We start from the raw sequence: 115,343 nt of genomic DNA on the forward strand, positions 1-115,343 counted from the left end.
GCAGCTCAGTCGGAATTACGACAAGACCGCGCCAACGGTGACGCTCAGCACGACGGCGTTGAATCCGACGAATGCGGCGTTTACGGTGACGGCGGAGTTCAGCGAGAACGTGACGGGCTTTGCCGCCAGTGATATAACGGTAGGGAACGGAACGGCAGGCGGCTTCAACGCGTTGAGCGGAACAAAGTATACCTTTGTGGTGACGCCAAGTGCAGACGGGCAGGTTACGGTCGACGTGGCCGGTGGTGTCGCAGTCGACGCGGCGGGGAACGGGAATACGGAGGCGGCGCAGCTCAGCCTGGTGTATGACAAGACGGCACCGACAGTGACGCTCAGCACAACGGCGGTGAATCCGACGAATGCGGTGTTTACGGTAACAGCGGAGTTCAGCGAAACTGTGACGGGCTTTGCCGCCGGTGATGTAACGGTAGGGAACGGAACGGTGAACAGCTTCAACGCGTTGAGTGGAACGAAGTATACCTTCGTGGTGACGCCGACGGCAGACGGTCTGGTTAGAGTCGATGTGGCCGGTGGTGTCGCAGTCGACGCGGCGGGGAACGGGAATACAGCGGCGGCGCAGCTCAGCCGGAATTACGACAAGACGGCGCCGACGTTGACGTTAAGTACAACAGCGGTGAATCCGACGAATGCGGTGTTTACAGTAACGGCGGAGTTTAGCGAAACTGTGACGGGCTTTGCCGCCGGTGATATAACGGTAGGGAACGGAACGGTAGGCAGCTTCAACGCTGTAAGCGGAACGAAGTATACCTTCGTGGTGACGCCGACGGCAGACGGTCTAGTTAGAGTCGATGTGGCCGGCGGTGTTGCAGTCGACGCGGCAGGCAATGGAAATACAGCGGCGGCGCAGCTCAGCCTGAATTACGACGGGACCTCGCCGACAGTGACGCTCAGCACAACAGAGGCGAATCCGACGAATGCGGCGTTTACGGTGACAGCGGAGTTCAGCGAGAACGTGACGGGCTTTGCCGTCGGTGATGTAACAGTAGGAAACGGAACGGCAGGCAGCTTCAACGCGGAGAGAGGAACGAAGTATACCTTTGTGGTGACGCCGACGGGAGACGGGCCGGTAACGGTCGATGTGGCTGACGATGTCGCAGTCGACGCGGCAGGAAATGGAAATACAGCGGCGACGCAGCTTAACCTGGTGTATGACAAGACGGCGCCGACAGTGACGCTCAGCACGACGGCGTTGAATCCGACGAATGCGGCGTTTACGGTGACGGCGGAGTTCAGCGAAACCGTGACGGGCTTTGCCGCCGGTGATGTAACGGTGGGCAATGGAACGGCAGGTAGCTTTAATGCGTTGAGCGGAACGAAGTATACCTTCGTGGTGACGCCGACGGGAGATGGTCTGGTTACGGTCGATGTGGCCGGCGGTGTCGCAGTCGACGCGGCAGGAAATGGAAACACAGCGGCGACGCAGCTTAACCTGGTATATGACAAGACGGTGCCGACGGTGACGCTCAGCACGACGGCGTTGAATCCGGCGAATGCGGCGTTTACGGTGACAGCGGAGTTCAGCGAGAACGTGACGGGCTTTGCTGCCAGCGATGTAACGGTAGGGAACGGAACGGTAGGCAGCTCCAACGCGGAGAGCGGAACGAAGTATACCTTTGTGGTGACGCCGACGGCAGAAGGGCCGGTTACGGTTGACGTGGCTGGAGGAGTCGCAGTCGACGCGGCAGGCAATGGAAATTTAGTGGCGGCGCAGCTCAGCCTGAATTATGACAAGACCGCGCCAACGGTGACGCTCAGCACGACGGCGGTGAATCCGACGAATGCAGCGTTTACGGTGACAGCGGAGTTCAGTAAAACCGTGACGGGCTTTGCCACCGGTGACGTAACAGTAGGGAATGGAACGGCGAGCAGCTTCAACGCAGAGAGTGGAACGAAGTATACCTTTGTGGTGACGCCGAGTTCAGACGGACTGGTTACGATCGATGTGGCCGGCGGTGTCGCAGTCGATGCGGCGGGGAACGGGAATACGGCGGCGACGCAGCTCAGCCGGAATTACGACAAGACCGCACCAACGGTGACACTCGGCACAACGGCGGTGAATCCAACGAATGCGGTGTTTACCGTAACAGCGGAGTTCGACGAAGCCGTAACGGGATTCACGGTGGTAGACGTTACGGTAGGGAACGGAACGGCGGATAGCTTCAGCGCTGTAAGCGGAACGAAGTATACCTTTGTAGTGACGCCGATGGGAGACGGGCTGGTCACGGTCGATGTGGCCAACGGCATCGCGATAGACGCGGCGGGGAATGGGAATACGGAGGCGGCGCAGCTCAGCCTGAATTACGACGGTAACTCTCCGGCCGTAACACTCAGCACAACAGCGGTCAGTCCGACGAAGGAGGAGTTTGCCGTAACGGCGGAATTCAGCGAGAACGTAACGGGATTCACGGTGGAAGACATTACGGTGGGTAACGGAACGGTGGGTAGCTTCGATCCGATAAGCGGAACGAAGTATACTTTCGTGGTGATGCCGACGGGGGACGGACCGGTCACCGTCGATGTGGACGGAGGCGTCGCAGTCGACGCGGCAGGGAACGGGAATACGGAGGCGGAGCAGCTCAGCCGAGTTTACGACAAGACCTCGCCGTCCGTGACCTTGTCAACGATGGCAGGAAGTCCGACGAATGCGGCGTTTACGGTGACGGCGGAGTTCGACGAGAATGTAACGGGATTTACGGTGGAAGACGTTACGGTAGATAACGGAATGGTGGACAGCTTCGACCCGATAAATGGAACGAGGTATACATTCATGGTGACGCCGACGGCAGAAGGGCGGGTCACGGTCGATGTGGCCGAAGCCGTTGCGCAAGATGCGGCGGGGAACGAAAATACGGCGGCGGCGGCGTTAAGCCTGACGTATGACGCCAGCGCGCCGTCTATCATTTTTAGCCCTGCCGGCAGCGCCGATCCGAAGCAACGGGTGGAAACGACCGTGACGGTGACGGATGCGGTCTATCTGCCCACGCTATCTTATGTATGGACACCAAGCGAGGCTTCCCCTACAGTTGAAGCATTGGAGTGGCAGCCCTTCTCAAACGGCGGCACGCTGATCCAGAGCGGTGGAAACGGAGATTGGTACCTGCATGTTCACACCATCGACCAATCGGGAAATGCCGCCGATGCGACATCCGGTCCGTATTTGCTGGACAATACCGCACCGGTCATTGTTCCGGTCGGTGACAATCCGTTTTACGTGCCGGCGGGAGCGCCATATGCGGAACCGGGTGCGGAGGCGACGGACAACATCGACGGGGCGCTGGATGCAAATGCGATTGCATTTAGCGGGGATGTGGATACAAACCGTCTGGGCCGCTTTGAGGTCCGGTACGAGGCGGGCGACCGGGCGGGAAATGTCGCGACGGTAACTCGAAGCGTTTATGTATACGATGGCGATCAGCCGTTGATACGTCTGAACGGCGGCAGTCCGATGGTCATCGCGCTGGACAGTATGTTCACAGATCCGGGAGCAACGGCACATGACGCGCAGGAAGGCAATCTGACGGATGCGATCACGGTTACTGGAGCGGTCTATACGAATACGGTGAATACTTATTACCTGACTTACGATGTGATGGACGGTGCAGGGAACGTGGCGCCGACGGTAACACGCTCGGTGTATGTCATTGCGCCACCGGTCGTTATGCTGCTGGGACTGCCTGCGATTACGATCGAGGCAGGCGAATCGTTTGCCGATCCGGGGGCGACGGCGACGGATGGCTATTACGGAGACCTGACCGGCCACATCACGGTGAGCGGAGCGGTCGATACGGACACGCCCGGCGTGTACACGCTGCATTACGAGGTGCGCAATCCAATCGGCCAATCGGCGGAAACGGTTAGAACGGTGACGGTGAATAGTGTCCCACTCCCCCCTTGGGGTCCCGGTGGCGGTGGAGGTAGCGGTGGCGGCGAAGGAGCGGTAATCGTTCCTCCTGCCGTCATTAACCCTGCAAACCGCTTGAGCATTACGATCAACGGAGTCGGCAATTTGGTAGAAGCAATATCGGAAACGGCAAGCGACGGCCGGACCGTGACGCGGCTGCGGCTTACGGTTGAGCAGACAGAGGAACTGTTCGCTGCTTTGGATGAGGCGGTCATCGAGGTCGCCGGGCTCGGTGATACGGTAACGGTCGAGTTGCCGGCAAAACCGCTTCTTGACGCGCTGAACTCGTATCCGAACGCGCAACTGCAAGTCATCGTGGACGGCAGCGGCCTGCCCATTCCGCTTACTGCCGTGGAAGCCGTGCAGGCGGATGCTATTGTGGAAGTGTCGATCGGAAAAGCTGCGTCGGCAAGAAGCGAAGCGCTTCGCAGCTCGATTGGCCGATCGGGGGCGGAAGCGCTGCTCAAGCACCCGATCGAATTTACGCTGCAAGCGGACCATCGGGCCATTGAAGGTTGGGACGATTCTTACCGGGAACGGACAATGGTGCTGACCGTACCGGCCGTTACGAATCACGCAACGGCCGTATGGATTGACGAGAACGATACGCTGCATTTCGTCCCGGCCGTATTCGCCGACGACGGCATGACGGTGACGACTCAATCGACGCAAGACGGCCTGTATACGATTATTGAGTCGGATCGGACATTTGCGGATGTGCAAACGCACTGGGCCGAGAATGATATCGAGCTGATGGCGGACAAGCTGATCGTTAACGGCCTGCCGGACGGCGGATTTGCACCGGACGCTTCTATCACTCGAGCCGAATTCGCAGCGCTGCTCGTGCGTGCGCTCGGCTTGCCCGAGGAGGGCGAAGATGGATTTTTCGCGGATGTGGATGCGGCGGATTGGTATGGCGGGGCGATCGGGACTGCGCAGCAAGCAGGCCTGATCGGAGGGTTCGAGGACGGAACATTCCGGCCGAATGCCACCATCACCCGCGAGCAGATGGTGACGATGATTGAGAGAGCGATGGCATACGCAGGGAAATCACCGAAGGCGGACGCCGACTCGGTATCGTTCGCCGACACAACGGACATCGCAGGCTGGGCCCGGGATGCCGTTGCGCAACTGGCCGGGACGGGAATCGTGCGGGGGATGACCGAGCATACTTTTGCGCCGAAAAAGAATGCCTCCCGCGCAGAAAGTGCAGTCATGCTAAAACGATTGCTGGAGTATATGCAGTTTATCAATTCATAGTCTGTTAAGCTGCTTCAGTTCGTGGCATTGCGTCCTGTCGCAGCTGCGCAAAAATGAACAGCGACAAGCGCCGCGCATCCTGGATAGACGGATGCGCGGCGCTTTGTTTGTCCCGGCCATGCAGCTGATTCGATAAAGTCGTGTGCGGCTCGGAGCGCGAGCCGGCGGGATGGGCAAGCCGCCTGCAGTCAAAAGAAAATTCCTTTCTCTGATATACAACCTTGGACGATTGTTCGCAGCGAGAGCGGAGTTTACCGCCATGCTCGTCCGGACTTTGGGACGGGGCACCTCCACCGGCAGTATAGAACTTTATAACGATGTAGATCCAGAGCATGGTATTTTGGAGTCGTGGCAGCAGCGAAGGAGCTTGGACTGTTAGGTTTCGCGAGCGGGAACAGCTTCAAGCCGGATCAACCGCTCACCCGCGAGGAAATGGCGAGTATGCTGGCCGCCGCGATTGCCCTTTAAGAGGTGCTGATCACTAAAGAATGGGTGAGCTTGGACGGCTACAAGGATATCGGAAGTGTGGACGCGTCCTATCTGGAGAACGTTCGTTTGATGGTGAAGCTTCAGATCATGACAGGCATAGGAGAGGATACTTTTAGTCCCAAGGGCGTGACGACACGCGCTCAGGCGGCGGTCGTATTCATTCGTACGCTGCATCAGCTTGGAATGATCGACTGATCCAATCGTCATATGCAGTTCAATCCCGCCTGAGTGGATAGCTTCATTCGGGCGGGATCTGGTATCTTCGGCGGTCGTGGGCCGGCAATTCAAGTAAATGGCTGAAGAATGCAGGCGATGGCTCAGTGGGGTTAGTTCATCGCGAACGTTTCGTTTGATTCGTTAAGTATTTAATGTAAAATTGATGTAACAAAGTAAGAACAATAAGGGGGAAACTAACATGACCAAGAAAAGTGAAGTCAGCAATAAACAAAAGTTGTCACCAGAACAACAAGAAGAACTACTCCGAACATTGAAAACCCGTTTTGATAAATACATGAACCGCCATAAAAGTCTTGAATGGACAAAAATACTAGTAAAGCTTGAAGCTAATATTGAAAAATTGTGGTCGCTCAATGAAATGGAAAAAACTGGCGGAGAACCGGATGTTGTTGGTCATGATAATGAGACAGGCGAATACATTTTTTGTGATTGTTCAGCGGAAAGTCCCAAAGGCCGCAGAAGTGTTTGTTACGACCGTGAAGGGCTGGAGTCAAGGAAAGAACATAAACCGGAAAACAACGCGATTGATATGGCTGCTGCCATGGGCATTGAGCTTTTAACGGAAGAACAATACCGGGAGCTGCAGAAGCTTGGAATTTTCGATACGAAAACATCGAGTTGGGTGAAAACGCCTGCCAATATTAGAAAACTCGGCGGGGCCATTTTTTGTGATCGTCGCTATGATACTGTCTTTGTATACCACAACGGAGCAGATTCCTACTATGCTGCAAGGGGGGTTCGTGGCTCGCTAAGGGTCTGACAGATAGTGCCAACATTCTATATAATTGTAAAGAGCTTAAGCGGCCCAAGAGCTCGTCATATCAAGGTTCCAGCGGATTGCAACAAATAACATCCCAGGTCAGAATGTTTCAGCATACGTGCTTAATATTGATGGTTCGAAAATGAGATGTGACAGTATCGCTCAAATGCATTGATTTTAATGTCTCTGTACACTTAGATGTATTATTTGACTAACGAGCAGTTAAGGTAAATCGCGGTGAACCTTGCCACAAGTGATGGCAAGGTTTTGGTGAACAGCATTAAGTTTCAAGGGGGGCAGCCAATGAACAAAACAGACCGTTTATTAGCCATCGTGCTGGAGCTGCAAAGCAGAGAAATGGTAAAGGGCGAAGAATTGGCGGACCTATTCGAAACCAGCGTGCGGACCATCTATCGTGACATTCAGGCACTTAGTGAAACGGGCGTGCCGATTATAGGTGCCCCAGGCACAGGATATTCTTTGATGAAAGGCTATTTCCTGCCGCCGATCAGTTTCACGGTAGAAGAAGCCGTAACCTTGCTTATAGGAACGGACTTTATCGAGCAACGATTTGATGATGAGTATCGCTTCAGGGCTCAAGCCGCTCGGAGGAAAATCGAGGCCATTCTATCGGAGGGCGTTCGCAATGAGACCTCTCGTGTGCGCAAGGCGCTGCGCCTGATCACTCCCGGTAAACGGGTCGCGCTGTCAAAAGAAAGGGAATATTTCAAAAAGATCCGTCGAGCGATATTAGATGAACGAAAGATCAGATTTCATTATTCGAAAGGGCTTGGAGATTCCAAGGGGAATCACCATAGTAATCGTACCGTCGCTCCCTATGGCCTGGTACTCGTTGAAGGATCTTGGATGCTCGTGGCCCATTGCGATCTACGCCAAGACATTCGCCATTTCCGTTTGTCCCGAATGACCGAACTTATCGATCTGGAAGAACGATTCGAACTACCGGCGCATTTTAACTTAAGGGAATATACCCCTCCGGATGATCGCCATTTGCGAGTTCGCCTTCGATTTAACCATGACATCGCAGATAAGGTGAAGGAATCGAACTATCATTACATGGAGGATATGGAAGAGCATCAAGATGGATTGCATGTGGTCTTACGCGTTCGTCAACTGGATGAATTGCTGCAATGGGTGCTTGGCTGGGGAGCGGGTGTGATCGTATTGGAACCTGAATCATTCCGAATTCGGATTCGTGAGGAGGCTCAAAAAATGTTAAGACGCTACTGACATAACGTTGTCAGTAGCGTTGTTTTATAATCGGGTATGTAAACGTAAAGGAGTGGTGAGAATAAATGCGAAGTACGTCTTGCATCGGTTGGGAGACATAGCCAATCTATTTTTTACAGCTACTATGCCCCTTAAGGAAGCTTCGCTGGTTCTGGCCCGCGATATGATAAGGTATTGTATCATTTATTATAGGAAGGATGATATCTTGTGAATTTCGCTTCTGTGCGCATCATTACCGACGACGTGGATCGTCTCGTCGAGTTCTATGAGAAAGTCTTGGGTGCTTCGGCGGAGCGCCCCGCGCCCGTTTTTGCCGAACTCGTTGTGCCATCATGCACCCTGGCAATCGGCCACTCCCAGACGGCGCAACTATTCGGCGCTGGTTCCGTAGTGGCGGCCAACAATCACACTGTCATCATCGAGTTCCGCGTCGACGATGTCGAAGCCGAATACGCGCGCTTGAAGCCATTTGTCGATGATTGGGTAAAGGAACCGACCACAATGCCGTGGGGGAACCGTTCTGTGCTTTTCCGCGATCCCGACGGCAACCTCGTTAACCTCTTCGAGCCGGTGACCGAGGAAGCGATCACACGGTTCAGCGGTAGGCGTTGACGGACAGTTAAAGTGAGTGAGGCCTCAATTTAGGGAGCGGCAACGATTCGTAAAATATATGGCCATCTAGTGCAGATTGTCTTAAAACGAGCAAATGTGAAAATTACGCATGCTAAAGAGGAATTGAATGAGGTAAATAAGAAGCTGAGGCATTTAAACGAAGTCCATACATGCGTTCCAAACACCTATCTTCCTCCTCATCGGGAGGTTTTTTTCATGCGAACATATACTAAGAGATAGGGGGTCGAATTCAGAAGAAAAATGAGAAACGCAAGGTGCTTGTATTTAGTATGATCGATGTGTTGGTTATTGTATTATGGATAATAGAGCGGCTGCCTCAATAGAGGTATTTTTATAATATAGAACATAGGAGGATACATGTCCTGGAGCAAATTGAAGCAACAACTGGAGAGTTTTCTCTGTCCTGCGTTATATGGGAGGGTCGAATACCGTTCAACCAGCTACCGTTATTTACCCGATAAAGCCGGACTTTGTTATATTACGGTAGATAAAAAGAACGTACTCAATATGAGTGACATAACTACCTTAATCAGATGGTATCAGACGGAGCTGGAAATTAAGAATGATTCAGATATCCAAATTCCTATCAACAATGAAGAAATTGAAGCGGTCAGAAAAGATACCAAGGGGATAGTTCCGGAGGAACGTCTAAAAGTAATTGCAAGAAGTAGAAAAATATCAGAATATGCAAAGGAGCTTTTGTCAGCACAGTCATCATTAAGCAAATCAAATTTTATCGTTGTAGCTAATAAGTTTTTATCCACTTCTATTGAGGAAAGCTTAGAGAGCAATGATATCTTATTGAATATTCTAGCTTTGGTGGATAGACGAGTGGGAAAAAAGCGAATTTTAAACATGACAGAGAAGATGAAGTTAAAGCATCCCATTGTGCAGTATTTTTATGAACTACGGCTTAGTACGTTATGAAAATAAATAACTCATTCACCTCCAATCTGGAGGTTTTTTCATGCCAGTTAGCGCTCGTTTGAGGCGTTTCCAGGATAACCTTTTTTCTATATAACGATTTGAAATCTATGCAATCAGCTGGCAACAGTGTACAGCACACTGGAGATCGCGGAGCATTCGTCAATTTGGCTACGAGATAATAGCATATGGTAAGATATTCAATAAATGAGAGGAGCTAAAGATATGGAAATTGAAAATCGAATCCAGGCATTGGGACTGTATCTGCCGGAGCCTGCTAAAGTTCCGCCGGATGTCCGCATCCACTTTGCATGGGCACGTGTCCACGGCAATAGGGTGTATATATCGGGACATGGCCCGCAAGCGGCTGACGGCAGTGTAATCGGTCCGTTCGGCCGGGTAGGAGCCGAGGTTACGCCGGAGCAAGCTACAGAGGCCGCGAGACTTGCAACACTGGCCATGCTGGGGAGCGTTAAACGCGCAATTGGCGATTTGGACCGTATTGCCGCTTGGCTCCGGGTTGACGGTTTTGTCCTGTCTGCACCGGGCTTTGATCGAACGACCAATGTGGTGAATGGCAGCTCCATGCTGCTCACCGAATTATTCGGCGAGGATATAGCCAGGCACGCACGCACCGCAATGGGAGTTGCGGCCACGCCTCTGAATTGCCCAGTGGTGATCGCGGCGGAGCTTGCGCTGCGCTAATAATATTCAGGAGGATGAGGAACGCCGTATCCTGCGACATTCCCTTCTCATATAAATAATGGCCGGTCGCCTTGATTTTTCAGAGCAGCCGGCTTTTTGCATGAAGGGGGAGATGGCAAAAAACCAGAGTGATCGCCATGCCAATTCACTCGTCCAGAGTGCAGCGGATTGGATCGGGCTGACCGGAGCGCTGCCGGCCGCTGTGCGATCATGCCCGGCGCCGTTACCTACTCGTTTGAAGTTTGGGCTATATGATTCAAATGAGAGGTTAGAACCTCCGGCTGCGAGAAGAACGGCGAGTGAGCCGTATCCATGGTGATGACTTCTTTGCAAGGAGACTGGGCGTACATTTGTCTTTGCAAACCAATCGAAATCGCTTTATCTTTGAGGGTTTCAATATATACCCGGGGAATCGATCCGAAATTATCGTCCGTTAGATGGACAGGCGTGATGAAAGGCCCCATCGGATCAGGGCAAATCCTTTCTTTGGCAAAAAGAACATCCTCATCGGAGCAATCGTCATAAAAGCTCGCCTTGACAAGATCTCCGTTGAGTGTCATGTATGTTTGATCGTCGCTTAGCACAACGGCAGAAGGCGTATCGGTGGTTGTATCTCTTTGCTCACTTTGAGCGATTTGAAGTACGGTCTGCCCATTTTTCGGAAGATATGCGCATAGATACACAAGCGTTTGAATTTTTTCCGGGCGGTACTCGGCTGTCTGTGAGATGGCGTGTCCACCCGAACTGTGCCCTACCAAAATCACCTTTTCAGACTCGTTGTCTAAAACGCTGCAAAGGCGGTCCGTGTAGTCCTTAAAGGTAACCTCTTGTACCGGTGTTGTATCTAACCCATGTCCAGGCAAGTCTATGGCGATGACTCGATGTCCTGCATTTTGCAGCGAAGGGGTAATTTTATCCCAGCACCATGCTCCGTGCCATGATCCATGAACCAATACGAAAGTACTCATGAAACAGTAATCCCCTTCCAATAATAAACATATTTCATGTTTATATAATTAAATCCGAATATAACCTTAAAAGAATTTAATTTTTTTGTCAATAAGACGGTGAGTGATTGCGCCGTATGGTTCTATTTTCCAGATTTTTAAACAAAGTAATAAAGTCAAGAAAAATGGGCTTATCCAAATTCCCGAAACTAACTGATGAAGCAGGATATGGGGTCTAGTCGTCCCTGCATTTGCTTATCCTATGTGTCGGAGCTGCCTATTCGACAAAACGTGGAGGCGGTTGCTGCACGGGTGAGGGATTAAACAGGATGCTTGTTTTTTCTTTAGGGAAAAGTTTGGTAATCTTATAGAGATCCCGATAACCGGACTCTGAGGTATTGTGAATAATAGACGACGGGACGATGTGAAACTCAGAAGAAAATCTTAACATTACCTACCATTAATGCTATTAAAGGCAGGGTGACATGAATGAAATATGGAAAAATAATGGGTGAAGGCAATACAGCAACTGTGTATGAATGGGAAGAAGGTACAGTGCTTAAGCTTTTCGTTCAGGGCTATCCAAAAAATGCAGTAGAAAGAGAATTCCAAAACGCCAAGGCAATTAATGATATGAACTTTGCAAAACCAAGGGCATATGAAATTATTAGCTGCGAAGAGCGAACGGGTATTGTCTATGACAGAGTGGAGGGCGAATCCCTGCGGGATTGGGTTTTGAAAACAGGCGACCTTCAGGGCTGTGCAGAATATATGGCGAGGCTGCATAAGACAATCGTTCAGAACAATGCCCGCAATGTACCGGATTACAAGGAATTTTTAAGATCCAATATATTAAACGCGCAGCCGCCTCATTTAATGGAACAGGAAGGAGCATTAGAAATCCTGGATAAATTGAAAGAAGGAAATACGCTTTGTCATGGAGATTTTCATCCGGGTAATATATTGCTGTCTAATGGGGATACCGTGGTGATAGACTTCATGAATGTGTGCCGCGGAGATTTTTTGTACGATGTTGCAAGAACTGTTTTTTTGGTGGAATATACGCCTGTACCTGCAGAAGCGAATGATCGGGAAACCCTTCTGCAGTTTAAGAAAACACTGGCAGACTTATATCTGATCGAAATGAATGTTACCCGGGAAATGATCAAGGATTATTTATCCGTCATTATTGCAGCCAGAGCGGGTGAATGTCCCAACGAATAAGGTCGGGCTTTTCTAAGAAGCGACTGTAGAGCCTGTCCAAAGAAGAAATGCTGGAAAACAGCCTTTTGGTGAATGGCGAGCAGTTACGGGAACAACATATGCCGCATATTCTGGTCAATCGTACAGACATGAAGGACGTATTGGAGAAAAACCGGATCATGTCCTTCATGTTTGGAAAACATCTCATCGACTGCTGACTTCATTACCTGTCCGCCCGCTGTAGGCATGCGAATGGGGACGACTGCCGTCGATTGTCGTAAACCCTTCAAATAAGTGATAATGCCCACCGCCGGGAAGAGCAATGGCAGGGCCGGTAGTTCCCTGGATGTGGTGGGTATGGCCTTGATTCATGGAAGTAACGGTATTATAGCCGTGTACGTGAGGAACACCGGTTGAGGCAGGGGCAGTCCAGCTTGCATATTGATGGGAATGTCCGTTATTTATAGAAGTTATACCGGACAAGGAATGAACATGAACAGGATTTCCGTTCCAAGACGTTATATAAAGCTTGTGTGAATGATGAGTGTCATCATCATCATCTCCGGAGTTCAATACGAATCCGGATACAGGAATTTTCATAAGAGGCTCCTTTCATTAAAAGGGTAAAGTACAGATTAGTGTATGGTGAATAATGTTGGGGGAAACGGCTTAAGCCTATGATAGTAAGACTTTCAGCGGTACGGATTGCTATAGCGTCATGAAGAAGGCTGCCGATGACCGGCAGCCTTCGCTGCAGCGTTACCGCAGGCGGCTTAAATAAAGTGTTATAAGACATTGAACTGGCATGCGTGCGAAGATCCTGTCGGGCAGCAAAAGACCCCGTTGAACCAGTTCAATGGGGTAATTTTAATATTGAGTAACAGGTCTCCATTCGGGGTTGGAAAATTAAATAAGCAATAATCCCTTGCTGGTTTTTTTCATCAGACATGAGAAAATCTACTAAAGGAGAAGATGTTATGAATATTGGTGAAAAGCTAAAGGCAAGAAGAAAAAAAGCAGGATATACCCAGGAAGAAATAGCAGAAAAGATGAATATTACAAGACAAACGCTGTCGAATTGGGAAGTCGGTAAAAACTATCCCGACATTGATTCCATCATTAAGCTAAGCCATATTTATGAGCTCTCCTTAGACGAATTGCTGTTAGGAAAAATCTTTTTTAAAGGAGCGTTTCCAATGATAAAGAAGTTGGCTGAAGTGGAAATTGGGGCTTTGATCAAAAAGCATTATCCCGCTGCATTAAATATTAGAGAGCTTCACGGCGGGCTGGTTTCACAAACCTACTCCTTTCAGGAAGGCGAGAATCGCTTGATTTTCCAGGCAGGAAATAGCTTGGAAGCATATGAAAAGGAAAAATGGATCGATAAAAATATTCATACCATTCTCCCGGTGCGCAAAGTGTTAGAGGTACACGTGACTGAGAACGAGCTTGTTTACTCCTTTTCAAAATTTATAGAAGGAAACAAATTGTTTGATTTAAACAGTCAGGAGTTACTTGATATTGTTCCTGCCGTAATAAAAACCTTGGAAGCCCTGGAGAAAATTGACGTCACTGATTCAGAAGGATATGGACGTTTTGATAAAACGGGACATGCGGCTTATCCCTCGTGGTTAGATTTTATTAAGGTAGTCTATAACGAAAATATTTATAATTGGTCGGCCTTGGAGAATAATGGATTAGACCCGGAAGTAGTGAAAAATGCCATTCAAGAACTAAAGGCACATATTAGCAGTGTCACATTAAAGAAAAAAAATATGGTTCATGGGGATCTGGGCTCATTCAACCTGTTGGCAAAAGACGATCAAATTACAGGAATTATAGATTGGAGTCTTGCGTTATATGGAGACCATTTGTATGAAAAGGCGAATATCTTGTTCTGGAATGAAGATAAGCTTCAGCCGCTTGTTCAACAAATTACTCAACGGTATATTGCTTCTCCCGAATCCAAAGAAAAGATCTATTGCTATATGCTCCGCATAGGATTAGAAGAAATCTACAATACCGTGATTCTTAAAGAAGTGGGCTATGACATTGAATGGGTTGCCAATCGATTGCAAAAAATTATGGACAATGATTAACACAATGTACAAGATGGAGGGAAAAGTGATTTTCAAGGTATAGGTTTAAGATCCTATTCAGAGGAAATATAAAAGCTAAATTGAAAATCATATTCACGAAAGTATGAATGCTGTAAAGCCAGGGGAGATCTAACGTGAGTTACGCATAAACGCCGAACCCCCAAAAAGCCCTCCCCGATAATATTTTCGGGAGGGCTTTTGCGCTTGCTTTTATCTTCAGGCAGTCGGTCCCGCGGTGGTGATCATCCACATGATGCCGTATTTGTCTTCGATTTGTCCGAACAAGGCTCCCCAGAACGCCGGCTCAAGCGGGCACTTCACATTGCCGCCCTCAGCCAGTTTATCGAAGGCTTCGCGGGCTTCGGCTTCTGTTGCGAACTCGAGACTCAAATTTATGGCGTTTCCCCGAACGATCGGCTCAAATACGGAATCGGACATTAAGAAATTAATTCCTCCTGCCATCAGACTCAAGTTAACGACTTTGTCCTTGAGCTCTTCCCTTGCTTCAGGAAGCTGCCCATGCGTCATAACGGACAGAATCTCTCCACCGAGCGCATGAGTGTAGAACTCGGCTTGAGCTCTTGCGTCCTCCGACATAATATAAGTGGTGTGTTTTGCCATCTCATAACTTCCTTTCATCCCTTGGTTTGTGGACTGTCTTGTCAGCCTCTATGAAGACAACGTATGAGATAGGATAAAATCGACAGATTCCAAAAAAAAGTTTGAGATATCCGGGAATATGATTATTCCAACTATAAAGGGTCATGGAAACAATCATTTAAATTAAGAATTCCTGCAGAAGAAATTGATGTATTTTTTGGTAGAGCCGCAATGCTCCGCTTAACAAAAACTTAAAAATGAGCGGCATTATGACAGGAGGATGCATGGTATCCATAGAATAACCAGAAAGACGCTGCAGCAGCTACATGCCATACAAGTGAGGAAGCGGTTGCGCGGAACAAGGCGTGCCTGCTTTTTTTTTGAATAAAAGAACAGGGGGGAAAAATAATGAAAGCGATGATACGGATAATCATGAGTTCGATCTTCGCCAAGCTTGTCGGCGGCTTCCTGCTCGCTATTGTTCCGATGTACATCGCCGGTATCTTCATGAATGAGCTGGGATCGCAAAGTGTAAAGCATGAAATCTCACAGTCATTAAGCGCACGCTCGAATTTCTTCATGCACACCTTCGAGCAGGAGCTACGCAGCACGGATCTGCTGATCCATGACTTATCGCAGGACAGCGACATGCAGAAGCTCAGTACGATTGCGCCGGCCATGTCCCGTCTGGAATATTACCAGGCCTTTGACCGGATTCAAAACAAGATGCGTCTCCTGAAAAGCTCCAATCAATATATCACCACGGCGGAGGCCTACATCCCGTTAATCGAGAAGACGATCCAGGAGACCTCCTATCTAACGGCGCTCCCGCGGGAGCAGATCGATGCCTTGGAGCGTAAATCGGATGGTATTCTCGCGGAATGGAATGGCAGGCTCCAGATGGGGACGGTCTATCCGGATTACCCCCGTAAAAATAAAGCGCCGAATTTTGCGATATTAACCGAGCTTAATAGGGGCAAACTGCAGGATTCGCTGGACAAACTGGTTGGCGCTGGCGGAGGCGGTGCTGCTCTGGTGGGGATCGACTCTAGCCTGTCGGTGTGGAACGATGGGTCAGAAGCATCGGCAAGGCAGATTGCGGCTGAGCTGCACGGGAAAATGTCGACAGACTTTTCCTCCTATGAAACCCAGCTGGAGTTTGAGGGAACGCGTTATTGGATCAATATGGAGAAATCCGTTTATCTGGATACCGTTCTTATTGTCTATGTGCCTGCCCATGAATTTTTGGGACCGCTTTCCAAGCATCGGGTCATCTTCTTTGGTCTATCAGGATTCTCTTTGCTCGTCATTATTATTTTTTCCTACTGGATCTACAACCGCATTCATCAACCGCTGCATCGGATGGTGAGGACGTTCCGCAAGATGGATCTGAATAACCTGCAGCAGATTGAGCTTCACCACAGTCACGAGGATGAATTTCGCTATCTGTATGAACAGTTCAACCAGATGGTTCGGCGCATTCGGATTCTCATACAGGAAGCCTATGAGCAGAAAATCCGTTCGCAGCGCTCGGAGCTCAAACAGCTGCAGGCGCAGATCAACCCGCATTTCCTGTACAACAGCTTCTTCACCCTTCATCAGATGGCACAGATGTATGATTTTGACCATATTGTGCTGTTTACGAAGCATCTGGGCTCTTATTTCAAATTCATCACCAGGAATGCCTCGGACGAGGTATCCCTCTCTGCCGAAGTGGAGCATGCCAAGTCCTATGCAGATATTCAGTCCATCCGGTTTCAGAGACGGATTGCCGCCAGCTGGGATGCCGTCCCTCCCGGATGGGAGCATCGCGAGGTGCCACTGCTCATTCTCCAGCCCCTGCTGGAAAATGCCTATGGACATGGGCTCGAAGAGAAGGAGAGGGGAGGAGAAATTGCCATCGGGATGACAGAGATCGACGGGCAGCTGCATATCTCCATTGATGACAACGGCGAGCGATTAACGGATGAGACATTGAGCCTCATGATAGAAAAGCTGGAGCAGCCAGTGGATGTGGGTGAAACGACGGGACTGTATAATGTCCATCGCCGGCTGCAGCTGAAGTATGGCCGCACTGGAGGCCTGGCATTCTCGAGGAGTCCAATTGGAGGCTTGCAAGTCACAATAATTCTGCCCGGAGGTGCGTGATGTATAGAATATTGATCGTGGATGACGAACCCTTCATCGTTGGAGGTTTGGCCAGCTTATGCACAGACGCGGAGCATCTGGAGCTTGAAATCTACACGGCGGCCTCTTCGGCCCAGGCCATGGAATGGCTCAGAAGAGTCAAGATCGATATTGTTCTCTCGGACATCAAGATGCCAGGGCTGAATGGACTTATGCTGCAGAAGGAGATTGAGAAGCAGTGGCCGCACTGCAAAGTGATTTTTCTGACGGGCTATGATGACTTTGACTATATTCAGGAAGCGTTCCGCGCAGGAAGCGTGGATTATATTTTGAAGACCGAGGGGAATGATACCGTTCTTCTGGCCCTCGAGAGGACACTGCAGCTGCTTGATGAGGAGAGGGCGATGGACAGCGTTCTCGAGAGAGCCGCAGAGCAAACGAAAAAAGCCTTGCCTTATCTGCAGAAGCAGTATCTGATGGATCTGCTCGAAGGGGATTCCGTTGCCTTGAAGGATCTGAAGAGATGGTTTGCCGAAGTGGAGATGGAGCTGCGTTTTGACCGTCCCTGTATGCTGCTGATTTGCCGCGTCGATCAGTTTAGGGAGAATACGCCTACATCCCGTTCTCTGTATCTCTACATGATTCAGAATGTTGTGGAGGAGCTGCTTAGTCCAAGCATTTCATTAATGCATCTCGAATATGATCGTTCCAAGATCGTGTGGCTGCTGCAGGTCAAGCATGATCACTCTCTGGAAGAAGACTCGAAGGAGCAGGTGCAGGAACGGGCGATGCGCTTCATTCACGGTACGCTGGAGCAGATCCAGCAGGTCTGCAAAACGCTGGATCACCTCAAAATCTCATTGGCTGCCGCCAGCGAATGGGTGGATTGGGGGCAGCTCCCTTACACGTTTGAGAGGCTCAAGCTGCTGCTCAGCAGCGGTCTTGGTATTGGGGAGGAATCCCTTCTCACCGGGAATCCGCAGCAGCAAACGGTGAATGAGAAGGACAAGCCGGAGCGTATGCAATTATCGGAGAAGAGGATGAATATGCTGCGCTCCTGCCTGGACAACGGGGAGAGAGACGATTTCGACCACACGCTGTCCCATATGCTGAGCACCTCCTTTCGGGCAGAGCAGACCGATCATCTGTTTAATATGATGCTCTATTATCGTCTGGTCTCCTTATACCTCCCCTATATATCATCGATAGAGGCAAGCAGCGCAAGAGAGTATGGACATCTCGTTGATCTGGACAAGCTGACGCGCCATGACGGGCATGGCTCATGGAGCGAGGCTGCGGATTATTTGCAGGAGCTGACGGCTGTCATATTCGCTACGCAGGAGAAAGGGAAGGATGAGCAGCAGCATGAGGTTATCAAGAAGGTGAAGCTGTTAATCGATGAGCATCTCTCCGGAGACTTGTCCCTGACTCATATCGGGGAGGCCGTAGGCCACAACCCGTCTTACTTGTCCAGACTCTATAAGCAAGTTACCGGTGAAGGATTATCCGAAGCGATAAACAGCGCGCGTCTTGGCAAGGCGAAGCAGCTGCTGCAGGAGACGAATGATAAGGTTCATGAGATCGCTGCGGCTGTCGGCTTCGTCTCACCTCCGTATTTTTATCGTTTTTTTAAGAAAGCGACCGGGATTACCCCTCAGGAATACCGGGAGATGATAAACACGTAAACAAAAGATAGTAAAGTCAAAAGATTAAAGTAGATGCCTCAACTTTCCGTCATCTATACTTTTTATAGAAATAGCAGTTATAAATTCGGGAGGGTGACGCGAATGAACAGGAAGAAGTCAGGTATCATGATGCTGCTTGTTTACACAGTCATGTTCGCTCTTATTCTTGGCGCCTGCAGCTCAAACAACGGAAACGGGAGCGGGGGAGAGGCGGCGAAGCCGGCTGGTAATCAGCCGTCAGGTCAGGAAGAAGCCGGAGCGGACACGAGTCCTCTTGGAGCTTATGATCCGCCGATTACCATTGATGCGGTTCGATATGTGGGAGAAGAGGTCAAGTTTCCGCAGGGTGATGATATTGAAAGCAATGTATGGAGCAAATTGTATAAGGAAATGGGCATCAACGTGAACTATAAATGGATCGTAACGGGCAGTGAGCAGTACGATTCCAAGCTCAATATTGCAATTGCATCCAACGACTTGCCGGACTTCATGCAGGTCAATGAGATTCAACTGCGCCAGCTCGCAGATGCGGACCAGCTGGCTGATTTGACCGGAGCGTTCGATCAGTATGCCAGTGATGATCTTAAGGCCGTCATGAACATCGATGCCAATGCCTTGTCATCGGCTACCTTTGATGGCAAGCTGCTGGCCATTCCATCCACCCAGCCTGTAATTGGAGGCTCGGCTCCGCTGCTGTGGGTGAGGCAGGATTGGATGGAGAAGCTGAAGCTGGAAGCTCCAAAATCCATGGATGATGTGGTGAAAATTGCTGAGGCCTTCGCCAAAGAAGGTAAGTATGGGATTGCCTTGACCAAGGATATAGGCAGTAACGCCAGCTCCATCGGACTGTTCAATGGATACGGCGGTTATCCGCGGATCTGGGTGGAGGACGGCTCCGGCAGGCTGCAGTACGGCAGTATCCAGCCAGAGATGAAGGATGCGCTGGTCAAGCTTCAGGAGATGTACAAAGCCAAGCTGATCGATCCCGAGTTTGGCGTCAAGGATACCGTCAAGGTATTCGAATCGATCACGAGCAATCAGATCGGGATGATCATTGGACCAAGCTGGTACCCGGCCTGGCCATTCTGGGACATGGTGAAGGAGAATGAGGCCGTGGATTGGGTATCCTATCCGATCCCTTCTGTAGACGGAGGGGAAGCCACGGTGCAGATGCCGTTCTCGGTCTCCCATTACTATGTCATGAAGAAAGATTACAGCAATCCTGAGGTCATCGTGAAGCTGGCCAACCTGTATTATGAGAAATTATACAGTGAGCAAGCAGAGTTTGATAAATACGGACAGGTCGTTACGGCTGACGAATCCATTGGCGTCAATAAATACTCCCTGGTAGAGGTTGTGAATCCAAACAAGGATTTGATTCGTCAGGAGGAGCTGGAGAAGGCCCTGGAGAGCGGCAGCGATGCAGATATTTCAAGTGCCGAAACCAAAATCATGTTCAAGGAATTTCAAGGTTATCTGGATGGCAGCAATCCCGCAGGATGGTCCGGCTACAAAGCAAGCGGGCCGGAGGGCTCCATGAAGCAGCTGCGGACGCTTAATGACAACCACAAGGTGCTCAGCAATGGCTTTGTAGGCGCGCCAACCGAGACGATGGCTGAGAAGAAAGCCACGCTGGACCGGATGGAGGAGGAGACGTTCACCAAGATTATTATCGGAGAGGCTCCCATTGAGGCATTCGACAAGTTTGTAGCGGACTGGAAGAAGCTTGGCGGAGATACGATTACGGAGGAAGTCAATGAATGGAAGGCAGGCAAGTAACCCGATATTCAAGAAGAGAGGCTCCATTAGGAGCTTTTCTTTCTTATAGCGGCCGGCTGGATTGTTCAACAAAGGAAGGACGCCATCAGCGAAGAGAGCAGAATTCGCACAGCTAGGAGGATTGCCATGCTTGGACAAAGCCTGAAGCGGCAGTGGCCGCTCTATCTTATGATTCTACCTGGATGCATAATCGTATTTATCTATGCTTACTGGCCCATGGCGGGGATTGTTATGGCCTTCCAGAAGTTTACGCCCTTCAAAGGCCTGTTCGGATCCGAGTGGGTGGGGCTGGATAATTTCACATACTTATTTGCCCTCCCTGACATCTGGCAGGTCATCTGGAATACCGTGTTTATTGCCTTTATGAAAATTGGCGGGGGACTCATCGTTCCTGTAGTGATCGCGCTTCTGTTAAATGAAGTACGCGGCACATTCGTGAAACGCGGTGTGCAAACATTGATTTACCTGCCGCATTTCTTGTCCTGGGTCATTCTGGGCGGGATATTTATCGATATTCTCTCGCCTGCGACAGGGATTTTCAATCAGATCTTAGGGCTGCTCGGGATCGAGCCAATCTTCTTCCTCGGCAGTAATGCATGGTTTCCCTATACGCTTGTAGTGACAGATATCTGGAAGGAATTCGGCTTCAGCACCATTGTATATCTCGCCGCCCTGACTTCGATTGATCCTTCACTGTATGAAGCGGCGACCGTAGATGGGGCGGGGAGATGGAAGCAGACATGGCATGTAACGCTGCCGGGTATGCTGCCGATTATTATTCTGCTGTCGACACTGAGCTTGGGCAATGTCCTGAATGCCGGCTTCGATCAGGTTTTTAATATGTACAGCCCGATGGTCTACGAGAGCGGGGATATCCTGGATACTTTCATCTACCGTATTGGTCTGCAAGGCGCGCAGTACAGCGTGGGGACGGCAATCGGGTTATTCAAATCAGTCATTTCCCTGGTCTTTATTTTGACATCGTATGCGCTGGCATCGCGATTAGCCAACTACCGGATATTTTGATAGGGGGGAGCATTATGCATCACGACACACCAGGACGCAAACTGTTTCTCACTATCAATAATGTGATGCTGATTGGGCTGGCGCTGTTGTGTTTTCTGCCCATCATTCATATATTGGCGGTTTCTTTAAGCTCCAAAGGCGCGGCTACTGCGGGGCTGGTGAAGCTGTGGCCGATTCAATTCACGCTGAGCTCTTACGAGTATGTATTAAATAAACCGCAATTCCTCATATCGATGTGGGTGACGGTGCAGCGGGTGGTGCTTGGAACGTCAATCAGTATGCTCCTGACCCTGCTGGTGGCGTATCCGTTGTCCAAGGAAAACCACCAGTTCAGATTTCGTACCGCCTTTGCCTGGTATTTTGTATTTACGACGCTTTTCTCCGGCGGCTTGATTCCCTGGTATATGACGATTCGGGATACGGGACTCATCGACCATATCTGGGCACTCGTTATTCCTGGCGCGGTGCCGGTGTTTAATGTCATCCTGCTGCTGAACTTCTTCAGGGGCTTGCCCCGTGAGCTTGAGGAGTCCTGCTTCATGGATGGCGGGAATTACTGGACCAGCCTGTGGCGCATCTATGCGCCATTGTCTCTGCCGGCGATGGCCACCGTTACGCTGTTCACGATTGTGGGCCACTGGAATTCCTGGTTCGACGGCTTGATCCTGATGAATTCACCGGACAATTACCCGTTATCCAGTTACCTGCAGACCGTCATTGTACAGGAGAACCTGTCGAATATGACGGCTGACCAGGCTGCCGCGATGGCGGACGTGTCCAACCGTACCTTCAAGGCGGCACAGATCTTCATCGGCTCGCTGCCGATCTTACTCGTCTATCCCTTCCTCCAGAGGTATTTTGTGAAAGGGATCGTCCTGGGCAGTGTGAAAGGCTGAAATGGATAGGGGACCAATAAGAGTGCATGTGTCACGTATCTGTGGCATATGCACTCTTTATTCAGCTTTGACCATGGAAAAACTTCAGTACATCCGCAAGCTCAAGTTGAATTACAAGAGAAAATCGGGGGAAAAAGTGTTTGTCAATGCGCAACCCAACTGATAATCTTAATAATTAATCCATACACAACAGAGAAGGTGCCATCTGTGTCCGAAGGACTCCATCATTCAAGTTTCAGGAATTCCTCACCGCTGCTCAGGCGGCTCTCCATCAAGCACCGGCTGCTTGCGGCTTTTCTGATTACCTCCCTTTTGCCGGTTTTATTCGTTGCCCTGTATTCCAATATGAAGTATGAAGCATCGATTTCGGGCAAGCTCAGCGCCTCCTCCGTGCAAGTACTCACGGAACTGGCCCAGAACGCCAAGCGTGAGCTGGAGCAGTATGAAACCTTGAGCGAAGGCATTATTATCAACGGATCGATTCAAAGCGGCCTGCCGGCATTCGGGACAATGACCGACTATGAGAAAAACGGGCTTCAGACCCGGATTAAAAATGAGTTGGGTCAGCAAATTTTCCGTCTGAGCAATTTATCCAACGTGGTCATCCTCACGAACGACGGACAAACGGTATTCGATTTGGGCTACGAATGGTACCCGGACAATCAGCTGAACAAGCTGGCGGAAGCTGTCGACACGTCGCCCGGCAATGCATATTGGACATATATCCGCTCAAATCGGGGGACGAATAGGATTGCGCTCAGCCGGATGATTTACGCGGAAGACAATATGAATGAACGGCTCGGATTTCTCATTATTCTGATCGATGAGAAGGTGTTCACCAGAAATACATATAGACAAGTCGATTTGGGAGCGGGCAGCAGCATCTACATTTCCAATGCGAACGGAATGGTCGTATCCTCCGTATCCCCGGAAATTCCCCAGGGCACCTTGTTCGAGAAGAGCGAAGTATTCGACAAGGTGACCGGGCAATTCAAGGAGCAAGCCTTCTACGCCCGCGTTGACGGGAAGAAGACGCTGGTGGTGAGCAGCTACATCCGGTCTGCGGACTGGTACCTGATCGGATTGGTTCCCCACGCTTTTCTCGTGTCGGAATTATCCGAAATGCGGGGTGACATCGTATTTATCTGCCTGCTCACGCTGCTGCTCTCCGGCATGCTGGCCTTGTGGATTTACTTCAGCATCAGCAGTCCCATGCGGTCCCTTCTGCAGTATGCGAACCAGATTCGCCTTGGCCAGCTGGAGACCAAGATCGGGACGTCGCACCCCGACGAAATGGGCAAGCTGACAGAGACGATCAACAGGATGGTTGAGCAGCTCAAGCTCCTGATCTATCAGGTCAAGACCGGGCAGCAGGCCAAGCGGGATGCCGAGCTTAAGATGCTCCAGGCGCAGATCAATCCGCACTTCCTGTTCAACACGCTGAATTCGTTAAAGTGGAGCGCCATGATGAGCGGCAACGAATCCGTCAAGCAGGGAATCGAATCCTTGTCCGAGCTGCTGCGCAATACGATTCTCGTCAAGGAGGAGTTTATTCCTCTGGAGAGCGAGATAGAGAACCTGCTTCATTACGCAACGATTCAGCGCATCCGATATGGGGATTCGTTCAAGCTTTCCTGCGGGATGAGCCATGAAGAGCTGTACACCTGTCTGGTACCCAAATTCATTTTGCAGCCCATCGTCGAGAATTCCATTCTTCACGCGGGAAGCGAAGACGGACGAAGAGTAGGTATTAAGGTAGAGGGCTTCAAGGATGGGCCCTTCCTTCGGATAAGGATTGAGGATGACGGTAAAGGCTTTGACATGAAAGATGTACAGGCCCGGGAAAAGTCGCATGCCAAGCTGTCCGGGATAGGAATGGCCAATGTGGATGAACGGATCCGCATCCATTTCGGAACCGCATACGGATTGATCACACGGAGCGAGGTCAACACAGGAACGGAAACCATTATTACGCTGCCTATTCTGACGAAGGAAGGTCAGGAACATGTATAAGATACTTATTGTGGATGACGAAATGATCGTCCGCCATGCCGTCAAAACGTTAATCCAATGGGAGAGCTTCGCCTATGCCGGTTCTGCCGCCAACGGCTTGACCGCCCTGGAGATGGCCCATAAGACGGGCGCGAATATTATCATTACGGATATCAAGATGCCGGAAATGGATGGACTGGAGCTAATCAAACGGCTGTCGGCCGAAGGGTTCGACGGGGAAGTGCTCGTACTGAGCAACTATAACGATTTTGATCTCGTGCGGGAGGCTCTGAAACGCGGGGCGCACGACTACATGCTCAAGCTGACGCTGAAGACGGAGAGCTTCATGCAGACGCTGGAGGAGATGGCCTCGAAGCTGGATGGCAGAAGGGCGAAGCGTCAAGCCGCGCCGGAAGCTTCCGCGAGCCATTCCGGGATACAGGATCGGATCCGCGCGATGCTGCAGGAAATGGATTCGGTTCAAGCCGGGCAGCCGCAGCGGCTGCCCGCCCATGCGAAAGAGGATTTTCCTCTGGAACAGGGGCTGCGCATCTATTCGTTCGTCGTCCTGCTGCACGGCGATGAACGGGGGCTCCGCCAGTCGGGCGGCTTTCAGGAGACATTGGTCAAGCTGGCGGACGGCTTGTTTCCGGGCAACCGTTGGACGAATGTCATTCGCACCGGTCAGCTGCGGTTCCTCCTGGTCACCGCTTATCAGACAGACCAGCTCTCCGCCGATCCGCAAGAGCTGGCACGCCGGATGATGAGTCTGGTAACGATGTATTACAATGTGCGGATCGGCGTGGTTTATGCCGCGGTGGCAGCGGGAGTGGAGGAGCTCTCTCAAGAAATGAGCCGGAACCGGCAGGCGGAGGGCTTGCTCTTCTATTCGCAGCCGAGAATAGGGGGCATTTCGAACCGCTTGGCCACGATAGAAGATGACGAGGAATTCCGGGTCGCGGAGGCCAGGCTGCGCGACAGCCTGCGAAAGCCGAATAGCGGCGCGATCGATCTATGGACGGAGAGCGCAATGAGACTTGTCGAGACTGCAGCCGAGCGGCATATCCATCCCCGCGTGCTGAAACGGGCTTTGAGTGGAGGCATATGGAGCGTGGCCAACGCGGAGGAGCTCGGAATCCGTCATGCCTGGGATGAGAAGCCGTGGCTTGAGAAGGTGGAAGCGGCGGATACGGACGTACAGCTGATGGAAACGATCCGGGAGCTTGCCGAGGAAGTCTCCGAATCCATTGGGAAGTTTCCTGCGCTGCCTGGCGCACGGGAAGAAGTGAGAGAAGCGCTTCTCTATCTGGAGAAGCATTATTCGGATCGGGTTTCCATTGCGGACGTTGCCGCCCATGTCAACTTGTCCGGGCCGTATTTGTGCCAGGTATTCAAAGCAGAGACGGGTCAGAGCATACTGACCACCCTTAACGAAATTCGCATGGTCAAAGCTTACGAAATGCTCGCATCCGGCAAATATCTGGTCAAACAGGCGGCCATCGAGGTCGGAATTCCCGATCCGTTCTACTTTAACCGCCTGTTTAAAAAGCGTTACGGAATCGCGCCGAAACATGTGAAATAGGAAGCGGGCCGGGAACCGGAATCCTGTACGATCCTATAATGCCATCGACAAAATGTCCAGTTCCTGTCTTCACGATGGGGAGTCAGGATGAAAATTATCCATGAACATCATGTCTTTTGTTCATTTGTCCGAAATCCCCTGGAGCTTATAATAATACCAACACAGGATGAGGGGGTCATAAAAATAAAACACAAAAAATGGTTAATGACGATTGCTGCATTCATCACGGCATTCTCGATATTGGCGGGATGCGGTTCGAACAACGGCAATTCGAGTGGCGGGTCTTCCACAGCTAATGAGCCATCCACGGCGAACAGTCCTTCGGAAGGCGGGAAGCAATTCGAAAATACCGAATTGAACGTTGCCGTGTTCCAGGGTGGTTACGGACGGGAATACTGGGATACGATTGCAGAGGACTTCATGAGCGACTATCCGGGTACGAAGATTACCATTACCGCAAGCCCGAAAATCGCCGAGCTTGTCCGGCCGAAGATCGTAGCGGGCAACCCGCCCGATTTCATGTACATTGCGGGCAGCGATAATACTCCGATCCTTGACGGATTAATTAAAGACAACGCGCTTACCGATCTTAGCGACGTATTCAACAGCCCTGGAGAAGACGGAGGAGCGCCGCTCAAGGACAAGATCCTGCCGGGCGTCCTGGAATCCAGGTCGAGCTCTCCATACGGCGACGGAAAAGTGTACATGGCGCCTTACAACTATGGCGTTATGGGCCTGTGGTACAACAAAGCCTTATTCGACCAAAAAGGCATCGCGGCTCCAAAGACGTGGGACGAGTTTTTCGCGCTTAATGCCACTGCCCGGGAAAACGGCCGCGAGCTCTTTACTTATCAAGGCTTATACCCCGGTTATCTTGAAGAGATGATCGTTCCTACTATCTACAGCGTCGGAGGTCAGGAAGCGCTCGACCAGTTCTACAACTTCGATCCCGAGTTTTGGAAAAGCGACACCTTCAAGCAGGTTTGGGGTGTGCTCGAGAAAATCGCCAATGAGGATAACGCGCTGATGAAGGGTACGATCGCGTTGAATCATACGCAGTCGCAGACGGCGTTCATGCAGGGCAAATCCATGTTCATTCCGAACGGAACCTGGTTTGAGGATGAAATGAAAGACGCGCCACGCGAGGACGGCTTCCAGTTCGGCTTCCTCGGAGTTCCGGCCTTCCAGGCGGATAAGCCCGTAATCGCATTGACTAACGTTGAGCAGCTGGTCATTCCGGCAAAAGCGAAAAACCCTGAACTGGCTAAAGAGTTCCTGAAATACCTGTACAGCGACAAAAGCGTCAAGCTGAACGCCGAGAAATCGAAAGGGGTGCTGGCCGTCAAAGGCGCTCCGGACATGGCGAAGGCATTTATTTCCGAATCGACTTACAATGTATATAAAGCGGTCGATAGCGGAATGGGGACGGTTAACGGTGCGTTCAAATCGGTAGCCAAAGGAAGCAAATACAACCCCAGCGACGAAATCTACAAGCCGATCTCATCCATTATGAACAAGCAGCTTAGCCTTGATGAGTACAGTGACCAGCTGTACAAGGTCTACACCAACATTCAAACTGAGTTGAAAGAAAACGGAGATCAATAATAAGGCTCCTATTTTTCCGGAAACCTGCCGCGCGTTCGGATGAACCCGGCAGGTTTTCCTGCATCTTGAGGGCAGAAAGGAAGGCTTTTAATCCATGAATATGAGCATGAAAACGAGACGGGGACTTTTCATCGCAGCCTGCCTGATTCCGGGACTGGCGCTATTTTCTCTGTTCAAAGTATATCCGGCCATTCAGATCTTCCATAAATCATTGTTTCGTTGGACCGGCGTCGGCGACGATATGAAATTCATCGGCATGAAAAATTTCGCGGATATGTTTCACGACGATACCTTCCTGCTCGCGCTCCGCAACACGGGCTTCCTGATGCTTATCGTGCCGGTGCTCACGCTTCTTATTGCGCTAGTCAACGCCTCCTTGCTGACGCAATCGAAGCTGAAGGAGATCAGCTTCTACCGTACGGTCTTTTTCTTCCCGAGCATTCTATCGTTCGTCGTCATCGCCATTCTGTGGTCGTTCATCTATCATCCCACGATGGGATTCGTCAACTCCGGTCTTGAAATCCTCGGCCTGGGCGATTGGGCGATGGCATGGCTTGGCGACTCCCGCACGGTGCTCTGGGCATTGGCAGTTACGCTCATCTGGCAGGCGGCCGGTTATTACATGGTCATGTACATGGCCGGGATTGACAGCATCTCTCCCGACTTATATGAAGCAGCGGACCTTGACGGTGCGACCCGAATCCAGCAATTTTTCTATATCACCATTCCGATGCTTTGGGAGATCATTCGCGTTACGATTGTCTTCAGCATCAACGGCGTTCTCTCGATCAGCTTCGTCATCGTGTCCATTATGACGGCCGGAGGTCCGGACCGCCATTCGGAGGTTGTGATGACCTACTTGTACAGCCAGGCGTTTACGAACTCGAATTTCGGCTATGCCATGGCAATCGGCGTGTTTATTTTCGTTATTTCCCTTCTGCTTGCCATGATCAGCAACAAATTAACGGAAAGGGGATCCACCTGACATGTCCGCTTATCCTTCGACCGTCCAGGCAAGAAGTCAATCATCCAGAGGTATCGGCAGGCTTGTGCTGCGTGTCTTCCTGATCCTGCAGGCCTTGATCGTTTTATACCCTTTAGTCTGGAACGTGCTCGCCTCATTCAAGACGAATGCCGAGGTCATGGAAAGTCCATGGTCCCTTCCTTCCGCCCTTCATTTCGGTAATTACGCAAGGGCGTTCACAACGGCCAGGATTGGCGACTATATGGTCAACTCCGTGCTCGTCGTCGTCATGTCGATGGCAGTGCTGCTGTTTACGGCTGTTCCGACGGCATACGTGCTCGGAAGGATGAATTTCCGCGGCCGTTCTTTCCTGACCAACTTCTACATGGCTGGCTTGTTCATCGGCGGCGTGTACATTATCGTACCGCTCTTCCTGATGATGAATGATCTTAATATGCTTAACAACCGTTTTTGGCTCAGCGCCGTCTACGCGACGGGCAGTCTGCCTTTCTCCGTCTTCCTGCTGACGGGATTCATGAAATCCATTCCGCATGATTATGAAGAAGCGGCCATGATCGATGGCTGCGGCTATTTTGGCACACTGTTCAAGGTCATTATCCCGATGGCCCGCCCGGGAATCATTACCTTGATCGTATTCAGTTTTTTCGATTTCTGGAACGAATACGTGCTGGCCATGACCTTCATAACGGACGACGTCAAGAAAACAATCCCGATCGGCCTGTCCAATCTGATGCAGATCCAGCAGTATGCCACGGACTGGGGTTCTTTGTTCGCCGGGCTGGTCATCGTCCTCGTACCGACGATACTGGTATACGCGCTGCTCCAGAAGAGGCTCACGCAGGGCATGATGCTGGGTGGCGTGAAAGGATAATAAAGAACAGATAAGAGGGAAGGGTGTGCTGAATTGGCTGTTTTCGGAGTAGAAGGGAATCAATTTGTCCTCGACGGCAAGGCAATCCGTCTCTTGTCGGGGGCAATCCATTATTTTCGCGTTGTTCCCGAGTATTGGCGGGACCGGCTGCTCAAGCTGAAGGCCTGCGGATTGAACACGGTGGAAACCTACGTGCCGTGGAATCTGCATGAGCCGAAGGAAGGCCAATTCCAATTCGAAGGCATCGCCGGCATCGGGAATTTCATCAGGCTTGCGGGAGAGCTGGGGCTGCATGTGATCGTGCGGCCAAGCCCCTATATATGCGCGGAATGGGAGTTCGGCGGCTTGCCTGCCTGGCTGCTGGCGGACGCCGGCATGCGGCTGCGCTGCTTTGACAAGGCTTATCTGGACAAGGTGGATGCTTATTTCGACGAGCTTCTGCCCCGCCTAAAGCCGTTGTTAAGTACGAACGGCGGGCCGATTATCGCGATGCAGGTCGAGAATGAGTACGGAAGCTACGGCAACGACAAGAAGTACCTGGAATATATCCGGGATGCCATGCGCAAGCGCGGCATGGACGTGCTGCTGTTCACATCGGACGGACCGGAGGACCACATGCTGCAGGGCGGAATGGTCGAGGGCGTGCTCGGGATGGTCAATTTCGGCTCCCGGGCGGGGGAAGCCTTCCGCAAGCTGCGCGAGTACCAACCGGATGGCCCCTTGATGTGCATGGAATTCTGGATCGGCTGGTTCGATCATTGGATGGAGAAGCATCAGTCCCGCCCGGCTCCGGAGGTGACGGAGGTATTCGAGGACATTATGCGGGAGGGAGCTTCGGTTAACTTCTATATGTTCCATGGCGGCACGAATTTCGGCTTCTACAATGGCGCCAACCATATCAAGCAGTATGAGCCGACGGTGAACAGCTACGATTACGACGCCCTTCTGGACGAGTCGGGGGAGCCGACGGAAAAATTTTATGCCGTGCGAAAAGTGCTGGAGCGCTATGTGAATCTGCCCAAGCTGCAATTGCCCGAGCCTGTCCCCAAGCGGGCCTATGGAGAAGTCCGCTTGGACCAAACAGCCGGATTGTTCGATCAGCTGGACCGCCTGTCATCCCCGATTGGGCGGACATGCCCGGACCCGATGGAGACGGTTGGTCAAGAATACGGTTTTATCTTATATTCAACGCGCATAACCGGGCCGAGAAGCGGGATGCAGCTGACGCTTCAAGAGGTGCGCGATCGGGCGCTCGTATTCGCGGACGGCATGTATGCCGGTACGGTGGAGCGTTGGAATCCGCTCGCCCTCCCGCTCGAAGTTCCGCCGGACGGCGTCCGGCTTGACATCCTGGTTGAAAATATGGGACGGGTTAATTATGGCCCCCTGATGCGTGATATCAAAGGCATCACCGAGGGCGTGAGGCTGGACAACCAGTTTCTATACGATTGGACGATCTATCCGCTGCCTCTGGATTCGTTGGAGGGACTTGCCTTCGAAATGATAACCGGACAGAGGCAGCCCGGAACAGATCGGCTTCCGGCTTTCTACAGGGGAACATTCCAGGTTGATGACCGGGCTGACACCTTCCTCCGTCTGGACGGGTGGAGCAAAGGAAGCGTCTTCCTCAACGGCTTTAACCTGGGTCGCTATTGGGAGAAAGGGCCGGCACGTACGCTGTACGTACCCGCCCCGCTGCTTAAGGAAGGCAAGAATGAATTGATCGTATTTGAGCTTCACGGTACGATAGATCCTGTAGTCAGACTGACGGACAAGGCGGATTTGGGATAATAGCCAGCGGAGAAGAAGGAGAGTGTTCTTAAGTGGGAGTATCGATTCGGGAGGCCGCCGGGACAATCCCGTCGCAGCGGCAGCTGTCATGGCAGGAGCTGGAATTTTACGGCTTTATTCATTTCACGGTCAACACGTTTACCGATCAGGAATGGGGCAATGGCGATGAGAGTCCGTCCATATTCGGCCCGAGGGAGCTGAACGCTGCACAATGGGTGGAAGTGTGCCAATCGGCAGGAATGAAGGGACTTATCCTGACCTGCAAGCACCATGACGGGTTCTGCTTGTGGCCAAGCGCGTATACCGGCCATTCGGTCAAAAGCAGTCCGTGGAAGGACGGTCAGGGAGATTTGGTCCGTGAGGTATCCGATGCCTGCCATGCGGCCGGCCTGAAATTCGGCATTTACGTTTCACCGTGGGACCGTCACGAGCCGAGCTACGGCAGCTCCCCGGAATATAATGCTTACTTCATCAATCAGCTGAGGGAGCTGCTCACGAATTACGGGGAGCTGTTCTGTGTCTGGTTCGACGGTGCATGCGGGGAAGGGCCGAATGGAAAGCGGCAGGTTTATGACTGGGACGCCTATTACGGGATCATCCGGCAGCATCAGCCGAATGCCGTCATTTCCGTCTGCGGCCCGGACGTACGGTGGTGCGGCAATGAGGCTGGCCATACCCGGACAGCGGAGTGGAGTGTCGTACCGGCCAGCATGAAGGACAATGAGAAAATTCAGGCAAATTCGCAGCAGGCGGATGACCGGGAGTTCGCCAAACGGGTCGGATCGGAGAATGATGATCTGGGCAGCCGGAGGATACTGGCTGATGCGGCTGAAGTCGCCTGGTATCCGGCTGAAGTGAACACTTCGATCCGGCCGGGCTGGTTCTATCATTCGTCCGAGGATGACCTTGTCAAACCGCTTGACGAATTGATGGACCTGTACGAACGGATCGTTGGCGGCAATTCCGCATTTCTGCTTAATTTGCCTCCCGACCAAAGAGGGCTCATTCATGAGAATGACGCCCGCAGAATGAGGGAGCTTGGCGAACGAATCCGGGAAGCTTATCAAACCAATCTGGCAGCCGGAGTCCGCGCGGTGGCTTCACAGGCCAAGGACGACCCGCATCGTGCGGATAGGGTCACCGACGGTAATTCTCTGACGTATTGGTGTCCGCCTGAAGGCGTGGAGCAAGCGGAGCTCGAATTCGATCTTGGCAGCGAACAGGCTTTCGATCGAATCCTGTTAGCCGAGCATATCAGGAAGGGCCAACGCGTAGAGAGTTTCCGCATTGAATACCGGGACGGGCAGCACTGGAGACCGCTCTGCGAAGGCTCTGTCATTGGGTATAAGAAAATTTGCCGTTTTGACGAAGTACGGGCCAGGCATGTCCGTCTTGTCATATCGGAATCACGCTGGTATCCGACAATCAGCCATTTTGAAGTGTACAGGAGCGGCCTCACCCGGACTCTATGAAACTTGAGAATTAGATTTGTAAGCCGCAAGAAAGCGTCAGGGCAGCATTGTGCCAAGACGCTTTCTTTATGCGTTAGCCTTGAAAACTGGACAATAGCATTAAAAAGAAAAGAATATCCAGTTTCTAGTGAAGATCCTCAATGTTAACGGCGCCGATGTGGCCATATAATAGAATATAAAACTACTTTTGATGGAGGTGATAGGGTGAAAAAGAGAAAAAGCATAAAAATAAAAGCCGCACAGAATCCCGCCGCCATGCCTGTTAAGAAAAGATTTATCCTGCTGTTATTATCCGTTATAGCTGCAGTACTGGGAACGGCGGCAGTTGCTGTATCCACGTTAGGTGAAACGGATTTTAAGCAGGTTGCAGCAGTGAATAGTGAACCCATTGCAGCAAGAGAACTGGAAACGCAGATGAAGAGGTTAAAACCCGATGTCCAGAACTATTTTAAAGTTCAGTATGATGCAAGAATAGATGCTGATTTCTGGAGCGGCGATTTTAACGGTGAGAATCCAATGAAAGTACTTAGAGAACGGGCGCTGGATGAAGCGGTCAGAAGAAAAATAGAATTATTGCTGGCAAAGGAACATAACCTGGTCGATTTCAGCTCCTACAAGGACCTGCTGAACCAATTGAAAATCGAGAACGGGAGAAGAAAATCGGCAATATCGAAGGGGGAGGTCGTTTACGGACCGGGCGCCTATAGCGAAAGCGAATATTATAATCACATTATGAGCAATTTACGCCTTAATCTGAAGGATTTAATGAGCAGGACAGACAAGGATCCCTTTTTTGTTACCGAAAATGAAGCCCGAAGCAGTTATCTGGCTAATGAGGATCGTTGGTCAAGTAAGGATGTTTCCTATAAGATCCTTAAGATCTCTATCCCTTATCGTACCCAGGAGCATATGGAGGATGCGTACAGCAAAGCGCAAAATGCGCTTGCTGATTTGGATAAAGGTATGAGCTTCGACGAGGCTTCCAAAAAATATAATGAGAGCAGCAAGATGCTCACTCAAACCTTCAATCAGGATTCTTACCGCTCGGATGTACGGTCTGCCTTTAACTTGCGGTCAGCTGCCGAATCTTTGCAAATCAACGAGTATAGCAAGGAGATTCTGGAGGACAATGGCAGTTACAACCTGATTATGTTAACAAGCAAAGAAAATGGGGAATCAGAGGCCTACGCACAAAATAAGAATGCTGTAAAGAGCATGGTCATTGACGAGAAGTACGAGGCTTATATCAAGGAGCTGATTAAAAAAGCGGAAATCAAAATAAACGAAAAAAATTATAATAAAACAACCTTCTAAAATCATGAAAATGTCCATGAATAAGCAAGGATCTTCTATGTTGCGCGCTGATCAACCTATGTATGATGGAAACAGATACAATCGAATTCATATTTACTAATCGAAAGGGAGTGCATAATGAAATGAAAAAGCTTTTATCGTTTTTAATGGTTTTGATAACGATTTCATCGTTGGTGGCATTTTCGCCCAGCGCATCAGCGGAAGAAACGAACACTGCCGGCACGGACTATCATGTTGATGCTACCCATGGCAATGACAGCAATGATGGAACATCGCCCGATTCGGCATGGCAAACCTTTGCGCCTGTCAACGCAAAGACCTTTCAGCCGGGAGACCGGATTCTGCTGAAGGCGGGAGAGGTGTGGGAGGATCAGCAGCTTTGGCCTAAAGGCAGCGGACAAGCAGGAAAGCCGATCATTATTGACCGGTATGGCGATCCGGGTCTGGGCAAGCCGTATATCGCTGTAAACGGCAATGTGCCTACTCCTGTCTATAATGAAGGGAATGTATGGTACAAAGATATGGATTTAGTAGGAAAGACAGGAGCCGTAATTTTGATCAACCAGCAGTACTGGGAGATTCATAATCTTGAAATCTCGAATGATGATGATTTTGACGTCGACATTAACGTACCGGGAACCGAAAGACAGGTCGTAAGAGACGGTATCAGTATATCCATTAATGCAGATCAGCTTCAATCGGATGATAAGATCATGAACTACTTTAGAATCACGAATAATGACATTCATGATATTGACGGGGTAACAACCTGGCAGAAAATACATTACGGCGGAATCAACTTTCAGATTTTCGGTGAAAAGCCTTATACGGAATATGCGGATGGCGCCAACTATTTTCAGGATGTCAGAATCGACAATAATTCTATTATCAAGACAGAGCTCCATGCCATTCAATTCGGATTTAACTGGTTCAATGATCTTGGACAATGGGAGCAGGGGTGGATAAAGGACAAGGATCTTTACAACCGGGATGTGTACATTGGGCATAATTACGCTGAAAATATCGGGCAGGGTGCCATTCAACTGGCCGATACCAAGAATATGCTTGTGGAGTACAATGTTGTAAACGGCTTTCTCAAAAGATATGACTCTGTATCGGCCGGATTATACTCATGGGCAAGCGCAGATGTAACCCAGCAGTTTAACGAGGTTTATGACGGGGTTTCCGCTTTCTACGATGGAACCGCGTTCGACTTTGAATTCTCCAGCTATAACGTGAAATATCAATACAACTATACGCACGATAATCCTGCAGGCTGGATGTCATATATGGGGAATGCGGCCGGCAATGTCGCAAGATACAACTTAAGCGTGAACGATAATGGAGTATTAATTAAGAATCAGCTTCATGTCAACAAGTCCCCTGCCTATTTTGTAAACAATGTATTTGTTTATGACGGGGCCAAGATGGAGATTCACGATGAGGAAATAAAATCAGCGATGTATCTCTACAACAATATTTTCTACAATTATAATGAAACAACCCCTACCACATGGGCAAGACGTGTGTCCGGCGGCATTCCCGGTATCCAGAACATGAAGTTCCAGAATAATGCTATTTATGAGGCGAGTGGACAACGGGGAGCCTTTGAGCCCGTAGATTTGTACAAAGTAACGGCAGATCCACAGTTTGCCGGAGATCCGACCGTTTATACGACCGGGCTTTATGAAGGAACGAATAGCTACAAGCTCAAGGAAACCTCCCCGCTTATTAATGCCGGAAGATATGTGGAGCAATCAGGAACCGTAGACTATTTCGGAAATCCATTGTACAGAGATGGTGGAATCGATATTGGAATTCATGAGGTTCAGACAGGCAGCTTCACGGATCCGAAGGATTTTGCAGTTGATGATTATCAGCCGCAATTAAGCTATGCGAGGCCGGGGAATTTGGTATCAGATCTGCCGGCATCTGCGATCTCGGTATCTCATCCTCTTCAGGGCGAGAATATCGGCAATCTGGTTGACGGGGACTTGGATACACGTTGGCAAACGGCGAGCAGAAGGCCTACGGCAAGCAATCCGACAACCATCACCTTTGATCTGGGAGAGCAGCAAACGTTCGGGCGGTTCGTGATCAATCAACAGGAGGCAAGAATCGGCAATTACTTCCTGGACTACTCGGTTGACGGCGTTAACTGGACAGTAGTCAAAAGCGGAGCCCTGGTCAATATCCGTGATTATACGCTGGACTTTGATAATGTCACAGGACGTTATTTCAGGTTGAATGTGACCTCCAGTCTTGCAGCGGGATCATTGCCGTTTAACGATGTTGCCCTTTATGACCGCACTCCGACAGCGCCTGCTCTTCATATAGACACCATTAAGTATGATAAGGCTGCGCTGAACAGGAATACTTCTACCAAAGCTTTTCTTGAGAAAAACGGCAATGACTTTAGCGGCATCAAGCTTGACGGTGAATTATTGGTTGAAGGACAAGATTATACGTTAAACCAGGTGCGGATAGATCTTGCCAGGGATTATCTCGATTCTCTGGCTGTCGGCGAATACGTATTTGATGTTGAATTTACTTTAGACGGTGAGATTACAGTTGTTCCCTTAAAAGTTGTTGTAACGGACAGCGCCTTAAGGTTCAGCGGCTTCCTGCCTCCGGTGAAGCCAAATGATACGTATCATCAGGGCCGCGTCATCCCGTTAAAATTCGAGTTGACTGACGCTTCAGGGAAGAATGTCAGTCATGCAGCTGCTACGTTGTCCATTGTCTACAAAGGCGATGATCCGAATGTAGTCGTACCTGCAGAGTTATCCGGCACTGAAGTTCTCGAGGGGAATACCTTCCGCCTTGCAGGCAAAAAATATATGTATAATCTGGACACAAAAAAACTTGCTCCAGGTTTGTATGACTTAGTGGTAACCCTTCATGTAGAAGAACCCTTCCAGATTAATAACGGAAAAACCTTTTCGGTGCCCATTCATCTTAAATAAGTTTACCCTGTTATCGAAAACAGGCGGTCGCTCCCACCCGGGCGTGACCGCCTGTTTTTTTACCCTGCCTGCCACTCCGCCGATATAAGCCTGCCTAAACAGAATATGTCTTGATATAATAGGGGAAAGAGAAAAAGGGAAGCATGAGAAATAACCCTACAGGAACGATGGTGATTATGAAGATTGATTTTGAAGCTCATACGATCGAATTTAATGTTCAATATGGAAGCAGAGAAAAGATTTCGATTCAAATTGATTCTTTGGGCCACATAACCGTTAAGGCTCCTAATCATACAGGTGATGAGATAATTATGAGGGCTGTGGAACATCATGGGCGAAGGATTTTGGATAAATTACAATCCATTGCGAAGGCTCGGAATACCTCAGGAATAAGAGATTATCAAGACAACGGGAAGTTCCTGCATCTTGGCAACTATTATTTTCTTCATGAGCTTATAGAGACCGGGGATTTAAATGAAGATGAGCTTAAAAGCAGTCTGAAGAAATTCTATTTCGCAAGCTGCAAGAAGATTGTGGGGGAACGGATCAAAATATATCAGGCACAGCTGAAAGTAAAACCCAAAACCATGGAGGTCGTCGAATCTAAAACCAAGTGGGGAAGCTGCAGCTCGGATAAAAAGTTGACCTTTAATTATCGTTTGGCCATGGCTCCAATTGAAGTTATCGATTATGTGATCATCCATGAGCTGTGTCATCTCACGCATATGAATCATGATCGTTCATTCTGGCGTCGGGTAGGAAGCGTGATGCCGGATTATAAGGAAAAGGAAGAGTATCTGGCCAGGCACGGGCATAATATGACACTTTAAAAACAAAACAGCAAAGGGAGTTCACACATGCCAACCATTAGCGCAAAACCATTTGATCCAGACATGCAGAACCTGTTAAGCGAATTGAAATCCGGCTATCATGCAGGAGAATTGAGCAGGAAAGACAAGTCGGATTTACCGGAGGACATCTATATCATTGAAGCGGATGCCGCTATGGTCGGGTACGGCGTGGTATGGGAATACGATAACGGGAAACAGTTAATCCGCAAGGCGGAAAAGGATTATTTTAATGATGATGAAAAGTACCTGGAGAGAGACTTCTATATTGATATCAAAAACAGAACCCATTTTATATTTATTGAAGCGTTGGATGTTCTGAAGGAATATGAAGGCAAGGGATATGCCGCTTTTTTTATAAACTGGCTTAAAGAGAAGTATCCCAATAAAAAGATGTATGTATATACGCTGGATAAATCGCGGAACTTCTGGTTTAAACAGGGGTTTGAGGTTTTGGGAGATACAGTATGGATGACATATAATTGAATGGGTAAATGTAGTTTGATTTATATATAGAAATTTATGAAATCTAACTCCCGCACCCGAGGCTGCCACTTTCAGTCAGGAAGCCGGCTTGAGGGGATAGCGCTCACCGGGTGTGAGGGTTCAAATCCGTCCGGCCGCATACTAAGAAAAACCCTTGTGTATCAAGGGTTTTTCGCTTTTTAAGGCTTTTGTCGGCGTGATGAATTCGTGAATGATCCAGCACGATCACTTAGTCTTCCCCATGAATGACATGACCCGTTTCGTAATCAATCGGCGCAAATAGTTTGGCTCCTTGATGCTGGCCATAAGTGGCTGCATCAGCTTTGTTCATTTACATGGTTGCACTTTGTTTGAAACCTTGCCTTGCCCTCCAGCAAATCATGTAAAAAGGTTTTCGACGTTTCCAGACTCGCCTGAAGGTCTTCTATATGCTGAATTTTGCCCGTAACAATGTGTTTCTTTTCCTCATAAGCAGCCTCGTTTTCATTCATTAGCGAACTCAATTCTTGAATCGTAAAACCTACTAATAACAATGTTTTCAGATCGTCAAGTAAATCAATAACTTCTTCATGATATACCCGGTAATTATTCTCATCTCTAGTTACTAGCGGAACCGGAATCAACTTTTTGCGCTCATAAAATCGCAAGGTGGAGATCGGCAACCCTGTTAGTTTTGAAATCTCATTAGCTTTCATATGTCTCTCCCTTCTCATGTGAGTATCCTATAACAATACTAAGGCTTATATGGCTTGCACGTTGTATTTGCTATAAACCTAGGTTCATAGTTCATAATATAAACATGATAACCAGTGACATGTCTAATGTCAAAAACATCTGGTGTTATCAAAAGGAGAGATAACATGCTGGACCGTATTCAAAACAATGATTTTTCGAATATCATTAAGGGACGACGCACTGTACGCCATTATGAAGAGAATATTAAAATACCGGAAGAAGAATTGAATGACATCATTGCAGAGGCGAGTTTGGCCCCCTCTTCCGCAAATATGCAGCCTTGGCGTGTTGTCATTGTCCATACCCCGGAAGGGAAAAATAAACTGCGCCCGCTGGTGCGTTTCAATACGTTGCAAAATGATACTTCATCTGCCATGTTAATCATTTTGGGTGATACACAAAGCCATTTGAATGTGGAAGAAATTTATGATACAGCCGTTAGACAAGGAAAAATGCCGACGGATGTACGGGATAAACAAGTGGCACAAATTATGAGCATGTATCCGGATCTACCTCGAGAAGTCAGAAGCGAGGTGGCGAAAATTGACGCAAGCCTCTTTGCCATGCAGCTTATGCTAGTGGCTCGCGCACATGGTTATGATACCAATCCTATGGCTGGTTTTGAGCAAGACCAAATTGTAAAAGCGTTTGACTTAGATGAAGAGCGGTATGTACCTGTCATGATCATTTCCATCGGCAAAGCTCAAACAGAAGGACATGAATCTGTACGGTTGCGCAGTGATCAAATTACATTTTGGCGCTAAGTAACGGAGACGTCCGCATGACCGCATTGTTTTCCATATAAGCGAGAGTGATAATTTCCTTTCATGCAAAAAAAGCCGATTGCTCTGAAGAGAAGCAACCGGCTTTTTGCAAAATATCTATAATAAAAGAGAAAAACCTGATTTTCTAAATTTCCCATTTCATGAAGGATTACCAATTGAGGGAACGATGATCAATCGGAAGGAACTGGATTTATTGAGGGGGTTGTCCCTTTTTCTGTTTCAACAATTGATGAAGGAGGAATATTCTGGTATTGGTAGAATGTATAGAAAGGGGTTTGTATCCTATATTTCAAAGGGCGCGACTAATTGAAGAAGATAATAATGATTCCAATATCACTCATATTCTACTTGTATATTGCTTTAATATATTGGATCGTTTCAGGTGCTGTATTCATTGCGATTGCGATCTGTATCTTTTTATATTTGCTTTATCAAAAGCAGAGGATTGTATTTTGGAGTCTTTGTTTAAATCATTTACTGCTAACATTCTGGTTATTTCAAATTAATGGGCATCTAGGATCTACAATCGTGAGGAATTGATATCAGCTTAAAACACCGTATTTGAAAGGATAGATATGAATAAGAATGTAGTAAGAGTTTTATTGGCTTTATTATTTATCATTATTATTTTGAATATCAGCATTCCAAATGATAAGAGGTATCTCAACTGGCTTCGTGAGGAACATCAGATTTCATGTGCCGGTGCTAAAATAACAGAGGATTGCACAATAAGAATATTGGATCAGAATAATAAACTGGACTGGATTTCAAGAGCAAAAACGAATACAGGTATTTACCTGAAAATAAAAGATACGTTCAAAGATCAGAATGGAAATATAATGGTTATCAAAGCCTTAGGGATAATGAATAATTTCTTTAGGAGATAGTCTTTCCGGTAGTAAGAGGGTTATTAGTAAAGGGGGGCGTTCGTTTTTTGAGCATAAGTATGTTTGCAAACCCTACAAGAGAAGAGGTGAATAATGTCTACAACGCCCAAAGAAGTGCAATCCAGGACATGGTTTGTACTCTTGACCATATTGGCATCATTAAGCTCAGTGCTGGTTCTTTATATTAATATACTTCGGTGGAAATTAATTTACGAACTTACTCTAATTCTTGAACCATTATTAGAATTTGCTATTTATGGATTTTTTTATTTAATTATTTGTATTTCATTATTATATGTATTAATAAATTTATTGAAAGCAAGGCCGCGGAAGAACTTCCAAATTAAAAAGGCCATACCGTTGTTAATCGGCATTTGTATTATTGGAATAAATTATTTTGTTCCTTTGGACAAAATGATTATTAATAGGGACTTTCATCGCTATTTAAGTGAGCGTCTTGAAGTAGTTGATTTAATTGATGAGGGCAAAATCCGAAGTTCGATTAATAGGACTACGGCCGTATTGCCAGATAATTACGCTCATCTGTCGAAGGGAGGAGGAGAAGTAATCATACTCGGTTCTCCAGATAATAGAGAAGTGATTTTTTTCACGTTTCGTGGGATTTTAGATAACTTCTCGGGATTTGTATATACAAGCAATGGTAACGCACCTGATCAACAGTTAATGGGCTCAAAATTTATTGAAGTCAAGAAATATAACGACCATTGGTATTGGTTGAGTGGTACGTAGCGCTACGGGCATCCGGATCGAAGCTGGGATCTCAAAGATATTTGACAATTCAGAGCGAATTAAACAAACTATTGAATTAAATATAAATGAATGAGACAAAGGGGAGGAAACAATCAATTGCCTTGGCCAATGGTACATTTTGCAATTTCTACGAATATTTCTTTCGCAAATCCTTCTCCAAACTTATTAATAGGCAGTATTGCCCCGGATGCGGTACATATGAGAGGGAATATATCCAGGGAAGAGAAGGGAATTACTCACCTGGTGCGTGACGATCAATTACCAGCCAAAGAATTAATTATGGAGAAATGTCTGGAGTATTTATCAATTCATTCAGAGGCCGGATGGAAGGATTACGTTTTGGGATACTTCACCCATATCTATACCGATTTGAGATGGACCGAGACGGTTTATAGCGGCTTTGAGAAGGATTACCATGGAGATAAAAATGAGATTAGAACAATCTACAATAACGAAGTCAGCCAGATGGAATTTAATCTCTTGAGGTCAATGGACAATGTGGATAATCTCTTTTCAAGATTGACACAAGCTAAGGCGTATACAATAGAGCCTTTTGTTACTCAACTGGAAGTAAATCAGTATCGGGATAACAAGTTACATTGGCTCCAAAATAATGATAACGAACCAAAGATTAAACCGGCATATTTTCATCCGGAGACTGTTAAGAATTTTATCAACCAAACATCAAATGAACTGAAGGATCTATTTAAAGTATGGGGTATCAGTTTATCGAAGAGGGCCGGATATCAGCTAACACCATAATCACGCAGAAATTCAATTAACCTCACAAAAAGGAGTCAAGAAAGGAGAAATTATGGACGGAAACAAAATCACATATGAATCTGTTGATGAATATATCTCAACATTCCCATCCGGGATTCAGGCTTTGCTTGAAGCGTTAAGAAAAGTGATCCAAGAGGCGGCGCCGGACGCAAAGGAGAAGATAAGCTACCAAATGCCTACATACGCGCAGCATGGGAATTTGGTGCATTTTGCAGCTTACAAAAGCCATATTGGATTTTATCCGGCGCCAAGCGGCATAGTTGCATTCAAGCAGGAGTTATCGAAATACAAAGGGGCAAAAGGGTCCATACAATTCCCTTTGGACGAGCCGCTGCCTTATGAATTAATAAGCAGGATCGTTCAATTTAGAGTGGCTGAGAATATAGAAGCGGCAGCAGCCAAATTAAAAAAGCAGAGTTAGCCGGCTTTTCTGAGAAATAGGGATACGTTTATCAGACTCGCCGCGGGTCCCATTTGCCATATCCCTACGGTCTGTGTTATTTTTAACTTACGAACAATGAAGGGGGTGAGGTAGGTGAATCACGAAATGGTTAACAACCGTATTAGCCAGCTGCCGATTGCTATGGCTGGCATTGTTCATGCATTTTCCGCGAACGGGATCAGTCTGTCCAATGAAGATTATACGTTTGAACCATTCGCGAGAAGACGCCTACCTTAACCACACGGATAGCTTTACCATCCTAAGGGTCGCGGGCTTGTTGCCGCGGCTCTTTTTGTGTATTCAAGCTGGGGTCTTCATCCAACAGGAGGCTCTTAATGATGATTATTGTTAATGTTCAACAGATAAAAAAATACCATGCGGCAAAACTGGTTCTGGACGGGATCACGCTGCAGCTCCATGAAGGTGGGAAAGTCGGTCTGATCGGCCGCAACGGGAGCGGAAAATCCACGCTGCTCCGTTTAATTTCCGGCCTTGAGCAGGCAGATGAGGGTATGCTGACTATCCGGAAGGATTTGCAAATCGGCTATTTGCCGCAAATTCCGGCCGAGTTTGAGGAACTGACTGTATATGAAGTGTTGGCCTATGGCTATCGGGAGCTCATGGCCGCCAAGCAGGAAATGTCGGTGATGGAGCAGCAGATGTCCAGCTCAGAAGCGGCTGCCGATCCGGGAGTGATGGAGCGGCTGCTCAAGACGTATGCGCTGCTTCAAGAACAGTTCGAGCAGGCTGGCGGCTATGAAATGGATACGGCCATTGATCAGGTGGCGAGCGGCCTGCAAATCGATCGAAGCCACGACCGGCGAAGGTTCGGCAGTATGTCCGGCGGAGAGAAGACCCGGATTGTTTTGGCATCCCAGCTGGTCGTCCATCCCGATCTGCTGCTGTTGGATGAGCCGACGAATCACCTGGATCTCAAGGGCATCGAATGGCTGGAACAGTTCCTTCAGCGCTATGGCGGCGCATGTGTCATCGTATCGCATGACCGTTATTTTCTTGATGCTGTAGCCACGAAAATGATCGAGCTGGAGGACGGCGAAGCCCATACGTATCTCACCAACTACAGCGGGTATATGAAGGAGAAGGAAGAGAGGCTGCTGCAGCAGTTCGCGCAGTATCAAGAGCAGCAGAAGGTGATGAAAAAGATGAAAGAGACGATCCGCCAGCTTGAGGAATGGGGGCGTATCGGAGGGAATGAGAAATTCTTCAAACGGGCAGCCTCGATGCGAAAAGCATTGGAGCGGATGGAGGCCGTAAAGCGTCCCGTTCTGGAGCGGAAAACGGCAGACTTCGAGCTGTCTCCCCTTGATCGTTCGGGCCGTAAGGTCATCACATTCGAGGGTGTGGTGAAGCAATTCGGAGATCGGGTGATTTTGGATGGTACTGAGGGAAGTCTCCTCTACGGCGAGAAGGCCGTACTGCTTGGGGATAACGGTTCGGGGAAAACGACGCTGTTCAAGCTGCTTTTGGGCGAAGCTGAGCCGGATGCAGGCGAGATCGTGCGGGGAGCGCGTGTGGAGATCGGTTATTTGGCTCAGCAGGAGCCGCTGGGAGAGAACAAGCAGACGGTACTGGAGTTTTTTCGCACGGAGGGCGAACTGGAGGAGGGCGAAGCGCGAAATGTGCTGGCAAAATATTTGTTCTATGGCGCGGACGTCTTCAAGCCGCTGAACATGCTGTCGGGAGGCGAATGGTCCCGCCTGCGGCTGGCGTTATTGGTAAGGCGGAAGCCGAACCTGCTTTTGCTGGATGAGCCGACGAATCATCTTGACGTGGCTTCACGTGAGGCTCTGGAGGAGGCGCTGGAGGATTTCCCGGGAACGGTGCTGGCCATTTCCCATGACCGCTATTTTATTAACCGTCTGGCGAAGCGCGTATGGGAGCTGCATCAGGGCAGGATTACCGCGTATCTCGGTAATTATGATGATTTCAAAGAAAAGCGTGGGGAACCGCATATTCAGGAGAGCGCACCGTCGCGTGCAGAGACGCAGGGAGCCAAGACGGCATCCGCTGATCGGCAGCGGCCGGGAGCAGGAACCGTCGCAGCAAGCAGCGGTTCGTCCCGGACGGTCGAGCGGAGACGCGAGCAGCTGGAGCTTGAGATTGCTGCGCTGGAGACGGAGCTGGCCCGTACCGATGAAGAGCTGCACCATTTCGATCACAGGGGCGATTCTGTCCTGCTTGAAGCGAGATGGCGTGAGCGGGAAGAGAGGCAATCGCAGCTGGATGAGCTCCTGGAAATATGGATGGAGCTGTCGAACTGAAGGTGCCGGTCAAGCGGGGGAGGCTCGTTGCGTCGATAGAATCGGCGAAATTTGATAAGCGGCGCTGTTGTTAGAAGCTGTTGGTGTAGGTTATACTGGTTTTCATTACTGGTGCGAAGTGATAACAATTAGTGATTGAGCCCCGGTTGCCCGAATTGGACGAAGGGGCTCCACTTATGTGGGCCATATTAATGGGATGAACGATAATAGATCGGAGTGGTTATATGGCTAAGGGTAAAGGCGGAACAGGCAGAGGGACAGACCGCAAGGGCTGGACCCGGTGGGACAAGAGCGCCAAGGCGAAGAGCGCCGTGAAGGTTTTTGGGAAAGGCAAAGGGAAAGGAAAACCGGCTGAAGCCGGGAAAAGTGATGGCGGTACAGGCGGGAGCGGGGCTGATGGAGCGAAGGGCAAGAGTTGATGAATAACCGTGGATAGGATAAGGCGTTGAAAATGAATATTTGATCTGGCGAGAGAAAGAAACAACCTGCAAAGATGCTTAGGATGTTTCTTTTTTGCTTTTAAACGGGCAATAGACCTTCTGGAGCTGCATAGAATCTGTTCGCATTTGAATTCCCTTTATTTTAGACTGGTTAGAGTTTAGGCTTTAGCGTTTTGAGGAGGTTGTTCGATGAATCACGTTCAGGCGACCGGTACGTTTATCAAAGTAAACGAATATATTTTCAGGACGGCAGCAGAATTGCGCTTTGGGAATGGATCGGGTAAGAAAATCAAGCTCATTATGTTGAATCCAGGCGGATCGCGGCTATCCGATGAAGAGGAATGGACGAATTTGCTTTGCCAAGACGGCTCCCCCGTTACAGGAACGATTGCCCTCGATCAAACAATGAAAGCAGTTTGCGAAATTATGTATCAGGCGCTTCCCGGGTATGAGGGAGTTGTTCACATTGAAAATCTTTTTAACCTGAGATGCGGCAATCTCGATAAAGCGCTAAAGTTATATTCAGAGCTCAAGAATAAGGGAAGCTGCGTCAAAGTTATTGAAACGGATTTTCATTCCATGTCGGCCGGAACTTACGTTTGCAATTGGGTTGGCTGGTCACTGAAGGAACATAGCTTGCTGGATAAAAGAAAGCGGGAGGTATTCGACTTGTTAAGCGTGGAAAAATCCGGTATTCCAAGGATTGGTAAACACCGGAATGACAATGTCGACAGTATCCATATATGGCATATCCGTCCGCAGTTGAAGGTACAAGCAGAAGCGTACAAAACATTCATCGTTCCTTTATTGCAGCGATTTCTAATTTAGTAGATTCTGACTGGGATTAGCAAATGGCTCATGGGCCAAGAGGCACCGGGACGATCACAGCTCTACCGGCAAATCATAAAGATACATCCGCAAACAATCCGTATTCCTCTTCAGGGCATCCATCGTTTTCCGGTTGGGCGCTGCAAACAGGAACGGATAATCTTCCTCGCCATATTCTGCCCGGACAGGGAAGGCCAGCTTTTCTTCCGTAATGGAAAATGCAGCATGAACGCCAGCCTTATTGCCGCGGGCGTCCAGACGAATCCATCGCTGCTGCGCTGTAAGATATACGCCGTTCAGGGCATGGATACAATACCCGGTCTCCGGCGTATCGCCAATCGTCAGCTTCTGATAGCAAAAACCTGACGGAATCCCCTGCAGCCGGAGCAGCGCGGCCAGCAGATTCGATTTTGCGTAACAGATGCCCTCCCGGTGGAACAATACCTCCGAAGCCTTCCTGGTGATGCGGCTGCTCTGAATATCCCAGGAATGCGAGACTTCGTCCCTCACGAATTCATAAGCGGTCCTGATCCGGGAGTATTCATCCTCATCCCCGTTTGCATGCAATTTGCTGACTAACCGTTCAATCTCAGGGTGATGATAATCGACTTCTTCTGTTTCCACTACATAATCGGACAAGTATGGGGATTCTGTGATTAGCTGCAAACGATCTCCCTCCTGAACGGGTTAATAGGGGTGCTAGCCATTCCTTCGCGAGGGTGTCCGCTCCATGGGACGCCGACTGTCCTGAACGCCTGCCAGAACGGATTGGGCCACATCCACGAGCTTTCTTCTTTCTGCCATAGCTTGGGTGCGCATCATCTCGTAGGCCTTGGTTTCGCTCATATTATTAATGGCGCTAAGCATGATCTTGGCATTGTCTACCACCTTGCGCTCCTCGAACTTGGTAGCCAGAAAGGAATATTCCCGCTCGAGATGAAGCCGCCGTTGGTAGTTTTTGATGCTGACCAGCAGTGACCATTGAAGCTCGTTATCGTTCATCCCGCAGCAGAGCACCCCGTCGATCTTGTCATGGGGAACGGCTGTTGCAGGCTTCCTCTCCTCACACCACCATACAAGCGGCACGTTATAGTGATTATTGGCCTCATAAAGCCACTGTTTGAGCCGGCAGGCCGGGACATCGAGCACCATGAATTCGAACCGGGTTGATTTTAATGTATCCATCGCTTTTGCTTCAATAGAGGATACCCTGTAATTTAATTCCTTCAATTTCTGATCAACCCGGCACTTGGGGGTCGGGATATCATGTACATGCAGCACTCTAGTCTTCATCGTAATCATCACCTCGGGCATAGGATAATAATAAACGAGTTATATATGTGTTAAGTATCGATCATTTTCTATAGGAATGTCAACATCGATGTAATATTATGCAGCTGGGAAAGTTTGATTCCATTAACAGCGTAATTTATATGTTAAATATGTTGACATAACCAAAAAAATCTCCTATACTAGCCATATCAAACAACTGCATATCACAAATTCCCACCCGGTGGGGATTTGTAAAGGCAAAGAGGCCACTTCTCAAATGAAGGGCCTCTTTTTGTCTTTTATTAGAAGAAACGGCTGACACGGTCCTCTGACTGTTAGAGCAGGCTTCTTCCACACGGAAACATCAGAAGGGTGAGGCTGCACCGCAACCTTTCTGAATATTGCGAAAACAAGGATGGAGTGATGGGGATGAAGTACCGCCCGCAAATCGAGATTGGTACAGGTAAGCCGCAGTTCGCAGGAATTTATACGTTTATGCACCTGCCGCATGTTCAAACGCTGGAGAATGTGGATTATGCCGTAATTGGCGTGCCGTTCGATACGGGCGTCAGCTATGCGGTCGGCGCCCGCTTCGGTCCTTCCGCCATACGTACCATGTCGCAGCGGATTATGCCGATATCCAGGCATCATCAGATTAATACCTCCGACTATCTGTCGGGTATCGATTATGGAGATTTGAAGGTTTACCCGGCTTATATCGAACAATCCTACACGATTATTGAAGAACAGCTGAAGCCGGTCTTTGAAGCGGGAATCGTCCCGATCATGCTTGGCGGCGACCATTCGATTTCGTTGCCCCATCTGAGAGCAGCCGCTGACACCCATGGTCCGGTATGTCTGGTTCATTTTGACTCCCATTCGGATACGGGGCGCTCGGATACGCCAGAACGGATGTGGTCGCATGGCGCGGTGTTCAGCTATGCCGTGGACGAGGGGCTGCTCGATGCGGAGCACTCCATTCAGATGGGGATGAGGGGTACGGCGTATCGGGCAGGCAATCTGGATGAAGCCCGGAAGATGGGCTTCGAGGTCATGACGACAGATGATGTGCGTGCCATCAGCATTCCGGAGCTCTGCGAGAAGGTCAAGCAGCGGGTTGGGGATCGGCCCGTATTTCTCACCTTCGACATCGACTTCCTCGATCCGGTGTATGCACCGGGAACGGGCACGCCGGAGGTTGGCGGGTTCACCACCTACGAAGCGCAGCAAATGCTGCGGGGCCTGGCAGGGATCAACTTCATTGGCTTCGATCTGGTAGAAGTGCTGCCGGACCGGGATTCCAGCAGCGTCACGGCGCTTAATGCCGCTAATATTGCGTTTGAGTTTGTCAGCCTGCTCGCTGTCAGACGGCGCCTGGAGGGAGCTTCGGGAATTCAGGAGGAAGCCCCGGCCCTATAGCAAGCGAAAGTCGAATCACATGCATGATCCAATAAAAAACATAAGGGAGAGGATCCGCTTGTATCGTCCTCAAATTGAAATGGGAAGACCGTTGTTCGCCGGCATTCATACTTTTATGCATTTGCCTCATATTCAAACTTTGGAAAATGTAGATTTCGCAGTGATCGGGGTGCCGTTCGACACCGGCGTCAGCTATGCAGTAGGCGCCCGCTTCGGCCCTTCCTCGATCCGTACCATGTCGCAGCGTATCCGGCCGATATCGGTCGTTCATGACATTAATATTTCCGATTACCTCTCGGGTATCGACTATGGAGACCTGAAGGTGTATCCAGGGTACATTGAACAATCCTATCAAATTATAGAAGAACAGCTGACCCCTATCTTCGAAAAAGGCATCGTGCCGATCATGCTCGGCGGCGACCATTCGATCTCCTTGCCTCATCTGCGGGCGGCTGCGAAGAAGCATGGTCCGGTATGTCTGGTCCACTTTGACTCCCATTCCGATACGGGACGCTCCAAGTTCCCTGAACGGATGTGGTCGCATGGCGCAGTATTCAGCTATGCCGTTGACGAGGGATTAATTGATGCCCAGCATTCCATCCAGATGGGCATGCGGGGAAGCACCTTCAAGGCAAGCGGACTGGACGATGCGAGAGAGATGGGCTTCGAGGTGATGACGACCGACGATGTCCGGCAGCTCAGCATACCGGAGCTGTGCGAGAAAATTAAGCAGCGTGTGGGCGACAGGCCGGTGTTCCTGACCTTTGATATTGATTTCCTTGATCCTGTCTATGCTCCGGGTACAGGTACGCCGGAGGTCGGCGGATTCACAACCTATGAAGCGCAGCAGATGCTGCGGGGTCTGGCTGGTCTGGACTTTATCGGCTTTGATCTGGTGGAGGTGCTGCCGGATAGGGATTCCAATCAGATTACAGCCTTGAATGCGGCTAATATTGCGTTTGAGTTTGTAAGCCTCCTGGCAGTCAGGCGGCGCATGGACAGCATGACTGAACTGCAAAGCGGGATTACGGTGTAGAAGACCGGTGAAAAGCCTGGCAGCCCGCGCGTATCCGTCTTCGGGTATTCGCAGGGGCCTTCCGGATCAGGTGAGGCAGTTCACATACAAAAGGGGATAGATGGATGAGGAGACTATATAAACAATGGGCCGTGTTATCGCTATTGACTGCATTGCTGGTCACCGGCTGCAGTTCAGGCGGCAGTAAGACTGAAGGAACTGCGCCCGCCGCGGGTAATGCCGGCGGTACAGCAGCCGCAGTCAAAAACCAATTGAATATCGGGATTACCAATCCCCCGCTTATGTTCAACCCGATCGATTCGGACGGCAGCGGCTCGAGCGGAGCGGTGTTCGCGTACCGTTACTTCTTCGATTCCCTGGTCAAGACCGTCGGGCCGCTCGATTTCAAGATGATGCTGGCCGAATCCTTTGACACCAAGGACGATCAGACCTTCAGCATCGCGATTAATCCGAATGCGAACTGGACGGACGGCAAGCCGGTAACGGCTTATGACGTTGAATTTACGTTGAATCTGATTGCCAATCCCGCTACCATCACGACACAGCGTTCTGCAATCTTCGCATTAGATGGACTTAATGAGAAGGGAATGCTGCCGGAAGGCCAAGAGAAGCTGAGCTCGGTGAAGGTCATTGACGACAAGCATCTGGAGATCAAGACGGCGAGTCCGGTCGATCCTAATCTAATTTATGAGCGGTTCTCCGATGTGTTAATCGTTCCGAAGCATGTATTGGAGAATGTCGATCCGGCCCAGCTGAACCAGAATCCGTTCTGGAGGAATCCGAACGTTACATCGGGCGCTTATAAATTCGTGAAATATGAGAATAAGGCTTATGTCGAGCTGGCTGCCAATGCGGATTACTACAGAGGCGCGCCGAAAATCGAGAAGGTGTTCATCAAAATTATGCCGGCAGCGAATATCGTCGCCCAGCTTCAGTCCGGCGAGCTGGATATGAACGCCGCGCAGGGAACCGGGAATATTCCGGCCGCGGAATGGAAGACGGTGAAGACCTTCGCGAACCTCAAGACAAGCGAGGAACAGACGCGGCGCTACAATTCCATTGAGATCAATACGGAGCGCTTCCCGGATAAGAAGGTCCGACAGGCTCTTGCTTACGCAATCGACCGCCAGATGATCGTGGACCAGTTAATGCCGGGAGCCGGCGAGCTTCAGGACGGCCCGTACGCGAATTCCCATCCGTATCACGACAAGAATGTGAAGAGCTACGGGTATGATCCCGAGAAAGCGAAGCAGCTGCTGGCGGAGGCGGGCTTTGATATGAAGAAGCAGATCGAGCTGATCGTGCCTACCGGCGACCGTACACGCGAAATGGCGGGCAATATCATACAGCAGAATTTGCAGGCAATCGGGCTTAAGGTGAAACAGACCAATTATGATTTTCCGACGACAGTTTCCTATCTGATCAAGGGTGAATTCGATCTGACGCTCAGCAGCTTCGGGAGCATTATGGACCCGGATGGACCCGCCAACGTCTACCGCTCGACAGCAGCTCTGAACGATATGAGATTCAAGAATGCACGGGTGGATGAGCTGTTCAACCTGGGGATGAAAGAGACGGATAAAGATACGCGCTTCAAGCTGTACTCCGAGCTGCAAAATCTGATTCAGGAAGAAGTACCGCTAATCACGATCTATTCGGAATTTAATCTCATGGCGTTGTCGAAGGATGTTCAAGGCAAGGGCGGCGTCGTGGACGGCATGCATTATGACGTGAATGAATGGTCCCGTTAAACCAATAACGAAAACAGGGTGAGGCAAATGGGCAATCTCTTGGAAGTCAGGCAGCTTCGAACGGCCTTTCGCACGGAGGACGGGGAAGTGACCTCGGTGGATGATGTGAGCTTTTCCCTCGAGCAGGGTGAAATTCTGGGAATCGTAGGGGAATCCGGCTGCGGCAAAAGCGTGACCTCGCTGTCCATTCTGAAGCTGCTTGGACGCAATGGCTACATCAAGAGCGGATCGGTCATGTTCCAGGGCCAGGACCTTGCGGCTTTATCCGAGAAGGAGCTGGAAGCGATCCGCGGCAAGGATATTGCAATGATCTTCCAGGATCCGATGTCTTCGCTGAATCCGGTATACACGATCGGCAATCAGCTGACGGAGTCGATCCGGCTGCATCTGGGTCTTGACCGCAAGGAAACCCGAAAGCTGGCTGTAGAGCTTCTGAAAAAGGTGGGATTCGCGAGGGCGGAGGAGCTGATGGGGCAGTATCCCCATACGCTCTCCGGCGGGATGAAGCAGCGCGTCATGATCGCCATCGCGCTGGCCTGCCGGCCCAAGCTGCTCATTGCCGACGAGCCGACAACCGCCCTGGATGTTACAATCCAGGCCCAGATTCTGGAGCTCATCAACACGATCCGCAAGGACGCGAACACTTCCATTATGCTCATCACGCATGATCTGGGGGTCGTCGCCGAGATGGCGGACAGGGTCATTGTCATGTATGCCGGCCAGGTGGTGGAGGAGGCGGATGTATTCGAGCTTTTCGACCGTCCCAAGCATCCCTACACCGTTGGATTGATGGGCTCCATTCCACATATTGAGTTAAGCGATGAGAAGCTGAGCTCCATACCAGGGACGGTTCCTTCGCTGCGCGACATGCCTGCCGGCTGCCGTTATCAGGCGAGATGCCCGATGGCAGCCGAGAAATGCGGGGAGGCCCCGCCTCTTGTCGAGGTTCGGGAAGGACATAAGGTACGCTGTTGGTACGCAAACGGGAAGAAAACGCATCACGACTTCAAGCAGGTCGTACAACTTTAACGGGAAAAGGGGAATTGCGATGCTGACGACGATAAGACCGGAAATGGCTTTGTCAGAGCCTCTTCTGAAGCTAGAGGGCGTGAGGAAATATTACCCCATCAAGAAGGGCGTGTTCTCAAGGACGGTTGGCCAGATCAAAGCGGTGGACGGCATCGATCTGAACATCTATCCCGGTGAAACCGTAGGGCTTGTCGGGGAGTCGGGCTGCGGGAAATCGACCCTTGGCCGGAGCATCATCAAGCTGGAGGAATTGACGGAGGGACGTGTTCTCTATCAGGGGCAAAATCTGGCGCCCATGAGCATGTCGCAAATGCGCAGTCTGCGTACGGACATTCAAATGATCTTCCAGGACCCCTATTCATCCTTGAACCCGCGCAAACGGATTGTGGATCTGATGACCGAGCCGATGAAATTGCTGCTTGGCCTCAGTGAATCGGGCGCCGTGCGCCAGGCGGCCGAGCTCATGGAGGTTGTGGGATTGTCGGCCCAGAGCCTGGGCAAATACCCGCATGAATTCTCCGGCGGCCAGCGTCAGCGCATCGGTATCGCAAGGGCGGTGGGGCTGAAGCCGAAGCTGATCGTGTGCGACGAACCGGTATCCGCGCTTGATGTGTCCATTCAGGCGCAAATTCTGAATCTGCTGAAGGACCTGCAGAAGCAGTTCCATCTCACGTACCTGTTTATTGGCCATGGACTGGGAGCGGTCAAATATATGAGCGACCGGATTGCCGTGATGTATTTGGGGAAAATCGTCGAGCTTGCCCCGACGGAGACGATATTTAACGCGCCTAAGCATCCCTATACGAGAGCGCTGCTGGACGCCTATCCCGTGCCTGACCCGCATTCCCGAAACAAGACGCGCATCGTTCTGGAGGGAGATGTGCCAAGTCCGGCCTCCCCGCCAAGCGGCTGCAGCTTCCACACCCGCTGCCCGATGGCTACGCAGCAGTGCAGAGAGCAGGAGCCCGCTTTGACAGGACAACAGGAGCTTGTCGCCTGCCACTATCCGCTAATGGATGACGCTGCCGTCCGGATTGCAGCTGTCGCCCATGGTTAATTATATCATCCGCCGACTGCTGATCTCGATTCCGGTACTGCTTGGTGTTACCTTCCTGAATTTTGTCCTCATTAATATGGCGCCCGGAGACCCCGTCGACATGTATGTCAATCCGGATGTATCGGAAGCGGATAAGGAGATCCGCCGGGCGGCGCTCGGACTGAATGATCCTTTTATGCTCCGTTATGTCAAATGGCTGTGGCTGCTGGTCCACGGGGATCTCGGACATTCCTTCAGCTCGTTTCAGCCGGTCACCCAGATGATCGCCGAGCGTCTTCTGCCGACGCTGATTTTGATGGGAACCTCCATCCTGTTCGGTTATTTGATCGCCATTCCGATTGGAATCTACTGTGCGGTCAAGCAGAATACGAAGTTTGATTATCTCATGTCCGCCGGTGCCTTCATGGGCGTATCGATTCCGAGCTTCTTCCTGGGACTTGGCCTGATTTATGTATTCGGCGTCCAGCTTGGCGTGCTGCCGACCGGAGGAATGAATACCATGGGCGGAACGGGCGGTTTCTGGGATTCGCTCAAGCATCTGATTCTCCCGACGGTCACGCTTGGAACCGGCATAGCCGGGGGGATGGTCAGGTATGTCCGCTCAAGCGTCATGGAGGTGCTGGGGCAGGATTATCTCCGGACGGCAAGGGCCAAGGGAGTCAGCGCATTTAAGGTCATTAACAAGCATGCGCTCAAGAATGCCCTCATCCCCGTCATTACGATTGCAGGACTGGATATTCCGATTCTGATCGGTGGAGCCGTGATTACGGAAAGCATTTTTCAATGGAATGGAATGGGGCAGCTGACCATCCAGGCGATTTTCTCCCGCGATTTCCCGCTGCTGATGGGGGTTAATATGCTTGCGGCTCTGACGGTGCTTACCGCCAATTTATGGTCGGATGTAATGTATGCGGTCGTAGATCCGCGAATCAAATACGATTAATTCTCGCGCGAAGGGAGGAAAACAAAATGACGCCTGAGCTGCAAAAAGAAATGAACGCGCCGGATTCTCTGCTCGCCTTTCTGAAGCCCGAGCCGGTCGTGTATAAGTCCGACAGTTATATGAAGCTGATTGCAAGGCGGTTCGTCCGGCATAAAATGGCCGTAGCCGGGCTTGTCGTATTCGCCCTGTTGATTCTGATCGGCATCTTCGCTCCATGGATCGCGCCTCATGATCCCAATATAATCGGCAATGCTTTCTCTGCCGCTCCATCCGCAGCACACTTGCTCGGAACGGATCAGGTAGGACGCGATGTGCTCAGCCGTCTCATTTATGCGACGCGGGTATCTCTGACAGTGGGTGTAGTTACCGTTGCCATCTATATGGCGGTCGGGATTATTATCGGTGCGATTGCCGGCTATGTAGGCGGATGGGTGGATATGGTGATCAACCGGATCATCGATGTGTTTATGTCCTTTCCGAGCCTGATGGTTATATTGGTGCTGGTTACGGTCCTGGGTACGGGCTTATCCAATATTATTATTGTGCTCGCTTTGCTTGGTTGGCCGGCTGTAGCGAGGCTTGTCAGGGGCAGCGTGCTCTCCTTGCGGCAGACGGAATTCGTCAAGGCTGGCGTTGCGCTGGGGCTGAACACGCCGCGGCTTATCTTCGGTCATATTCTTCCGAATGCGATGGGGCCGATTCTGGTCAATGCGACGTTTGGCGCGGCAGCGGCCATTTTGTCCGAATCCTCGCTGAGCTTCCTGGGCATGGGGGTTCAGCCTCCCACTGCAAGCTGGGGCAATATGCTCAATGCCGCCCAATCCATCACGGCCCTGCAGAGCCAGCCCTGGCTGTGGATTCCGCCTGGCGTGATTATTGTGATTTCGGTGCTCTCGATCAATTTCATAGGCGACGGCATCCGCGATGCCATGGACCCGAAGAAAATCAATGCTTAATACGGGGTGAAAATAACCTTAAATTCTAAAAATGGTGGTCCAACATGAAGCCTAACCTGCTAATGTTTCAATCCTTGTCCGTCCTGCGGACATTCCCGAGAGATGCCTTGTTCTTCCTGATGGCAAGCTTCGTCAATTCAACCGGAAAGGCCATTATGTGGCCGCTCACCACCTTGTACGTGCATAATGTCATGGGCAAATCGTACGGGGAAGCGGGTTTGATCCTGCTGTATCAGGCGCTGGCCAGCGTAGTCGGAGAATTCATCGGCGGCAATTTGTATTACCGCGTCGGGCCCAAAACGCTGATCACGGCAGCCTTCACCGTTTCCTCCGCAGCCTTGTTTACAATTGCCTTTACGCATAACTGGCCTCTCTATATGGTGCTTGTCTGCCTGCTTGGCATATCCAACGGGATCTCCATGCCCTCCATGAACGCCTATGTGGGGTTCCGCTGGAAGGAGCATCGGCGCAAGCTCTATAATGTCATGTACGTGTGCAATAATTTCGGCTTATCAATCGGCGCGATGGTCGGCGGGCTGATTGCCTCGATTTCGTTCTCCTTCACCTACATGCTGACGGGAGGCACGACGTTTCTGTTCGCTGTGTTTCTGTTCTTCTTTATGAAAGAAAGCGCTCCGGCTGACCTCCTTGCCGATGCGGGAGATGGCGGTAAGCCCGGGCGGAGATCGCGCGGCGCTTCATCCGGCCCGATTGAGATGGATCGGATAAAGCTGCTCAAAAATTTCCGGATCTATTTGTTTCTGGCCTTCGGTTCGATGTTCTTCTGGCTGTCGTTCACCCAGTGGTCGACCGGAGTGGCTCCTTATATCGACCAGAAAGGGCTGGATCTGAAGTATTACAGCCTGCTCTGGACGATTAACGGCGTCGTCATCCTGGTGGGTCAGCCGCTCACCAGCTGGATCAAGAAGCATGCTGCCCCGGATATCGTGAGGCAGATGGTCATCAGCGCCATCTTTACCGTGTCGGCTTTCTCGTTTGTGCTCGTCTTCCACGAATACTATATTTATCTGGTCGTCGGCATGATTCTGGCCACTTTGGGAGAAATGATGCTGCTGCCCACCATCCCGACCTTCTTCTCGGAGCGGACGGGAGCATACGCGCCGTTCTATATGGGCCTGGCCGGAGGCTTTGCCAATCTGGGGCGTATGGTCGGTCCGCTGATGTTCGGCCATGCGTTCGATTTATGGGGAATCGTTCCGGTGTTCCTGATCGGCACCATCGCTTCCATTGCCGCGCTGCTCATGTTCTATATTCATGCGAATATGAACAAGGAGCCGGATCCATTGCCGGAGCTGGAGCTGCGCACGTCTTCGTTGTAGGGAAAATAGCCGGCATTCGCGAGCGCGCATCACTCCCGGTGCGCGCATGCTGCTGTATAATGATGGCCAGGCCGCTGTCATTAGGTAAGTGCCGGTAGGGAATATTTGACGCAAAAACAAGAGCTCAAGCCGGATTCGGCTTGAGCTCTATGTTAATTAATCAGCTGAAATAACGAATATGAATTCGCTTTCATTCAAAAAACCGCAAACCACATTCAAATCCGCACATTTACACGCTTTTTCCAGTCGATTACGATAAAGCTGAAACTAAATGACTCGGAGGGATGCGTAATGACCAAGTTAAGTTGGTACGATTTTATGACCGAGCAGGACAAAGCACATGATGAGCTTCTCGGCAAGAAAGAGCTCGCCGGATTCGGCGAGACGCCGGCATTGGTGCTGATCGACATCTATTACAGCGTGCTTGGCTTTCAGCGGCTGCCGATTATGGAGTCCGTGCAGACATGGCCGATGAGCACGGGCCTCGAGGGCTGGGAAGCGGTGGACCGGACGGTCACGCTGCTCGCATCGGCGCGCAAGAATGGCATTCCCGTCATTCATGTGAAGGGTCTGCATACCGGCGTCAACACCTGGTCGCGGGGCGGCAAGAAACGCCGCGATTTCTCCAGGCTGACGGAGGAAATGATGATCAAGGGACGGGAGATCGTCGAAGAGGTCAAGCCGCTGCCGGGAGAGCTTGTCATCGAGAAGGCGGCCGCAAGCGCCTTTCACGGAACGCCTCTGCTGTTTCAGCTGGTCAGCCTCGGCATCGATACGGTTATCGCCTGCGGCGAGACGACAAGCGGCTGCGTAAGAGCTTCGGTCGTAGATGGTGCCACCTACCGCTTTAAGATGGGCGTTGTGGAAGAGTGCGTGTTTGACCGGACGCAGTCCTCGCATTATATGAATTTGTATGATATGCACCAGAAATATGCGGATGTCGTGGATCTTGGCTATGCTACCCAATATTTCGATACGATCGGCAGCCGGAGCGGACAAACCGTTACGGCCTGATTCGCAGTGTAAGCTTGAAGAAAGGGGCGTGCTTCATCCTTGGGCAGGATGGGTGCGTCCCTTTGGGTATTTTATGAAGTTGAAGAGAAATTTTGAATACCAGCTTGCGAAGCAGGCGGAAATAGTCTGGAGAAGCGTAAGCTGAAAGCTTTCGCTAGAAAGCTGCTTCGTAAGCATCCGCTTACGACCTTTGTACCCCGAATTTAACAGATAAAGGTGCAATGCTGCCCACGGTGTTTATTGTGAGCAGCATTGCACCAAAGGTATCCAAAATAAAAAAATCAGGGGTACAACAGCGATCGGAAGACGTTTCCGCATGCGCAGCCGGTCTATCAGAGAGGCGGAAACAGCAATGGAGCATCGGCAGCTTGGGAACAGCGGCTTGCGCGTGTCGCAAATTTCGCTGGGATGCATGGCCTTCGGTCGATGGATCGGAGAGAAGGAATCCGAAGCGGTAATGGATGAAGCGATCGAGGCGGGTGTTACGCTATTCGATACGGCGGATATTTACGGCAAAGGGATGGACAACGGCAACCCGCTTGATTCGGGGGAATCGGAGACGATTTTAGGCCGCATATTGAAGGGCCGCAGACCGCAGATCCTGCTCGCCACGAAGGTGAACGGCCGTACCGGCACAGGGGTTAATGATGCGGGACTGAGCCGGTTTCACATCTTTCGCGCCATTGAGGCAAGCCTTCGGCGCCTGCGGACGGATTATATCGATTTGTACCAGGTGCACCGCTTTGACCCGCATACCCCGCTTGAAGAGACATTGGGCGCCTTGCATGATTTGATCGCGCAGGGCAAGGTGCGTTATATCGGCTGCTCCAATTATGCCGCCTGGCAAATAGCCAAAGCGCATGGCATCAGCACCGTACATCGCTGGCATCGATTCAGTTCTGTTCAGCCGCCATACAGCCTGCTCAGCCGCGGTATCGAAGAGGAGCTTCTTCCGTTCTGCGCCTCGGAAGGCGTCGGCGCAATCGTATACAGTCCGCTGGCCCGCGGCCTCCTGACCGGCAAATACCAACAGGGCCAGGAGGCTGCATCCGGAACGAGAGCGGCGGCGGGGGATCGTGCGCTCATGCGGCTGCTGGATGAGCCGGAGAATTTCCGTATTGTCGAAGAGCTGCAGGCCTATGCGGAACTGGAGAATATGAGCCTGCCGCAGCTGGCACTCGCATGGGTTCTTGCCCGGAAGGGAGTCGCGGCTGCTATTGTGGGGGCATCGAGGCCGGAGCATATCCGGCAGGCTGTTCAGTATGCCGATACCAGGCTGTCAGGCGCGCAGCTTGATGCGATTGAGCGGATAGCTTCACGGGGGCAGGCGCCGGAGCGTTGACCGCAAGCTTCAGCTTGCGCCTGTCTTGTGGAAAGTGGCGAGAGCGGCGCTTGTCTGGGGCTTCAGGTTGATCCGGTCCTCGAAATGCTTGATGAACAAATAATCCAGACTGTGAAGCTCATTCTCGCGGTAGGTGACAAACACCTGGCTGAGCGGGAAGGGATTGTCTTCAATTTCCAGCTGGACCAGCTCCTTGTCGTTAATCTCCTGCAGCATATAAGCGCTGCCGGACAGAAACACGCCTGCATTGCGTTTGAGAAAATGCTTGATGAGCTGAAGGTTGTTTGTTTCCAGCTTCGCCTGATAAGTCAGATTGAACTGGTTCAGCGTCACATCGATCATGTTGCGGTACTGGGTTTCCTTCGGATAAGTCAGTATCGGCTCCTGCAGAATCTCCTCCAGCGTAACCGACTTGCGCTTGGCAAACCGGTGCTCCGGCGACACGAACAGCATCGCCTTCTCGCTCAGGACCGGACGGTACGTCAAGTTGCTGTCATTGCTTGTGTAACGGGTGATGCCCAGCTGAAAATGCTGGTTTTTCATCAGCCGGACCAGCTCGCTGGAGGCATAGGTGTACACCTTGATGGATACATGGGGATAATCCTTGCTGAAGGATTCCATTACATCGGGCAAAATGTAAGCGGCGAAGGAATTGTTGCAGCCAATGGACAGCTTGCCCTTCAACCCTTCGCCAACCCGTTCCACGGCTTCCTGTCCTTCCTTCAACGTCCCCAGAATACGCCGCGCGTAAGGCAGGAATGCCTTGCCTTCCTCTGTCAGCCTGACCTTGCCTTTGCCGCGAATGAGCAGCGACTTGCCCAGCTCCTTCTCCAACTGGTTGATCCGGTGGGAAACAGTCGGTTGAGGCAGATACAACAATTCCGCTGCCTTCTTGTAGCTTCCGCTTTGATAGACTGTCAGAAACGTTGAGATTTGCTCCAAGTTCATGATCCCAGATTCCTCCTGTATTTTATTGTTAGTATTCTTAACGCAAGTCTAACAAAATTACAACATATAAACAATGGAATTCGCTGTATAATAGTCAGAAAATTCATTTATGTATCCGCTATCATTCGTTTTATGAATAAAACCATTCAAAACCGATTATTTACCCCTCCAATAATCAACTGTATGATGAGATCATCACAAGAATGAATAAGAGAGAAGTTAGATTTGAGTTAGATTTTATAACGCAAAATGTTTGATGGGATAGCCGTCTAAATCAAAAGGAGGAGCAGGAATGAATTCAAAGGGTTGGGAAAAGTATTTTTCGGAGCGCGACAAGCAGCACGATCAGCTGACAGGCAAGAAGGAACCGGCTGGCTTCGGGGAGAGGCCGGCGCTGCTGCTGATCGACATCTATTACAGCGTGCTGGGAACGAAGAGAGAACCGATCTTTGAATCGATGAGCTCCTGGCCTGGCAGCACAGGGCTGGAAGGCTGGGCCGCCGTGGACAAAACCGCGGAGCTTGCAGCTGTAGCCCGGGAGGCCGGAATACCGGTCATCCATGTGAAAGGGATGCAGAACGGCATCACCCCGTGGATTCACCGCAAATCCCGTCCATCGGCCCAAACGGAGGAGCAGCGCAGCATAGGATTCGAGATTGTGGACGAGGTAAAGCCGGCCAGCGGCGAGCTGGTCATCGAGAAAACGGCTCCGAGCGCATTTCAGGGCACGCCTCTCCTGTTTCAGTTAATCAGCCTCGGCATCGATACGGTCATCTGCTGCGGCGAAACGACCAGCGGCTGCGTCAGAGCCTCCGTCGTGGATGGCGCCACGCACCGGTTCCGGATGGGTGTCGTTGAGGAGTGTGTGTTCGACCGGACGGAAGCCTCCCACTGGATGAATCTGTACGACCTGAATCAGAAATATGCCGATGTCGTGATGCTGGATTCCGTCAAAGACTACTTCCGCAAGGTGGGCGCCAAGGTAACGGTTTAGGTGCCAAATGATGACCACTATTAATCAAAGCCAAGTGCAGAGCGTAAAACGAAAATCAAATTTCAGGAGGTCATGGACATGTATGGATGGGAAACGTATTTAAGCGAGCGGGACAAGGAACACGACAAGCTATGGGGCAAGAAGGAGTTGTATGGCTTCGGAAGCAAGCCCGCTCTGGTTCTGATCGATATTTACTACAGTGTATTGGGCCTCACGCGGGAGCCGATCTTCGAATCCATGCAGATGTGGCCAAGCAGTACGGGGCTGGAAGGCTGGGAGGCGGTCGATAAAACGGCTGAGCTGCTGGCGGTGGCCCGCGAGAATGGCATTCCGGTCATTCATGTCAAAGGACTGCACAGCGGAGTGAACCACTGGGGCAGGAGAAGACGCAAGCAGGTGGAGATGTCGCCGGAAATGCGGCATCGGGGCACGCAAATCGTCGACGAGGTGAAGCCTCTGGATGACGAGCTTGTGATCGAAAAAGCAGCGCCGAGCGCATTCCACGGCACGCCGCTAACCTTTCAGCTGATCAGTCTCGGCATCGATACGGTTATTGTGGCAGGGGAAACCACGAGCGGCTGCGTCCGCGCATCCGTCGTCGACGGAGCGACCCAGCGGTTCCGGATGGGCGTCGTCTCGGAATGCGTTTTCGACCGGACGGAGTCCTCCCATTATATGAATCTGTACGATATGCATAACAAGTATGCCGATGTCGTGTTCCTGGAAGATGCCAAGGCGTATTTTAACGGCATCGGAGCGGCCAACAAACAGAAAATCCACGCGTAGCGTATAAAAGGATAACGCTGCTGCCGGTAAATGTATGATCACAGGGGGAGAAACCATATGAAAAGACAATGGAAGCTGAATCTGGGCATTTGGATCGCTTTTGTACTTCTGTTATCTGCTTGCTCCAACAGCGCAAATCCATCTGTGGACAATGCGCCGCCCGCCGATGCCGCCGCCACGGGGAATGAAGCAAGCGGGAATGCCGATACCGCCGCGGCGGCAGCCGGTGAGCCCAAGGTGCTCAAGGTCCGGTTCTACGATGATCCCGCGGGATTTGATCCGGCCAATATTTTCCGCATCGAGAACGAGAACATCGCCTTTAATATTTTCAGCGGGCTGACCAGCTACGCGTCCGATACGGGAGAAATCATACCGGATCTCGCGGAATCGTGGGAGACTGAAGGCAACCAAGTCTGGACCTTCAAGCTGCGGCAGGGTGTTCAGTGGCAGAAGGACTATGGGGAATTCACCTCCGCCGACGTGCTGTATTCGTACAACCGGATTCTCGATCCGGCCACCGCTTCGCCATACGCTGCCGAGTTCAATAACGTGGACAGCATCGAAGCGCCTGATAAATACACCGTTGTGATCAAGCTCAAAATGCCGGACGGCAACTTTCTGCATCAGGTGGCGAACTACCATCAGGGACAGATCGTGAAGAAGGAAGCCATCGAGAAATTCGGCGATCAGGTCAAGTGGAATCCGGTCGGAACCGGGCCGTTCGAAGTGGAGAAAATCGATCCGAGCTCGGAAATCATCCTCGTCCGCCATGAAGGCTATTATCAGGGCCCGGCACCGATTCAGAAAATTATCTTCAGCATCATCAAGGATGAAGCGACAGCCAACATCGCGCTTCAGAACGGCGAGATCGATGTCATTATGCGCGCCAACCGCGAGGAGAATCTGGATATTCTGGAGAAAGCCGGCTTCAAATTGAATCATGTGGACAACTATGCGGTTTCATTGAAAGTCTTCAATCTGGACAATCCGATTCTGTCCAACCTGAAGGTCCGTCAGGCCTGGGCCTATGCCGTTGACTTCGATGCTATCTCTGAAGGCGTATCTCCCCGGCTGCAGAAGGGAGCCAAGAGCATCCTGCTGGACTGGATGGAGGGCTACAGCGAGAACGCGACGCAGTACAGCTATGACCCGGAGAAAGCCAAGCAGCTGCTGGCGGAAGCCGGTTACCCGGATGGCTTTACGATCAAGCAGGACGGCACTTCGGCGACAGGGGTTACCGAGCAGATGCAGCTGGAGCAGGAATACCTCAAGGCCGTCGGCATCAATCTGGAATTTGATCTGGTCGACACGCCCACCTACAACGAGAAGCGCAACAGCGGGGATTTCGATGTATCCGGACGGCTGCTGCCAGCGGTAAACCCGGACACGATTTTGTTCAGCTATCTGCATCCCGACAATATTGCCCCCAAGGGGCTGAACGGCGCCCGTTACAACAATCCCGAGCTGACGCAGAAGCTTGAAGCTGCCCGTGCCGAGACGGATTCGGCGAAACGGCTGAAGCTGTATGAAGAGGTGCAGCAGATTGTCATGAACGATCTGCCCTACCTGCCGACATACGCAAGCAACGTCTATTGGCCGAGCAAGGCGAACATTGAGGGCATTGTCATCAACAAGCTGGCGCAGGTCAATTTCTACGGCGTTGATATCAAATAACGGGCAACTCCATTTTGGATAAAGCACGATAGCGGAGGTGAAACGCGATGCTGAGCTATACGATGAAACGGATTCTGCAGCTGGTTGTCACCATGTTTGGCGTCGTAACGCTTGTATTCTTCGCCATCCGCATGATCCCGGGCGATCCTGCGGCGGCGATGGCCGGCGATAACCTGTCCGGCGCCGCGCTTGAAGAATTCCGCCAGAGGCTGGGGCTTGACGCCCCCCTCTGGCAGCAGTATACGGATTATCTCCTCAGTGTGGTCCGCTTCGACTTTGGCAGCACGATTACCACATCCCTGCCGATTGCGGGTCTCATGTTCAAGGCGCTGCCAATTACGCTTATGGTTGCGGGACTGACGGTACTGCTTGCGGTGGTGCTGGCCATACCGCTTGGGACGCTGGCTGCATTTCTGGCGAACAAAGGCAGGAAAACGCTCGATAACGCCATCACCTGGACGGCGATGATCGTCGATCTGATGCCGGCCTTCTGGACGGCTCTTCTCCTGATGCTGTTCCTGTCTCTTAATCTGGGGCTGCTTCCGGCAAGCGGAGCGGTTTCCTTCGACGATCCGGCGCTTATGCTGAGGCGCATTGCGCTGCCTGTAATCGTGCTGGCCGTCTCCCAGGTCGCGACGCTTGCGCGCATCACGCGGACAGCTGTGCTTGAAGTGCTGAACGAGGACTATGTGCGCACCGCGCGGTCGCTTGGGATGTCCGAGATCGTGGTCGTGTTCCGCCATGCGCTCAAGAACGCCATGCTCCCGATCATTACCGTCGTCGGACTGAGCTTCGGCAATCTGCTTAACGGCACCGTCATCGTTGAATTTATTTTCTCTATTCCGGGCATCGGCACACTGCTGGTTTACGGCATCAACAGCCGCGATTACCCGCTTGTGCAAAATGTCATTTTATTCTATGCGTTCGTCTTTGTCGCCATCAATTTCATTACGGATATGGTCTACAAAAAGGTTGATCCGCGCGTCCAGTTCTAAAGCTCGGTTGCTTGCGGTGCATCGAAAGCACGAAGCATGGGCGACCGAATCTGAATATGAAGTATCGCAAAAACCTTAGGAGTGATGAAACGTGGAACAAGATGCTGTAGTCAGTGCGGCCCGGCAGCCGGTTGCAGCGGCACCGCCGCGAACCCGGATCCAGCTCCCTTATTTGCGCTTTCTCTATGTCAACAAAAATGCCAAATGGGCGATGATCATCCTGCTGCCCATTCTGCTGTTGACCTTTCTGGCGCCGGTGCTCCCGCTGCCTGCGCCGCTTGTGAGCAATATCCGGTTAAGCCTGAACCCTCCATCGCTGGATCACCCATTCGGCACCGACAAGCTGGGCCGGGATGTCCTCAGCCGTACGCTGTCCGGCATTCAGGTGTCGCTGCTCGTGGGCTTCACGGTTGCGCTGATCGCCCTGGTGTTCGGCATTGTGCTTGGCACAATATCCGGTTTTTTCGGAAAAGCTGCCGATCGCATCATTATGGGAGTCGTCGATATTTTCCTGGCGTTCCCGTCGCTGCTGCTCGCTATCGGGCTGGTTGCGATACTCGGCGCGGGAACGGTGCCGGTCATCTGTGCGATTGCGCTGGCGGACGTGCCGCGCTTTATCCGGCTGCAGCGTTCGCTCGTGCTGAGTCTGAAATCCCGGACCTTCATCGACGCCGCCCGAACGGTGCAGGCTCCCCAGCTGTGGCTGATGGCCAAGCATATTGTGCCCAACACCATCGCTCCGCTGCTTGTCGCTGCCAGTATTGCCGCCGCCAACGCCATTCTGATCGAAGCGAGCCTGAGCTTCCTGGGTCTGGGTATTCTGCCCCCCGAGCCGTCGCTGGGCAACATAATCAAGGACGGCCAGATGTATCTGCAGCAGGCATGGTGGATTTCCACGCTGCCTGGAGTCGTTATTCTGCTCATCGCCATTTCCCTTCACTTCCTGTCCGACGGCATTCGCGAAGCGCTTGATCCAAGAGCCCGCAAGTAGCTGTTAACATTCGGTATGCAGCGGTGACTTCAACCATGTAAAGGAGCTGACAGCCATGAATAACGGGGCAGCAGCGGGTACGCTAAACCGCCCAAGCGACATTACGGCTTCACCTTCTCAGCCCTTGCTGCAGGTCCGCGACCTGCACACCCATTTCTTCACCAGCTCCGGCGTCGTGAAAGCGGTCAACGGCGTCAGCTTCGAGCTTCAGCGCGGAGAACGGCTGGCGATCGTAGGCGAAAGCGGCTCCGGCAAAAGCGCAATGGCCATGTCGCTCATTCAACTCATCTCCTATCCCGGCAAGCTTGTGTCCGGCAGCGTGCAGCTGGATGGCAGGGAGCTCGTCGGCTTGAGCGAGCCGGAGCTCAACAAGCTTAGAGGCAGCGCCATCGGAACCGTATTCCAGGACCCGATGTCCTCGCTGGACCCTGTCATGCGCATTGAAGACCAGATGATGATGCCCATCCGCATGCATCTGAAGCTTGGACCCAAAGAAGCGCGCAGCCATGCGGTGGATCTTCTGAGCCGGGTGGGAATCCCCGATGCGGCCAAACGGATTTCCTCCTATCCGTTTGAAATGAGCGGCGGCATGCGGCAGCGGATCATGATTGCGATGGCGCTCTCCTGCAATCCGAAGCTGATATTGGCCGATGAGCCGACAACGGCGCTGGACGTGACGATCCAGGCGCAAATCGTCGAGCTGCTGAAGACGCTGACGGAAACGACCGGCAGCGCGATGATGTTTATTACGCACGATCTTGGACTTGTCGCCCGGTTTGCCCAGAAGGTCGCGGTCATGTATGCGGGCAAAATCGTCGAATTCGGCACGGTCGGCGAAATCTTCAGCTCGCCCAGGCATCCGTATACCCAAAGCCTGCTGATGACCATTCCGAGCATCAGCGGCGAGAAGCGGAGGCGGCTTCTCCAAATCCAGGGCTTTCCGCCGGATATGAAGCTTCCCGTCAAGGGCTGCTCCTACAAGGAGCGCTGCCCTGCCGCGTCGGAGCGCTGTTACCTGGATGCGCCGGAATTGATGCCCCGTCAGGGCCAGCAGGCAGCAGCCTGCTGGCTGGAGGAAGGGCTTATGACCGAAGGCTATGAGAGCATCACCGCCATGCTCAGCAGGGGGGAGAAGCCTGCGCCTGCCGATAAGGCGGCTGCACGGACGGCGGCAGTGGCTGCTGCCGATTCCGGATCCATGAACGCAGTCATTCGCGGCGAAGCGGAAGCCGGCAGCGGAGCTATGACCGTCGAAGAAGCCCTGGCCGACACAGCTCCTGCAGCTGCTTCCGATGTTGTGCTGGAAATAACCGACTTGCATAAGCATTTCACCAAAACCTCGGTGCTGCCGTGGAAGAAGGATTCGGAAATCCGGGCCGTCAACGGCATCAGCTTCAAGCTGCAGCGCGGCGAGACCATCGGGATCGTGGGGGAAAGCGGCTGCGGCAAAAGCACGACCGCCCGCATGCTGCTGCAGCTGGATGAACCGACAAGCGGCCGGATCGACAGGAACGGCAGCATCCAGATCGTGTTTCAGGATCCGTATTCATCCTTCAATCCGAAGATGAAAATCGCGGATATTATTGCCGAACCGCTGCATGTCCGCAAGATCGGCACACGCGAGGAGCGGAAGCAGCGGGTAAGGGAGCTGATTCTGAAGGTAGGGCTGGACCCGTCTTATCTCGACAGATATCCGAGCCAGCTGAGCGGCGGGCAGCGCCAGCGTGTCGGCGTCGCCAGGGCGCTCTCGCTGAACCCTTCCGTCGTGGTGGCCGATGAACCGACCTCGGCGCTCGACGTGTCCGTGCGCGCACAGATCATCAACCTGCTGTGCGATTTGAAGGAAGAGACGGGACTGAGCTTCGTATTTATTTCACATGATCTGTCGACCGTCCGCTATATTTCCGATACGATTGCGGTGATGTATCTGGGCGAGATTGTGGAATACGGACCGGCGGAGGAGATATTCGTCAGCCCGGCGCATCCGTATACGCAGGCGCTGCTTGCCGCCGTGCCGGTCCCCGATCCGGAAATTGAAGGAGCCAGAAGCATCGAGCTGCTCAAAGGCGAGCTGCCAAGTCCCGCCAATCCGCCGTCCGGATGCGCCTTCAGCTCCCGGTGTCCGCATGTGACCGATGTGTGCACCTCGGCCAAGCCAAAGCTGAAAGGGCATATGCAGCGCCGGGAGGTCGCCTGCCATGCTGTCTCCTGAGTTTTACCGGAAATTCGGCATCTACGGCGGGGGACTTTTCTTCACGATTACGGGAATGGCGCAGCCGTTCTTTACGCTTTATGCGCAGGAAATTGGCGCCTCGACCGCAGCGATCGGCTTCATGGTGACGCTGCGGTCGCTGCTTCCCATCTTCATCGCTATGCCGATCGGCCAGCTCATCGATTCCATCGGTCCCATCCGGATGCTCAAATACGGCAGCGTGCTGCTCATTTTATCGCTATTCATCAATATGATGGCTACGGGCTTGTGGATGCTGAGCCTGTCGCAGATTCTCATGGGCGCATGCGTCATCATCATGGCTTCCTCCTTTCAGGTGCTGGTATCGGAGGGGGAGAAAACAGAGCGGAACGAGAGCATCAAGAAATACTCCATGTGGATGTCGGGCGGCGGGATGCTGGGACCGCTTATCGGCGGCGGACTGACTTCCCTCTTCGCCAATGCCCTGTTCGGCTACAAGTTTTCCTTCGGGGTGGCCTGCGCCGCCTCTCTTCTCTTCTTCATCGTGCTGCTGGCCGTAGCCAGAGGCTACCGGAATACGTCCTATGACGGAGCCGCGCATCCCAAAGAGCTGCTCAAGATAAAAGGCATCGCCGACAGCTATGCGAGCGGCTTCCATTTGACCAAAATCCGCTCCGTCCAGTTCGGACTGATCGGAACGTTCCTCATTATGTACATTCAGTCGCTGTATATGAGCTTTATGCCGATTTATCTGGATGAGCTGGGCTACACGACCCTGCTGATTTCTGTCATTATTTCAATCAATGGACTGGCTGGCATGCTGTCGCGCTACGGTCTCGGCTGGCTGATGGCCAGGACGCATATGGAGCGGATTCTGCTGATCGCTGGTCTGACCGCTGCTGTCTGTGTCGTGTTTACGCCGATTGCCGGGTTTCATATCGCGGGAGTGATTATATTAGTTCTCGTAATGGGCGGTGCGGTAGGCATCAATCTGCCTGTCAGCATTATGATTGTGGTTAACGATACGAAGGATTCCGACCGCGGCAAAATCATGGGGCTGCGGCTGATCATGAACCGCTTCTCGCAAATTCTAAGTCCCGCGATGTTCGGGGTGCTCGGCCAGTGGTTCGGCTTGACGATCGCCTTCTACGCCGGCGGGGGCTTCCTGGTTGCGACAATGCTCGGCTTCTCCGCCTATACCTCGATGAAATGGAAGCTGCGGACGCGCGGCTCTGATAATAAAGGGACGGCAATCGGCAAGGAGCGCGCAAGCGGCCACGCACCGCCCGCGGAGGAGGTCAAACCGGTTGGCATGTAAAGACGGTCCCGTTCAAATTGAGCGGATATATCCGTCCTGATGCTTTAATGCTGCAACGCTTTAAATAAACGCCCGGAAAGCAGCCCCATGACGGGCTTCGCTTCCGGGCGTTTTAGCGTAATCCAGAAGTCCGGTGATGAACAGGCGCAGCCGGATTTTTTTCACTGGACTGCCAGCGGGCGGCAGAAGAGGCATAGAACCAATTCCAGATCATATTCATCGTCTTCGCGAGATTCGATACGGCGCCTCTTCCCGCTCTGGGGGAGAAATAGTTCGGCGATTGTCCTTCCACATCCAGCATGGCGACATTGTCTGGCGCGTAATAGCGGCGCCCTTTCTCCTGCGAGTTATACAGCAGGCCGGGGTATCGGTGCGAGGCGAAACGGTACTTGGCATGGGACCAGCTCCCCTGCCAGGCCAGGGGATCGCCTTCCAGCCACGCTCCCTTCTTGACGATGTAGCCGACCCTCCCCTGAAAATGTCTGCCGATCGGCACCTTTGGCGATCCCACCTGGGCAATGAAACGGATATCGCAGCCATCCTGCTCCAGCAGCTCGGCGGCATGATAGGCCGCGGCTCCTCCGATGCCATAGCCGATAAGCAGAATGGGATCGCGTGCGCCAAGCGTCCGCACAAGCGTTCTGACCTGCTGTCCCCCGGCAGATTGCTGCACCTGCTCGGGATAGAGCCGGACATCCCGGCGCGCGGACCGGATCTGTCTCATGGTGCTGTTATGCTCGCCGCCATAAGGAAACAGAATGCGAATGGTCACATTCAGATTCTCCTGCCCGAACCGGTTGCGCAGCGCATCCGCGAGCGGCCGGAACACCGGCTCCGCCGTACGAATTCCTGCCACTAGATAGATATTCACCCGTTTAAGCTCAGACAATTCGGCCATATGTAAGACTCCCTTCCGCCATCGCCTATCTGTTCTATGTCCTTTCGACAATGCGGGGAGCGTATCCTGCAAGGAATATCCCCCGTTTATCCATGGCGGGCCGCGGCGGGGACTGCTTCGGCGTTCGCGCGTCTATTTCGCACTGCGAACTAGCTGCCAGCGCGCGGTGCGGAGCCGCAAGATGGCGGTCGAAATATGCCGGACAGGCATGGCCGCTTCTTGCCATCCCCTCCGGAGAGCGGTATAAATAAGCTAGCGCAAATATTTTCTGTTTATTGCCGGGACGGAATTGTTTACAATGAAGCCAAGTACGAATAAGCGGGAGGAATAATAATGAGCTCAAATCAGGTTAAGCCAGCCATCGGTTTTATCGGGATCGGCGTGATGGGGAAAAGCATTGTACGCAATTTAATGAAAGCCGGTTATTCGCTGCATGTGTACAGCCGGACCAAGTCCAAGGCGGAGGACATCCTGGAGGAAGGCGCCCGTTGGCATGATAATCCGGCGGAGTTGGCGCAGCATTCCGATGTGGTGATGACGATGCTGGGCTACCCGCATGATGTCGAAGAAGTTTACTACGGCGAGCAGGGGCTGCTGAAGCACGCCAAGCCGGGCACGGTGCTGGTGGACTTGACCACCTCAAGTCCGGAGCTGGCCAAGCGGCTGGAGGAATCTGCCCGCGGGCAGGCGTGCTTCAGTCTGGATGCCCCCGTATCAGGCGGAGATATCGGCGCGCGTGAAGCCCGGCTGTCCATTATGGTCGGCGGGGAAGAAGAGGTATTCCAGCGCATTAGCCCTATTTTCGAAGCGATCGGCACGAATATTGTGTACCAGGGACCGGCGGGCTCGGGACAGCATACGAAGATGTGCAACCAGATCGCCATTGCCTCCAACATGCTCGGGGTGACCGAGGCCATCCGTTATGCGGAGAAGGCGGGGCTTGATCCCGATACCGTTCTGAAAAGCATAGGAAGCGGAGCGGCAGGCAGCTGGTCGCTCAGCAATTTGGCGCCACGGATGATTAAGGGAGACTTCGATCCGGGCTTTTATGTGAAGCATTTTATCAAGGATATGGGGATCGCCCTGGAATCGGCGGAAGCGATGGGATTGCAGGCGCATGGCCTCAGCCTTGCCAAGTCGCTGTATGAGCGGCTGGCCGCATCCGGCGAGGAGAACAGCGGGACGCAGGCACTCTATAAATTATATGAATAGTTCAGGGGGCGAACGGAAAATGAGAGCGGAGCTGCTTTACGGCAAAAGCGGATTGAGCATCGAGGTCCCGGACCATGCGGTCATTATTGAGCCGGCGGCCCAGGCTGGACTTGCCGATGAGAAGGGAGCCGTGACGGAGGCGCTGCGCAGACCGGAAGGTCTGCCTCCGCTCCGGGAGCTGGTCCGGCCAACTGACCGGATTGCCATCGTGATCAGCGACATCACAAGACCTACCCCCAATGAGAAGCTGATTCCCTGGATACTGGAGGAGCTGTCTTTTGTACCGGAGGCGCAGTTCGTCATTATCAACGGAACGGGAACCCACCGGGACCAGACCCGCGAGGAGTTTGTCCGGATGCTGGGGGAGGATGTGGTGAACCGGATTCGGATCATCAATCATCACTGCCATGAGAAGGAGGAGCTGACCCATGTCGGTACGAGCTCCTTCGGCTGCGAGGTGTGGCTGAACAAGGAATATGTGGAGGCTGATTTCCGAATTGTAACCGGTTTCATAGAGCCGCACTTTTTTGCCGGATTTTCCGGAGGACCCAAGGGCATTATGCCGGGAATAGCCGGTATCGAAACGATTATGACCTTTCATAACGCGAGAATGATCGGCGATCCCCGGGCGACATGGGGCAATATGGTCCAAAATCCGCTGCAGGAAATGACGTCGGAGGTAAACCGGATGTGCCCGCCTCATTTTATGCTGAATGTTACGTTGAACAAGGAGAAGGCGATTACCGCGGTGTTCGCCGGCGAGCTGTTCGCTGCCCACGCAATAGGCTGCGCCTATGTGACGGAGCACACGATGGTGCCGGTCAAGGAGCGCTTCGACGTGGTCATCACCTCCAATTCCGGCTATCCGCTCGATCAGAATTTATACCAGGCGGTCAAGGGGATGAGCGCCGCCCACAAAATCGTCAAGCAGGGGGGAACCATCATCTGTGCGGCGGAATGCTCCGACGGGATTCCGTCTCATGGGAACTACGCCGATATTTTGCGGATGCGTCCAACGCCCCGGGAGATCCTGGACATGATTAATGATCCCAAGTTCCGTCTGTTCGATCAATGGCAGGTGCAGAAGCAGGCGGTCATTCAAGTCTGGGCCGATATTATTGTATACTCAACACTGTCTGAAGAGGATGTGCGGGCTGCCATGATGACCCCGACGGACAGCGTGGATGCCGCCCTGCAGGGCTTGACGGCTAAATACGGCAAGGAGATGACGGTGGCCGTGATGCCGCAGGGACCGCTGACCATTCCTTTCGTGCAGGGAGAGCAGGCCTGATAGGCAAACGGCTTAAATTGCCATCCTGAGTTCATAAAAACAAGAAACATGGAAGCGTAAAATCGTTTATGATTAAAGGAACTAACTTCAGCGCATTCAAGCTGTCAACTTGAATGCGCTGTCATTATTGGAAGGGAGAAAGCGGGCTGGTGCTTAAGCATTCAAGAATATTTCGCAGATTTCTGATTTCTTATATTGTCATTCTGATTATTCCAAGTGCGGCCGGCTATATGTCCTATCGCACTTCCATCAATGTTACGCAGTCGATATCCATCGATAACAGCGTCATGCAGCTTCAGAAGAGCAAGGAGATTCTGGAGCGCAGAATGGCTGAGGTCGAGGGCTATACGAGACAGCTGGCTTTGAACCAGGACTTGAACGTCTTGATGAATGAGGATATGAAGGGCGACAAGACGAATGTATACGGCGTATGGAAGGTCATGCGGGACGTGATGGCGGTCAGCCAGACCAATGATTTCCTGCAGCATTTTTTCATTTATCTGAAAAACTACAATGCGATCCTGACGCTGGGTTCGTCCTATTTTCGGCCGGAATACTACTATGAGACCTCTCATTATACCGATATGTCTCTGGAGGAATGGAAGAAGACGGTGCTCGGGGAAACGCATCGAAGTCAGATCATGCCGCTTCGCTCCTATATGGATAACGGTGCGCAGACCTCCGTCATCTCCTATATGCAATCGCTGCCACTGGACAGCTTCAGCGACTCTTCGCCGGCGACCGTGGTGATTACCATTGACCAGAAGCTGATCAACAGCCTGCTGTCGGGCGTGACGGAGCGGTATAACGGCTGGGCTCATATCAGCGATGCGGATGGACAGACGATCAGCATACAAGGGATCAAGGAGCAGGAAATCGACGCTTTAGCGGCTGATCCCAAGTTCGATGAATCCAAGGTCAGTCAATTCTATGATGACGATCTGGTCGTCACGATCCGTTCCAAAACAAACGGCTGGGTCTATCAGGCGGGAATCCCCCGGCATGTTCTGATGGAGAATGCCAACAAGATCAAGCTTATTACCTGGTGGGTCACCGGCATTGCGCTGGTCGTCGGGCTGCTGGTCGGGCTGCTGCTCTCTTACCGCAACAGCGCGCCGATCAACCGGCTGCTGGGGGTCATGAAGGAGAATTTCGGCAAGGATGAAGTTCCGGCCGGCCGCAATGAATATGATTTTCTGCAGGGGAATATATCCAATATGCTGATCAACAACAAGCGTCTGGAGACCGAGCTGAGCCGCCAGATGCCCCTGGTCAGGGACGCTTTTCTCAAACGGCTGATCGCCGGCGAATTTCAATCGCGGGAGGAAATTATCGCTGCGGCCGGGCAGGCAGACACCGGTCTGAGCATGAACAGCGGCTATGCCGGCATTCTGCAGATTCACGGCTACTCCGGCATGGACAGCGTGGAAATCCTGAACGAGCTCAGCGCCGCCAGACTGCTGCTCAAGCAGGCTTTGCGAGACAGCGGCAGCGATATCCAGATGACGGATCTGGGCTCCGACCGCATGGTGCTTGTTTTCACCTCGGAGGAAGAGGAGCCTGGCGAAGAGAGCCGCAGAGCGGAGATCCAGCATCTTTTGGAACAGCTTGCGGACTTCGTGCTTCAGGAATACCGCATTACCGTAACCGTCGCCCTGGGCGACAGCTTTCCTTCCGTCATGGAGGCCAGCCATTCCTTCGAGCAGGCCAAGCAGGCGCTGGAGTATGCGGCCTATATGAACCGGAAAGGGATTTTGTGGTACAGCGATACCCGGATGGAGAGTGCGACCTATTATTATCCGCTGGATATTGAGCTGCGCCTTATCAGCACGATCAGCAGCGGGGATATCGAGGAAGCCAGGCGGATTGTCGCCTCTGTCATCTCGCAGAATGTGGAGAACAGGGAGCTTTCCATCGATATGAAGCAGCAGCTGATCGAGGAATTGAAGGGAACGCTGCTTAAACTGCTGGATCAGAAGTCCTTCATGGAGTCCGAGGTGTTCGAGAATGTCAAGAACCGGATTATCGGCATTCAGGCCAAGGAAGCGATCGAGCCGGTTACACGCGAGATCGATGGCATTATGGAAGCCCTGTGCGGGGTTATCACAAGCAAGAAGAATGATGTCCACACCAGAACCATCGAGCAGATTACACTGTACATTGCCAAGACGTACATGGACCCGGATCTGAATCTCTACCGCATTGCCGAGAAGGTGGAGCGTCCCGAGAAATACATTTCCCAGCTGTTCAAGGATGTGACGGGAACGAATTTATCGGATCATCTGGAGAAGGTGCGGATGGATCATGCTGCCGTATTATTAAAGAAGAACGATTACACCGTCGACGATATCGCTTCCCGTGTCGGCTATAACAGCTCGCATTCCTTCCGCAGAGCGTTCAAACGGGTCATGGGAGTCTCCCCAAGCTCGTACAGACAATCTGCCGGTGAATGATAATCCCGACTGCCTCGTGCAGCCGGGATTTTTTTTTTTTTTCGAATATCAGAAAGTACAAAATGCAGCCTCACCTTATCTGATATTTCTGAGGGAAGGAACTAACTTGCCCGCCAAAGAAACAGCGAGGCCGTTTCTTCTTGACTGAAATACGGCTGAACAAGCCGATTGTGCAGACGAATACATCCTCCCGAAGCTTCTGCTCCCTTGTATGCCCGGTACCTCCCAAATCCCGCTTCGCGCAAGGGCGCAGATGTCCTTTCCCCTTGATATACAAGGGATTAGAGGACGCTGCTGCGGACAAATGGACCCCTGAAACAAGGAAATCTGTACGCAAAACGACCCAGATGTACCTATTCATTGCCCGGAAAAATCACATACAATCAGTCGTGTAGAAAGCGCTGTCACCTTTCATAAGGCATCGATACATTAGGGGGTATTGTTTTGGATACGGACACACTAACCAATCAAAGGACGCTTCCGCGAAGCGGCAGGGCAGGCTTCGCAGAAGCCGCGGGGAAGAGCCTGAAGAAGCATTGGCAGCTGTATATGATCGTGCTTCCGCCGGCTTTGTTCTTCCTTATATTCAAGTATTACCCGATGCTCAACGCGGTTCTTGCCTTCAAGGAATACAACGTAATGAAGGGCATATGGGGCAGCCCGTGGGTCGGATTCGACAATTTCAGACTGTTTTTTGATAATCCGATGTTCTGGACGCTGATCAAGAACACGATTCTCATCAGCGGCTATCAATTGCTCGCCGGATTCCCGATTCCCATTCTGCTGGCATTGGGCCTGAACGAAATACGCGTCGGAAGGTTCAAGCGGCTTGTCCAGCTCGTTTCCTTCGCGCCTTATTTCATCTCTACGGTTGTCATGGTCTCCATCATCATGCTGTTTCTGGCTCCGCGACTGGGTTTTGTCAATATAGCGATGAATGCCATGGGCATGGATTCCATCAATTTCCTCGGCGAACCGGGAATGTTCCGCTCCATCTATGTGTGGTCCGATATCTGGCAGACAGCCGGTTACTCGGCCGTCATCTACCTGGCGGCGCTGGCCGGCATTGATCCCGTGCTGTACGAGGCGGCCAAGGTAGACGGAGCGACGCGTTTCCAGAAGATACTGAATGTGGATCTGCCCGGGATACTGCCCACGATCACGATTGTGCTCATTTTGAATGTGGGAAGCATTATGGCGATTGGTTTCGAGAAGATCTATCTGCTGCAGAATCCGCTTACTACATCCACTTCGGAAATTATTGCGACCTATGTGTATAAGGTCGGGCTGCTTAATGCGAACTACAGCTTTGCGACTGCGGTCGGCCTGTTCAACTCTTTCATCAATCTTATTCTGCTGGTAGTCGTCAACGGGATTGCCAAAAGGGTATCCAACAACAGTATCTGGTAAAAAGGGAGTGCAGCTATGTCGGCTATGAAAACAGCGATCAGGGATTCAACAGGCGATAAAATATTTTTGACAGCGATTTATGTCGCATTGGCTTTTGTGCTGGTAATTGTCTTATATCCGCTCATCTATATCGTAAGCAGCTCGTTCAGCAGCCCGTCGGCCGTCACATCCGGCCGCGTCTGGCTGTGGCCCGTCGATTTTTCGCTCAAGGGGTATGAGACCTTGTTCCATACCCCGCAAATCATGCAGGGCTATGGCAATTCCCTGTTTTATACGTTAGCGGGAACGGTGATCAGCGTATTGCTGACCATCATGATTGCCTATCCGTTATCGCGCAAAACCTTCTACGGGCGCAATGTGCTCATGATGCTGATTACGTTCACTATGCTTTTCAGCGGCGGCTTGATTCCGACGTACATGGTTGTAAAAGAAATGGGAATGATCGATTCACGGTGGGCTCTGCTCATTCCGAACGCCATCTGGGTGTGGCAGGTCATTATTACCAGGTCATTCTTTCAAGCCTCCATTCCGGATGAGCTGGTGGAGGCCAGCGAAATCGACGGCTGCAGCGATCTGCGCTTCATGCGCAGCGTAGTCGTCCCGCTCTCCAAGCCGATCATTGCCGTACTCGTGCTGATGTATGCCGTCGGGCAATGGAACGCTTATTTTGACGCTCTGATTTACCTCAAATCGGCGGAGCTGTTCCCGCTGCAGCTGATCCTCAGAAGCATCATCGTGCTGAACAACAGCGCAAGCTCCATGGACGCGATGAAAATGGTCGAGAGACAGCAGCTCGCCGAGCTCCTCAAATATTCGTTGATTGTCGTGGCGACGCTGCCTGTTCTGATCATCTACCCGTTCGTGCAGCGCTTCTTCGTCCAGGGGATGCTGGTGGGGTCGGTTAAGGGTTAATAACTGGGGCTTATCCCCATTGATGAAAGGGGTGATTTTTATGTAGTATAGAACCCGGGCCAAAACAACCATAATCATGAGCTTTTAGTATTTTCAGGATACATATTCATAGGGGAGGAAATAAGTTGAAAAAGAGATTGGTAAGCTTATTCATCATCGTCACGATGGTCAGCATGTTCCTGGCAGCATGCTCGGAGAAGAATAATACAACAGGAACGGCATCCAATGCCTTAGCCGGAGCGGGGACAGGGGAAACGGGCGCGAAGCCGGTAGAGATCAGTTTATTTGCCCAGCAGGAGCAGGGCACGGATCTCAAGACGAATAAATTTACGCAATTTCTTGAAGAGAAATTCAACGCCAAATTCAACTGGGAGATCATCCCTTACGACGGCGCCAAAGAAAAACGTCAAATCTCCCTTGCCAGCGGAGACTATCCGGAAGCGTATATGCTGACGGCTTACATCGACCAATTCTCGCAAGGCGATGTTCTGAAGTATGGCAAACAGGGCGTGCTTATTCCCTTGAACGATCTGATTGACCAGTATGCGCCTAATATTAAAGCAGCCATGGAAAAGTACCCTGATTTGAAAGCGTATAACACAGCGCCTGACGGCAATATTTATGGACTTGTTGCTTTCACCCAATGCTTTCACTGTTCATATCCCAACAAAATGTGGCTCAACAGCAAATGGATGAAGCAGTTGAACCTGGAAACGCCAAAAACGACCGAGGATTTCAAAAAAGTGTTGGAAGCGTTTAAAAATAACGATCCCAACGGCAACGGCAAAGCGGACGAAGTGCCGCTTAGCGGATCGAAAGAGGATTTCGGCGTTCATGTCATCCCCTATCTGATGAATGGATTTATTTATGACGACGACCGGAATTACCTGAGTCTTGCCAGCGGAAAAGTGGACACGGTGGCTAACAAGCCGGAGTGGAAGGAAGGTCTGGCTTATATTAAATCCCTGTTCGACGAGGGCTTGATCGATCCGGGCGCGTTTACGCAAAATGCCGACACGCTCAAGAAAATCGGCGAGAATGCCGACGCGCAAATTCTGGGTGCGGCGGCAGCCATGCATCCGGCGATCTTCGTGAATACCGATGCGGGCAATAAGAATGGCAGCGATTACGATGCGATTCCTCCGCTGACCGGACCTCATGCTTCCTATGCGACTCATGATGGCGGCGGCGTTTCATCCGGCGCGAAATTCGTCATTACGAACAAGGCCAGCAAGGAAGCGCAAATCGCTTTGATCAAGATGGTTGATTACATGTTCACGCCGGAAGGCGAAACCAATGCATCAAACGGTATGAAGGGCATCGGCTGGAAGGATCCGGTGGAAGGCGAGCAGGCGCTGGGCAAGGATGTAAAGCCTCAATTTACGCTGATTCCTGCGGTAGAGGGAGCTGCTCCTTCCAATGCGGGCTGGAGCGGCATGGGACATTTCTACCAGCCCAAAGAATACCGTGACAGCTTCGTACAAGGCACGGATATTTACGCGCCGGACGGTTATGAACGAAGACTGTACAATGCGACGCTGCTGTACGAAGGCAAGGAGCCGAAGGAGCTCTTCCCGCTTTGGGCACTGTGGGTAGATGCGGCGGATGCGGATGAAGCGAGCATTCTGCAGACGAACATCAAGAGCTATGTCGATCAGAGCGCGCTTCAGTTCATTACCGGCAACAAGGATCTGGACAAAGACTGGGATTCCTATGTCAAAGGGCTGGAAGATTTGAAGGTCGGCCGTTATCTGGAAATCATGCAAAAGGCGTATGACGCTTCATTTAAATAGGTTTTCATTTGCGGAGCAGGGGCTTTCGTTCAATATGAAGCCTCTGCTTCCATGATCACATCCCATATGATATCCTTTAAATCGTAAGTCCTCCCGCTCTTGTCAAGGGAGGGCTTTTTAACCAAATCATAAGAAGATGAAGAAACCTGCTTCAGGAGCCAAGGAACGGCGTTAGAAAGGTGGTCAAAATGATGCAAAACCGTATCAATAATCCGGGGGAACTAGCAGGAAAATTATCCGGTGCCCCTGAAAGCAGGCTCTGCCTGTGGTACAGACAGCCGGCTGAGGATTGGATGCAGCAGGCGCTGCCGGTCGGCAACGGGATGCTGGGGGCGATGATCTTCGGCGGAACGCAGCGGGAGCATATCCAGTTCAACCATAAGACCCTCTGGACGGGGTCGGCGGAATCATTGGGCAATTACCAGAACTTCGGGGATATCTATCTGGCGTTCCCGGATGCAGAAGAGGTAGCAGGATACCGGAGGGAGCTGGACCTTGCGCAGGCCGTGTCCCGCGTCAGCTACAGCATCGGAGCAGCGCGGTTCGAGCGGGAATACTTCAGCAGCAGCCCGGATGATGTGATTGTGGCCCGGTTTACATGCAGCGAAGCGAACAAAATCAGCTTTACCTTCAAGCTGGCGGACAGCCGGGATGGCATTATTGCCTATTCGGGAAACCGGGCCAGGCTGACAGGGAAATTGACGGTTCTTTCCTATGAAGCGCAGTTTCTCATCCAAAGTGAAGGCGGTTCCATTGCTTCAGACGAGAATGGAATTATCGTAAGCAATGCCAATGCCGTTACCATTCTGGCGGCAGCGGGAACCGATTATGATCCCCACTCTCCAAGTTATACGGGAACGGGACTATCCACAGCGCTTACGGAGAAAATCAATGAAGCTGCTTCCAAGTCGTACGGGCAGCTGTTGGAGCGGCATAGGGACGATTACCAGGCGCTGTTCGGCAGGGTTCAGCTCAGTCTGAATGAACAGAAACCGGAAATTCCGACAGACGAGCTGCTCGCCGGATATTCCGCAGGCGAGCTTAATCCCGCATTGGAAGTGCTCTATTACCAGTACGGGCGTTATCTGCTGATCAGCTCTTCCCGGGGGCTGCCGCTTCCCGCGAACCTGCAGGGAATCTGGAATAACTCCAACACGCCGCCATGGCAAAGCGATATTCATACGAATATTAATGTACAGATGAATTATTGGCCTTCCGAATCCGCGAATCTGTCCGAGATGGACAAGCCTTACCTGGACTTTATCTATAATCAGGCCATTGTTCAGCCCGTATGGCGCAGCACGGCGCAGTCGATGGGCGCAAGGGGCTGGACCGTTTATACGCAGATGAACATTTTCGGCTACTCCGATTGGCGGTTGAATAATCCCGCCAACGCGTGGATGTGCATGCAGCTGTGGGAGCATTACCGGTATACGCTTGACCGTGATTATCTGGCGCGTAGCGCCTATCCCGTCATGAAGAGCGCTTGCGAATTCTGGCTTGACCGCCTGGTCCTCGCTCCGGGCGGCAGCTGGGTGGCGCCGATGGAATGGTCGCCGGAGCATGGCCCTGACGAGGATGGCGTCGCCTATGCGCAGCAGCTGATCTGGGATCTGCTGAGCAATACGATTGAGGCAAGCAAGGTGCTGGATGAGGATGCGGCATTCCGGGAATCGCTGGAGACGAAGCTGGGCAAGCTGGATCCCGGCGTGAAGGTTGGCAGCTGGGGGCAGCTGCGGGAGTGGAGGATGACGGAGGACGATCCGGACAACTCGCACCGACATATGTCCCACCTGATGGGCGTATTCCCCGGCAGGCAGATATCTCCTGCGCTGGATCCCGCATTGTCGGATGCGGCCAAGGTTTCGCTGGAGGCGCGGGGCGACTTCTCGACCGGCTGGAGCATTGCCTGGAAAATGAATCTCTGGGCGCGGCTATTGGACGGAAACCGGGCCTACCGGCTCTTGACCCATGCTTTGAGAGTGACCACGGTGTCCGAGGTGACGATGGATGCCAGCCAGGGCGGCGTCTATGCGAATTTGTTCGACGCCCACCCGCCTTTTCAGATCGACGGCAACTTCGGGGCGGTCTCGGCTGTCAACGAGCTGCTGATGCAAAGCCATCTGCATGCGGTGCAGCTCCTGCCGGCTCTTCCGGACGCCTGGCCAAGCGGGCATGTGCATGGTCTGGCAGCCAGGGGCGGCTTCGTAATTGATATGGAGTGGGGGCGGGGGACGCTGAAGCAAGCGGTAATCCGTTCAAGAAAAGGGCAGAAGGCGGTTATTCAGCATCCTTCTTTTGCACATCACCAACCATCTGTCACCGATCAGTCGACAGGCTCTCAGGTCGAATATGAGTTATCGGGAGATACGCTGTCCTTCCCGACTGCCAGCGGGTCAGGCTATGTTATTTCGCTATAATGGCGAATAACCGGCAGGGCTGGGTACAACAGCTTCTTCACCAAGTGACAAGCAGATAACTCGCTTGTAACATCTGCGAAGCATCGGAAGACGTTTCCGCACGCGGAGCTCGCACAATTACCGTTGATACAGCGGGCGAACCGCATGAACCACGACCGGATTAAAAATCCAGGGCCGTGGTTCTTTTTTTAACCCTCCTTCTGTGCCATGATAGCTATGGGGGCGATGAACCGTGTTTAATGATTTTAAACTCATAGATGAACGTCCGGTAGCCATTCAAGTAAAGGACTACATGAAACGGTTAATAATAAAAGGCGCCCTGCAGGCGGGGCAGAAGCTTCCGTCCACGCGCGAGCTTGGCGGGCTGCTGAAGGTCAGCCGCAATACGGTGATGGCGGTCTATGCGGATCTGGAGGCGGACGGCTTCGTCTATGTGCTTCAGGGCAAAGGCAGCTACGTGGCAGCGCTCGCCGATAACGCCAGTGCGGCAGCTCCATCCTGGCGGATGGACTGGGCGGCCCGGTTGAACGGGAATGCCCGGCTGGCCGAGGAGCTGGATCTGATGAAGCACGGCATACGGGCGGACAGGGGAACGATTTCCTTCACCAGCATTGCGCCCGACGAGAAGCTGTTTGATCTGGATAATGTGAAGCGGGCTTTTCTGGACCGGATGTCAGTGGAGGGCAATGTGCTGCTGAATTACGGTTATGCCAAAGGCTACAAGCCCCTGATGGATTATTTGCTCCGCTACATGGATCATAAGGGAGTCGATCTGAAAGGCAAGGATATTCTCATCACGAACGGGTTTACGGAGGGCTTCGACATTGTATTATCGGCCCTGAGCAGGCCGGGCGGCTCCGTGATCTGCGAGAATCCGACTCACCATACGGCGCTCAAGAACCTCAAGCTGCACGGGTTCGACATAACCGGGATCGCAATGGAGCGGGACGGGATCCACCTCGGGGAGCTGGAGCGGGCGCTTGCGCAGCGTGCCTATGATTGCGCGTATTTCGTTCCGTCTTATCATAATCCCACGGGCATTGTGATGTCGCCGGAGAAAAGGCTTGCGCTGATGAAGCTGATGGAGCGCTATCAGATTCCGATTATAGAGGATGGCTTCAACGAGGAGCTGCGTTACTCGGGCTCTCATGTGTCGCCGCTCATTGCAGCGGCCGGCCAGGGCAACAATGTGGTTTATATCGGCAGCTTCTCCAAGGTGCTGTTTCCGGGACTGCGCGTAGGCTGGGTGCTGGCTGACCGGGAGCTGATCTATTATTTGGAAAGCGTCAAGCGGGCCCGCAGCATTCATACCTCTACGCTGGATCAGTCGATTCTGTACCAGTATCTGTACAACGGCAATCTGGAGAAGTATTTGAAGAAAGCGAGAGCCGAGTATAAACGCAAATACGAATGGACGATGCACTGCTGCCGGGAGCATATTCCCTATACCTCGCTTTCCGGAGACGGGGGGCTGCACCTGTTTGTCACATTCCCGGAGGGCTTCAGCACAAGGGAGCTGCTGGATGCATGCCGGAAGCAGGGCGTTATCTTTACGCCGGGCGATATTTTCTTCACGGACGGCGGAGGGCAGAATACGATGAGGATCGGATTCTCCCGGGTATCCGATGAGGATATCGGCAGGGGAATCCGGATAATCGGCGGGACGGCCAAACAAATGATGAGCTGAAGGGGAGCGTTTGAGAATGGAAGTTAACACGATGAGCATGAATGATTTTATCACGCCGCATGTACGGGATATCCCCCTTTCGGGGATCCGCAAGTTTTTTGAACTGGAGGCAGGCAGCGATACGATATCGCTTGGCGTGGGGGAACCGGATTTTGTAACGCCTCTGCATGTCAGAGAGGCCTGCATGCGGGCATTGGCGGAAGGCCGAACGATGTATACGCCCAATGCCGGTCTCCTGGAGCTGCGCGAGGAAATAGCCGGTTATCTGGGCAGCAGCTTTCAGCTTCGGTATGACCCCGCGAGCGAGGTGCTGGTGACGGTTGGAAGCAGTGAAGCGGTTGATTTGGCCCTGCGGACATTGATCGGTGCCGGCGATGAGGTTCTTCTCAGCGCCCCCAGCTATATTGCGTATTCGCCGATTGCCAGTCTGCATGGGGGAGTCGTCGTCGAGGTGGAGACATCGGCCGAGCGGCAGTTCAAGCTGACGGCGGAGGCTCTGCAGGAGCGGATTACGCCCCGTTCCAAGGTGCTCATCGTGAATTTCCCGAACAATCCCACCGGAGCCGTCATGTCCAGGGAGGATTGGCTGCCCATTGCGAGGCTTGCGATCGCGAACAATCTGATTGTCATCTCCGATGAAATCTATGCGGAGCTGACCTATGACCGGCAGCACTTCAGCATCGCATCGCTCCCGGGAATGAAGGACCGGACGATCGTGATCAGCGGATTCTCCAAGGCATTCGCAATGACCGGCTGGCGGGTTGGATATGCCTGCGGCAATCGGGAGCTTATTGCCGCCATGCTCAAGATCCATCAGTACACCGCCATTTGCGCGCCTGTGCTGGGGCAGATTGCCGCAATCGAGTCGCTGCGCAGCGGCCATGCGGAGAAGGACCGCATGATCAGCTCGTTCAAGGAGCGCCGGGGCTCGTTCGTCCAGGGGCTGCGGGAGATTGGCCTGCCTTGTCATGAACCGCAGGGCGCCTTCTATGCTTTTCCTTCTATTAAACACACCGGACTCACCTCGGAGCAGTTTGCCCTGAGTCTGCTGAAGGAAGCCGGAGTTGCAGCCGTTGGAGGCGGCGTGTTCGGACCGGGAGGCGAAGGCTTCATCCGCTGCTCCTACTCGGTTTCACTGCCGAAGCTGAATGAGGCGCTTGCGAGGATGGAGCGGTTCATGCGGATGCACTTCCCCCATAATAACGTTTCCCCGTGTTTAGCTTAAGTGTTGTACCCCATCCTTTTGATTCTCCCATGGAATGGTTGTCATGATGACACCGTTCCATGGGTTTTTTATTCTTATAGAACTTATTTGCTTTACCCTCTCAGGAGCCTCGTATCCATGACCCCAAGCTCAAGGTATCCTTCTGCGGATTCCGATTATATCCGATTATTTCCGTTTATGGGACAAGACAATTGTTAAAAGTTGTCTCAATAGACTATAAAAATGTCTTAGTAGACGATGTCAGATACGTTTCAACCCATTATTCTAAAATAGGCAAAAAGAAAACGTTTACATGTAAATTTATACTTATTTTAGGAGGATGGAGGGAGGTTGAAGAAGGATAAATAATCAAATTTTATAGTGGAACAGTGTAAGGCTGCAATAAAAAAACTCAAACATTTTCAAAAATGGAGGGCAAAAGATGAGGAAAACGAGTTTGATCATCCTCTCAATAATACTCGCGGCTATTGTATTATTAGCTGGTTGTGAGGATTCTGCAACGACTGTCAATACCCCTGCAGCCGAAGAGAACAAGACCCCCTCAAACAATGCCGACACGGAACAGACACCTGTAGTGGCTGAACCGGCAGAGACGGCTGAATTGAAGGAGATTACCGAGTTCAATCAATCTCCTTTTCTGAATGACAAATCCCTGCCACCTGTCAAAGACCGCCTTCCGAAGGATTACAAGATCACCAATGAAATGCCGGCAAGCCTGCTGAAATATGAGAATGGCACCTATGGCGGCACTTTAAGAACCATTACCTCTGCTGTTGACTGGGATGCCGATGTTTTTGTTATGAATGATGAGCCTCTCATCAACACGCCCGGTATCCTTGGAGAAGAAATAACGGGCAATGTGGTGAAGGACTTCAAGATGAGCGAAGACCAAAAGACGTTCAGCTTTGTTATGCGAGAGGGACTCAAGTGGTCGGATGGCCAGCCCGTTACAACGGATGATGTCAAATTCACAGTTGAGGATGTCCTGTTGAATACGGACATAACGCCCATCTTTCCGGTTTATCTTCGTGGAGGGGGCGTTCCGGAAGGCGCGCCGTTCAAGCTTGAGATTGCGGACCAGTATAACTTCAAGCTGGTTTTTGACAGGCCCTATGGCGGTCTTGCAATCCGTCTAGCCATTCAAGGCTGGAGAGGCTACTCCGAACTGCTGCAGCCGGCACATTATCTGAAGCAGTTCCATACCAAATACACACCGCTTGATAAATTGGAGCCCTTAATTAAGAAAGCCGGGTTCCAGCCTGGCGAGTGGGCGAAGCTGTTCAATGAAAAGGACATTACCAGCGGAGAACTGACGAGTAAAAAGGCCATCGGCTTTCCTGTCTTGTATCCGTGGGTTTTTGTGAAAAGTACTGAGACAACCGCTACTTTCGAGAGAAATCCTTATTATTTCAAAGTAGATACGGCAGGGAATCAGCTTCCATACATCGATAAGATTGTGAGCACCATGGTGCAGGATATCGAAATGGTCTCATTGAAAACCATTGCCGGCGAAGTGGATTTTTCCCGTGAATCGGCTGCATTGGTCAAAATGCCCCTGTATAAGGAAAATGAAAAAAGCGGCTACAGGGCTTTACTTGCCAATATGCATGTCACGCCAACGGATATTTTCCTTAATATGACCTTCGATGATAAATCCTGGCAAAGTGTTGTGCAGGATGTACGTTTCCGCAAAGCGCTCAATATGGCATTGGACCGGGATGAGATTATCGATGCCATCTATTATGGCTTTGCCGCACCGTCCGTTATCGCTGATCCAACCTTCAATGTCGATGAAGCAAATAAACTGCTTGATGAGATGGGGATGAAGAAGGGCGCTGACGGAATACGCACGGCCCCGGACGGCAAGAAATTTACGATTCCCTTTGAGGTAGGGGCACAGGCTCCGGATATCGTTCCCATGACACAGCTTGTTGTCGAAATGTGGAAGGCGCTGGGGTTGAATGTAACGATGAAAACCATTGACCAAGCCCTCTGGACCACCCGCAACACCGCAAATGAGCTTCGGGCGACCATGATCTGGACACATACCCCCCTGTGGTATATGGGCGACTGGGGTATCGGAAACTGGGCGCCAGCCTGGGAAAGATGGCGCACAACTGGCGGCAAGGAGGGTGTGGAGCCGCCGGCCGAAGTAAAAGCCCTATTCACTCAAATTGACACCGCGGCGGCTGCGGCGCCGGCAGAGGCACAGAAAATTTTTGCGCAAATCAGGTCGGACTTTGTAGAGAAGAACTGGTATTTCGTCCCGATTGAAGAAGTGAAGCAGCCATTGATCGTCAATTCCAAGCTGCATAATGTTCCAACTGAGGAGTCCTTTGCTATTGCCGCAAACTTTAGCGGGGAACAGTTCTGGTTCGGTAACTAGACGGATGTCCGCATGAGAGAGCCCGGCGGGTTTTAGTAGGGGCTGGGTTCTCTCAAACATTGACCTGGAATAACAAGAGGCAGGAATGCTTGGCATGAAGGAGGAAAGTGCTTGTTAAATTATATCGGTTATCGGGTTCTTCAACTCATTCCGCTGCTGGTCGCCATCAGTATTATTGTGTTTGTCATCATTCAACTGCCGCCGGGCGATTTCCTGACCACATACATTGCCAATTTAAAGCTATCCGGTACGGATGTGAATGACAGTGCCATTCTTAATTTGAAGCTGCAGTATGGTCTTGATGAGCCTATGTACATGCAGTATCTGGTATGGATGAAGAATATCATTCTGCACGGAGATTTAGGGCGTTCCTTCCAATGGAACATGCCGGTAACGGAGGTGATCGGCGAGCGGTTGGCCCTGACCATGACCATATCCATTATTTCGCTTATTTTCGTGTGGATCCTCGCCATACCGATTGGCATTTATTCAGCAACAAGGCAATATTCGGTTATGGATTATGTATTTACGTTTATCGGCTTTATCGGTCTTGCTGTTCCCGGTTTTCTTATCGCCTTGATCATTGTTTATGCGGTTTTTGCCCAGACCGGGATATCCATAACGGGCTTATTCTCGCCGGAGTATCAGGATGCGCCCTGGAGTATCGATAAAGTGTTGAATATGCTCCCAAGACTTGCGCTGCCCGTCGTTGTAATCGGGATGAGCGGAACAGCAGGCCTCATCCGTGTCACCAGGGGAATGCTGCTCGATGAGCTCAGCAAGCAGTATGTGATCACAGCCAGGGCAAAAGGCGTCTCTGAGCGTAAGCTGCTATTTAAATATCCAGTCCGTATGGCGGTTAATCCCTTAATCAGTACCATAGGATGGACTCTTCCCGCGCTGATTTCCGGTGAAGCGATTGTCTCCATCGTGCTCAATATGCCTACAACAGGACCGATGCTGCTCAAGGCGCTTATGTTCCAGGACATGTATCTGGCCGGCAGCTTCCTGCTCATTATTAGTGTATTGACCGTAATTGGGACGCTTCTCTCGGATATTCTGCTGGCGGCACTGGATCCGAGGATTAGATATGGAGGAGGCACTGAATGAGCGCGATCACCCAGCTATCGAGCAGATTTCGGAGGAACAGGAAGCCAAGGCCCGACAAAAAAAGCAGGCTTGAAAATGTGGAAGTAGCCTCTCAATGGCAGCTCATGTGGTGGAAATTTAAAAAGCATAAAATGGCGGTCGCTGCAGCCATTATTCTTCTGCTCTTTTATTTGGCAGCCATCTTCTGTGAATTCCTGGCACCAGGCGTTCCGGCCTTACGGTATCCTGAATATAAAAATGCTCCGCCGCAAAAAATCCATTTCATCGATAAGCAGGAAGGCTTCAGCCTGCAGCCCTTCGTCTATGGCCTCAAAGAAGAAATGAATGTGGAAACCTTCCGCCGCACCTTTGTTGAGGATACATCGCGGAAGTATCCGATTTCCTTCTTTGTCAAAGGCGAGCCTTATAAAATGTGGGGGTTTATTCAATCGGACATTCATCTGATCGGCCTTCAGGATTCCAATGAGGCATTCATTCCGCTTGGTACAGATCAGCTTGGCCGGGATATGTTGTCGCGGATTATTTATGGATCCAGAATTTCTCTTTCCTTCGGGCTGCTTGGTATTGTATTTACCCTTATCCTTGGGCTGCTCCTGGGCGGATTCTCCGGTTATTTGGGCGGGGTTACCGACACCATCATTCAGCGGACAATTGACTTGTTGATCTGTATTCCCACCATTCCCTTATGGATGACGCTCGCAGCGGCGCTGCCGAGGGACTGGACAGCGCTGCAAATTTACTTCGGGATGATCATCATCTTCTCCGTTATCGGCTGGACGGGTCTTGCCCGGGTGGTGCGGGGGAAAATTCTTTCCTTGCGCGAAGAGGATTTTACAATGGCGGCCCGGCTCTCGGGCGCTACGGATATACGCATTATCCGCAAGCATCTTCTTCCGTCCTTTGCCAGCTATATTATTGTCAGTACAACGCTATCGATTCCTGCGACGATAATCGGGGAAACATCGCTTAGCTTTCTGGGATTGGGGCTTCAGGCGCCAGTCGTCAGCTGGGGCGTGCTGCTGCAGGACTCGCAGAACCTGGAGACGCTTGCGCATCATCCGTGGCTGCTGATACCCGCTATCTTCATTGTCATTGCCGTACTAATGTTCAATTTTCTGGGTGACGGCCTGCGTGATGCGGCAGATCCCTACAAGTAGAGGAGGCTTTCCATGGTTGTTAGCGGGGATATCGTTCTGGAAGTGAAGGATCTCACCACACATTTTCATCTGGATGAGGGTATTCTGAAAGCAGTGGATGGCGTGGATTTAACGATTAAGCGGGGGAAAACGCTCGGGATCGTCGGTGAAAGCGGCTGCGGGAAAAGCGTGACCTCCCAGGCATTATTACGCATCGTACCCAAGCCGGGAAAAGTGGAAGGACAAATTCTGCTGAGCAGGAAGAAGGATCATGATCAGGCCAGAGTTACGGATCTGGTCAAGCTTGATCCAGTGGGAAAGGATATCCGCGATATTCGGGGCGGCGAAATTGCTATGATTTTTCAGGAACCGATGAAGGCGTTCTCGCCCATTCATACGATTGGGAATCAGATTATGGAAGCCATAATGCTTCATATTACCAATAATGAGGAGGAAGCTAAAGAAATTGCTATTCAGACCCTGAAAAATGTCGGGATGTCCAATGCGGAGCAGCGGATGAACGAATATCCCCATCAATTATCAGGAGGAATGAGACAGCGGGCGATGATCGCGATGGCGCTCTCCTGCAAGCCCTCGATATTGATCGCCGATGAGCCTACAACTGCGCTGGATGTGACTGTACAGGCGCAGGTTCTGTATTTAATTAATGAGCTTAAGGCCAGGAATAATATGTCTGTCGTCTTTATCACGCATGATCTTGGGGTCATTGCCGAGATGTCGGATGAGGTGGCGGTCATGTATCTGGGCAAGGTTGTGGAATATACAGATGTCGATACCTTATTCCATGGAGCGCAGCATCCTTATACAAAGGCTCTGCTTAATTCGATACCAACCATTAATAGAGAAAATGAGCGGCTTGAATCCATTGAAGGAACAGTACCTTTTCCGATGAATCTTCCGGCGGGATGCGGTTTTTATACACGGTGCAAGCATGCGATCGATGGGGTATGCAATCGGGAGGACATTCCCTTGATTGAAGTGAAGGAAGGGCATCGCGTCAGATGTGTGCTGGCTGAAGTAAACCTGGAGTAGAGGAGAAGAGGCGGCTATGGAAACATTGGAACGGGTTCTGGACGTCAAGGGGATGAAGAAGTATTTTCCGATTACAAAAGGCTTTTTTCAGCGGACGGTCGGCTATGTCAAAGCGGTTGACGATGTGAGCGTGTCTATAGGTCCCGGGGAAACCTTTGGTTTGGTCGGGGAGTCAGGCTGTGGTAAAACAACCCTGGGCCGTTGTATTTTGCGGGCTATTGAACCGACCTCGGGCGAAGCGCAGTTTCAAAAGCGCAATGGGCAAATGGTCGATATTACGAAGCTTGATACCAAGAGCCTGCGTGCGATACGAAGAGATATGCAGCTTATCTTCCAGGATCCCTATTCTTCGCTTAATCCAAGAATGACCGTACTGAATATCGTGGGGGAGCCCCTGGTATGCAATAACCTGGCCAGCGGAGACGAACTGAAGGAACGCGTTCGCGAGCTGATGGAGCTCGTCGGGCTAAACAGCCGCCACATGGAGAGATATCCCCACGCTTTCAGCGGAGGGCAAAGACAGCGGATCGGTATTGCCCGTGCATTGGCCACGAATCCCAAGTTTATCGTGTGTGATGAAGCGGTATCCGCCCTCGATGTATCCGTGCAGGCCCAAATCATTAATTTGCTGCAGGATTTGCAAGCCAAACTGAATTTAAGCTATTTGTTTATTTCCCATGATCTTGGTGTCATTCAGCATATTTCCAATCGGGTCGGCGTCATGTATGTCGGCAAGATGGTGGAAACAGCCGGCACCAGGGAGCTGTTCAACCGTCCCATGCATCCCTACACGGAAGCGCTCTTGTCGTCCAAACCGATACCGGATCCCCGGAAGAAATCCAACCGGATTATCCTTGCGGGGGAGGTGGCCAATCCCGCCAATCCTCCGTCCGGCTGTTATTTTCATCCGCGCTGCCCCTATGCCCAGGATGTTTGCAAGAAAGAAAGTCCGCCCTGGGTCAAGGTGGATGAGGGTCATTACTCCGCCTGTCATTTCGCTGGAGAACTCAGCTTGAGGGGAGTTGATCATTTATGACGCCTATTCTAATTACCATCCTTGGCTTTCTTATTCTTCTGGGACTGGCCATGGCAGGTTTGCTATGGTACCTCAGAACCATAACCGGCGTACTTGTCGTCAGCAAGCATGAGCAGCTGGAGCGGATAGCAACGCTGAATGATATTCCTGAGCAATGGAAGGCCAGGTATAACGGGCGGATTATGAAGCTGCATCAGCGAGGAGACCATGTGAAGTCCCGGAAGCTGCAGGAGGCGGCGAAAAGAAGTTATGTAAGAAGACTGAGGCGGCTTTCCCTGTATTTAAGAAAAACACGGCTTGTCGATAGTGAAGAAACAAGAGCCTATACGCTTATGCTGCTCGATTCGGTCAGGATGAAGTGGGAGGATCAATCCTCCCATGGATGAGTTTTTGAAAAGGAGTAACAGACAGGCAAAGGCGGGCATTTATTCTTATTTGCTATCCTTTGCGACAAGTGCTCTGGGGATTTATCTGTGGTTCGAGCTGCGTGATTTGATTTCCAGTTTGCTGATCGTCTTCAATATCAATCCTTCAGCATGGCGTGCGATTGACAACTTTTCCTTTCTTTTGTTGGGTATTCTATGGCTCGCTTGCGTATTCTTTGTACAGCATGTCTATCACAAGAGCTACCTGGCAGGCTGCCTGTTTCGCCGCGTCTGGCTCGTGATCGGCATCCAGATGCTCATATGGTCTGTTATTCGGCTGATTTCCGTCCTTGTTCGATCCGTGATATTGGATGCGCTGGGCTGGACTATCCTGATCTGCATCGGAGGTGTCGGTATATACCTGATTTATTACACCAGATATAAGCGGGCGGCCATGAATGCAGAGGAGATCAAGGGGTGATGAAATCATGCTTGCTGCTGTGAGATACCAGCGGATTGTCGACCTGGTCAATGAGCGCGGGAGCGTTCGGGTAACGGAGCTCAGCGAATTATGCCAGGTAACGGAGGAAACGATCCGCAGGGATTTGGGCAGGTTGGAAAGCGAAGGCAGACTCTACCGCAGCTTCGGGGGAGCGCTAGGGATTCGAACGTATACGCCGGAAATCTCCTACAAGGAACGGGAGATAACCAATATCAAGGAAAAAAGCAAAATTGCCGAAGCGGCTATCCAGCACATCGCACCTCATGAGCGAATTGTTCTGGATGCGAGCACAACGGCTTGGTACATGTCCTCGAAGCTGCCTGACATTCCGTTAACCGTCATCACCAACTCACTCAAGGTGAGTCTGGAGCTCAGCATGAAGAAGAATATTCAGGTCTTCAATACAGGCGGTACTATGCTCTCGCATTCGCTGTCCTTCGTGGGTCCGATCGCTGAAAAAACAGTGGATGATTTCCATGTGAATAAAGCCTTTATCTCCTGCAAGGGTGTGCATCTGGAACGCGGGATCAGCGAATCCAATGAAATGCAGGCGAGGATCAAGAAAAAAATGATGCAGATGGCTGAAGAAGTGTATGTATTGGCAGACTACAGCAAATTCGACATTCAGTCCTTCGTTTCTGTAAACGGCTGGCAGGGTATTCATCATCTGATCACTGATGCCAAGACCAGTCCGGATATAATAAATCAACTAAGAGGCAAGCAGATTCAAGTCATTCAATTAATGGAGTGATCGTACAATCCGGGTGAGTGTTCACTACTCAAACTTCAGCATACTTATGCAAAGGGGAGTTGGCATGCTCAATTACTCGAATCATTCATATTTGGATGAACATAAATTACCCTTCTCGATCTCCCGTGTTTTTCTGGATCAACATAATAGTCCATCGATGCAGGAGCATGATTTTGTTGAGCTGGTTTTTATCGTACAGGGCGATGCGAGGTATATTTGTGAAGGGGAATGTTATGATATCCATACTCGTGATGTCATTATTATCAATCCGGGTGAAACTCACAGGTATGAGGTAGGACAAGGCAAACCATTTGAAATGATCAAATGCCAGTTTAACTCCGAGTTCATCAAGGAGAGTTTATTGCGGCAGCTGGAAATCACAACCTTAATGGACTGTTCATATGTTCACTCCTTGTTGAATAAAGGGGAGCGCCGCTATAACCGGTTGAATCTCAAAAAGCAGGATAGCATGCGCGCCATATCACTGCTGAATTGCATACAGCTGGAGTGGAAATTCAAGCAAGCCAACCATCATACCCTGATTAAAATTCTGGTGCTGGAGCTTCTGGTGCTGTTGTCGCGCTACAAAAGCCAGAATACATCCTTCCAGCCGGAACCCAGGCTCCAGCGGAGCAGTCACAACCGGATATTAACACGCCGGGTTAACGGCTTTCTCGAGCATCACTATGCCGAAAAATTGTCCATATCCTCCATATGTGAACTATTTAATATAAGCACGCGTCAAATGAATCGTATTTTCAAAAGAGAAACAGGACAGACGCTCACGGAGCGTGTGCATGAAATCCGCATTAACCGGGCCAAGCAATATTTGATGGAAAGCGATGAGAAGGTCATTCAGATTGCGATTCTGGTGGGCTATGAGGATCCTACATTCTTTTCCAGTCTTTTTCGCCGGCAGGTAGGCTGTCCTCCGGGGAAGTTCAGGAAATTTTATCAAGAGCTGGGGTGAGCCCTTCCGGACGGTCCAATTTCTGTCGACGTGCAGCCGGATATTCAGGCAAAGCTGTTGTCCGGGCTTAACAAAGAAGGTGATTCAAGGGCTTAATAGTCAATCATGTTAATCAAAGAAACGGTTTGAGCGGGAGATGCTTCTCTTCCTGCTCAGGCCGTTTCTTCTTGTTTGATGAAGATTTGCCCGGCCGTCAGGGGCAGTCAAGTTTCCCAGGGAAAATTGAGTCGTCGATACTTGAGTGCTAAACTAAAAAAGAAAACACTCAAGCACCATGAGCTCGACACGGGGGATAACGCATCGATATGTCCCGATTATGAATCAAGGAGGATGTCCTATTGAGAGCAATAATAGTTGAACAGCCCGGAGGGATCGAACAATTGAAGGCAGGGGAGTACCCGAAGCCGGCTCCCGCGGATCGCGAGCTATTGGTCCGCGTAAAAGCCGCGGCCATCAACCGGGCGGATATTCTCAAGCGCAGGGGGCTTTATCCGGCAGCTGCAGGCGCAAGCCCGATTCTGGGTCTGGAAATGTCGGGGGTAGTTGAGCAGGCGGGAGCGGCTTGCGAAGGCTGGAAGGCTGGCGACCGCGTATTCGGGCTGCTTCCCGGCGGAGGATACGCGGAATATGCCGTCATTCCCGGGGAGATGGCGATGCGCATCCCTGACAGGCTGTCCTTCGAGGAAGCGGCGGCCATTCCCGAAGTATTCCTGACGGCCTATCAAACCCTGTTCTGGCAGGGCGGTCTTGCGGCCGGTCAATGGGTGCTGATTCATGCAGGAGCAAGCGGAGTAGGGACGGCTGCCATTCAGCTTGCAAAGCATAAGGGGGCCAAGGTCATTGTCACTGCGGGAACCGACGAGAAGCTGACGGTCTGCCGGAGCCTTGGCGCCGACATTGCGGTTAACTACAAGCAATCTTCCTTTGACGAGGAAGTTAGGCGGGCAACAGGGGGACAGGGAGTCCAGCTCATTCTTGATTTTATCGGCGCTTCCTATTGGGAGCGGAATATCGCCAGCCTTGCTGTCGACAGCCGGATGGTGCTGATCAGCTCGCTTGGCGGCTCCAAGGTGGAGAATGTAGACCTGGCGGCGATTTACGCCAAGCGGATCACCATCATCGGAACGCTGCTCTCCACGCGGAGCGTCGAATATAAGACGCAGCTAACGCGCGATTTTGTCCGGGATTCCCTGCCTGCTTTTGCCGACGGGAGTCTGAAACCCATTATTGACACCGTTTATCCGCTGGAGGAGGTCGGCGAAGCCCACCGGCGCATGGAAGAAAACAAAAACATCGGCAAGCTTGTGCTGACCGTACAGGATGAAAGTGACCCTGACTCAACCTCCTCCTGAGCCGGGGGAGTTTTTCTTTTGCGCCAGCCAGTCGATGCCTGAATTTCAGCTGCAGGAGCATGATGCGGCGCTGCGTGGCGGGGTTAAGCCGCATTTGCCTAGCTCCGCAACCTGTTGTAAAGTAAATTTATAACCTCGCGGGGAAGACCCACCATTGACCATGAAAATGGAATCGCTTTCAAAAATAAGGGGCGGCTAAATGATGAAAACCAGGTTTTCCAAAACGTTCAGAAGATTTCTGTTATCCTATCTCATCATTCTGATCATTCCGAATATAGCGGGATATATCACGTATCGGACTTCTATTGACGCCGCTGAGAAGAATTCAATTGACACGAGCCTGCTGCTGCTCAAGCAAAGCAAGGATATTTTGGAGAGACGGATGGCTGAGGTGCAGAATTTCACCAGACAGCTGGCCATTAACCAGGATATCGCGCTGATCATGAATGAAAATGTAAAGAAGGACTCTTATAATATTTATGGGTTATGGAAGACCTGGCGGGATGTATCCTATTACGACAAGACCAATGATTTTCTGCAAAACTATTATATTTATCTGAACAATTATGACGTTGTGCTGACCCCCGCAACCATCTATTACCGTCCGCTTCATTATTATGAGCAAAACTATTACAGCGGTCTCTCGTTCGATGAATGGAAGAAGACGATCATTCAGACGAGCCATCAGGATACGATTCTGCCTCTGCGCTCGTATATCCGCAACAAGACGGAATCCTTCGTCATGACCTATATTCAGTCCCTCCCGCTGAACAGCTTCACCAAACCGAGCGGAACGGTAGTTGTGGTCATCGATGAGTCCAAGATCAGCAGCATGCTGATGAGCTTCTCCAGCCAATACGGGGGTTGGGCGTATATAACGGACAAGGATGGGAAGCCGCTCGCTTCCGCGGGAATCGACAATGAGCAGATTGACCAGTTGGGGCTAAAGACAACGCCCGAGGAGATGGAGACCCAGGAATTCATCGATGATACGCTGCGGATAACCGTCCGCTCGGAGAGCAACGGCTGGGTCTATGTTGCCGGCATTCCGCGAAAGGCTCTGATGGAGCAGGCCGACAAGATTCAGCATATTACGTGGACGGTTACGGTTGTCGCGCTTGTGATTGGTCTATTGATCTGTCTGCTCCTGGCTTACCGCAACAGCACGCCTATCAACCGGCTCGTCCGCATTGTGCGGGAGCAAATCGGTCAAGACTCGTATGTCGCTTACAATGATTATGATTTCCTGCACGGCAATATTTCGAGTCTGATAAGCGACAACCGGCTGCTGGAAACGGAATTGAACCGGCAGATTCCGCTTGTGCGGGATGCCTTCATGAAGCGGATTCTCCGGGGAGAGTTCCATTCGCTGCACGAAATCCGGGCCGCCTCTTCACAGTCGGGCACGGAATTTCAAGGCGATTACGGTTATGTCGGCATGATCCGGATTAACGGCTACAGCGGCATGAATACGGAAGAGATTCTTAATGAGCTGCAGGCCGCACGTCTCCTGATTACACAAACCATGCGTACGATTGATGCCGCAGCAGCCATAACCGATATGGATTCCGACAAAATCGCGGTGATCAGCACATTTGCCTCGGAGCCGGGCACGGAACAGCGGAAGGATTACGAGAAGAAGATCGCCGGGCTCAGAGCGACTCTGGAAACGGAATACCGCATATCCATCTCGGTATCCGTAGGCTCCTCCTTCCACAGCCTATCCGATATCAGCCGATCGTTCGAGGAGGCAAGACGGGCGATGGATTACGGGGCCGCCGCAAGCAGTGACGGAAGTATTACCTGGTATCACGAGACCTGGAAGGAAACCACAACCTATTATTATCCGATTGATCAGGAAATGCGTCTCTTGAGCGCCTTGAAGGTAGGGGAAACCCTGGAAGCCAAGCGGATCGTGGATCAGATCTTCGTACAGAACTTCGCCGAGCGCGGCTTGTCCGCGGAAATGTCGCAGCAGCTCATCGGGGAGATCAAAGGGACGATACTGAAGCTGATCGATCAGAAGGTGATTCAGGATCCGGATGAATCCGAGCACCTGAAGAACCGGACTGTTCAGATCATGCTGTCGGAAGGCGTCGAGCAGGTACGCAGCGAGCTGGAAGAAATTATTGAACAAATCTGCGAGCTCATCGTAAGGAAGAAGACCGAGAAAGAAAATGAAACGGTGGACAAAATAAGAAAATCCGTTGAAGCAAGGTACGGAGACGCAAATCTGTCTCTATACCAGATCGCCGACTCGGTTGGCAGGCCGGAGAAATATATTTCCCAGCTCTATAAAGAGCAGACCGGTGAGCCTATCTCGGATTATTTGGAGAAAATCCGGATCAAGCATGCTTCCGGCCTGCTGTTTGACTCCAATTTGACAATTGATGAGATTGCTGTTCAGGTTGGCTATAACAGCTCTCACTCCTTTCGCAGGGCGTTCAAGCGCGTCCTGGGCGTTTCCCCCAGTCTATACCGCAAATCCACAAATGAATAACCATTCCCCATCGTGAGCCCGACCCCATCAGGTCGGGTTTTTTTCTTAAACGGTTAAGAATGAACCCACTGCATTGATGATCGTTCGGCAGGTAAAACCGTGCTGCGGCGCGGATCCGGAACCAGCCAGGCCTAAACGGCTGCCCCAGCAAGGGAAAACCTGCCTGCATGTCCCCCTGCCCCGGTTGAAGGCCCCGCAAGCAGGTAAAACCGTGCTGCGGCGCTGGTCCGGAGGCAGCCAGGCCTAAACGGCTGCCCCAGCAAGGAAAAACCTGCCTGCATGTCCCCCTGCCCCGGTTGAAGGCCCCGCAAGCAGGTAAAACCGTGCTGCGGCGCGGATCCGGAACCCAGCCAGGCCTAAACGGGCTGCCCCAGCAAGGAAAAACCTGCCTGCATGTCCCCCTGCCCCGGTTGAAGGCCCCGCAAGCAGGAAAAACCGTGCTGCGGCGCCGCAAGATTGACTTATTGCCAATGCCCGCCTGCAAAGCTTTCGAATGGTTTATATGCCTGCTTCCCGATTGGATGAAGCCTCAAGCCTCATCCGGTTAACAGTGGGTATTCCGGTTCCTCGCGTATGGTCTTGCCTATGACCCCATTCATCGGCATGCGGTCCGTCACAAATCTGGTCATGTGCCACCATGGCAGGCTGCAGCCGCATCTTTCAGCAATACGTACACTGGAAAAATCAGGGTACAGCATGCTGCTGTACCCCGATTTCTCAACTGTACCTTTACGCAGGTGCTTGCTAACCCGTAATATTTGCGTAAAGAAAGCGCTACCATTTCGAATGGGATTGCAGCGGGTTGCAGCATGCCTTCCAGCTGCCCGCCTTTCTCTATGAAAAACGGTATGCACGATAACGAAAAAGACGATGAGGAGGGAATCCATGGAAACGGTTAGGGCTGTGCAGCCTGGAAAAAAAACGACCGCCTTAAGAGGGGCAAAGCTTCGTGCTGACGCCAGAAGAAGCTTTAGAAGACATTGGCAGTTTTACCTGCTCATTATCCCCCCTGTACTTTTTTTCATCATATTCAAGTACGTCCCCATGCTTAATGCGGTCATTGCTTTCAAGGATTACAGCATTGTTAAAGGGATCTGGGGAAGTCCATGGGCGGGGTTCAAGCATTTCAGGCTGTTTTTTGACAATCCGGTCTTCTGGGTGCTGATACGAAACACGCTGATTATAAGCCTCTATCATCTGGTTGTCGCCTTCCCGATACCCATTCTGCTGGCGCTGGGGCTTAATGAAATTCGCAGCGGCTTCTTCAAGCGCGCCGTGCAGCTGGTAACGTATGCGCCTTATTTTATTTCTACCGTCGTGATGGTCTCTATCATTATGCTTCTGACATCCCCGCGGCTTGGCATTCTCAATATACTCATGCAGAACATGGGAATGGAGCCGGTGAACTTTCTGGGTGACCCCGGGATTTTCCGGTCGGTGTATGTGTGGTCGGATGTATGGCAAACGGCCGGTTATTCCGCAGTCATCTATATGGCGGCGCTTGCGGGTGTGGACCCTGCGCTCTACGAGGCTGCCCGGGTTGACGGCGCGTCCAGAATGCAGAAAATCCTTCATATTGACATTCCGGGGCTGCTGCCGGCGGCTGTCATTATCCTGATCCTGTCCGTCGGCAATATTATGGCGATCGGCTTCGAGAAAATTTATTTGCTGCAGAATCCGCTCAACACCAGCACATCCGAAATCATAGCCACCTATGTGTACAAAATCGGGCTGCTCAATGCCAACTTCAGCTTCGCTACCGCAGTCGGATTATTCAACTCCGTCATCAATCTTATACTGCTTGTGCTGGTCAACGCACTGGCACGCCGTATATCCAATAATAGTCTCTGGTAAGAGAGAGGAGTATCCAAAGATGCAAACCAGCCGAGTCCGCATCCGGGAATCTCTAGGGGACCGGATCTTTCTGACAATCGTCTATATCCTGCTGATAGCCGTACTGCTCGTTGTATTGTACCCGCTTATTTATATCTTCAGCTCATCGCTCAGCAGTCCGAATGCCGTATCGTCCGGCCGCGTATGGCTGTTCCCGATTGACTTTTCCCTGGTCGGCTACAAGGCGGTTCTGGAGAACTCCCAGGTGCTTACGGGCTATGGGAATTCCCTGTTCTATGTCATCGCGGGGACGCTCATAAGCGTGTCGTTGACGGTTGTTCTGGCATATCCGCTGTCGCGCAGATCGTTCTTCGGGCGCAATGCGTTGATGATTTTCATTGTATTCACCATGCTTTTCTCCGGCGGTTTGATCCCGATGTATCTGGTGGTCAAGCAGCTTGGCATGATCGATACCCGATGGGCGCTGCTTATTCCCCAGGCCATCTGGGTGTGGCAGGTCATTATAACCCGGACGTTCTTCCAATCCTCCATCCCGGACGAGCTGGTGGAAGCGAGCGAGATGGATGGCTGCAGCGATCTGAGATTTATGCGGAGTATTGTCATCCCGCTGTCGAAGCCCATCATTGCGGTGCTGGTGCTGATGTATGCCGTGGGTCAATGGAATGCTTACTTCGACGCCCTGATCTATTTGAAGTCGCAAGCGCTTCATCCGCTGCAGCTGGTGCTGCGCAACATTCTGATCCTCAATACCGCTACCGGCAATATGGAGGCTTCGGAAATGCTCAAACGCCAGCAAATGGCGGATTTGATGAAATATTCCCTGATTGTCGTCGCCAGCCTGCCCGTGCTCATCATCTATCCGTTCGTTCAGCGCTACTTTGTGCAGGGCATGCTGATCGGCTCCGTTAAGGGCTGACGAATCAGGCGAATGGCCTTGAGAGGGGGAGTTTGTATGTAAGTGTAAAGGGGGACTTATGATTACACAAACGGGAGGGATTAGAGTGAAAAAGAAGATGGCTTTGATCGTGTCACTCATGCTTGTCTGTACGCTGGTGCTGGCTGCTTGCTCCAAGGAAAACGGCGGTGGCGCCGCCAATAACGGAAATGGCGCCAATGCAGGCGGTACGGCTGCGGAAGGCAATGCAAATGCCGGCAGCGGCGATGCGGCGGGGGCTCCGGTTAAGATTTCGATTTTCGCCCAACAAAACCCCGAAACGGATTTCACAACCAATTCCTTCACCAAAGAAGCGGAAAAGCAGTTCAACATCCAGTTTGAATGGCAGACCATTCCGTATGATGGCGCAGCTGAGAAAAGACAAATCTCGCTTGCCAGCGGCGACTATCCCGACCTGTACATGCTGATCCCGTGGGTAGACCGCTTCTCGCAGACGGACCTGCTTCGTTTCGCCCAGCAGGGCGTCGTTCTCCCGCTCAACGATCTGATTGACAAATATGCCCCGAATATCAAAGCGGCTATGGATAAATATCCGTTCTACAAGGCGATGAATACCGCGCCGGACGGCAATATTTACGGGCTTTCCCAGCTGATCGAATGCTACCACTGTTCCTTCCCGAACAAAATGTGGCTGAATACCAAATGGCTCGATAAGCTTGGCCTTGAGATGCCGACGACCTCCGAAGAGTTCAAAGCCGTGCTGAAAGCATTCAAAACGCAGGATCCCAATGGCAACGGCAAGGCGGATGAAGTGCCGCTTAGCGGCGCCAACGGAGAGTCCGGTGAGCATATTATTCCTTACTTTATGAACGGCTTCATCTATGACGACGACAGAACCTATCTGCTGCTGGACAACGACAAAGTGGATATTGCGGCCAACAAGCCCGAGTGGAAGGAAGGCCTTGCTTTCGTCAAGTCGATGTATGACGAGGGTCTGATCGATCCGGGAGCCTTTACGCAGAATGGCGAAGCCTACAAGAAAATCGGCGACAATGCGGAGATTCAAATCCTTGGCGCCGGTGAGGCGATGCATCCGGGCATCTTCGTGACCACGGGCAACGATGCCCCTTACGGAGCGGATTACGATCCGGTGGCACCGCTGCAGGGACCCAAGGCTTCTTTTGCCACTTACAACTATCCAAGCGATCCCGGCGCCACCTTCGTGCTGACGAACAAGGCAAGCGAAGAAGCCCAGATCGCGGCGATTAAATTAGTCGATTATATGATGACGCCGGAAGGGAATCTTCGTGCCAACTTTGGCGAGGAAGGGGTGGATTGGAGAAAGCCTGCCGAGGGCGAGAAAGCCATTAACGAAGCGGTTGCTCCTTACTTCACCACCATTCCGCTCAAGAAGGATGAGAAGCCGCATAACACCAGCTGGGGTGCAATGGCGCAATATTACAATCCGAAGGAGTACAGGGACAGCTGGGTAGCGGCCGATGATATCTATTCCTCCGAAGGCTATGAGCGCAGATTGCAGCAGGCGACAGAACTCTATGACGGCAAGCAGCCGGAGAACCTGTTCCCGCATTGGGCAATCTGGATCGATCCGGCGACAGCCGATGAAGTGGCGATGATGAAGACGAATATCAAGGACTATATCGATCAGAACGCTCTGCAATTCGTCACGGGAGCCAAGGATCTCGACAAGGATTGGGATGCTTACGTCAAAGGCTTGGACAACTTGAACCTGAAGCGCTACCTCGAGCTTATGCAGACCGCTTATGAAGGCACGAAATAAGGATACAACCAGAAGTTCAGGCATATGATCGTTACAAGATCATTTTTTGCATAATTGCAACTTGAATAAGGCGGCAGTCCCCATGCCTGGGGATTGCCCATAGAGGAGGATATACGCATTATGGCCAATGAAAGACAGCAGTTGTTGATTCTTCATCTTGCTATGCCCGATCTGGATTCCCATACGGTGGCCTGGGCGTTATACGACGGCGCGCTGCCTGCCGGCCAGCTGCAGATGAATACGGGGGATCAGAATGAGCCTCCCTATAAATCGGTCATCGATGCCATGAGAAACGGCTGGTTTGTCATTCAGTTGGCTCCTGCTCCCACTTATCTAAGGGGAGCGGAGCATGAGAGCGGTCATCTGCCCTATGAATATGTGCTTGAGAGGAGAGTTGCAGTATCATGAACATCATTGGAAGCGAGCTGAAGTCTGAGCAGAAGCCGCAGCCCGTGGGCATAGAGCATCTGCTGACAGCCAGGCAAATGGCCTCCTTCGTCACCGACGGTTATTTGCATATTGAGAACCTTGTGCCGGATGAGCTGAACAGGCTGGTGGATGAGGAGCAGCGCAGCGGACGCGTCAAGCAGCGGGGATATTGGCAGAATTCCCAGTACATGCAGCAGGTATTCAATCTGCCGCAGGTGAAGGGGATTATCCAAAGCCTGGTCGGCCATTATCCGGTTTATGACCATTCCGCCCTGCACATCGTGCAGCCGAAGCATCTCAAGGCGCAGGAATGGCATGCCGATTCGATCATCAATACGCGCAAGTACGGCTTTGACATTCAGGCATTCTACTTTGCCCATGATGCGCCTGATGAGATGGGACCGACCCTGGTGCTGCCGGGTTCGCATCTGCGCCGGGTCAACACCTCCAGCATCGGACGGTACAAGAACATCGTCGGACAGAAGCGGATGGTATCCAAGGCAGGCACCATGTTCTTCGTTCACGAAGGAATCTGGCACTGCGCCCAGCCGAACCACACGGACGACACGCGTTATGTGTTCAAGCTGCGGCTGCGCCCCGGCCAGGAGCAGCGTGGGCTGTTCAATACGGAGGGCTACCGGGACGAGGAAGTATCCAACATCATTTATAGAGGGTATGAGATCTGGCAGGGCAACGAAGGGCGTCTCGATCATGTGGCGCGGGCGAAGCTGTGGCGCTATGTTACGGGTGACGACACCATTGATGTCTCATTCGAGGGAGCGCTGTCGAGGATGAACATCCCGCTTTGACGTAAAAAAAGAAACTTGCTCCGCCGCTTCAGGGCGGCAGGGCAGGTTTCTTTTTTTGCTTCCGGGCTGTCCTCCCGGCAGGTCAATCGCTGACCCGGCTCAAGCCATTCCATTATAAGAAGAGTCCTCGTAGCTCTCTTCATTGGCGATATCCTGGATTTCCTCCGAGCTGACGTTGATATAGCGGTAGCCCTCCGCCTGCTGCTTCTTCAGCGCCCGTTCCTTGTAGAAGCGGGGGCTTCCTTCGCCGGCATCCTCGTCATAGACCAGCAGGATGCCGTCTGTTTTGCGGAATAACAGATCGTCTCTGGCGGCGAACTGCCAGGTGCCGCTGTACGGTTGATTGCTGACGCTGGCGTAATGATCCACACCTTTAAGGATTTCATTGTAATATTCCTTCTTGGCGTCGTTCCATTTCTCCTCGGGATTCTGAAAGGCCGCGATAATGGATAATTTCAGCTGCGGATAGGTATGCTTCAATGCAATCACGACCTCGCAGGCCCACAAGTCCACACCGTACTGGCCGGGTGTAATGACCCATTCCAGCCCTTCTTCAACAAGAGGGAAGAGGCGCCGGGTCAGGGCTTTTTGGATATAGGGAATGCCCACATGCTTTTGGTTGAAAATATTCAGTTCATGCGCGCGGTAGCCGGTCACCAGAAGATTCTTCAACGCTTAACGCCCCTTCGGTTTATTAGACCTATTATAATAAACGTTCGGGGTGCAAACAAATCCTGCCTTCGAATAGCATGCAGCCGGTCGTACCCCTCTTTAAACATTTAGTAAAATATGTCGAAAACAGGAATATTCTATGATAATATAAATGAATTAAAGTCAAGAAATAGAGAGAATAATAGCGGTTATAGGGGGATTGCGAGTGGAGAACAACAGAATCATACTGCCTCTGGCAGGCGCATTGCTGGCTGCCGTCATCGGAGGGGTGCTGTGGGCGGTTATCGTGGTGCTCACGGACTATGAAATCGGCCTTGTCGCATGGGCTATCGGAGGCTTGGCCGGGTATTGGGTAACCTTGTTCGCAAGCAGACAGGCGAATCGGGGACATCAGGTAATTGCGGTTATCGGCAGCTTGGCCGGGATTTTGCTAGGCAAATATTTTATGTTCGGCTACATGATCAATGGCGGCGTGATCGGAATGTTCGATAATGAGGTGATTTCCTTATTCAGTGAACATTTCGCTGAGTTCTTCGGCGGGATGGATATTGTTTTTGTCTTGCTTGCGGTGCTCACGGCATGGCAGCTGCCGGCCAGAATGTCCAATCGTCCGGCTCCAACGGGACAGCCCTTCGGCGCGTAATGTTCGGCAGCCATCGGATTGCATTCGTCCTGAACGGTCATAAGCAGAGAGCGGTGGAGGACAGGCCTCCATCGCTTATTTGTGCTTCCGCCAGTCCATGCTGCTGTTCTTCAGCAGATGTCCAAAATCATTCTCCAGCCGTTTCTTCTCGGCATTGGCCGCTTCCTCCGCCCGGAGCCGCTGCTCTTCCTGCGCCTTGGCCTCATCGGCCTTCAAGGCATCGCTTTGCGCTTTTAATTGCTCCAGAACATCAGGGCGCAGCAGGTCCTTCAGCGTTGCCGGTTTATCCTGGGGCTCCGCCTTGGGGGTCGGCTTTGTTTTATTTTTCTTCGCCACTTGGCTCCACCTCTTTTTTTCATTCTATCCTACCAGATAACCGTCAGCGGAACCAGCAGCAGATGCCTTGGCAGCAATATTGCAAAAATTTAACTTTAAGGAATCGTAAAAAGCAAATATAATTGTGATCACCCCCCACACAACAAAAGAAGGTGATCATTTGTGAAAAATTGTGCCATATACAGTACTCAGTTTAATGTGGATCAGGTTGCCGGCATCATTGAGAGTCTATATCCAAAGGCGTCTATACAAATGAATGTGGACAAGACGGAAATCAAGGTTTTGCATAAAACATGGCTCAGTAAAACTGAAAATACGTTTACGGTACTGACCAGCCGGGCCGACCCGGAAGCATTCACGGTAATGATCGATGAAATCGGATATTTCTTCAGCAGGATCAGAGCCGGGAATGAAACGCTTCATAAGAAGCTGCTGCTCCAGATCTCATCGCTTAATATGGTCATTGGCGTCAAAGCCGAGAAGAAGATAGCGGAGCCGTTCTACTCGGAGCTCCTCCACATCACGCAGCAGTTAAACGGCATGATCCTGATGGATGACCGCAGACTGTTGAATGAAAAGGGAGAACTCATTATGGATATCGACGGCCGCTCCCAAATCGAGGACATGCCTGTAACCGCTCACACCAGCTATCTGCACAACGACCTTAACGTTAGGGATTTCGCGCTGCAGCGCAAGGAACGATCCGAAAGGCTGCTCACGCAAAAGGGCATACCGTTCAATAGAAGCCTGCCGGTCATTGCGTCTGAAGACGCTGTCATGCTCCGCAGCAAAGAAGAATCCGCCAAACGTGCGATCGCACTGTGCATTGTCGCCTTGAAGGGCGAGTGCTGCGGTACTGATTATACGCCTGAGGAGACACGCTCGCTGATCAACCAGGTGATGAATCAGTTTAATGCTTCATCCTGCTTCTCCCCCCGGGAGAGCCTGTTCATCGGGAAGGAGCATCCGGATCAAACGGAGATTGTGCAGTTCGCCTGGTGCTATGAAGGATTTTGGGTCATGCTGTGGGCTCTTGGGTATGTGGATCAGTTGGATACGCCTACCGGCATATGTGATGTAGAGGCTGCCGTGTCGATTTTGCACCGATACGATAACTATGACGCTTTTCTGGCAGATGCAAGGATGCGGCTGAAAAGCGAGATTCTGGATGCCGCCGATCTTATCTACAGGATTGACTGGGCATGCGTGGACGCCCGGCTCCATAACAAACCGCTCCCGGCCGGTCTGGACAGCAGCGTCGTCTATGAGAGGCACCGCGCCTTGAACTGGCTCACGGCCTATATGGATCAGGAGTGGGACGAGGTTGCAACCCATACCTGATTGTCCAACAGCCTGGCTTCATCCGGATCCGTCCGGAAGTGGCCGGGCTTTTTCTTTGTGCTGCCTTGAAACTGATGGGGTGATGACTTGAAGCATACGATGGGGATTAAGAGCAGGTACTATAAAAAGATGGTACTTATGCAATCCTGGTATTCCTTATAAGATAAGGACATCAAGAATAACGAGCCAACAAACGGGAGGGCTTCACATGGAGACCATGCAGCAGCAGCCGCAAGCACAGACACAATCACGTAAAACGATGAATTTTTACCGCAGACGCAATACACCTACGTATACCTTCATGGCATGGTCGGCATTCCTGCTGGCATGCGGCTTCGAATTCGTCGGGATCTATACCTTGAAGCAACCGCTGTCGGTACAAGGCTATTATGCGGTCACCGGATTTCTGATCATCATCACCTCGTTTCTTCTCCAGAAGGTTGCCAGAGATAACGATGAGGATAAATTTCTGAAGGATCAATCGCCAAACTACAGAAGCCGCAACACCTCCGCTTTTACTTTTATGGCCTGGGCCGGTTTCTTAATCGCCATCCTGGCTGAGTATATCGGGCTGTATACGCTGGAAGAACCCTTCCATGTGAAAGGCTACTATGCCATCGGCGGCGCCTTCCTGATCGTTGCCTGCCTGGTGCTGCAAAAAACAATCCGCGACAATGAAGAGGATCATATGTTTTTGAAAAGCGAGGACGAATAGAGAATGATATCATGAAGGGTTATAGAAAAGTCTTCGTGATGAAGCGGAAATAAGAACAGAAATGCCAAAGAAGCAGCCGGGGATTTCCCGCTGCTTCTGAAGGTAACTACATGTCCAAATTTTTTTTCGGAAGAGGGCTTGTCAAAATAGCTGGGGACATGTTATATTCTTGTTCTAGGCCCTAAATATTCACTCCTTAATAACTGTGCCGTTGTAGCTCAATTGGTAGAGCAACTGACTTGTAATCAGTAGGTTGGGGGTTCAAGTCCTCTCGACGGCACCATGATTGTATTTGAAGCAAGAAGAGGGTTATGGGCACAGTGCCCATTGTCCGCACCAATCAGGTTGCGCCCTTAGCTCAGCTGGATAGAGCGTTTGACTTCGAATCAAAAGGCCGGGAGTTCGAATCTCTCAGGGCGCGCCATCATAACGGGATGTAGCTCAGCTTGGTAGAGCACCTGGTTTGGGACCAGGGGGTCGCATGTTCAAATCGTGTCATCCCGACCATAATGCAATAACCAAAATTCCTTGTATCTGCAAGGTTTTTTTTTTTGTCTTCAGAACCTCTACACGGATGGCTGCGCCCTAAGCTTGTCCGTTCGATCCAGGAAGGCGGAGACCTTCGCATATAACCCCGTTTTATCGAAATTCACATATTGATTGGCAAAATTCCGCGTGGGATCTCCAGCGTAGAAGCGCTCATACAGCTCATGGCGGGCGCCCAGCTGGCTGCCGATCAAATCCCAGGCAAGCTTGAACAGCCGTACCCGCTGATCTGCATTGACCGTTGTGCCGTTCAGATACTTCCGGATCAGGTGGGCAATCGGGCTCTCGAGATCCGCACAGCTGGATGGGACCTGGATGAAGCCGCCCGCGCCGATTGTTTTCAGAATTTCAATGGCCCGGGGATAATAGCGGGTGCCCAGGTTTCTCGCTGTTTCAATGTAGCTGAACTTGGGAATCAGATTCCCGAAGTCATCCAGCCTGGCTTCCACCTCGGAGGCGATGATCAGCGCTTTGATGGATTCGATCTGCGAGACAAGCTCGCCCAGCTTCTCCTGTACATTAATATAGCCATCCACGCCAATTTCGCGGGCAATGAAGAACGTGATGCCTGCGACAAATTCCAGCTTGGTCTGCAAGCGGACAATCGATTGGTGATAGGCGAGGCTGTTCGAAGCCTGGTTCGTCCTTATTTTCCACAACGCTTCCGGATTGTCATACAGGAGAACCCTTTCCCATGGGACAAGGACATCGTCGAAGAACAGGATCGCATCCATCTCCTCGAACCGGGAGCCCAGCGGGTGATCCTCATTGGGATGATTCTCGGCAAAGGATTCCCGGCATAAGATATGCAGCCCGGCCGAGCTTGCCGGAACAATCAGCATGTTGGCGCATTCCGGATGCGACTGCGGGATTTTCTGGACAGGGTAGACGATAAAGTCGTTGGCGTATGGCCCGGCTGTCGCGATCATTTTGGCTCCGCGGATGATTACGCCCTCCGAGGTTTTCCTGATAATGCGCAGAATGGCGTCGGGATCCTCGCCGAGCGCTTTCGACCGGTCGGTCTGCGGCTCCCGCTGGACAGCGGTAAGAAACAGATCTCTGGCTTTGGCTTCCGTATAATAGGCTGCGATCTTCTCATCGAACTGCTTGTCGAAGATGGTGTAGCTCTGACGTGTCGCATACCAGCCGGTCAAGCGGGAGCGGGCATAATCCGACAGGCGGCTCATGACTCCGAACGTGCTTTCCGACCAGATCCGGGCGGCGGCGGACCTTTTGTCCAGATCCTCTTTATTATGGGGCACCAGAAAAGCATGATGTACATAGCTGTCCGTCGACGAATCGTAATGGGCGAGCTGCTCCCGGGTATCGGGATGATCCGCCATATCGAACAGCTCACGAATGGTGGCAAGCGTCCCCCGGAATGCGGGATGGCTGCCCACCTCGATCCGTTCACCATTCATCCAGACGTTCCGGTTATCGTTCAGGCTGTTCAGAAAAGCTGAGCCTCTGGTCATGGTAAAGCCACATCCCCGCTTATAGAATGAAAGCTGTCTGGTTTCTTCAGATTGCCTGTAATCAGATCCTCCAGAGTCGTTTGCTCCAGAACGAAAGCGATGACCTCGCGAATCAGCACCCACAATGGCTTCAGCATGCAGCTCCCTTCGAGCTCGCAGGGCTCATAGGCCGTAACACTTGCGCAGCCCATCGGCGCCAGGGGCCCTTCCAGCTTGCGGATCACATCCCCGACGACAATATCTCTGGGGTGAAGGGCCAGCTGATAGCCGCCCTGATGGCCTCTTTTGCTTTCCACATAACCCAAACCTTTGATTTGCAGCAAAATCTTCTCCAGATAGTTCTCCGTTACGAGCGTTTTTTGTGAAAGCTCGCTGATCGCATACAGATGGGGATAGCTTTGGCCTAATACAATCAACGCCCGCAGCGCGTATTCCCCTCTTGAGGAAATTTTCATCATTTCTCTCCTTTTTCAATTATGACTGGTTCAGTCGGGTTTAAAGCAGACTGAATTAGTCTGCATTGAGCCGTCATAGGAATGATAAGGGAGAGAGGGATTTACTGTCAACGATATGAGAGAGTTTTAACGTTAGCAGGACGGCGTCACCTCGTCGGCCAATTGGAGGGGCGCATCACAGGTAAAATCGCACCGCAAATGAAGGACAAGCAGGAACGGGTGCTTGCAATAAAGCTTTTGATAATTTTAGAAACCGGGAATGATTGTGATATGATGGTCTTGAAAAGGACCCTTACATATAGAGGAGAATCGATCCTATGGCTTTGGAAATTGAGCGAAAGTTTCTGCTTCATGAGTATCCGCAAGCTCTTATCAAGAGCGGGGAGCTTGCCGTACGATCCCGCAGGCGGATCGAGCAGACCTATCTGGCGATTGAGGACACGCAGGAGCTGAGGGTCAGAAGAATTACCGATCTGGTCACCGGTGACGTCGAATATACGCAAACGTTCAAGCGGGGGCATGGAATCAGCCGCGAGGAGATTGAATATTCCATATCGGAGGGCCTGTATGAGCAGCTCACCCAAGCCTTTCTGGCGGTTCCGCTAACGAAAGAGCGGACAACCGCCGACTGGGGATCGAATGTTATCGAAATCGACGAGTATGATCAGCTGGAGCTGCTGGTGGTAGAAGTCGAATTCGACTCCATCGAAGAAGCGCTGCAGTTTGAGGCCCCGGATTGGTTCGGCGAAGATATCAGCCAGAGCAAACGCTACAGCAATAAAACCGTGTGGCGGGAGCTGCAGCAGCAGGCTGCACTGAATAATTAAGCGCATATTGGCATAAAGAAGCCCTGTTATGGATTCCTCATCCATAACAGGGCTTCTTGCTGTCCATGCATTATCGCATCCACCAATACGGGGACCAATATTTCGGCCACCTACTATGATAAGGACGCGGGAACGGTCGCCTTTTCTATGAGCTTGCTCCAGGAATCTACCGCTTGGCGTTCAATCTATTTCGTGATTATTTCCTCATATTGACTATAATAGGAAATACAACGGCCGGAGGTGAACCCCTTGTTTAAAGTGATGATCGCGGACGACGAGTCCTGGATCCGCAAAGGTTTAAAAGCCATGATCGAGTGGGAGCGCTTGAATCTGGAATGCGACAGCGAGGCGGTCGACGGACTGGAGGCGCTTCAAATAGCAGAGGAGCGCATGCCCGATATTCTGATTACGGACATCCGGATGCCGGGGATCGACGGGCTGCGCCTGGCGGAGAAAATGCTCAGAATCGCTCCCCGCCTCAAGGTGATTATCGTAAGCGGCTATAGCGATTTCCAATATGCCAAACGAGCCATCCAGCTGGATGCGATTGATTATATTCTGAAGCCGATCAACCCTGCAGAGCTTAACAAAACGATCGAGAAGGCAGCCGGGAAGCTGAGCTTAGAAATGCAGGAGAATACGGCAAGCGGCCATTTGGCGGTCGTCCTCGAGAGACTTGCAGGGGATATATGCCGCTGCGGCGACCTGCCCTCTGCCCGGAAGTTCTGCGAAGCGCTGAAGCTGCAGGGCATTGAGCCGGGCGAAGCGGCGGCGCTGTTGATCCATTATGACGAGGATCAATATGACATACAGGCGATAACGGGGCTGTTAGAGCGGGCCGCAGCTGCTTGGGGCACGGCTGGCCGGCGTCTTATTATATGGGAACGGAGTCCACTGCGGCTGAGCGCAGTCGTTCTTGGCGAGAATGGGACGGCTGTCCACAAGTATGCCAAAAACATCTGGTGGGCGCTCAAAAAGCAAAACGTCTCCGGCATTTGGGGCGCTCTCGGCGATCATGTCCCGGCCTCGGATATGCAGCTGATCAGCCGCTCCTATCAAGAGGCGCTTAGCGTGTCGGAGAGGCATGCTTTCAGCAAGGCGGAGGATATTATCCCGTATTCGCGGGAGGAGGAGGAGCAGCTCTCCTACAAATATCCGCTGCATCTTCAGAAGAAGCTGAACGAGGCTTTGATCCGGGACGACCCGGACGCTTATGAGGGCATTATCGCCGACATCGAAGGGTACTACCTGCATACAGAAGGGGCTTCCCTGAAGCATGCGCGCAGTTTTTTCCTGTCCGTTGTGTCAGATGCCGTCAAGCTTATGCTGACCAAGCCTTCATTCGATGAGAATATCGTCAAGGCCGGCTTCGACTTCTGCCTGGGCATAGACAGCTATGAAGATCTGCCCGGTATGACCGGATGGCTCAGAGGCTTCCTGGGGAAAATCAGCGATTTCATGGCCGGCTCCTCCCAGGGCGATGTCCACCGGAGCGTCCTGCTTGCAGCCGAGTACATCCGGGAGCATTTTGCGGAAGAGATCAGCCTGAATTCCGTGTCCACCCGATTCCATGTAACCTCCAGTTATTTCAGCAGCATGTTCAAAGAAATTATCGGGGAGAACTTCATCGAGTACCTGACCCGCGCCAGGATGGAGAAAGCGAAGGAATATTTGACAGATTCCGGAATGAAGATCGCTGAGGTCGGTGAGAGAGTCGGTTATGCGGACAGCCGTTATTTCAGCAGGCTGTTCAGGAAGCACACGGGGCAGATGCCGTCTGAGTACCGGCAGAGCCCTCCGGCTTCACCGGCAGACGGACAGCGGGAAGCATGATACGGCTGCCCGCGTTCCGCAAGAGCATCCAGACCAAGATGCTGCTCAGCTTTATGACGGTCAGCCTCATTCCTCTTGCGCTGCTGGGCTGGTTCTCATACAGCTGGTATGCTGATCTGGTGGAGAACCGGACAGCGGAATATAACGCCAAATTGATGCAGACGGTCACGGCGGATATGGACCAGCTGCTTATTCAGATCGAGCAGTACTCGTATACGGCCTATCAGGATAACTTCCAGGAGCTCTGGAAAGCAAGCCGGACCGCAGATAATTTTGGCAGGATCCGCAATCAGCTGGAGATGAATGCCCTGTTTCTGAGGCAGGAGGAATTTTATAATTTTCGCGGAATCATTCAATCGGTCACGCTGCTGAATGAACAGGGCTACGTATTCTATCAGAACAAGGAAACGGTAGATCCCACCTATCCTTTCGGCAATGAGCCATGGTTCTTGGAAATGCGTGGCGGGCGCAGCAGCGATAAGCTGATCGGTCCGTATTTAACGCAGGCATGGCTGCCCGAGAGTCTTGTCCCGGAGGAGAAGGACGTCGAGGACTTTCATTTGACCTATATAAGAAAGGTTTCGGATCTGCAAAGGCCGCAGGAGGCTCTCGGGTACATCATGCTCCACTTCAGCTTGAAGGAAGTGCAAAAATTTCTTGAGCCGCTTATGCTCGACTCCTCAGGCTCCATGATCATCGCGGACGGGGAGGGCAAAATCGTTTACGATACCGACTCCCGGCAGATCGGACGTCCGATATCCGCCGCGCTTAGCGTTTCGGATGACAATAAGGAGGGTTATATGGTCGTGCCGGAGAACGGCAAGAAATATCTGGTTACCGCTTCCTCGCTCAAAATGGTCGATTGGAACGTCTACTGCAAGAATGACCTCGCCATTCTGCTGTCGGACAGCCGCAGGATGCGCGATATTACGCTGCTGTTCGTGCTGGCAAGCTTCGGCCTGGCTGTAGTCGTCTCGCAGTTTCTGTCCGTCGGCCTGGTCACGCCCATTAAGCGCCTGAAGAACGCCATGCTGAAAGTAAGCCAGGGATATCTGAGCGTACAGACAAGCAGGCTGTCCCAAGACGAGATCGGGGAGCTTGGACGGTACTTCAACGAGATGATCAGCCGGATCAAATATTTGATCGAGCAGGTGTACCAGGCGGAGCTGCATGAGCGGGAAGCGAAGCTGAACGCGCTGCAGGCGCAGATCAATCCTCATTTTCTGTACAATACGCTGGAGACCATCAACAGTATTGCCGCCGTAGAAGGCGTGCCCAAGGTGAGCGAAATCGCCAGGGCTTTGTCGGATATGTTCCGCTACAGCACGAAGGCCGGGGGAATTAAGGTTGACGTGGCTGAAGAGATCAGGCACATAAGGAATTATCTGGATATTGTGTCGATCCGTTTTGAGGATAAACTTTCATTCCGGCTGGATATTCCCGAGCAGCTGCTTGCCTATAAAATGATCAAGCTGGTATTTCAGCCGATCATGGAGAATGCCGTATTTCACGGCATCGAAGTGAAGCGGGGCAAGGGCGAGCTGATCATCGGGGCGCGCAAAGAAGGGGAGGATCTCGTCTTCTCCATACGGGACGACGGGGTAGGCATGACAACCGGACAGCTAGCCGCTCTGAACAAACGTCTGGCTGACCATTCCAGTCTGGACCAGTCCGACCACGCTTCCGGCAAAGTAGGAATCAAGAATGTGCATGACCGGATCCGGTTTTATTACGGGGACCATTACGGAATTACGCTCAGCAGCGTAGAGGGAAGCGGAACGGAGGTCATCGTCCGCATCCCCGCAGTTTCAGAGTAAAAAATTACACCCAAGCGCATAAATCTGTCGCATTGCCCGGGAATCCCGGCCCCTTCTATAATAAACTCAGAAGAGTTTGGATATAGAAGGGACTGGCACCCATGAATGAATTCGCTTACAGCAAGCCTCGCGGGAAAGGGTTATTCCACCGGATATGGAAACACAGAACCGCTTATATCTTCCTCATACCCGCTTTACTGCTGCTTTCCTCGATTAAGTATTATCCCTTCTTCACAGCCATATTTGAATCCCTGTTCGAATGGAACGGAGTTAATATCAATAAATTCATCGGCTTCGGGAACTATGCCGAACTGCTCAGGGACGAGAAAATAAGGGTCGCCTTCGCGAATGTATTCAAAATTTCGATCGCCACCATCCTGGTTAATCTGACGATTCCGATGATCGTCGCCCTGATCGTGTTTCGCGTGAAGCACGCCGCCCTGCAGAATTTTCTCAAAATCGGCTTCATCGTGCCGCTTGTCGTTCCGATGATGGTGCTCGTCCTGCTGTGGAGGTGGATGTATTCCGGCGATTTCGGCATGATCAACCAGCTGCTGGATACCGTGGGACTCGAAAGCCTGAAGCATTCCTGGCTGGGAGATCCCTCAACCGCGCTCTGGGCCATCGTATTTGTAGGGTTCCCCTGGGTTGCGGGGCTGCCTTTCCTTCTTTACCTGGCAGGCTTGCAGGGGATATCGGAGGATCTGTTCGAGGTCGCCAGGATCGAGGGGGCAAGCCCGATCCGGAGGTTCTTCTCCATCGAGCTTCCGCTCATGGCCAGTCAAATCCGGCTTGTGCTCATGTATTCGCTCATTCAGGCCTTCCAGGTATTCGAAGCTCCTTACATCCTGACGAATGGGGGGCCGGGGATCTCCACCATCACGCCATCCCTGCATATCTATGACCAGGCCTTCAACTACGGCCGGTTCGGCTATGCTTCGAGCATAGGGGTGCTGCTGTTCGCGGTGC

At 51.6% G+C, this 115,343-nt stretch carries 94 protein-coding genes, 3 tRNA genes and 2 pseudogenes (1 of these 99 running past the window's edge); 87 read left to right on the forward strand and 12 right to left on the reverse strand.

Going from position 1 to position 115,343, the window contains the following annotated elements:
• The 8 genes and pseudogenes from AC0YOB_RS31375 to AC0YOB_RS31410 form a co-directional block, all read left to right on the forward strand.
• On the forward strand, positions 1-5,182 hold a 5,182-nt coding region (locus tag AC0YOB_RS31375; protein ID WP_475796126.1), incomplete at its 5' end, for an Ig-like domain-containing protein.
• A gap of 342 nt (positions 5,183-5,524) precedes the next feature.
• Positions 5,525-5,650, forward strand: a pseudogene (locus AC0YOB_RS31380) (S-layer homology domain-containing protein); the annotation flags it as partial.
• A 30-nt stretch (positions 5,651-5,680) separates the two neighbouring features.
• Positions 5,681-5,866 carry an S-layer homology domain-containing protein gene (locus AC0YOB_RS31385; protein WP_475796127.1) on the forward strand — a complete coding sequence of 62 codons (186 nt, stop codon included), beginning with the start codon at positions 5,681-5,683 and terminating at the stop codon, positions 5,864-5,866.
• Positions 5,867-6,086: 220 nt separating this feature from the next.
• Complete coding sequence (locus AC0YOB_RS31390; protein ID WP_475796128.1) at positions 6,087-6,668, forward strand: DUF4256 domain-containing protein; 582 nt, start codon at positions 6,087-6,089, stop codon at positions 6,666-6,668.
• A 303-nt stretch (positions 6,669-6,971) separates the two neighbouring features.
• Complete coding sequence (locus AC0YOB_RS31395) at positions 6,972-7,919, forward strand: helix-turn-helix transcriptional regulator (protein WP_475796129.1); 948 nt, start codon at positions 6,972-6,974, stop codon at positions 7,917-7,919.
• Positions 7,920-8,126: 207 nt separating this feature from the next.
• Positions 8,127-8,531: a VOC family protein gene (locus tag AC0YOB_RS31400; RefSeq protein WP_475796130.1), complete on the forward strand. Its 405-nt coding sequence runs from the start codon at positions 8,127-8,129 to the stop codon at positions 8,529-8,531.
• A 378-nt stretch (positions 8,532-8,909) separates the two neighbouring features.
• The gene (locus tag AC0YOB_RS31405) at positions 8,910-9,479 is read left to right on the forward strand and encodes an SF0329 family protein (protein WP_475796131.1); all 570 of its coding nucleotides are present in this window, start codon (positions 8,910-8,912) and stop codon (positions 9,477-9,479) included.
• Positions 9,480-9,701: 222 nt separating this feature from the next.
• Positions 9,702-10,181, forward strand: coding sequence for a RidA family protein (locus tag AC0YOB_RS31410; protein ID WP_475796132.1), 480 nt, complete (start codon positions 9,702-9,704; stop codon positions 10,179-10,181).
• Positions 10,182-10,408: 227 nt separating this feature from the next.
• Here the strand turns inward: AC0YOB_RS31410 and AC0YOB_RS31415 are convergent, their stop codons facing one another.
• Positions 10,409-11,149 (reverse strand): alpha/beta fold hydrolase, encoded by a 741-nt coding sequence (locus AC0YOB_RS31415; RefSeq protein WP_475796133.1) that lies wholly within the window; start codon positions 11,147-11,149, stop codon positions 10,409-10,411.
• 468 nt (positions 11,150-11,617) lie between these two features.
• Here AC0YOB_RS31415 and AC0YOB_RS31420 point away from each other — a divergent pair, with 468 nt between their 5' ends.
• Positions 11,618-12,352, forward strand: a complete 735-nt coding sequence (locus AC0YOB_RS31420; RefSeq protein WP_475796134.1) for a phosphotransferase family protein — start codon at positions 11,618-11,620, stop codon at positions 12,350-12,352.
• A gap of 183 nt (positions 12,353-12,535) precedes the next feature.
• Here AC0YOB_RS31420 and AC0YOB_RS31425 read toward each other — a convergent pair whose 3' ends face one another.
• A complete protein-coding gene (locus tag AC0YOB_RS31425) occupies positions 12,536-12,931 on the reverse strand; it encodes a YmaF family protein (protein WP_475796135.1) in 396 nt (131 codons plus the stop codon).
• Between the two features lie 377 nt (positions 12,932-13,308).
• Between AC0YOB_RS31425 and AC0YOB_RS31430 the strand changes: the two genes are divergently transcribed.
• Complete coding sequence (locus AC0YOB_RS31430; protein ID WP_475796136.1) at positions 13,309-14,430, forward strand: helix-turn-helix domain-containing protein; 1,122 nt, start codon at positions 13,309-13,311, stop codon at positions 14,428-14,430.
• A 216-nt stretch (positions 14,431-14,646) separates the two neighbouring features.
• Here the strand turns inward: AC0YOB_RS31430 and AC0YOB_RS31435 are convergent, their stop codons facing one another.
• The gene (locus AC0YOB_RS31435; protein ID WP_475796137.1) at positions 14,647-15,051 is read right to left on the reverse strand and encodes a VOC family protein; all 405 of its coding nucleotides are present in this window, start codon (positions 15,049-15,051) and stop codon (positions 14,647-14,649) included.
• Positions 15,052-15,438: 387 nt separating this feature from the next.
• Between AC0YOB_RS31435 and AC0YOB_RS31440 the strand changes: the two genes are divergently transcribed.
• From AC0YOB_RS31440 to AC0YOB_RS31515, 16 genes are all read left to right on the forward strand, one after another.
• Positions 15,439-17,178 (forward strand): sensor histidine kinase, encoded by a 1,740-nt coding sequence (locus AC0YOB_RS31440; RefSeq protein ID WP_475796138.1) that lies wholly within the window; start codon positions 15,439-15,441, stop codon positions 17,176-17,178.
• The gene (locus AC0YOB_RS31445) at positions 17,178-18,842 is read left to right on the forward strand and encodes a response regulator (RefSeq protein ID WP_475796139.1); all 1,665 of its coding nucleotides are present in this window, start codon (positions 17,178-17,180) and stop codon (positions 18,840-18,842) included. The genes AC0YOB_RS31440 and AC0YOB_RS31445 overlap by 1 nt, the downstream gene beginning before the upstream one ends.
• 102 nt (positions 18,843-18,944) lie before the next feature.
• The gene (locus AC0YOB_RS31450; protein WP_475796140.1) at positions 18,945-20,621 is read left to right on the forward strand and encodes an extracellular solute-binding protein; all 1,677 of its coding nucleotides are present in this window, start codon (positions 18,945-18,947) and stop codon (positions 20,619-20,621) included.
• Positions 20,622-20,747: 126 nt separating this feature from the next.
• Positions 20,748-21,647 (forward strand): ABC transporter permease, encoded by a 900-nt coding sequence (locus AC0YOB_RS31455; protein ID WP_475796141.1) that lies wholly within the window; start codon positions 20,748-20,750, stop codon positions 21,645-21,647.
• 14 nt (positions 21,648-21,661) lie between these two features.
• Positions 21,662-22,543, forward strand: a complete 882-nt coding sequence (locus tag AC0YOB_RS31460; protein ID WP_475796142.1) for a carbohydrate ABC transporter permease — start codon at positions 21,662-21,664, stop codon at positions 22,541-22,543.
• Positions 22,544-22,750: 207 nt separating this feature from the next.
• Positions 22,751-24,556 carry a cache domain-containing sensor histidine kinase gene (locus tag AC0YOB_RS31465; protein ID WP_475796143.1) on the forward strand — a complete coding sequence of 602 codons (1,806 nt, stop codon included), beginning with the start codon at positions 22,751-22,753 and terminating at the stop codon, positions 24,554-24,556.
• Positions 24,549-26,117, forward strand: coding sequence for a response regulator (locus AC0YOB_RS31470; protein ID WP_475796144.1), 1,569 nt, complete (start codon positions 24,549-24,551; stop codon positions 26,115-26,117). Before AC0YOB_RS31465 ends, AC0YOB_RS31470 begins: the two co-directional genes overlap by 8 nt.
• Positions 26,118-26,321: 204 nt before the next feature.
• Positions 26,322-27,722, forward strand: a complete 1,401-nt coding sequence (locus tag AC0YOB_RS31475) for a carbohydrate ABC transporter substrate-binding protein (protein WP_475796145.1) — start codon at positions 26,322-26,324, stop codon at positions 27,720-27,722.
• A gap of 94 nt (positions 27,723-27,816) precedes the next feature.
• Positions 27,817-28,707, forward strand: coding sequence for a carbohydrate ABC transporter permease (locus AC0YOB_RS31480; RefSeq protein WP_475796146.1), 891 nt, complete (start codon positions 27,817-27,819; stop codon positions 28,705-28,707).
• A 1-nt stretch (position 28,708) separates the two neighbouring features.
• Entirely contained in the window at positions 28,709-29,578 is an 870-nt protein-coding gene (locus tag AC0YOB_RS31485) for a carbohydrate ABC transporter permease (RefSeq protein WP_475796147.1), read from the forward strand.
• A 33-nt stretch (positions 29,579-29,611) separates the two neighbouring features.
• Positions 29,612-31,369: a beta-galactosidase gene (locus AC0YOB_RS31490; protein ID WP_475796148.1), complete on the forward strand. Its 1,758-nt coding sequence runs from the start codon at positions 29,612-29,614 to the stop codon at positions 31,367-31,369.
• Positions 31,370-31,401: 32 nt separating this feature from the next.
• Positions 31,402-32,841, forward strand: coding sequence for an alpha-L-fucosidase (locus AC0YOB_RS31495; protein WP_475796149.1), 1,440 nt, complete (start codon positions 31,402-31,404; stop codon positions 32,839-32,841).
• Positions 32,842-33,045: 204 nt separating this feature from the next.
• Entirely contained in the window at positions 33,046-34,155 is a 1,110-nt protein-coding gene (locus AC0YOB_RS31500) for a peptidylprolyl isomerase (RefSeq protein WP_475796150.1), read from the forward strand.
• 122 nt (positions 34,156-34,277) lie between these two features.
• Entirely contained in the window at positions 34,278-37,121 is a 2,844-nt protein-coding gene (locus AC0YOB_RS31505) for a discoidin domain-containing protein (RefSeq protein WP_475796151.1), read from the forward strand.
• Positions 37,122-37,297: 176 nt separating this feature from the next.
• A complete protein-coding gene (locus tag AC0YOB_RS31510; RefSeq protein ID WP_475796254.1) occupies positions 37,298-37,951 on the forward strand; it encodes a M48 family metallopeptidase in 654 nt (217 codons plus the stop codon).
• A gap of 27 nt (positions 37,952-37,978) precedes the next feature.
• Positions 37,979-38,455 (forward strand): GNAT family N-acetyltransferase, encoded by a 477-nt coding sequence (locus tag AC0YOB_RS31515; protein WP_475796152.1) that lies wholly within the window; start codon positions 37,979-37,981, stop codon positions 38,453-38,455.
• A 317-nt stretch (positions 38,456-38,772) separates the two neighbouring features.
• On the opposite strand, the gene AC0YOB_RS31520 is transcribed toward AC0YOB_RS31515, so the two are convergent.
• Positions 38,773-39,150, reverse strand: a complete 378-nt coding sequence (locus tag AC0YOB_RS31520; RefSeq protein WP_475796153.1) for a MerR family transcriptional regulator — start codon at positions 39,148-39,150, stop codon at positions 38,773-38,775.
• Positions 39,151-39,315: 165 nt separating this feature from the next.
• On the opposite strand from AC0YOB_RS31520, the gene AC0YOB_RS31525 reads away from it, so the two are divergent.
• The 8 genes from AC0YOB_RS31525 to AC0YOB_RS31560 all read left to right on the forward strand — a co-directional run bounded on the left by AC0YOB_RS31525 (position 39,316) and on the right by AC0YOB_RS31560 (position 46,408).
• Entirely contained in the window at positions 39,316-39,954 is a 639-nt protein-coding gene (locus AC0YOB_RS31525; protein WP_475796154.1) for a nitroreductase family protein, read from the forward strand.
• Positions 39,955-40,550: 596 nt separating this feature from the next.
• Complete coding sequence (locus AC0YOB_RS31530; protein ID WP_475796155.1) at positions 40,551-40,862, forward strand: hypothetical protein; 312 nt, start codon at positions 40,551-40,553, stop codon at positions 40,860-40,862.
• 93 nt (positions 40,863-40,955) lie between these two features.
• The gene (locus AC0YOB_RS31535) at positions 40,956-41,612 is read left to right on the forward strand and encodes a hypothetical protein (RefSeq protein WP_475796156.1); all 657 of its coding nucleotides are present in this window, start codon (positions 40,956-40,958) and stop codon (positions 41,610-41,612) included.
• 117 nt (positions 41,613-41,729) lie between these two features.
• Complete coding sequence (locus AC0YOB_RS31540; RefSeq protein ID WP_475796157.1) at positions 41,730-42,395, forward strand: hypothetical protein; 666 nt, start codon at positions 41,730-41,732, stop codon at positions 42,393-42,395.
• Between the two features lie 52 nt (positions 42,396-42,447).
• Positions 42,448-42,837, forward strand: coding sequence for an iron chaperone (locus AC0YOB_RS31545; protein WP_475796158.1), 390 nt, complete (start codon positions 42,448-42,450; stop codon positions 42,835-42,837).
• Positions 42,838-43,196: 359 nt separating this feature from the next.
• Positions 43,197-45,140 (forward strand): ribosomal protection-like ABC-F family protein, encoded by a 1,944-nt coding sequence (abc-f, locus tag AC0YOB_RS31550; RefSeq protein WP_475796255.1) that lies wholly within the window; start codon positions 43,197-43,199, stop codon positions 45,138-45,140.
• Between the two features lie 224 nt (positions 45,141-45,364).
• Positions 45,365-45,559, forward strand: a complete 195-nt coding sequence (locus AC0YOB_RS31555; protein ID WP_210044743.1) for a DUF3934 family protein — start codon at positions 45,365-45,367, stop codon at positions 45,557-45,559.
• A 210-nt stretch (positions 45,560-45,769) separates the two neighbouring features.
• The gene (locus tag AC0YOB_RS31560) at positions 45,770-46,408 is read left to right on the forward strand and encodes a hypothetical protein (RefSeq protein ID WP_475796159.1); all 639 of its coding nucleotides are present in this window, start codon (positions 45,770-45,772) and stop codon (positions 46,406-46,408) included.
• 54 nt (positions 46,409-46,462) lie between these two features.
• On the opposite strand, the gene AC0YOB_RS31565 is transcribed toward AC0YOB_RS31560, so the two are convergent.
• Together AC0YOB_RS31565 and AC0YOB_RS31570 are read right to left on the reverse strand one after the other, a co-directional pair.
• Positions 46,463-47,074 carry a transglutaminase-like domain-containing protein gene (locus AC0YOB_RS31565; protein WP_475796160.1) on the reverse strand — a complete coding sequence of 204 codons (612 nt, stop codon included), beginning with the start codon at positions 47,072-47,074 and terminating at the stop codon, positions 46,463-46,465.
• Positions 47,075-47,107: 33 nt separating this feature from the next.
• Complete coding sequence (locus AC0YOB_RS31570; RefSeq protein ID WP_475796161.1) at positions 47,108-47,701, reverse strand: ANTAR domain-containing response regulator; 594 nt, start codon at positions 47,699-47,701, stop codon at positions 47,108-47,110.
• 408 nt (positions 47,702-48,109) lie between these two features.
• On the opposite strand from AC0YOB_RS31570, the gene speB (AC0YOB_RS31575) reads away from it, so the two are divergent.
• The 10 genes from speB (AC0YOB_RS31575) to AC0YOB_RS31620 all read left to right on the forward strand — a co-directional run bounded on the left by speB (AC0YOB_RS31575) (position 48,110) and on the right by AC0YOB_RS31620 (position 59,567).
• A complete protein-coding gene (gene speB / locus AC0YOB_RS31575; protein ID WP_475796162.1) occupies positions 48,110-49,099 on the forward strand; it encodes an agmatinase in 990 nt (329 codons plus the stop codon).
• A gap of 58 nt (positions 49,100-49,157) precedes the next feature.
• The gene (gene speB / locus AC0YOB_RS31580) at positions 49,158-50,135 is read left to right on the forward strand and encodes an agmatinase (protein ID WP_379114661.1); all 978 of its coding nucleotides are present in this window, start codon (positions 49,158-49,160) and stop codon (positions 50,133-50,135) included.
• Positions 50,136-50,239: 104 nt separating this feature from the next.
• Entirely contained in the window at positions 50,240-51,886 is a 1,647-nt protein-coding gene (locus tag AC0YOB_RS31585; RefSeq protein WP_475796163.1) for an ABC transporter substrate-binding protein, read from the forward strand.
• Between the two features lie 27 nt (positions 51,887-51,913).
• The gene (locus AC0YOB_RS31590; RefSeq protein ID WP_475796164.1) at positions 51,914-52,915 is read left to right on the forward strand and encodes an ABC transporter ATP-binding protein; all 1,002 of its coding nucleotides are present in this window, start codon (positions 51,914-51,916) and stop codon (positions 52,913-52,915) included.
• A 19-nt stretch (positions 52,916-52,934) separates the two neighbouring features.
• Positions 52,935-53,972, forward strand: a complete 1,038-nt coding sequence (locus AC0YOB_RS31595) for an ABC transporter ATP-binding protein (protein WP_475796165.1) — start codon at positions 52,935-52,937, stop codon at positions 53,970-53,972.
• Complete coding sequence (locus tag AC0YOB_RS31600) at positions 53,965-54,915, forward strand: ABC transporter permease (RefSeq protein ID WP_475796166.1); 951 nt, start codon at positions 53,965-53,967, stop codon at positions 54,913-54,915. The genes AC0YOB_RS31595 and AC0YOB_RS31600 overlap by 8 nt, the downstream gene beginning before the upstream one ends.
• 26 nt (positions 54,916-54,941) lie before the next feature.
• On the forward strand, positions 54,942-55,871 hold the full coding sequence (gene opp4C / locus AC0YOB_RS31605) for an oligopeptide ABC transporter permease (RefSeq protein ID WP_379114657.1): 930 nt from the start codon (positions 54,942-54,944) through the stop codon (positions 55,869-55,871).
• Positions 55,872-55,915: 44 nt separating this feature from the next.
• The gene (locus tag AC0YOB_RS31610) at positions 55,916-57,211 is read left to right on the forward strand and encodes an MFS transporter (protein ID WP_475796167.1); all 1,296 of its coding nucleotides are present in this window, start codon (positions 55,916-55,918) and stop codon (positions 57,209-57,211) included.
• Positions 57,212-57,502: 291 nt separating this feature from the next.
• Positions 57,503-58,225, forward strand: a complete 723-nt coding sequence (locus tag AC0YOB_RS31615; protein ID WP_475769918.1) for an isochorismatase family protein — start codon at positions 57,503-57,505, stop codon at positions 58,223-58,225.
• Between the two features lie 352 nt (positions 58,226-58,577).
• Positions 58,578-59,567: an aldo/keto reductase gene (locus AC0YOB_RS31620; protein WP_475796168.1), complete on the forward strand. Its 990-nt coding sequence runs from the start codon at positions 58,578-58,580 to the stop codon at positions 59,565-59,567.
• Positions 59,568-59,576: 9 nt separating this feature from the next.
• On the opposite strand, the gene AC0YOB_RS31625 is transcribed toward AC0YOB_RS31620, so the two are convergent.
• Entirely contained in the window at positions 59,577-60,515 is a 939-nt protein-coding gene (locus tag AC0YOB_RS31625) for a LysR family transcriptional regulator (RefSeq protein ID WP_475796169.1), read from the reverse strand.
• Positions 60,516-60,807: 292 nt separating this feature from the next.
• Between AC0YOB_RS31625 and AC0YOB_RS31630 the strand changes: the two genes are divergently transcribed.
• The 7 genes from AC0YOB_RS31630 to AC0YOB_RS31660 all read left to right on the forward strand — a co-directional run bounded on the left by AC0YOB_RS31630 (position 60,808) and on the right by AC0YOB_RS31660 (position 69,464).
• Positions 60,808-61,509, forward strand: coding sequence for an isochorismatase family protein (locus AC0YOB_RS31630; RefSeq protein ID WP_475796170.1), 702 nt, complete (start codon positions 60,808-60,810; stop codon positions 61,507-61,509).
• Positions 61,510-61,587: 78 nt separating this feature from the next.
• Positions 61,588-62,295, forward strand: coding sequence for an isochorismatase family protein (locus AC0YOB_RS31635; RefSeq protein ID WP_475796171.1), 708 nt, complete (start codon positions 61,588-61,590; stop codon positions 62,293-62,295).
• Positions 62,296-62,352: 57 nt separating this feature from the next.
• Positions 62,353-63,969, forward strand: coding sequence for an ABC transporter substrate-binding protein (locus AC0YOB_RS31640; protein WP_475796172.1), 1,617 nt, complete (start codon positions 62,353-62,355; stop codon positions 63,967-63,969).
• 47 nt (positions 63,970-64,016) lie between these two features.
• Positions 64,017-64,964, forward strand: a complete 948-nt coding sequence (locus tag AC0YOB_RS31645) for an ABC transporter permease (RefSeq protein ID WP_475796173.1) — start codon at positions 64,017-64,019, stop codon at positions 64,962-64,964.
• 91 nt (positions 64,965-65,055) lie between these two features.
• The gene (locus AC0YOB_RS31650; RefSeq protein WP_475796174.1) at positions 65,056-65,955 is read left to right on the forward strand and encodes an ABC transporter permease; all 900 of its coding nucleotides are present in this window, start codon (positions 65,056-65,058) and stop codon (positions 65,953-65,955) included.
• 55 nt (positions 65,956-66,010) lie between these two features.
• A complete protein-coding gene (locus tag AC0YOB_RS31655) occupies positions 66,011-68,167 on the forward strand; it encodes an ABC transporter ATP-binding protein (protein WP_475796175.1) in 2,157 nt (718 codons plus the stop codon).
• Positions 68,154-69,464, forward strand: a complete 1,311-nt coding sequence (locus AC0YOB_RS31660; RefSeq protein WP_475796176.1) for an MFS transporter — start codon at positions 68,154-68,156, stop codon at positions 69,462-69,464. The genes AC0YOB_RS31655 and AC0YOB_RS31660 overlap by 14 nt, the downstream gene beginning before the upstream one ends.
• Before the next feature lie 112 nt (positions 69,465-69,576).
• Here AC0YOB_RS31660 and AC0YOB_RS31665 read toward each other — a convergent pair whose 3' ends face one another.
• Positions 69,577-70,362, reverse strand: a complete 786-nt coding sequence (locus tag AC0YOB_RS31665) for a hypothetical protein (RefSeq protein ID WP_475796177.1) — start codon at positions 70,360-70,362, stop codon at positions 69,577-69,579.
• A gap of 333 nt (positions 70,363-70,695) precedes the next feature.
• On the opposite strand from AC0YOB_RS31665, the gene AC0YOB_RS31670 reads away from it, so the two are divergent.
• The 25 genes from AC0YOB_RS31670 to AC0YOB_RS31790 all read left to right on the forward strand — a co-directional run bounded on the left by AC0YOB_RS31670 (position 70,696) and on the right by AC0YOB_RS31790 (position 103,714).
• The gene (locus tag AC0YOB_RS31670) at positions 70,696-71,574 is read left to right on the forward strand and encodes an NAD(P)-dependent oxidoreductase (protein ID WP_475796178.1); all 879 of its coding nucleotides are present in this window, start codon (positions 70,696-70,698) and stop codon (positions 71,572-71,574) included.
• 19 nt (positions 71,575-71,593) lie between these two features.
• The gene (larA, locus tag AC0YOB_RS31675; RefSeq protein ID WP_475796179.1) at positions 71,594-72,865 is read left to right on the forward strand and encodes a nickel-dependent lactate racemase; all 1,272 of its coding nucleotides are present in this window, start codon (positions 71,594-71,596) and stop codon (positions 72,863-72,865) included.
• A gap of 149 nt (positions 72,866-73,014) precedes the next feature.
• Complete coding sequence (locus AC0YOB_RS31680) at positions 73,015-75,318, forward strand: helix-turn-helix domain-containing protein (RefSeq protein ID WP_475796180.1); 2,304 nt, start codon at positions 73,015-73,017, stop codon at positions 75,316-75,318.
• 549 nt (positions 75,319-75,867) lie between these two features.
• On the forward strand, positions 75,868-76,728 hold the full coding sequence (locus AC0YOB_RS31685; RefSeq protein ID WP_210044781.1) for an ABC transporter permease: 861 nt from the start codon (positions 75,868-75,870) through the stop codon (positions 76,726-76,728).
• A gap of 15 nt (positions 76,729-76,743) precedes the next feature.
• Positions 76,744-77,640 carry a carbohydrate ABC transporter permease gene (locus AC0YOB_RS31690; RefSeq protein ID WP_475787789.1) on the forward strand — a complete coding sequence of 299 codons (897 nt, stop codon included), beginning with the start codon at positions 76,744-76,746 and terminating at the stop codon, positions 77,638-77,640.
• A 125-nt stretch (positions 77,641-77,765) separates the two neighbouring features.
• Positions 77,766-79,433, forward strand: coding sequence for a type 2 periplasmic-binding domain-containing protein (locus AC0YOB_RS31695; RefSeq protein WP_475796181.1), 1,668 nt, complete (start codon positions 77,766-77,768; stop codon positions 79,431-79,433).
• A 188-nt stretch (positions 79,434-79,621) separates the two neighbouring features.
• Positions 79,622-81,853 (forward strand): glycoside hydrolase family 95 protein, encoded by a 2,232-nt coding sequence (locus tag AC0YOB_RS31700; protein WP_475796182.1) that lies wholly within the window; start codon positions 79,622-79,624, stop codon positions 81,851-81,853.
• 232 nt (positions 81,854-82,085) lie between these two features.
• Positions 82,086-83,540: an aminotransferase-like domain-containing protein gene (locus AC0YOB_RS31705; RefSeq protein ID WP_475796183.1), complete on the forward strand. Its 1,455-nt coding sequence runs from the start codon at positions 82,086-82,088 to the stop codon at positions 83,538-83,540.
• Between the two features lie 16 nt (positions 83,541-83,556).
• On the forward strand, positions 83,557-84,765 hold the full coding sequence (locus tag AC0YOB_RS31710; protein ID WP_475796184.1) for an aminotransferase class I/II-fold pyridoxal phosphate-dependent enzyme: 1,209 nt from the start codon (positions 83,557-83,559) through the stop codon (positions 84,763-84,765).
• Positions 84,766-85,186: 421 nt separating this feature from the next.
• Entirely contained in the window at positions 85,187-87,151 is a 1,965-nt protein-coding gene (locus AC0YOB_RS31715) for an ABC transporter substrate-binding protein (RefSeq protein ID WP_475796185.1), read from the forward strand.
• A gap of 111 nt (positions 87,152-87,262) precedes the next feature.
• Positions 87,263-88,261, forward strand: a complete 999-nt coding sequence (locus AC0YOB_RS31720; protein WP_475796186.1) for an ABC transporter permease — start codon at positions 87,263-87,265, stop codon at positions 88,259-88,261.
• Positions 88,258-89,418 carry an ABC transporter permease gene (locus AC0YOB_RS31725; protein WP_475796187.1) on the forward strand — a complete coding sequence of 387 codons (1,161 nt, stop codon included), beginning with the start codon at positions 88,258-88,260 and terminating at the stop codon, positions 89,416-89,418. Before AC0YOB_RS31720 ends, AC0YOB_RS31725 begins: the two co-directional genes overlap by 4 nt.
• Positions 89,419-89,430: 12 nt before the next feature.
• Positions 89,431-90,450, forward strand: coding sequence for an ABC transporter ATP-binding protein (locus tag AC0YOB_RS31730; RefSeq protein WP_475796188.1), 1,020 nt, complete (start codon positions 89,431-89,433; stop codon positions 90,448-90,450).
• A gap of 16 nt (positions 90,451-90,466) precedes the next feature.
• A complete protein-coding gene (locus tag AC0YOB_RS31735) occupies positions 90,467-91,486 on the forward strand; it encodes an ABC transporter ATP-binding protein (RefSeq protein WP_475769939.1) in 1,020 nt (339 codons plus the stop codon).
• Positions 91,483-91,872: a hypothetical protein gene (locus AC0YOB_RS31740; protein WP_475796189.1), complete on the forward strand. Its 390-nt coding sequence runs from the start codon at positions 91,483-91,485 to the stop codon at positions 91,870-91,872. The genes AC0YOB_RS31735 and AC0YOB_RS31740 overlap by 4 nt, the downstream gene beginning before the upstream one ends.
• Positions 91,865-92,332, forward strand: a complete 468-nt coding sequence (locus AC0YOB_RS31745) for a hypothetical protein (RefSeq protein ID WP_475796190.1) — start codon at positions 91,865-91,867, stop codon at positions 92,330-92,332. The genes AC0YOB_RS31740 and AC0YOB_RS31745 overlap by 8 nt, the downstream gene beginning before the upstream one ends.
• A gap of 7 nt (positions 92,333-92,339) precedes the next feature.
• The gene (locus AC0YOB_RS31750; RefSeq protein ID WP_475796191.1) at positions 92,340-93,104 is read left to right on the forward strand and encodes a DeoR/GlpR family DNA-binding transcription regulator; all 765 of its coding nucleotides are present in this window, start codon (positions 92,340-92,342) and stop codon (positions 93,102-93,104) included.
• 64 nt (positions 93,105-93,168) lie between these two features.
• The gene (locus AC0YOB_RS31755; protein ID WP_475796192.1) at positions 93,169-94,074 is read left to right on the forward strand and encodes a helix-turn-helix domain-containing protein; all 906 of its coding nucleotides are present in this window, start codon (positions 93,169-93,171) and stop codon (positions 94,072-94,074) included.
• Between the two features lie 338 nt (positions 94,075-94,412).
• On the forward strand, positions 94,413-95,426 hold the full coding sequence (locus tag AC0YOB_RS31760; RefSeq protein WP_475796193.1) for an NAD(P)H-quinone oxidoreductase: 1,014 nt from the start codon (positions 94,413-94,415) through the stop codon (positions 95,424-95,426).
• 199 nt (positions 95,427-95,625) lie between these two features.
• Positions 95,626-97,926, forward strand: a complete 2,301-nt coding sequence (locus AC0YOB_RS31765) for a helix-turn-helix domain-containing protein (RefSeq protein WP_475796194.1) — start codon at positions 95,626-95,628, stop codon at positions 97,924-97,926.
• An 885-nt stretch (positions 97,927-98,811) separates the two neighbouring features.
• Positions 98,812-99,780 (forward strand): ABC transporter permease, encoded by a 969-nt coding sequence (locus tag AC0YOB_RS31770; protein WP_379114651.1) that lies wholly within the window; start codon positions 98,812-98,814, stop codon positions 99,778-99,780.
• 19 nt (positions 99,781-99,799) lie between these two features.
• Positions 99,800-100,696: a carbohydrate ABC transporter permease gene (locus tag AC0YOB_RS31775; RefSeq protein WP_475796195.1), complete on the forward strand. Its 897-nt coding sequence runs from the start codon at positions 99,800-99,802 to the stop codon at positions 100,694-100,696.
• 85 nt (positions 100,697-100,781) lie between these two features.
• Positions 100,782-102,476 carry an extracellular solute-binding protein gene (locus tag AC0YOB_RS31780; RefSeq protein ID WP_475796196.1) on the forward strand — a complete coding sequence of 565 codons (1,695 nt, stop codon included), beginning with the start codon at positions 100,782-100,784 and terminating at the stop codon, positions 102,474-102,476.
• 120 nt (positions 102,477-102,596) lie between these two features.
• Positions 102,597-102,884, forward strand: a complete 288-nt coding sequence (locus tag AC0YOB_RS31785; RefSeq protein ID WP_210044705.1) for a hypothetical protein — start codon at positions 102,597-102,599, stop codon at positions 102,882-102,884.
• A complete protein-coding gene (locus AC0YOB_RS31790; RefSeq protein WP_475796197.1) occupies positions 102,881-103,714 on the forward strand; it encodes a phytanoyl-CoA dioxygenase family protein in 834 nt (277 codons plus the stop codon). The genes AC0YOB_RS31785 and AC0YOB_RS31790 overlap by 4 nt, the downstream gene beginning before the upstream one ends.
• 99 nt (positions 103,715-103,813) lie before the next feature.
• Here AC0YOB_RS31790 and AC0YOB_RS31795 read toward each other — a convergent pair whose 3' ends face one another.
• On the reverse strand, positions 103,814-104,386 hold the full coding sequence (locus AC0YOB_RS31795) for an SLOG family protein (protein WP_475796198.1): 573 nt from the start codon (positions 104,384-104,386) through the stop codon (positions 103,814-103,816).
• A 205-nt stretch (positions 104,387-104,591) separates the two neighbouring features.
• On the opposite strand from AC0YOB_RS31795, the gene AC0YOB_RS31800 reads away from it, so the two are divergent.
• Positions 104,592-105,029, forward strand: coding sequence for a hypothetical protein (locus AC0YOB_RS31800; protein WP_475796199.1), 438 nt, complete (start codon positions 104,592-104,594; stop codon positions 105,027-105,029).
• A gap of 75 nt (positions 105,030-105,104) precedes the next feature.
• Here AC0YOB_RS31800 and AC0YOB_RS31805 read toward each other — a convergent pair whose 3' ends face one another.
• The gene (locus tag AC0YOB_RS31805; RefSeq protein WP_475796200.1) at positions 105,105-105,365 is read right to left on the reverse strand and encodes a YqkE family protein; all 261 of its coding nucleotides are present in this window, start codon (positions 105,363-105,365) and stop codon (positions 105,105-105,107) included.
• A 162-nt stretch (positions 105,366-105,527) separates the two neighbouring features.
• Between AC0YOB_RS31805 and AC0YOB_RS31810 the strand changes: the two genes are divergently transcribed.
• From AC0YOB_RS31810 to AC0YOB_RS31835, 6 genes and pseudogenes are all read left to right on the forward strand, one after another.
• Complete coding sequence (locus AC0YOB_RS31810) at positions 105,528-106,706, forward strand: DUF4272 domain-containing protein (RefSeq protein ID WP_475796201.1); 1,179 nt, start codon at positions 105,528-105,530, stop codon at positions 106,704-106,706.
• 301 nt (positions 106,707-107,007) lie between these two features.
• Positions 107,008-107,145: pseudogene (locus tag AC0YOB_RS31815) on the forward strand (YiaA/YiaB family inner membrane protein); the annotation flags it as partial.
• An 84-nt stretch (positions 107,146-107,229) separates the two neighbouring features.
• Positions 107,230-107,421: a YiaA/YiaB family inner membrane protein gene (locus tag AC0YOB_RS31820; protein ID WP_475796256.1), complete on the forward strand. Its 192-nt coding sequence runs from the start codon at positions 107,230-107,232 to the stop codon at positions 107,419-107,421.
• 207 nt (positions 107,422-107,628) lie between these two features.
• Positions 107,629-107,704 (forward strand) — tRNA-Thr (locus AC0YOB_RS31825).
• A gap of 64 nt (positions 107,705-107,768) precedes the next feature.
• Positions 107,769-107,845: transfer RNA gene (locus tag AC0YOB_RS31830), tRNA-Arg, on the forward strand.
• Positions 107,846-107,851: 6 nt separating this feature from the next.
• A tRNA-Pro gene (locus tag AC0YOB_RS31835) sits at positions 107,852-107,928 on the forward strand.
• 59 nt (positions 107,929-107,987) lie between these two features.
• On the opposite strand, the gene AC0YOB_RS31840 is transcribed toward AC0YOB_RS31835, so the two are convergent.
• A complete protein-coding gene (locus tag AC0YOB_RS31840; RefSeq protein WP_475796202.1) occupies positions 107,988-109,442 on the reverse strand; it encodes a 4-hydroxyphenylacetate 3-hydroxylase family protein in 1,455 nt (484 codons plus the stop codon).
• Entirely contained in the window at positions 109,439-109,897 is a 459-nt protein-coding gene (locus AC0YOB_RS31845) for an RrF2 family transcriptional regulator (RefSeq protein WP_475796203.1), read from the reverse strand. The genes AC0YOB_RS31840 and AC0YOB_RS31845 overlap by 4 nt, the downstream gene beginning before the upstream one ends.
• 317 nt (positions 109,898-110,214) lie before the next feature.
• On the opposite strand from AC0YOB_RS31845, the gene AC0YOB_RS31850 reads away from it, so the two are divergent.
• The 4 genes from AC0YOB_RS31850 to AC0YOB_RS31865 all read left to right on the forward strand — a co-directional run.
• Positions 110,215-110,724: a CYTH domain-containing protein gene (locus AC0YOB_RS31850; protein ID WP_475796204.1), complete on the forward strand. Its 510-nt coding sequence runs from the start codon at positions 110,215-110,217 to the stop codon at positions 110,722-110,724.
• A 258-nt stretch (positions 110,725-110,982) separates the two neighbouring features.
• Complete coding sequence (locus tag AC0YOB_RS31855) at positions 110,983-112,557, forward strand: response regulator (protein WP_475796257.1); 1,575 nt, start codon at positions 110,983-110,985, stop codon at positions 112,555-112,557.
• Positions 112,554-114,374 (forward strand): cache domain-containing sensor histidine kinase, encoded by a 1,821-nt coding sequence (locus AC0YOB_RS31860; protein ID WP_475796205.1) that lies wholly within the window; start codon positions 112,554-112,556, stop codon positions 114,372-114,374. The genes AC0YOB_RS31855 and AC0YOB_RS31860 overlap by 4 nt, the downstream gene beginning before the upstream one ends.
• Before the next feature lie 101 nt (positions 114,375-114,475).
• Positions 114,476-115,343, forward strand: the 5' portion of a protein-coding gene (locus AC0YOB_RS31865; protein WP_475796206.1) for a carbohydrate ABC transporter permease. The gene runs 59 nt beyond the window's last position; 868 of the gene's 927 nt are visible here — the first part of the coding sequence; its start codon is at positions 114,476-114,478; its stop codon lies beyond the right edge, outside the window.

The organism is Paenibacillus sp. JT31N17 (assembly GCF_056269255.1).

Excerpts from the sequence above, each read along its gene's own strand:
- AC0YOB_RS31390 (WP_475796128.1), top strand. The coding sequence starts at position 6,087 with ATGACCAAGAAAAGTGAAGTCAGCAATAAACAAAAGTTGTCACCAGAA.
- AC0YOB_RS31395 (WP_475796129.1), top strand. The coding sequence starts at position 6,972 with ATGAACAAAACAGACCGTTTATTAGCCATCGTGCTGGAGCTGCAAAGC.
- AC0YOB_RS31405 (WP_475796131.1), top strand. The coding sequence starts at position 8,910 with ATGTCCTGGAGCAAATTGAAGCAACAACTGGAGAGTTTTCTCTGTCCT.
- AC0YOB_RS31410 (WP_475796132.1), top strand. The coding sequence starts at position 9,702 with ATGGAAATTGAAAATCGAATCCAGGCATTGGGACTGTATCTGCCGGAG.
- AC0YOB_RS31415 (WP_475796133.1), bottom strand. The coding sequence starts at position 11,149 with ATGAGTACTTTCGTATTGGTTCATGGATCATGGCACGGAGCATGGTGC.
- AC0YOB_RS31420 (WP_475796134.1), top strand. The coding sequence starts at position 11,618 with ATGAAATATGGAAAAATAATGGGTGAAGGCAATACAGCAACTGTGTAT.
- AC0YOB_RS31425 (WP_475796135.1), bottom strand. The coding sequence starts at position 12,931 with ATGAAAATTCCTGTATCCGGATTCGTATTGAACTCCGGAGATGATGAT.
- AC0YOB_RS31430 (WP_475796136.1), top strand. The coding sequence starts at position 13,309 with ATGAATATTGGTGAAAAGCTAAAGGCAAGAAGAAAAAAAGCAGGATAT.
- AC0YOB_RS31435 (WP_475796137.1), bottom strand. The coding sequence starts at position 15,051 with ATGGCAAAACACACCACTTATATTATGTCGGAGGACGCAAGAGCTCAA.
- AC0YOB_RS31440 (WP_475796138.1), top strand. The coding sequence starts at position 15,439 with ATGAAAGCGATGATACGGATAATCATGAGTTCGATCTTCGCCAAGCTT.
- AC0YOB_RS31445 (WP_475796139.1), top strand. The coding sequence starts at position 17,178 with ATGTATAGAATATTGATCGTGGATGACGAACCCTTCATCGTTGGAGGT.
- AC0YOB_RS31450 (WP_475796140.1), top strand. The coding sequence starts at position 18,945 with ATGAACAGGAAGAAGTCAGGTATCATGATGCTGCTTGTTTACACAGTC.
- AC0YOB_RS31455 (WP_475796141.1), top strand. The coding sequence starts at position 20,748 with ATGCTTGGACAAAGCCTGAAGCGGCAGTGGCCGCTCTATCTTATGATT.
- AC0YOB_RS31460 (WP_475796142.1), top strand. The coding sequence starts at position 21,662 with ATGCATCACGACACACCAGGACGCAAACTGTTTCTCACTATCAATAAT.
- AC0YOB_RS31470 (WP_475796144.1), top strand. The coding sequence starts at position 24,549 with ATGTATAAGATACTTATTGTGGATGACGAAATGATCGTCCGCCATGCC.
- AC0YOB_RS31475 (WP_475796145.1), top strand. The coding sequence starts at position 26,322 with ATGACGATTGCTGCATTCATCACGGCATTCTCGATATTGGCGGGATGC.
- AC0YOB_RS31480 (WP_475796146.1), top strand. The coding sequence starts at position 27,817 with ATGAATATGAGCATGAAAACGAGACGGGGACTTTTCATCGCAGCCTGC.
- AC0YOB_RS31485 (WP_475796147.1), top strand. The coding sequence starts at position 28,709 with ATGTCCGCTTATCCTTCGACCGTCCAGGCAAGAAGTCAATCATCCAGA.
- AC0YOB_RS31505 (WP_475796151.1), top strand. The coding sequence starts at position 34,278 with ATGAAAAAGCTTTTATCGTTTTTAATGGTTTTGATAACGATTTCATCG.
- AC0YOB_RS31510 (WP_475796254.1), top strand. The coding sequence starts at position 37,298 with ATGAAGATTGATTTTGAAGCTCATACGATCGAATTTAATGTTCAATAT.
- AC0YOB_RS31515 (WP_475796152.1), top strand. The coding sequence starts at position 37,979 with ATGCCAACCATTAGCGCAAAACCATTTGATCCAGACATGCAGAACCTG.
- AC0YOB_RS31520 (WP_475796153.1), bottom strand. The coding sequence starts at position 39,150 with ATGAAAGCTAATGAGATTTCAAAACTAACAGGGTTGCCGATCTCCACC.
- AC0YOB_RS31525 (WP_475796154.1), top strand. The coding sequence starts at position 39,316 with ATGCTGGACCGTATTCAAAACAATGATTTTTCGAATATCATTAAGGGA.
- AC0YOB_RS31530 (WP_475796155.1), top strand. The coding sequence starts at position 40,551 with ATGAATAAGAATGTAGTAAGAGTTTTATTGGCTTTATTATTTATCATT.
- AC0YOB_RS31535 (WP_475796156.1), top strand. The coding sequence starts at position 40,956 with ATGTCTACAACGCCCAAAGAAGTGCAATCCAGGACATGGTTTGTACTC.
- AC0YOB_RS31545 (WP_475796158.1), top strand. The coding sequence starts at position 42,448 with ATGGACGGAAACAAAATCACATATGAATCTGTTGATGAATATATCTCA.
- abc-f (WP_475796255.1), top strand. The coding sequence starts at position 43,197 with ATGATTATTGTTAATGTTCAACAGATAAAAAAATACCATGCGGCAAAA.
- AC0YOB_RS31555 (WP_210044743.1), top strand. The coding sequence starts at position 45,365 with ATGGCTAAGGGTAAAGGCGGAACAGGCAGAGGGACAGACCGCAAGGGC.
- AC0YOB_RS31560 (WP_475796159.1), top strand. The coding sequence starts at position 45,770 with ATGAATCACGTTCAGGCGACCGGTACGTTTATCAAAGTAAACGAATAT.
- AC0YOB_RS31570 (WP_475796161.1), bottom strand. The coding sequence starts at position 47,701 with ATGAAGACTAGAGTGCTGCATGTACATGATATCCCGACCCCCAAGTGC.
- speB (WP_475796162.1), top strand. The coding sequence starts at position 48,110 with ATGAAGTACCGCCCGCAAATCGAGATTGGTACAGGTAAGCCGCAGTTC.
- AC0YOB_RS31585 (WP_475796163.1), top strand. The coding sequence starts at position 50,240 with ATGAGGAGACTATATAAACAATGGGCCGTGTTATCGCTATTGACTGCA.
- AC0YOB_RS31590 (WP_475796164.1), top strand. The coding sequence starts at position 51,914 with ATGGGCAATCTCTTGGAAGTCAGGCAGCTTCGAACGGCCTTTCGCACG.
- AC0YOB_RS31595 (WP_475796165.1), top strand. The coding sequence starts at position 52,935 with ATGCTGACGACGATAAGACCGGAAATGGCTTTGTCAGAGCCTCTTCTG.
- AC0YOB_RS31600 (WP_475796166.1), top strand. The coding sequence starts at position 53,965 with ATGGTTAATTATATCATCCGCCGACTGCTGATCTCGATTCCGGTACTG.
- opp4C (WP_379114657.1), top strand. The coding sequence starts at position 54,942 with ATGACGCCTGAGCTGCAAAAAGAAATGAACGCGCCGGATTCTCTGCTC.
- AC0YOB_RS31610 (WP_475796167.1), top strand. The coding sequence starts at position 55,916 with ATGAAGCCTAACCTGCTAATGTTTCAATCCTTGTCCGTCCTGCGGACA.
- AC0YOB_RS31615 (WP_475769918.1), top strand. The coding sequence starts at position 57,503 with ATGACCAAGTTAAGTTGGTACGATTTTATGACCGAGCAGGACAAAGCA.
- AC0YOB_RS31620 (WP_475796168.1), top strand. The coding sequence starts at position 58,578 with ATGGAGCATCGGCAGCTTGGGAACAGCGGCTTGCGCGTGTCGCAAATT.
- AC0YOB_RS31625 (WP_475796169.1), bottom strand. The coding sequence starts at position 60,515 with ATGAACTTGGAGCAAATCTCAACGTTTCTGACAGTCTATCAAAGCGGA.
- AC0YOB_RS31630 (WP_475796170.1), top strand. The coding sequence starts at position 60,808 with ATGAATTCAAAGGGTTGGGAAAAGTATTTTTCGGAGCGCGACAAGCAG.
- AC0YOB_RS31635 (WP_475796171.1), top strand. The coding sequence starts at position 61,588 with ATGTATGGATGGGAAACGTATTTAAGCGAGCGGGACAAGGAACACGAC.
- AC0YOB_RS31640 (WP_475796172.1), top strand. The coding sequence starts at position 62,353 with ATGAAAAGACAATGGAAGCTGAATCTGGGCATTTGGATCGCTTTTGTA.
- AC0YOB_RS31645 (WP_475796173.1), top strand. The coding sequence starts at position 64,017 with ATGCTGAGCTATACGATGAAACGGATTCTGCAGCTGGTTGTCACCATG.
- AC0YOB_RS31655 (WP_475796175.1), top strand. The coding sequence starts at position 66,011 with ATGAATAACGGGGCAGCAGCGGGTACGCTAAACCGCCCAAGCGACATT.
- AC0YOB_RS31660 (WP_475796176.1), top strand. The coding sequence starts at position 68,154 with ATGCTGTCTCCTGAGTTTTACCGGAAATTCGGCATCTACGGCGGGGGA.
- AC0YOB_RS31665 (WP_475796177.1), bottom strand. The coding sequence starts at position 70,362 with ATGGCCGAATTGTCTGAGCTTAAACGGGTGAATATCTATCTAGTGGCA.
- AC0YOB_RS31670 (WP_475796178.1), top strand. The coding sequence starts at position 70,696 with ATGAGCTCAAATCAGGTTAAGCCAGCCATCGGTTTTATCGGGATCGGC.
- larA (WP_475796179.1), top strand. The coding sequence starts at position 71,594 with ATGAGAGCGGAGCTGCTTTACGGCAAAAGCGGATTGAGCATCGAGGTC.
- AC0YOB_RS31685 (WP_210044781.1), top strand. The coding sequence starts at position 75,868 with ATGATCGTGCTTCCGCCGGCTTTGTTCTTCCTTATATTCAAGTATTAC.
- AC0YOB_RS31690 (WP_475787789.1), top strand. The coding sequence starts at position 76,744 with ATGTCGGCTATGAAAACAGCGATCAGGGATTCAACAGGCGATAAAATA.
- AC0YOB_RS31700 (WP_475796182.1), top strand. The coding sequence starts at position 79,622 with ATGATGCAAAACCGTATCAATAATCCGGGGGAACTAGCAGGAAAATTA.
- AC0YOB_RS31710 (WP_475796184.1), top strand. The coding sequence starts at position 83,557 with ATGGAAGTTAACACGATGAGCATGAATGATTTTATCACGCCGCATGTA.
- AC0YOB_RS31715 (WP_475796185.1), top strand. The coding sequence starts at position 85,187 with ATGAGGAAAACGAGTTTGATCATCCTCTCAATAATACTCGCGGCTATT.
- AC0YOB_RS31725 (WP_475796187.1), top strand. The coding sequence starts at position 88,258 with ATGAGCGCGATCACCCAGCTATCGAGCAGATTTCGGAGGAACAGGAAG.
- AC0YOB_RS31730 (WP_475796188.1), top strand. The coding sequence starts at position 89,431 with ATGGTTGTTAGCGGGGATATCGTTCTGGAAGTGAAGGATCTCACCACA.
- AC0YOB_RS31735 (WP_475769939.1), top strand. The coding sequence starts at position 90,467 with ATGGAAACATTGGAACGGGTTCTGGACGTCAAGGGGATGAAGAAGTAT.
- AC0YOB_RS31740 (WP_475796189.1), top strand. The coding sequence starts at position 91,483 with ATGACGCCTATTCTAATTACCATCCTTGGCTTTCTTATTCTTCTGGGA.
- AC0YOB_RS31745 (WP_475796190.1), top strand. The coding sequence starts at position 91,865 with ATGGATGAGTTTTTGAAAAGGAGTAACAGACAGGCAAAGGCGGGCATT.
- AC0YOB_RS31750 (WP_475796191.1), top strand. The coding sequence starts at position 92,340 with ATGCTTGCTGCTGTGAGATACCAGCGGATTGTCGACCTGGTCAATGAG.
- AC0YOB_RS31755 (WP_475796192.1), top strand. The coding sequence starts at position 93,169 with ATGCTCAATTACTCGAATCATTCATATTTGGATGAACATAAATTACCC.
- AC0YOB_RS31765 (WP_475796194.1), top strand. The coding sequence starts at position 95,626 with ATGATGAAAACCAGGTTTTCCAAAACGTTCAGAAGATTTCTGTTATCC.
- AC0YOB_RS31770 (WP_379114651.1), top strand. The coding sequence starts at position 98,812 with ATGGAAACGGTTAGGGCTGTGCAGCCTGGAAAAAAAACGACCGCCTTA.
- AC0YOB_RS31775 (WP_475796195.1), top strand. The coding sequence starts at position 99,800 with ATGCAAACCAGCCGAGTCCGCATCCGGGAATCTCTAGGGGACCGGATC.
- AC0YOB_RS31785 (WP_210044705.1), top strand. The coding sequence starts at position 102,597 with ATGGCCAATGAAAGACAGCAGTTGTTGATTCTTCATCTTGCTATGCCC.
- AC0YOB_RS31790 (WP_475796197.1), top strand. The coding sequence starts at position 102,881 with ATGAACATCATTGGAAGCGAGCTGAAGTCTGAGCAGAAGCCGCAGCCC.
- AC0YOB_RS31820 (WP_475796256.1), top strand. The coding sequence starts at position 107,230 with ATGGCCTGGGCCGGTTTCTTAATCGCCATCCTGGCTGAGTATATCGGG.
- AC0YOB_RS31840 (WP_475796202.1), bottom strand. The coding sequence starts at position 109,442 with ATGACCAGAGGCTCAGCTTTTCTGAACAGCCTGAACGATAACCGGAAC.
- AC0YOB_RS31845 (WP_475796203.1), bottom strand. The coding sequence starts at position 109,897 with ATGAAAATTTCCTCAAGAGGGGAATACGCGCTGCGGGCGTTGATTGTA.
- AC0YOB_RS31850 (WP_475796204.1), top strand. The coding sequence starts at position 110,215 with ATGGCTTTGGAAATTGAGCGAAAGTTTCTGCTTCATGAGTATCCGCAA.
- AC0YOB_RS31860 (WP_475796205.1), top strand. The coding sequence starts at position 112,554 with ATGATACGGCTGCCCGCGTTCCGCAAGAGCATCCAGACCAAGATGCTG.